Below are 115,343 nucleotides of genomic sequence, written 5' to 3' on the forward strand. Positions count from 1 at the left end.
GAAGAGAGCCATACATATCATATGTTTTATGCACATGTTGGCGATAGCCGTATTTATCTCTGGCGTCCTGAGCAGGATCTTAAACGTTTGACCAATGATGATGGATATCTAGCTTTAAAAATATTGGATGGCTCAATTACTCCCGAAGATGCATTGCGTATCGATCAGGCTAGTTGTATCAGTGAGCTAAGTCGCCTTGAAAAGAGTTATTTTGATAATCGTAATGGTATTACGCAGGCTTTAGGCCACGAAAAGTCGGTGGAGGTGCATACCGGCCATATAGATATCCAGCCTGGAGACCGGGTACTGCTGTGTTCGGATGGCGTTCACGATAACCTGACCGATCAAACGCTGGCGCTCTTGTTGGAAAAAGAGAAGCCCACAACTGTGGCCAGGAAGATTGTGCAGCGGGCTATCGTTAGCTCGCACCAGAACGTGGCTGAAAATATGCGTGCTAAAAGCGATGATATGAGCGCGGTGGTTATTACATGCGCAACAATCTCTTAACAAACGCGTGATATACTCATATATGTGTATAGACATCGACTATTTGATCGATGTCTATGTTTATGTTTTTCATGTATACTCTTCGAGTGTCTGCTATAAAACACAATTTTTTGCTATCTGATGGTGTGTGGGGAGAATAAATTGGATACTGCGAGCTACAATAGTCAGATTCGACAGTTGCGTATTTTAGCTGAGGCTGCGCTGACTCACTACGAGGTTGGAAGCGCTCGTCTGACGTTGCTCTCTCATGGAGAGCATAGTGTTTTTCGTGTGGCTGCCTATGCCAGGTCAGGTGCTGCTGCTCTCAAACCGACTGAGGGTAGCGGAGGACGCTTTGCCTTGCATCTGTGTCAGAAGGATGGTTTTGACCGAGGCCTGTGGAACTCTGAACTGCAGTGGTTGACTGCTTTAAAGCGTGATACAGATTTGCTGGTGCCGGAACCTATCGCCGCGCGGGATGGTGAACTGATGCCGGAGATACGCATTGAGGACGTCGAGCAGGAATGTGTGTGCTTGCTGTTTAGCTGGATGCCTGGCCGTTCAATAGATTCTGGCCTCTCTCCTACCTTGTTTGAGCGTGTGGGAACATTTCTGGCTCGCTTGCATCAATATGCCAGACAGTTTGTGCCCCCGAGGGTTTTGTGCGTCCGCGCTGGGATTGGCAGCAGGTGTTTGAGGATGAAACGGTGCTGGATCCCGATTTTGCCGCTACGCGCTGTGATGGTTTGATTAGTGGCCGCGAGTACCGTATTTTTTCTGAGATAGCTGAGCGAGCACGTGATGAGTTCTCAATGCTCCCTACCGGTCCTGATGGCTATGGTCTGATTCATGGGAATTTTCGGCAGGACTGCTATCTCTTCTACAAGGGTGAGGTGTGTGCCATCGATTTTCATAAGTGCTGCTGGAGCTACTATATGGCGGATCTCTCGATTACCCTGGCTGGTGTCGCGGGGAGGCCGGATGAAGACATGTTGAGGCACGCATTCTTGCGGGGCTATGAACGTGTGCGTACCCTGCCAGATCACTATGAAGAATGGTTACGCCTCTTTGAGGCTGTGCGCCTGATTGAGCATCTCAATCTTATTTTCCGCTCCGATGATCCTGCTTTACGTGCCAGCGCTCCCTCTCAACTGGCTTTTGTGCTTGACTGGCTGCGTTCATTTGTACATATATCTTTTGCTGGTCATTCTTTTTCGGGTAAAGCATGAGGCTGACCAAGCCGGTCAACCCGCATGCTAATTACCTGTATTATGATATTGAGCCTGGCGCAGGAGCAACGTCCGCTCCCATGGATAAGAAGCTGAGGATCTTACGCCGTATCTCTTCTGGCGTCAATCCATTGGCGATGTCATGTTGCTCTATACTGCCATAGTGGATCGGGAGAACATGGGGGACCCCGATCGCTTCCAGCCGAATGGGAATGTGCTTGAGGGCAGCGCTGATGTCAGCGGACAAGCCACCGCTATAATAAGGCTCAACCAGAATGATGTTTTGGTGTGCATAGTGGCGCAGCGTCTCGCTATCAAATGGAGCGACCGTTGTGCAATAGAGTACTGTGACATCTAGATCTGTCACCGCTGGCAAGACATGTCTGAGGGCGGGCCCTACCGCTATGATGGTGGCCGTCTTACCTTCTTTAACCACAGATAATTTGCCAAATTCAACCGGCTGATCGGTTGGATTTTCTTGTTCGCTGAGGCGATAATAGGTGGGCGACCCATTGGCATAAGCGGCGCGGAAGAGACGATCAAACTCGGCACCTGTGCCCGGGACGACAATTTGCATGCCGGGCAGGCTGCGCAGGATCTGGACATCGCCAGTGCCATGATGGGTCATGCCTTCGGTGCTATAGTCGTAAGAGGCACCAATACTGATAAAGTTACCTTGCAGACCTTGATAACAGAAATCAAGTTTAATTTGCTCAAATGGTCGCTCCACCAGAAATGGCGCAATGGAATGCAAGACCGGGATAAATCCCTCCATGGCGACTCCTGCTCCCGTGCCAATCAAAGTTTGTTCTAAAATGCCCAGATTATGTACGCGCTCTGGATAGCGCTGCTGGATCTGGTCAAAGTAATTGATGCTGATGTCCGCCAGCAAGATCATCAGCCGTGGATCTTGTTCGGCCAGATCTGCGAGGGTGTATTGCATTTGTGTACGCATGGGGATAGCTGTGATGGTCATGGGTCAGGCTCCTTTTCGTTCGGCAATTTCTGCAATGATGACGCTGGGCTGCGAAGTATCTTGCTGGCTCAGGGCTGCGTAGATTTGTTCATGATCACGGCCATTAATGGTGGAAGCATGCCAACCGAAGATCTCAAACCTGGCTGCCATATCTCCGTACTCGATGGAACTGGAATGATTATTGATCACAATGCAGGTTAACTGATTCAGCCGCTTCTGGCCGGCCACCATCACAGCTTCCCATATGCTGCCCTCATTGCATTCAGCATCGCCCACCAGCGTAAAAACACGGCGATCACTATGCTTCGCTTGCAAGGCCAGGGTCACCCCAATGGCCATTGGTAAGCCATGGCCGAGCGAGCCCGTCGACACCTCAATACCGGGCACCTGGTGCCGATCCGGATGGGCACCTAATATCCCATCCCAGCTTTTAAAACGTGACAGTTCAGTGCTGGGGAAGAAGCCTTTGGCGGCCAGGATCGCATATAGCGCAACTGGACCATGACCCTTGCTCAAGATAAAGCGGTCGCGCTCTTCGCTGTGCGGCTGCTGAGGATCATAGCGCAGGATACGGTCATAAAGTACCCACAGTACATCGAGGGTGGAGTGCGCACTGGCATTGTGCTTTTCATCGCCCGTGGCCAGAGTCATCAATTTTTTAATAGCAGTCAAATCTGTCGTCATAGCTTTTGTGTCCTTTATTTGATACTGTGAATGTGCACATAGCTTAAGGCTTTATGCAAAGAGATGCATTGTCCCAACGTTCAGCGTAAACCTGTACCTTTGTACAATGCTTGTTTGCTTATAGATTTGAACGCTATCACCCCTTTGCGGGCGGGGGGGCATGCGCGCCCGAGCTCTTTTTGCACCATTGAAGGGAGAAAATATAGACGTGGATGAAACACATTCAGAGGATAGACAACAACTGGCTGGCTGGCTGGCGCAGCTACAGCAACAGCAGCGCGCTTCGCGCCTGGAGGCGATTGAACAACTGGGTCGGTCAGGGGATGAGCAGGCAATTGCCCCTTTAGCGGCCCTGCTCGAAGACCCTGATCCCGCGCTACGGCTACAAGCTATCCTGGCTTTGCGCCAGATTGATGGCCCCCTGGTGGTGGATGCACTGGCAGGCGCGTTGACCAATACATTGCCCCAGGTGCGCCGGGCGGCCATTGTCGCACTGGGCAAAATTGGTACCGGACAATGCGTTGCTTTGCTGCTGCCCGCCCTACAAGATCCCGATAAACGTGTGCGCAATACCGTTGTACTCACTTTGGGTGAAATGGGTGATGTTCGGGCATTACCGGCCTTATTACAGCTACAAACACATGCCGATCAGACCGTCGATTCAGCCTACCTGACGCATGCAATCCAACGCCTCCGGCCACAATCTCATTAGTTTAATCACGATCGTGACCAGATGGAGCGGTTACTTCTGAGCATGATTCAGGTGGTAGCACTGGCTGCATATCACAGAAATGGCACGCAGCTATATCCAGTAGTTCTTGCTCGATTTCTGGCCACAACTGCTTCTCCGCTTCTAAACGTGTCAGGGGAAGAGCCTGGTTGCTGGCTTCAATGATTAACTGTGTCGCCCTGCTGTTAAATTGGTCCAGTATTGTTTCCTGTACATCAGACGGGGGCATAATGCCTAGCATTATCTGATCAAAGTCATAAAAATCTGTCTCCTCAAAAGAGAGCATGAAGAGATCTGCATACCTACGAATTAATTCCATATGGAGCTCGCTGAAGTGCTGGGGTTTGGGGCTGATCAGTGTCAGGCAGCCAGCAATTTGATTGGCACGGATCAACGGATAGGCAACGACACTTTCGGCCAGTTTGTCATAGTGGATGGGGTACCAGAGCTTTTTGATGAGTTGCTTATGGATGACAAGCTGCCGTTTGATCTGTACCGCATAGCCAATCTGTGACTCTAAGCCGAAGAAACGCATATTATTATCAATTGCGTGCCAGGGAGGATTGCCGCGCCCATCGATGATGCGCAGGCTGCGCACTTTTTTGCCCGCATAGGGCTGAGTACACTGGCAGGCAAAAATGACCACACCATCTTGCCGGGCATCCAGATGAGAGAGCATCTGTTGTAGGACCAGCGAGCGAATCGTGGTGGCCCGTAAATTTTTGCTTAGCTGATTGTACGCTTCAAGTATTCTTGCATAGAAATGTGAAAGAATCTCCCGTGGCATTTCTTCGATGACTGCAATATCGGCTCGAAATTCTGGAAATTCCGTGGAAATCATTTCAATAAGTTTTTCGCGATGGTTTGGCAATGCCTCTAGTAGCGCATAGAGATGTTTCAAGCGCGGATTCGAAGTGCCCGAAGCCCAGCGTATAAGACTAATTTGATTGACACCTAATATACGTGCAATGCGTTGTTTTTCGGTTGGGTCAGCAATGACCGCTTCTAGGAATATACGCCACCCTGACAACTCATGTGTATTACTCAATTACTACTCATCTAACTACTAGCAAGTGTATAATAACCTGTTAGCTATATTACGCCAAAAAAGTAGCTCTCGTCAATAAGTAGTAATACAACTCTAAGTTGCCTGTTTTTTACTCCATCTGTTACTGTTATAATTCCCGTGCCTACGTCTCCTTGCGAATAGGCGTATGTCCACTCTAATATCTACATATGCATTTTGTACTTGTGGAGCTCAAAAATGTATAGTATGTATTGCAGAACATGCAGTCAGTGCATGTTCTGCAATACATACTATACACCATCTCGGGCGCGTATGCGCCCGTCCGCAAGGGGGAGCTAAGATCACTATAACCATGAGAAGCAGAGACTATGTTACAATGGTTATTAACTTTACTCAAAAAGTTTTTTAATCGCGGGGATGCAAAGGACCGTAGCCTCTTGATCCAGGGGCCCGGGAGGCATATCCTCCCAGCCCTTCCCTTGCCACAGGTGGCGCGAGAAAAGCATCCGAATTGACTGTAGTGAAGATATGAGAGAGAAAATATGAGTTACGAGTCACAACTTCAGCACCTCTTTAATGTAAAAGGTCAGACCGCCGTTATCACTGGTGGTAGCGGCGGACTTGGTAGTGCTATGGCGTATGCATTGGCACAGGCAGGCGTGAACGTAGCCATTTTGAGCCGACACGAGGAGTCGGCGCGTAATGTTGCCGAGAAGATTCAGGCGCAGGGAGGAAGCGCGCTGGGCCTGGCCTGCGATGTGGTGGAGCGTTCCGCCCTTGAACAGGCGTTGGAACAGGTCACACATGCATTTGGCCCCGTCGATATTTTGATTAATGGAGCCGGTGGCAATCAACCGGCCGCCGTTACATCGCCAGAGCTATCATTTTTTGATCTGGATAATGAAGCGATTGACCGCGTCTTTAATCTGAATTTCTCCGGTACATTCAAATGTTGCCAGGTATTTGGACGCGGCATGGCTGAGCGCAAACAAGGCTGTATTATTAATATCGCGTCAATGACCTCATTGAAACCATTGACACGTACTCCTGCTTATAGCGCAGCTAAAGCCGCTGTCGCAAACTTTACGCAGTGGCTGGCCGTACATATGGCCCAGGAATACAGCCCCGCTATTCGAGTAAAGACACAGAGATCCATTTAGTGCGTGTGTCTTTATCAATCTTATGCGCCTGCATAAATTGTAAGTCCAGCCAGGTCATATCTTGCGGATAGCAAAGGTTTGTCCGGGGGCGGTCTTTTAATCCCAGAGCTAAGCCTTTGCGTTTGATGGCCTTCCAGGTTTTCGTCGGCAAAATTTGTAAGATGCGTTCCATATTCCTCGTTTGGTGATACTGCCGTATCAGTTCTTCTTCGGCCTTTGTCCAGGTATCTTGAGCACCATGATAGCGCCACAGATAAATGATGTCATCCTCCCATGCCGGATACGACCAGGTAACTCTTAATATGACCCAATGAGGCGCGGTGAGCGTAATGACGGCTTTTGAGACGAACAGATTGACAAACTCCTTTCGAATCAAGAAGGGTTTTTTCTCCCAGACCTGCTCAAGTTTTTGCAATTCCACTGAAAAACTGGCAAACTGGCGCGTTTGATGTTCTTCATCGGTTTCATGGGACAGGTTGACAAGTTTCTCTTGTAGCTGCCCCTTTAAGCTTTCCAGGGCTGCATATTTGGTGCGTAGCTTTTGGAGAAGCGGTTGGTTCTCCTTTTCTAATTCCTCATAGCGCTTGTCTCTATCAAGGGATGGATTTTCTTGTTGTTCTTTTTGAATTTGTGCGTTGATCATCCGCCTGATTGCAGTTATCTCATCAAGCATTGCCTCTTGCTGACTCTCTGCGTCTAAAAGTTGTGCCTGAAGAGACTTGATTTCCGAGATTTGCCGTTTTTGTTCTTTTTCCAAGAAACGCTGATACTCATCTAGCTCATGGACATGTTTCAGGTGGGCAAAGAAGCACTCGGAAAATGCGGCGTCAACGGTTGTGGCATCAATCTGGCAGTCCCCAACGGCAGTAACTCCTCCTCGCATGCGTGAATAGGAGAGAATATAGTTATATTTCGTTTTCCCATGATGGACATAGACTTTGGCTCCCTCTGCTTCTATGCGGTCTTTTAAGATGCCGCACGTTATCGTTGCCTGGTTGGTTTTTGTCTGGTAGTAGGAAGCTTGCCGCTTTTGGCGCTTGTCATTTTTCTCGCCCTCAATCGTATAATCTGAGAGCCGGTCAAAGGCATACCAGAACAGGTATTCATGCTCTTTATCAAGTAACGGTTCATGGTTATCTTGACTGATTAATTCTCCTTGAACCACCCACCAGCCAAGATAGACAGGGTTGGTAAGAATCGAGCGCACCCCAAAGCGCTTGAGCTTAAAACCTCCCGGAACATGCTTGCGTTTTTTCCAGTGATTGGTATTTCGCTTATCAACAGAAGGCTCAAAATCGGGAAAGACAAAAGGCAGCGCGTCAACTTCCCGGCATAGTGCATTGAGATTGCCAGAAAGCTCATAAAACCGTTCAAACAGATAAAGAATGGCGGCTTTGTGTCCTGGATAGACAGTCAGCTTGCCGTAGGTCGGACTATCTTCGTTGTAGTCAACAATGTAGCCGCTGGGGATGGTACCCTGACCGGCATAAAATCCCTGTCTGGCTTTTCGTAAGCGTGCCTGATGTAAAAGTTTTATATGAGTTGGAATGTACTCAGCTGCAAGTTCTGCCAGAAAACGAAACATCTTTACATGCATAGGATTATTGAAGTTAAATACCATGCCATCAGCTGTTACCAGTAAGCACTGATGTTCTTTGCATTTTGTGGCAAAGACGTTATATTGAACTCCTGTCTCATCGCGAAAGAGGCGGGAGATTTGGTAGACCAGGACTACTTGAACTTCATTATCTTCAATGCGTGCCACAAGCTCTTGTAAACCTGTTCGCTGGTCAATGCGAAGCGTGCCACTGACTCCTAAATCAGCATCAAAAAGATGAATTTTCTGCGGCTGCAAATGGCGCTCTTTGATCCACAGCATAAGATCATCAGTCTGCATCTCGGTACTCTGATTATGTTTGACAATTTGTGCTTGGGTGGACTGCCTGGCATAAATACCCCAGATAGCGTTATGAGGTAGGGTTACATTTAAGCTGTCCATTGGATCTGGCTTATTGATTTTGGATTTAATAATGGACATAAATGCTTCTCCTTTTAAACGTGCTGTACCTTTTACTTACCTTACTATTTTCTCTATCTTTGTCATGCAGAAAAAACTGGCAGATATCAACTCGTATCAAGCAGCGATGCCTGCGTTTAATATTGGCAGAAGAAGCATCTGTCGTTTGTTTGGCAGAGGAAATCTCACTTTCTTCTGAACAGAGTAAACGAATGAACACTTTGCAGATTCGTTCAATATCTTGCGGTGGCAAAGCTGAGGGTACAGAGGTCAAAGCATCATTAGAGCTTTTTCCATCCTGTGGCGATGTTTTGACTTTTTTAGGCATTGTGTGACTCCAATCCCCTAAAAACAGGCTTTTTAAAAGGCAAGTTACAGCATGTCAAAAAGCAGATTGCTCTAACGCATGGATGATACAATGAGGCAAGCGGCCTTTTGTGGTGACTCACCAAAGACGTTTTCAAAAGGGGTATGCTATCTCCTGGCGCAAACAGGAAACATACCCATTTTTTTGTTCCTATATTCAAGTATACTTGACAATACTGCTTGCCCGCTATCTCTACTTTAGAGAATATTGCCAGCTGCTATCATTCGGTTATATGGCTATTGATTGGCTTTTTGCTGTATGGCTTTTTCGATGGTGAGATCACCATAGGTTTGAATACCACGGCTGGATCTATCCCATTTGGGACGGATTAAACCAGACCGACGGAATAATCGATCAATTTGTGCATGATCACCTTTGGTCCAAAAAGACAGCATTAAACAAAGCGCAAAATCAGCTTCGGAGTGACTGGGGTGTCTGGCGTTCTTGCCTTCCCAAAGTGTGGGATCGCCTGCAAAGTAGCGCTGAAAAGTCTGGCCGTTTGCCGCCTTCAGCGCTTTTTGTAGGACGCTCTCATCACTTTGTGTATCTTGGGTATATACGTTATTTGGTTTGGTATCAAATACCAACTTTTGCTGTGGTTCTTTCGTAGCGGTGTGGGGGAAGAGAGAGGTATATATTTCATTCAGTTCACGCTGTTGTTCTGCTATCTCGTTGAGTGAGTCAGCCAGCTGTTGGCCGGTAACGGTTAAATAGCGTTTCTCCTGATACAGTTCTATATTTCCTTTTTTCCGAGATACTCCAGGAAGGGAGCCTTTAAGAAAGATGCGTATTCCTTTTCCTGAGGGTGAGCGCTCTTTGTAGGTGTTTAATTTCTGAAGAATAGTCTGTGCCTCTAAAGTAGATTGCCCGCTCTCAAGGCAGTGGTCAATATCAATGCCAACCAGACCGCTTTCTGGTGTCAGCATAAAGCCAACGCCTGAGTATCTGCCCTCTTCATAGGCTTTCTGTGCTTTTGTAAATGTACTCCAGGTGTTGCGATTGGCAACACTTGCCAGTTTTCCGGTAGCTGCATCAAACGGTGGTTTGGTGATTTCACCGGAAACGATCAAATACTTCCACATAACCCATTGGGGGATTTCTTTAAGGTCTTGAGGGATCTTTGAAAACTGGACTTCTAGAGGAGTGGGTACCTCTCTGTGTTGACGTATATGCCCTTCTTTTTCCATATTACGGAGCCATTTTAATATGTTGGCACTTGCCGTTACTATAATTTTTCTCACATCTTATAGACAAAGGAATGTTTGGAGAAGACTAATAAAATAGGCGCTATGATATAGTGTCTTATGAGTACTATTTAAAAACTTGGCTAGAAGAGCGCATGTCTGAAAGAGATAACCCCATGGGTGAACAATATAGGCCTCATACACAATCCTCAGCGGATCAGCCACAGGATATGCATCATTCTGCCCAAAATAATCCATCTGAACCCAATGAAAAAATAGTTATCCAGAAGGTTAAAAAGCCTGCTAAGCTTGACAAAACAACTTCCGGTGGTGTAGAAACGACTCCACCTGCCAAAACTACTATGGGAATCGAGGGAGAACGCAAAGAGCAGGAACGAGCACCACAACCACCGCAACAGCAGGTGAAGGAGACAATCGATGAAAATGTACCTCAACAAGTCATTTACGAAGTAAAGAAGTTACCTCCAGGTGTAAATGCAGTGCAATTAGATTTCCTCGCTGAAGCTTCTGAAATTAAAGCGTTCAAGTGGCTTAAACCTGAAACTGCCAAGATCATTGCTGAATACTTTACTTCTGAGAGAACGTATAAAGATATTGCGCAAGAATATGGAATAAGTAAACAAGCGGTACGAGATAGGATTAATAGAGGCCTAACTAAACTTCGTTATGTACTTTACAGCGAACGGCCTGAATTAAGATTTGAAGATAAATATCCCATTGAGTTAATAAAAAAAGGTAAAGATAATTTAGAAGTACATAGGTCCGAACGAAGCAGAATGAGAAGCAGTGAATCGCAGAGAAATAGACCTTCCAATCCCCCAACACAAATGGAACAGAATGTAGATATTTTCATTACGAAACCTTCTGTATCAGAGAAGGATTAACACCAGCGCTAACCTTTCCTCTCTACCTCTTTGCTTTACTACTTTGCTTGACATGGGTCCTTTACTTCTCTCCTTGTTTATGCTATATTTTTATTATTATCCTATAGCCATGTAGCGACACATCAGTAGCTTCCGACCTCCTGCTGCTCACATTCCACCCCCCTATAGTGCGTTCCTAGAGCAATGCAACCATCAGCCTTGTATGAAGTGAACCCCACTGTAACTGAGTAACTAAGGACCATGCTTCTTATTTATTCAGCAGTACATGAGGAGTACTTTACAACGTGTCCTCCGATAGTTATGTTGTAAATTCTGCTCAACAGGGGATCAATGACCATTGTTTTCATTGTGTTGGAAGCGATGTAGGCACTTGAACAACGAAATATTCAACAGGAGAAGGGTACGATGAAACAAAAAAAGACTTCCCATCTTCGCGAGGTTTGGCTTGATGAAGCCGTAACGTACTGGCTGGATTATATGGAAGAGAAGGGTTTTCTAAAGAAAGGTCTTCGACGACCTGAAGTGCGCGTATCTCCAGGCCTGCCCTATGGCGGCAAGAAGGCCTATTTAACTGTCGCGGGAGAGTGTTATTCTTCAGCAGTCAGTGATGATCATAAATGCCAGATATTCATTAATCCACGCCTTTCTGACTCTTATGATGTATTAGGCACACTTTTGCACGAACTCCTTCATTCTGTGTTAGGCAGCCAAATTGATCACGGACCGACGTTTGCAAAAGCAGCCAATCATCTTGGATTGATCGGTCCAGCTGCCTATCATGGCAGTGTTACAGGAGAGCTTCAAGAAAAGATGCAGAATTTTATTGCGACTATGGGGCCCTATCCCCACGCCGCCCTGAGAATCGAGTAGATGAGAAAGCATAGGCCCTGTACGCAAGATTAGCTGTCAACGAATCAACCAATCATCCGCTCGTAAGTAGTTCAACCAAAGGAAGGAGGAGTATGGATACACAGTAAACACTGTATGCTCTGTTTGCGCCAGAGAATATAGCAATACGCATCTTGAGTTCGAGTCACCACAAATAACACTGTATTGTTTATCGATTTTTACGATAAGCAGGAAAGGAATAGGTTTTTACATGACAGAGCCACCTCAAATGGAGACAGCAGGAGTTCCTAAAACCTTTACGCCGATCGGAAAAGGTCTAAGCGTCAACCGGGTGTTGCACCAGGAAGACAAAGAGACGAGGGAACGGATTTTAGCACAGATCAAAAAAGAAGGATTTTTCCACGGCGAGAATATGGAAGCATATATGCTTCCAGCCATTGTCTGGCACTTGCCAACCGGTGTCCGGCATCTGGTTGCCAACGAACTGGGGATTCCTAAACAGAAAGTGTTTATTGAGGGATTTGAGATCACCGCAGAATTGCCGGAGAATCCGGGGAAACATTTGCCTGTGTTTTTTGATCTGGACAGCCGGGGATTAAAAGTAGTGCTTGAGCAAGAGAGAACAATTGATCGCTGATTTTTAAGGTCGGGTTAGTTTGAAGGAGGAGTTACATAAGATGGCTAACTCCTCCCCACTAAATACAAGGTGATCTTATGAATAAGGCAGCGCACCATCCTCATCAATACATAACTGTAAAGCGGCTTGCGGTCAATGTAGCCCAGATCCCCAACAGCCTTAAGTCTTTAAATCAGTTCGTGCTCTGGCGCTATCAGTGTGTTAACGATACTGTTAAAAAACTGCCACTTAACCCAAGAAACGCAAAAGCAGCCAGTGTTTTAGATCCTTTTACCTGGGGTAGTTTTCAAGAAGTGCTAAGGGCATATCATAAAGGGCTCTATACCGGAATTGGCCTTGTTTTAACTCACGACCTTAACATCGTTGGTATTGATCTGGATCACTGCAGAAAGGACGATGGAGGCATCACAACTGAGGCTTTAGAGATAGTCAGATTACTTGATAGCTATACGGAAATCTCTCCCAGCGGTAAGGGCTTGCATATTTTACTTGCTGGTAGCTTACCAGGCTTGTTCCATCGGCGGGATCACGTGGAAATGTACTCAGAACACCGCTTCTTTACCTTAACCGGACAGTGGATTCCAGGTACTCCCAGAGACATTCAACCCCGCCAGAGGGAACTCTTTTCCCTGTATCATCGCATATTTGCTCAGCCATCCTTACCCTCCGGCTATCAAAATACAGGTAGTGGTATTAGGTATCCTCAAACACTACGAAGCCTTAATACCTTAGATAATCCCCAGTCTGATAGAGCTGTTCTTACACAGGCGTGTTTGGCTAAAAACGCCAACACGTTTTTGCGCTACTATCAGGGAGATACAACCCTCTGGCAGGGGCCAAAGGCCAGGCATCATAGCCAATCTGAGGCTGATTTCACCCTGGTTTTACTGCTTCTCTACTGGACTTGTGATAACGTTGCCCAGGTAGATAGGCTGTTTCGCCAATCAGGCCTGATGCGGCCTAAATGGGATCGAAGGCTAAATGGAACAGAGACGTATGGTCAAAGGCTGATTAAAGACGCGCTTTTAAAACGGTATGGGAGCACTAACTTAAAGGAGGACTTACCTAATGTCTCACGCTGAATGGATCACTACCGGTATCAACCCGAAGGGAAAAACACCTTCTTTAGAGCCTCCCATTATAGAGGAGGTAAAACAAATAACGCCAATACCTCAAAAACTTGATCCTTTGCTTCTTGGCACTGATTGCACAACCGGTGAGCCAATTACTTTAGAGCAGGAACAACGGCTGTCCGGACTCTATTTAATTGGCAAGACCGGCACCGGCAAAACAACGCTTCTTCTCAACCTTATTCTTCAGGATATCAGGCAAGGAATGGGAGTCTGCTTTTTTGATACACATGGAGACGCCATTAATGCGCTTTTGGCCCGCATCCCTGCTCAAAGGATGCATGATGTGATTTTAATTGATCCGCTTGATAAAACCCATGCCTTTGGCTTAAATTTGCTTGAGTGCCCAGATCCCAACAATAAAGAAGAACAAAGCCGCGTTATATCCTCGGTAACTGAGATCTTTGCCAAATTGTTTACCCAAAGCGGTGATCTTTTAAAAGAAGCTCCTACCATGGCAGAGACGCTGCAAATGACTCTTCCTCTGCTGCTTGCCAGGCATACTCCGCCGCTCACCATTGCCGAACTGCCTCTACTTACCAGACATGCTTGTGTTCAAGAACAATTGCTAACTGCCAATGTGCATCCAATGGTGCAAAGTTTCTGGCGGGATGAGTACCAGGCGTTAAATAAAAAAGATCAACGAGAGCTTACCGCCTCAACCATCAAGCGTGTCCATGATTTTATCATTGATCCGTTTTTGTATGAAATTATCGGACAAAGTAGAACAACTCTTAACTTTAGGCAAATCATGGATAGCGGAAAAATCCTATTGGTCAAACTTTCTCGGGAGCACAAGCTTATTAGCAGTCTTATCGGTAGCGTTATTGTGGCACAGATTGCCAATGCTGCCTTTTCCCGAGCGGATACTCCTTTTGAAAGGCGGGTGCAATTTAACTTGTATGCTGATGAATACCAGTTATTTTGTACGCCAACATTTGCCGAGTTACTTGCGGAGGTAAGAAAGTTTAAAATCGCTACCTGCGTTGCCCATCAGTGGCGCAGTCAGTTGGATCCTTCCAATCAAGGTGCCACTCTTAATGCCGGATCTATTATCATCCTGCAGGTAACCGCAGAGGACGCGGCCGAACTGGCTTCCCTTATTGCCCAAAAACCACCGGATCCTGAAACCAGAAAAGAAGTACGTGAGGCAATCTCTCGCCATCCGCTTGAGAGACTGACCCAGATCATCCATCCGCATGAGGAAATCCATGCCTTTACATCTGACTACCTGTTGTCACTTGTCCACTATAGTCAAACGCTAAAAGAAGATGAACTATGTGAGAACGAAGACTGCACCGCCTGCGCTACCCAATTGCAAGAGGGCAAGTTTCTCTTAGACCAGTTGCTGGTTGATGTGATGACCGGGCGCCTTCTCCCCTCCTCTCCTGTATTAGTTGAGCAAATAAGTGAGATTGTGCTTATGCTAAGAGGGTTTTTGGGAATACAGACAAGTGCCAAGGTTGTACCCACGTATCGTTTGTCACACCGCTGGCCTCAAGGAAACTACAAATCTGAAGTAACAACACATATACCCATAGACATTCAAAAGCACTTTATTGAATCGGTGCCCTTGCCTACTGGAGAAAAGGAGGTAAAAGAATTCCCTCCTGATGATAAGGTGAAGGAATTTATTACGTGCTGTCTTAACTTTCTCTGCCACTTAAAAGACGCATCCTTGGTACCATATAAGCAGGCTATCCCCTTGCCATTAGGCAAAGCCCGAAAGCTTGAGAGTCCTCCCCCTCATGTACACCTTGCTGAAGTAGATATTTTCGGAGAAGAAGAATACTACTTAAATATTATAAAGGTAAAATTACAACAAGCTTTAAGTGAAAAAGATAGTATTCAACAGGCGCGAGCGCAGTTAGATAAAACTGCTGATATCTCATATGCAGAGTATCAACGTTTAAAGCAGGAAGTTCACGACACATTGGTTGCCAATAACTGGCGCTATCACCAAATTTTGGAGAGCGGAGGGGCGGAACCTGTTGAAGGAGCCTATAGGCTCTCACAAAAAATTCGTTTTTTACTTACCGATGTTAACGACCTGCAGGAAGATGGCAGTTACTTTGAACTGGTAGCCTATGCCAAAGGATCAGCGCAGTTTGCCCAACGCTATGATCTCTCCTTAAAAAAGCAGCGCATTGAAAAGCTCGATCTGGAAATAAAAAAGCAGGATGATCAAAGGGGGCATTATCTTTTTCGGCTAAGCCAATTAAAAGAACAAGAGGAAAAGTTACGGAAAAAAGAAACAGAGCTTGAGGCTTTTATAGAGCAAAAACTGAAAGAGACGATTATTAGCGTATCCTTAACGGAAAATGAGTACCTGGCGCTGATGCAAACCTACTTTTCAGAAATGCAGGTTCATCCCCTATGTTACACTCATTTGCGTACCTTTGTGCTCTCCCTTCTACAAGTTATTCATTTGCTCACCCTTGAAGAGCATATTGCCCCCCTTAAGACACAAAGCGGATATGAGGAAAAACCAGGGACAACAAGAACCGTTATGGATATGGTCAATGAAAGGGCGCTTGAGCTCACAGATCTTCCAGCCTTTTGCGGCTGGTGTAAGCTGCCAACTGACATTAATGGTGTCAGGCAAGTTGAAAAGCATAAATTAGTGATCCGTCCCATAGAAAAAGTAGAAAACGAGGCAGAGGTTCTTGCGCATGCAACCACGTTGTTACTCTCCCGCATGCATGATCCATCCTCTGGGCTGTATCAAAAACGGGACATTGTCCGAAAGGAGATTGAGGTACGACAAGCCATGTTCTTTACACCTAAGGTGAACAAAACCAGCCGCACTACTTGGGATGAAGAGGAAACGTAAAGACCCTTAGAAAAATGTAGGAGGGATTATAGCGTTTTCTACGCATGGACTGTTAGGATAGCTCTTTGTATGCCAGACCTGTTTGAAAAGGACAGAGCCCTTATTTTCTTTGCAAAGGAGCAGACCATGGTTGAAAATCAGATGGAGATACCAATGAAGAGTGCAGCTACTGCTCAAAGCCTTAAAAAACGTGGCAAACAGGCACACATGCACTATGAACCAACAGAGCTGGACTATGAAATTTTGACCTATGTGAAGGAGTATTATTTGCTTAGTACCTGGCAGCTGGTCAACCTGCATTATGCCAAGGGCTCAAAGACCCGTGCCAGTACCAAGTTGCAAATCCTCTCAGGCCAAAGCCAGAAAACACCCGCGAAAGTCTATCTTTATCGAGAAGCACTGGAAAGAAAGGCACCTGGCAACCCTACTTTTGTCTATTGTCTGGCCACCTGCGGGCTATCGTACCTTCGCCGCAATGGTTATCCTAACCTAACCCGCCGCTTTCGACCGTGTGAAACCCGGGGGCTTTCCTACTTGCATAAACTGCATTGCTTAAATGTGAATGATATTCTGATTGCTGCCCGCAATCTGTCTAAAGTCTCTCCTGATATTACTCTTGCCCAGTGGCGCCATGATTTTGATCTGCAAAAGATACCGGCTGTTGTTACATTTGCAAGGGACTTAACGACCAGCTACAGTGGGGAAAGTGTGCAGCAGACTGTGAGACTGGTGCCTGACGGGATGCTTGATTTCAGGCTTAGACTCTACGACGCTAAGGTAAATGAATGGCGGCGTGTCATCCTCTTTGAAGTGGATCGGGGAACAGAAACCAATAGTAAAAAGTTTAAGGAAAAAATCCTTGCCTATATCCACTATTGCCTGCCTGAGGGCGGCTTTGAGAAGCGTTATGGCAAGACCAATAAACGCATTGCCTATATTGTTACTCGCGGTGGTGAAAAGCGGCTAATAATGCTTCGCCACTGGTGTGAGGAAGTATTACGAGAGCAACATTTCGAACAGGAGCAGAACTTATTCCGCTTTACCAGTATTTCACAACAGACTGACCAGGATACCGGCAGCATACGAGAAGAGCTGGCAATCTCCCCGACGCTGTTTGTCCAACCGGTCTGGTACAAGCCGTTTGAGGAAGAACCAGATACGCTGCTATGGAAACCATAGGTTCGCCTCAGTGGTGGGTTAAAACAGCGGCAAGGAAAATGAAAATTTTCTCCCCTCCCTTGTTGTAGATTAGCGAAACAAAGTTTATGCATTTTTGCAGAGAGAAGGCACTATAATATACAAGGAATTTGCAGAACGAAACCATATATCAAGCATGACACATATCACTGCTTTTCTCCTTCTTTCTGCTAGAATACGCATCGAAAAGGCAATGCGTCTGTTATCAAACTCGTAACTTGGCTCTTTCTATTCTTGTAGCATAAAGCGTGGATACAAGAAACATTTGGACAGTGTGTTAGTAGGTGCTGTAGATGTTTTGCCTGTATACCGTAAGCGAAACCGAACAATGCCTTAAAGGCAGGAGAATGAACAATGATCCAGTTACGTATCGAGCCTGGACAAGGGATTTCTGTAAAGGGCATGCCAGTTTTACGAAGGCTCAAAAGAAGAAAATATGTGAACGTTGAGTGTCTAACAGGAAATGAGCCGGTTATTAGGATAACTGAGACAACTGCTGTTGGAGGACAAATCGACTGTGTTACTGCGGGAGCGCTCAAAATCTTTTGGTCGCTTCCGGTTGATCCCAAAGAGCAAGATGACGTTCTTTGGGGTGTTCCAGAAGGGAATTCGTTTGAAGCTGATGGAACAACCTTTGCGATGCCTGAAAATACGTTGATGTTGAGCCGGAAAGATTGCGATCCGCAAAAACTGCGGCTAAGCATGGAAAAGCTTCTGTTAGCGATTGAAGATTACCTTCGATATGGCTAAAGCAGCTGATATGGATTTGTTACAACTACACTGGTTAAAAAGCTACTACACAAGTGCGTAGGCCGTTTTTTCCGTGCATGATGCTATTGAGGCTGACTCTTCAAAAGTACAATTTGTACTAAAAAAAGTCAGCCTCTTTCTTGTGAATGAAATGGGAATCTTAAAAATACCACAGAGTATAATGTTTCACTGACCATTAAACAGCATTCTAGACCCCGCCATCTTAACGGATGAAGAATTTCATTATCTTATAAGGCAGCGACCCTTGTACGCCATCTGGTGGCTTTTAAAACAGGATGAAATGATGCTTGTCGGGAGGAAGGATGGTTAGTGTTTCTGGGGATGCAGCTTTCACTAGCCCTGTTGGAATAATCTTTACAACGGTATAGATGTATCGATGGCATGAAGCAACAGGGACCACATCGTCTTGAAATTGTCGAACCTTTTATCACTCGCAATTTCTGCGAAGGTTAAAGCGTTTTTTGTAGATGCTTCCAACTCTTTTAATCGAGGCGCTAATTCAATCTAGATGGAGTTTTGTACGAGACTCAATTCACAGTTTTTGCCTTATTCCTTTTCCTCTGCTAAAATACCTGTTATAAAGGTAGATGACATTGATATAGTAATTTTTTATCTTTTTCATATTGCACTTTGAAATTGTTACGGGAGTACTTTCTTTTTTGGCCTTGCCGGAGAATTCATAAAATCTATGGCTTGTCTGGCAGGAATAAAAGGGATTCTCTGTTATTACAGCAACGGGCTGTAATAAAGAATTTCTTTTTGCCAAAGGAGAAAAATATGCTAGAGATTTTACTCTATCTATTATTGTTTCTAGTGATTGTATCAATTGTACTCGGAAGGTATAGGGTATATACTGGCTATAGACCACTATATACAGAGCCGTGCTATGATCATATTCCACGATCACCGATATATGATTGTCCAAAACATCCAGGTCAGCGTTGGTCACGCCCGCATGTTGGTTTTTCAATACCTGAATGTCCTGTATGTGGAGAAACTTTAGCACTCGACGAAAAAAAACAAACATTTTAGAACATAGAGTTTATTAAACCGCAACAAAGAAATTGCAAACCACCGCAAGGATGCGGATGTTTCTACAATAGCGTAGCAAATCTCCACACTTGTGTTATTTTTGAGGGGCTTACTCTTATTTAGTACAGATGTTGTACTTTCTCAAGTAAGCCCCTTTTTCTTGGAAACGGAGAAATCCTATACGCTCCTGTGGCCGTAAAGAAAAGATGGTAGCTTAATTCCCCTATTATTATGTATGGATAGGGAAAGGGATTACTTCCCAAAGAAGCGCTGAGTAAATGTGGCAATGAAACTAACTTCGATCAATAAACCTATGGTTGCTTCAAGAGCAGCGAGCATTGTTAATGGATGGCCTAAAGTAATTTGATCAAGGCCAGGAAAAAGGCCTCGTCCATGAAACGAGACGAGACTGAGAACAAATGCATTTGGAAATAACTGTGGAAGTTTATCAGGTCCTAATAATTGATATGCCACCGCGAACGTTGTAATGATGAATAGATACCAGAAAAATCCCCGTAGTGGTTTATAACCATAACCTATAAGGATATCAAGGAACAATGAGAAGAGATATCTTCCATAATCAACCTGTATCTTGAGGAAAGCAAATAATGGTTTGGTATCTTGTTGAAAATCAAGAATATCACTCCAGATCATATCCCTAAAATCCCTGATAGTGCCAATAAATTGTTGAGCCCGTTGCTGTACAGCAATATAACAAAACACAACAATAACTAGTATGAATAATGTTCCTTGCTTGAGGTACAATACTGTCCAAGTCAATAGCATTGGAACTAACAGAAAAACTATAATGCTCATTATGCTAGTGATCATAAAAGTGACCATGAGACGAAAATTTACATTTTCTTTGAAAAGATATATGATAAGAGGTATCACTGATAATACCCCTACTATCAGTGATACCAAGTTTATCTCATGGACAAATTTATGATTGCCTAACACTGCAAAAATAAGAGCCAGGGCCAAAAAGACAACCCCCACTGTATTTAATATATATAACCAGTATTTATCTAATATAAATTCCTGATTTTTGAGCTGATTTTGTGGCTGAGACATTAATTTAGATAGCCATGTACCATTCAATTGTGGCTTATTTAGCTGGCTTATCTCTGCGCCTACTTGAAATTTTCGCACTTGTAGTTGGTTTATTTCTGCTCGATAGGCAAAGTAATCTGAAGCTTTATTCAACCCTTGATCTCGTAGCGCGACAGCAAGTTGGTGGTTGGCACTAGCGGCTTCTTGATATGCTTCGAGTGTTTCTTTTTCTTTATTTTTCCCTTGACCTCTCTTTTTTACTTCTTCCGCTTCGGTTTCATCACCCAATTTTAGCGGCCATTTCCTCACTCCTTCAAGGTTAACATCATCCCAATAGATATTGGCAACACGAGTTCTCTCATCCAAAGTAACATGCTGAAGTGAAGTTGCATGATCAAAATATACAGAACGCAGATCTGCACCGTCCAGATGCGCGCCATCAAGCGCTGCTTGTTTTAAAACAGCATCGTTTAGGTGAGCATTCTTTAGGTTCGCTCCACGTAACGAAGCTGCTTGTAAACAGGCTCGCTGGAGATATGCGCCCTCTAGGTTTATTGCTGCGGCATCTTTTTCTTTGTCTCCGGCTGTGTTCCACTCATCTCCTGACAAACCGCCTCGTAACTCTGTTAATGGTAATCTGCGGAGATCTGCTTTTTCTAAGTTCGCACCGCGTAGATCCAGCCCTCTTTTAGATTGCCCTGGACTGAGAGGGCTCCAATTTTCCAATACTTCAATCCATTTTACTTGTTGCTTATCTGATGCCACATCTTTATTGGGCGGCATTATTGGTAATGCGTGTGTTATTAATAGATACTCAACATCTGCCCGATTCATAGATCGATTTCTAAATGGATATAGACCTCGATTAATATCAGATGGAGCAATGCGCCATCCTTCAAGTTCTCTACGGCGAGTATCATTAACCTCCGGCTCTGTACGCCACGGTTGTCCACAAATACACCACCAAGCATGAAAATGTCCAATCCAGACATAAAAATATGCAAGCCAAGCGTCACTTGGTTGCTTCAGTTGTTCTTTTTCCTTCTTTGAAATAATTACATTATAGGTTAGATATGCATCATAAGTCCCATGCCAATGAGTACGCGGGTAATCAATAATCCTGCTGGTTATTGTATTATAAGCATCCCGGGCATCATCAAGGGTCGTCCAAAAATCAACTTCTGCTGCAAAATATCGATTTGTATATTTCCGCCACTCTTCAGAGTAGCTAACCATGTCTGGAAACTTGTTAGGATCAGGCAATGGTTCAGGAAGTAATAACGGATTGCGTACTTGTGGTAATAGGAGTACCTGATGGGTTGGACTAGTATTGAGCATATTTTGCCTTCTTTTAAGCAGTCCCCTGCAATATCTTTCCTTACTCTAGCTTTCCCTTATTTGCTCTTGATTGAGGTATTATTTGACTTCCATGTCACACTAATATCACTGATTGCTAGATTAATATCACGGTTAAATCACAATATATTTACCTGCCGTTGCATAAAATTATTGTTTAAGATTTCACAAATTTATTTCTTCTCAACAATAAGGAAAGATTGCTGGTGCGGATGAGTATAACTATCAACATCATCGGCGTTATTAATAGCTGACATGCTTATTACTCCTTTCAATTCTCCACCTTTTCTTTCTATCTCTTTAAGCATTAAATTGAGATTTTCTTCTGCTTCATTTACCGTTGGACAACGCATTGCACCACGTCCACTAGTTGTTCTTCCCCATTTAAGCATTTGCGGCACCCTATATGCTCTTAAACCACTTTCAAGTTGAATATATTCGCTAAAATTAATATTAACCTCTTTTTCATCATACATACTTCCTCACCTCCTTTGCATTTAAAATGTATTATATATACTAGCATAATAATACAATAAGTTGAATATTCAAACAGCGGAAATCTTGAATATTCTTGTAAAGTCCCTATTAAATTAATATAACTTAATCTTTTCTAAAAGCAATGCAAAACATAGTAACAGCATTACATCAAAGCCATTTTGCCAAAGCAGATCTTCACTTCAAAGTCCAAGCAGCCCGATTTATTTCTCTGAGACATCAGAAAGTAGAGGAAATCCCTGGTTTTTATACCACTCATCATTGTGTTCAGTTTCACAGATATTTTGCAGAAGAAAGGCTCGGTGTTGGCCAAGCCAGTCAACGTTTTGTTGCGTTCGGTGGGCAACTGGAGATCCTCCAGATAGTGACGAAATTCGTCACGTTGGCTTCTCTTGCCGAACAGGTCATCGAAGGATCTGGTGTAAGGCTTCCAAAGGCTCAGGGCAGTTGAAATAGCTCGTCGTTTGGTCATCTCACCTTCCTCCTCTCCCTTTATTCTACTCTCCACCATCCACTGTCAACAAAGTTGCGATAGGATATCATATGATAATCACGAACAACCACTATACACACAAAGACAAATCACAAAGAATAGATGTAATCAAGAAGAGGTACAATGGCGACGACTTTAAGTAGCGCTACCTTATTTTTTTCGTTTGCTATCTATTTCAGGAGAAGTTGTCGGATATTCACCAGTATTTTGAAAATGTCTCAGCTCACTCAATATCTCATCATATTTCTCCATCATAAATTTTTCAGATGGCATCCCTCTATTGCATTTAGCAACCTCATCTTTAAACCGTTCTATTTGTTCTGTAGACTCTCGTATGGAAGGACGTTGACCACAATAATTCTGTTCTAGAAAAGTTACTGTAGCTCCCAGCGCATCTGCATATCCAATATAATCATATCTATTAGTTTTACCCCAATTATCGTAAGAAGCTACTTCCGCATCAATATATTCTCCATGTTAATTACTATAACGCTGATAAAACCATTCTTCAGGTTTTATTTCTTTTTCTTTAGATGAGCTAGAAATAAATTCTTTCATAGTATTATAAATTAAACTAGAGAAATCTTATATATATTAATAGTTCATATTATATCAAAATATTCAATAAATGCAACAGTTAATTTTAATTAATGCATAATGCCAGAGCAGCCAAACTTCACCTCTCTCGATGTTTGCCCAGACTGTGAACAAAAACCACAGAGAAGCCGACGCTGCCAGGTGCAGTATTTCCTGATCGTTGAGGATCTGAGGAGCTCCAGATGACTCGCTCACCTGATTGATACCTGGAGGAAAATCCTTGTTTTTGATGGCAGATATCTGCTAGATTCTTGGTATGAATATGACCAACCCAGAGATCAGTAAATTACTCAGGGATGTCGCTGCCGCCTATGCAATAAAGGATGAAAAAAAGTTCCGGTTTCAGATTATTGCCTATCAAAAGGCTGCAGATAGTATTGACTATACTTCTATCGAATTGCGGGATTTGTATAGGGAGAATAAACTGGCTTCCCTTCCAGGAGTGGGAGCTTCAATTCGCTCACATATTGAGGAGCTTTTTAAGACGGGAAAGGTGGAACACTTTCAAGAGGTGCTGAAAGATATCCCTGCGTCTGTTTTTCCACTGCTTGAGATACCCAGTTTCGGACCGAAGAAAGCGTATCGATTGGTTTCGGAATTTCATCTTATAAATCCAGAAACAGTGATCGCTGACGTCACCGATCTGGCACAAGCAGGAGAGATTGCCAGGCATCAGGGATTTGGTGAGAAATCTCAACAAGATATTTTACAAGCGATTCAAGAGTATAGTCTGGGAAAGACAAAAACGGCGCGCATGGTGTTGCCGTATGCCAATGAACTGGCGGAAAAAATAGTCGCATATCTGAAGAAATGTCCTGCAGCAAAACAGGTCTATCCATTGGGGAGTTTACGAAGACGTGCCTCTACGATCGGAGACGTGGATATCGCTGTCGCGACTACTGATCCTGGGGCTGTATTGAATCATTTTATTGCCTATCCATATAAAACACGTGTGATTGAGAAGGGAGACCGTACTGCTTCTATTCTTCTTTCGTCTGAAAGACAAATTGATTTGATGACTCAGCCTCCGCAAGGCTTTGGGTCACTGCTTCAGCATTTTACAGGCAGCAAGGCACATAATATTCATCTTCGTGAATATGCAATATCAAAAGGTCTATCGTTATCAGAATATGGCATTAAAAAGAAAATTGGCGGAAAAGATATTTTGCAACAGTATGATACTGAAGAAGCGTTTTATAACGCTCTGAGGTTGCAGTGGATCCCACCTGAGATGAGAGAAGATACCGGTGAGATAGAACTGGCTATACAACAGAAAGTCCCCCAATTGGTCGAGCTTCAAGATATGAAAGGTGATTTGCATCTTCACTCAAGTTATCCGATTGAACCGAGCCATGATATGGGACAGGATGCAATGGAAATCATGATAGAGAAAGCGATTGCTTTAAACTATGAATATATCGGCTTTGCCGAACATAACCCGAGTGTCTCCAAACATTCTGCTTCTCAAATCTACGAAATTTTAGAAAACAGGAATAAACAGATTGAGCAATTGAGGCAAAAGTATCAGAAATATCTGCATATCTATGCGCTTCTTGAAGTTGATATTCAACCGAATGGTGACTTGGCGATTGATAATACATCTCTTGAACTTCTGGATGCGGCGCTTGTCTCTGTCCATAGTGCTTTTGATATGGATCAAACGGCAATGACGAAACGAGTTCTGAAGGGCTTAAGCCATCCGAAAGCCAGGATATTGGCACACCCAACCGGCAGACTTTTGAATCAACGTTCCATTTATGATTTGGACTGGGATGTCGTTTTCGATTTCTGCAAGGAGCACAAGAAAGCCCTGGAGATAAATGCCCAGCCGCTTCGTCTTGATTTACCGGATATGCTCGTGAAGGCGGCCGTGAAAAAAGGTGTTCAATTAGTCATAGACACTGATAGTCATGCTGCTTCTCACATGGATTTTATGGAATACGGTGTCGCAGTTGCCCGCAGAGGATGGGCGACCGAACAGAATATTATCAATTCGTTACCATACAAGAGATTTCATGAATGGTTACAGAATAATGAAAGATGAGCGTGAAATCAGCAAAGAAGGGAGCCTCTCTCCCCTTAAGCTTCGCAACGAATGCATCCCGGTGCACAGGGTGTCGGAAGATAGCTTTCTTTTCTAGTACCGAAGTTCTCCTAAGAAAAATCCTATCCTCGTTTATCAGTAGTTCCTACCAATATGAAAATAGAAACTTTAGAGGCTACTTCTGCTGACTATAAAGACCAATCATCTCAGCCTGATCAATCACATGCCCCTTCATCTTCTCTTCAACTAACCGTTTATCCACTTGATCCCGCCGTTCAAAAACGAGTGTAGTATCCAAAGCATATACCTTGAAAAAATACCGATGAGTTCCTGATGGCGGGCAGGGGCCACTATAACTAGGTTTACCGACACTTGTCTTTGCTTCAATACCTCCTTGTGGGACACTCTTTTCATTGACTTGTTTCACTGAGGGCTCAATATTATAAACCACCCAATGCACCCAAGTACCCATAGGAGCATCAGGATCATCCACAATCAATACCAAACTTTTTGCATCTTGAGGAACCCCTACGAATTGAAGCGGGGGATTTATATCTTGTCCGTTACAAGTATACTTTACGGGAATTCTTGTGTTATTGCCAAACGCAATACTGCTGATCTTCATGTTTTTAGTTAATATAGTGGAATTACCATGATTTTCTGTATTCGTTACAAGAATAGGTGACTTTGCAAAACTTACAGTAATAAAAATTACAACCACCACAAAAACCAAAACCCCAATAATCAACAAAACCTTCTTCATAATAATTTCACCTCTTAAGAGATTTATAACTTTTTGCTTGATTAACTCTTTTTATCCCTATAATACTTTATATTATAATCATGATTTTATCGAAGGACTTGATTCTTTCTACTTTATCTTTCTTGACCATAAAACGGCGTTCTAGCCCACTCCGTTTCAGAGGATGAAGGATTCATTATCTTCTCAGGCAGTGCCCCTTGTACGCTGTTAAGTGGCCTTTCTGATAGGGTATAAAAACACTGGTAGGGAGAGTTGTTAGTTTTTTTCAGGATTTGGGGTATCAGTCTTGTCTTCCAGGTTGGTAATGCGCCGCTCATGGCCCTGGATTTTCTTGATCAGGTCTGCTTTTAACTGGGAATTGCCTGCTTCAACCGCTGCCTCTACATCACCTCTGGTAGCTACGAGCTTCAGGGCTGTCTGCATATGCGCCTGCGTTTGCTCAATCGCATCAAGCCGCTTCTCTATCCGCGTGATGGCCGATCCCTGTTGATCCAATTGTTTACGGATTGGCTCTGTTTCTGCCCGGAGAACGTTTTTAAGCTCATTTAATTCATCTTTTGTCATATTATGCCAATAATAGCATATTTATCGTTTGATAGCAATGATCATGATCAAAAAGTATGTGAAGATGAGATCAGATTGTAAAATGCTTGCAGATCAAATGGTTTTCGTATCAGGTGCCTGACCCCTAATCGCCTGGCTTCTAAAAGCGCCATGTCGCTGGCGCTCATGGCAATAATGCTTTTAAGTAAATGCTCATCGTGTTCTTTGAGGATGCGAATAAGCTCTAAGCCTTGCGTTCTTAATAACCCCAAAAGAATGACATCATAGCTTTGCCTTTTAAGCATCAGTTTTTCATACCCGCTTTTAATATCCCCAACAGCTAAAACCTCATAGCCTTCGTTATGCTGTAAATCGTGTTGTAAAAACGTCCGTACATCCTGGGAGTATTCGATGATTAAAATGCTTTTTGACATCATAGCGCCCTCGCTTCGTGGCTGGCTTGAACGAATCTTCACTATAGAAGTTCTAATACACATAGTGAAGAGACGGCGAGGTAAAGGTTGCCGGATAGTTTTTTCTCAAAAAAACCCAAATGTTTGTAAGGCTTTTTTAGGGATTTTGTAAGCTAGCTTACTGGCATATCCTTAAAGAGTGCGGTATGCTCTACTTCTCATGCGAAACCGAGAACAAGAACGACAACCGGGCAATAAAGAGCGTCAGCGTACGTTTTCCTTGCCTGGAAGTCTTGAAGATGAGAAGCATCAGGTAGAGGTAGAAAAAGCTAAGAGCGGTGAGCTTTCTCTGCGGGTAACAAAGGACAAACATCTGATTTTTTCTGTTGCTGTTTCAACTGACGAGGATCTTCTTCTTGCCTTTGCGGATGGCAGACAGGTGATCTTTCCCGCGACCCAACACCCAAGCGTAACAGAGCAACTCCCACCTATGGAAGCTACCAGGCAACCTGAGGCTTCCCCAATTACGCTTGAGGGCTATCCTGTACGCCAGGCACACTTTGATAAAGATAAAAGGGTTTTTAGCCTCACAATTGCTCATCATCCTGATCCTAAGGATCGAAAACAGGTGGCCTATTATGAGCTGATCGCCGAAGGCGAAAAGGCAGCTGAGTGTTTGTCAGTTGGCATTTCGGAAACCAGAATTCCGGTACATGTAACCGGTGATGATTTAACTCATGTGGTCAAAAAGAAGAATGGAGCTGAAAAAATTGTGCATCAAATTAGAGTAGATAGTTTGGAAAAAATCAAAGAACGAAGAGCAGATCGCCCAGACGTCCTGCCTGAGAAAATACGGTTGTATGAGAGTTCATAAGTAGCATTGGCCAAGCCTTTTTACCAACGGATATGCAATAAAAGCATACCTATACCCCCTGCAGTTTTTCCATGATCCACATGCGCGTTAAGGTTGAGGGACTTAACCCTTTGCGTTTGGCAACATCGGTTAATTTCTGCTTTACACCTTTTCCAATTCGCACCACCAGTGTTTCTTCTTTTGGCGCATCAAGCTCAATTCGAATAGCAACATCGCTTAATTCATGCTTAAAATCCAAAAGGCTATGCGTTTCCCAGAAGGTCGCTTCTTCATCTTTGCTCATTTTGGTAAAATCAGGCAGTTTGCTTTTTTGTTTCTTCATATTGATAGATCAGCCTCCTTTCCAATTTATCTGCATCAGAAAACAGTCAGGAACAAATAATAAGAGTATTCCCGCCATGATAATGTTTTTTATCTCACTTTTGCTCCAAATAATCCTTTTTGGATGTAGGTTTTCATCAAGCTTTGATATGGCATATCCAGTTGTGCTGCTTTTTCTTTGGCTCTCTCAATCCACTCCTCAGGCAGCCGGATGGTTGTCTTTTTTGTTTTCCGATTCGATTTTTTGATCACATCCGATAACACGAACCGCTTAAAATCTGCCGGTTCAAGATATTCTGAAAGATCCAGATTTGACCAGAACTCAAATTCTTCTTCTTCATTTTTAAACTTAGGAATTACTAACTCTTTTTTCATATATTGCCACCTCCTTCTTATTTGTTGGCCGTGAAGAAATAGGCCGTATATGTTTCCCCCGTATGGTAAAGGCTATATATAACAATCTCCCTGTTTTCGTTTTACCAATCAGTACATGCCTTAGTTCTTTCTCTGAATGTAGTTTGTCATCATCAATAATTGCGCTCTTATCAAAGAAAGCTTCCTCTGTCTCGTGAGGAGCTACATTATGCTTAATCCAACTTTTTGCCCTATTCCCCTCGTCCCAATCAAATGTAATTTCCTTTGTTTTTTGCTTCATTTGTACATACTTAGTATGTACAAATTATAGTATTTATAGAATTATTGTCAATAGGCAATTAATGATCACTCTCTGATTTGCAGGCTAATTGACGCATGCGACGTCAACGGTTGCTCTGGTTGATAGATCTTCAGTTTGCCGGACAATAGAAATGACTTTCTCACGTGATCAGTCTACTTAAGAATGATTGACTTCTACTATGGGCGCGCGACAGGAGAAACAGAAAGGTCAGACTAACATATGAAGAGCGCGCCCATGAACAGACAACTTCACGGTGATAACCATTTTCCCATCCCTCTCTTCTGTAGGGAAGAACAGGTGAACAATGAACAGCTACTCCTACTGTTGTTGCTCAAGTAGCCCTTCGATCACCGCTCTGGTGAACCTTTCCGCCAATGTCTCAATATACACATAGGCGCTCACCGCTTCGTACCGTTCCCCTGCATTGGTCACCAGATTGTACTTGAGTGACTCCCAGGCAGTCAGAAACGCCTGCAGATTAACCAGGCTGGTGGTAAAGGGCTTTGCCTGCCCCTTAAGCGCAACAAATGAGTCAATACTCTTTAGTTCCTCATCAGTAAGCGGTGTTTCATCGTGATACTGGCACAAATACGCTGCCACATTGGCAAAATATAACCGGCGAAGCGCCGTATAAAACTCGCTGTCCTCTTTGGCTTCAGCGTAAAATGGCCGAAGCAAATGTTTTAACCCTTCGTAGGCATCGGCTAACTCCTGGGGCCTTTTCTTGACAGCTTATCTTTTTGGTATCCGGCTCGTTTGCTTCTTCCACCCTTGGAAAGTCTGATCCTGCTTTACTCCAACCAAGCAAACCCATGTTCTATTGCTTCTCTAACACTTGAACGTTGCTGATCATGTCCGGTGATAGCTTTCGTAGGTAGTCAATATTGATATTGCGAACAGCTTATTGTGGTAGATGGAGAGTCATAGGCGTAAATTTGATGCCATTGGTTTCTTTTTCTTCTGCTGTTTTTTCAAAACCTAATTTTTTATAGATATGGACTGAGTTAGGTGAAGAGTGAACACTAATTGTTTCAAGGTTGGGTACGTATTGTTTACATATCTCTATCGCTCTTTTGAGTAAGTTGTTTGCTATACCTTTTCTCTGATAGTGTGAGGACACAAAAAGCATTGAAACATGCTCATAATTTCTTATTTCAATTACTCCTACTATCCCATTTTCTACTTTAGCGAGCAGAATAAAGTACTTTCTATGTAATCTTTCCTTAATTGCAGGTAATTGGATGTATTTGTAGAACTCTTGTATGCCCTGATCTGTATATGCGGGAGCTACATATTGGTCAAAGACAGACTTTACCAATTTATATACACCCTCTATTTCACTTTCATCTGCTTTAGTGTATGTAATTTCGTTGATTTCCATAAAGTCCTTTTGTTTGAGATTAGATGGTTACCTATTTCCGTCGTGTTAAAAATGCTATATAGATTTAACAGTCAACACATTTGCTAAAAGCTGACCTGTCAACAAACCATACAGTGTTTCAAATACATTTAACCCTTGTTTTTCTGCTGTGTCAATAGGAATATAATTGTGCACTTTTTCGACATCCTCTTCAGGGGTAGCTCCTCTGCTGCTACTTGAGTAGTTGGAAAACCTACTTAAGTAGAGCGCTTAAGCAACTAGTAGTCCTCTTTGTACATCAGGGTGTAGGCTTGCCCATCCTCAATCACCCATACCTTCTTGCCGTTCATAGTGGTTGAGAAGAGTTGATCTTCTTCTTTAAGGGTTGGCATCACGTGGTTTTTCCAATGCACGTACTCATTCCATATCTCCATGAGTGCTGCCCGTGATACCTCGCTGTACAAGTGTGCGGTTGCCACAATCGGTTTGCCGCCAATGAGTTTTCGCCGGTGTTCGCTGAAGATTTCAACCAACACCCCATCCTCTATCGCTTCCTGCAATGTGTACTCAAAGATCACATTATGATCTGTCATATCTGTAGACTTTCTCACCTCGCTTTCTTAAAGGCAGCGGTTGACAACCGGCAGGCTGTCTGTCATTCCTTGCCTCCCCTCTCCCTGCAAGTGATAAACTCTTGCAAGGAGTCGGTAAGACACCTAGACTGGATAGTCAGGCACACCTAAGCGCTCAATGGCAGCACATTTGGGGCAGACCTTTTTTCCATCCAGGTCTTGCAAATCAGCCGGAAAGTGCGGTGTTGCACACATGGCGCAGGGTTTAACTTCTCCAACTGACACAATGTCCAAAGGCACCATCTCATGCATGACTTGATAAACCATAGCTTTGATGGCCTCAATCCGTGCTTCCGAAAGATCCTTGGCATCCACACTGAAATAGAAATTGTGCTCGCGTGGTACTTTAATGTAGTAGCGTTTCATTACCTTTTCACCTCGTCTTTCTCAGGGGTAGTTTCCCTGCTGCTGCATAATAGGTCTTCCCTACTATGCAGTGGGCAGAGAGCCTACAACAGATAGCCTTCATAGACCAGTGTCAGAATGGCAATCCAATAGCGGGTTTTGTATTTAGCCTTTTTCTTGTCGGCCTCCCCTATCGCATCATTCTTACTGACAGTCTCTAGCCTATCAATGATGGCTTGAATGGCTGGAATTATGATATCTGTTTTGATATCTTGCAATGGTTTTGCTTGTAAATTAGAGTTTTTGTAACTCTTTGTGCTTTCTTGATCCATTTTTACTTCACCTCCTCTCCTTATTTTTTGTGCTTTGTCTTCTTATGTATCTCAAGAATTGTAAAAAGAAGGCTGCAACATTTTTTTTGCAGCCTTCTTGAAGCCTGAAAGGCTAAAGTGGAAGGTGAATTTTGCAAGGCCGGAAAGCGAAAGCTTGAAGTGCATTTTAGCCTTGCAAAAGAGGGAACCTTGGTGCCCTGTCCTTGATTGGTTCACTGCTTTAGCGCAAGTCCTTAAGACTTTAACTGATCACTTACTTACGGGGGAATCGTTTCCAGACACTGGTAATAACATACTTTCCGGTTTGTTGATCAGTAAAATATTTCAGGCCGATCACATACCAATGGTTATAATTGCGTTCTTGATAACCCTGGCTGAAAATCTTCCCCGTTTTTTAGCACATCTTGTATGTCGGCCTGTGTGATGCCATAGTCTCTCATCCTCTGACGGGCAAAACGCGAGATGACGAAAGCCGGAGTTGAAGTGGAAGAAAAGATTTGCCTAAGCGCTTCTTGTAGTAAATCTCGTATGACTTTTTTGAGGCTTTTCATAAGCACATCTCCTTTCTGAAGTGTTACCGACTTTAACTGATCGTTAAAAAGTGAAACCTTCACGGTTTCCGCTGCATATGGCGTGCTTATTTTTCACCTTAAAGGCCGTAACGAAGTGAAGGAGGCCGAAAGCGATAAGCTTAGGCCTTGAAAAATATGCGAGACGCCATATGATACCTGCCCAGATCGGCACCAAGAGGAAGAACAGGAAGAGCCATTAAACCCGCAAAAGAAAAGCGGGTGGATATTGATATATGCAAAGGTCTTCTCAAATAGAAACCCTTACAACAAACAAAAAAGGGATCAAGGGGAATTTGATTTTGCAGATGTGATTTGATCAATTTCATAAAAAGCAGATTAAAGTATATGCTAATAGGTCAAAAGATTATTCTATATCACTTAGAGTAAAGGCTATGTATTGTGCATATTGTTAAAATTAAAACGGCATGAATGTAATATAAATAATATTAAGGAAACTAAAGTTGCAAATAAAGAACCAATGTTCTATACTAAGCATGCTTTTTATGTCAGATACAAATGGATTAATACAACAAATTGGAAAGCTCATTGACCAGAAACTGGAAGCAGAGCGAACACACATAGGAAAGCTCATTGACCAGAAACTCGAACCAGTGAACAAGAGATTAGATACAATCGAACAGACACAGGCACATATGTATACGGCTATGAAAGCATTGGCAACCAAACACGATGTTGAGGAAGCCGTTGATGCAGCAAAGGTAGAGTTAAAAGCAGATATTTATACCTTGGAGGCAAAAGTGATTAAGAAAATCCACAGCCATGAGCGGCGCATTACTAATCTGGAAGAGAAGACCGATACACCAAATCCTGAAAAACACTAATTACTCTTCTGGCTCACCCATGTGCTTGCTGCTCTCCCTGATAAACTCTTCATTGTCAAACCAGTATGTTTTATTTCTAAACTATCCCTTCAAACCTTACAACAAACAAAAAGGGGGTCAAGGGGGAATTTTTGTTTGCTGCCTTCCTAAAAGGCCTTATCAAGCGGTCAGGGCATGCTGATGAACGACGAAGCAAAACCTCAGGGGGAACTTGGGGGTTAGACCAATGAAAATAAATCACCACTGCCATGGGGGGTGTCGGCGGCAAAAATGCCTCGCTAATTTTGCCTTTTGATCCATTTTTAGTCCCGATAGGGACGGCCGCCGACACCCCCCATGGCACCTTCCCTGACCGCCTTTGGCCTCATTCGCTTTGTTTTTGAAAGCGACCTTTTCCCCCTTGCCTACCCTTATATGTCTATAGAAGCAGCGGTTCTATAATTAATTCTATAGTGATTTTCTCTTGTAAAGATGAGGTTAGCTGATCAATATTTACAAAATGAGGTTATTTTTTCCACGAAATACACTAACCCCCTTAGTCCCCCTTGGAGGCCTCCCTACTTCGCTGTATTCTCCCGTGTGCTTATCCGTGTTCTTGCTTTTCTTCCCGATGCAAGCATCCGAAAAAAAATTTGTTGACAAGTTCTAGTCGGGTGAGTCTCTCATGCTTTCTCTCCCATTGGAGAGTGCCATATAGTCAACTGCAAGTATCCGGTGAAGTTTCCGGGCCAGCCAGTCCGTTTATTACCCACGAAACTCTGATTTAATCAAAGAAACGGCGGTTGCTGTATCTCGTGGCGATTGGGAAAGAATACATATGATTGGGTACTGTATTGTTTGATCTGGTTGGCATGAACATAAAAAATCTTCATCTGCGTATCTTGGGTCTTTTCTATTGCTTAATATGCAGGAAGTAGGTCAATTATGATCATACGATTGGATTGCCGTCAAGGACTATTTTGCACCATGATACCGTGGTGTCAAGGTATCATAATACCATGGTTGCATGATACCTTGGTATCGTGGTATCACGGTATCATGGTATCGTGATACCAAAGAACAAAAACAGGATAAAAAAGTACACTTTGGGGTGGAATAGCGTTAGGCGTTTAATAGCTTTAGAACTTTGGCAAGGATACTTGCTTCTCCGTTTTTTTGATAATCTCTGATAATATAGTTGGTGGCAATACGAATGATCTCGTTGCCATTGGTGATAATCCCTTGCTGTCCATAGGTAAACTCTATTGTTTTTAATGCCTGTTTTTCCTCCAGCGTGAGCCGTTGCGTTGCCGGTTCTTTGCCGATCTGTTTGACAGATTTTCGCACAGACTCCAGCATCTCATTTTCTCCTTCTGGTATCACGGTATCATGGTATCGTGGTGTCATGGTATCATGGTGTCGCGATACCTTGGTATCGTGGTATCGTGGTATCACGGTACCAGAAGTTCCCTCCTTAAGAGATTGAGGAAGCGCATGATCTGTAATTGGCAATTCCGTCTCTTTCTTGAGAGCAGGGGAGACCTCTTGTTTTTCCTCATTGAGCGATGGCATGTGAACCACCGGTTGCGCCACTTCCTGCCGTCTGGGATGAAAGAAGGATGATTCTTCAAGCTCATTGGTAATTCGTGATACATCTAATTTTTTACTCATATACGAAAAAGTTCTTCAATTAATTTATTGTACGCCTGTGCTGCCGCTGATTTGGCATTAAAAGAAAAGATATCCTGCTGCTGAAAGTGAGCATCGCGAAGATCGGTATTGCGGGGGATTATAGTATTTAGCACCATGCCAGTATAGGTTTGCCTAAGGATTTGTAGCGATGTTTTACTGTTGACCGTTGGATCGCTCATGGTAAAAAGAAATCCGGCCAGCTCCAAATGGGGATTAAAAAATTCTTTGACCTCTCGAATGGTTTTACTGATTTGCACAATTGAATCCAGCTCAAAGTAACCAGGCGACACAACGACCAGTACTTTATCAGAGGCAGTAAATGAATTAATCGTCAGCCAGGAGAGGGTAGGGGGGCAATCAATAAAAATATAGTCATACTGGTTTTTTATCACATCCAGTTCTTTTTTGAGCCGTTCTTCCCGATGGTCAATGGCTGTTGTCAGCTCCACATCTGTATTGGAAAGCAGAATATGAGAAGGGACAATATCAAGGTTAGGAATTTGAGTGTGATGCACAGGCAGGGGACTGCGTTCGAGAATGGTTGCATAAATGGTTTGCTGTTTTTGTATACGGGGATAGTCAGGCAAGATGACTTTGCTGCTATTGGCCTGGGAATCAATATCAACCAGAAGCACTCGTTTGCCTTTTCGTGCTAAGCCTGCTGAAAGAGAAATGCTTGATGAGGTTTTACCTACTCCTCCTTTTTGTGATGCAATTGAGTAAATCATACGTTAAGTTAAACCTAGCAAAAACCCTATCGGGTTATTTTCCTAGCGCTTCTTAAGGGCATATTAAGAAAAGCAAATATTTGGCGATTTGTCAACTGGAAAAATATCAAGCGTTTTATAAAAGAGGGAATAAGGTATCAAAACGCGCGTCTTGAAAAAATTTGAGCCAGCTGGAAAGCATTTCCACTTCTTCGCATGAGGGAAAGAAGCTTCTGTTTTCTTGCCAAGCAACACAGAAGCGTAGCAGACCTGTGTTAGATTTAGTTAAGGATTGAGTAAGAAAATAGGAATTTTTATTAAAATTGTAGTTCTTTTCTTTTTGAGTTGATTTTGTATTAGACAAGGAGCTAACAGTGCAATAGGTAAAAATGAAAGTACCAGTTCAGGTATCTGTTGTGCACAAAGCGGAGTGGACTACTGATGCGGTTTGTTACTTTGTTTCACTTCTAATACGAAACCATAAGAGAACCACCAGAAAAGAAAGAGCCAAAGAAGTGTCACAATAATCGCCAAAAGATTATGATAAATCAGAGCATAAAGCGGATTTGCAGTCGCGAGTAACCACAAGATAAAGACCATACGGAAGATATTTATGAAATAAGTACCAATCAGAGCAAGTAGGATTGTTTCTATTTTAGATGCGATCGTAAAGTTTCCTTGCAGTCCCATAATCAAACTAATTACAACCAACAGCATACTCTGCCAACCAATACAATTCCAGGAAATTTTTGCGAGATTATGATTGATTGCAATGGTACTGTTTCCATAGACAGAGAGCTTGATGGCAAAAAGACGTAAGATATTTGCCACCATTTTAACTTCAAATGGCACCACCCATTCCTGCAAAAAATGATACAAGGGTGAATTTTCAGCAATACGAGTGCCGATCTCATTAAACGTTGTAAGGAACGGAAAAAAAGCTAAAAAAAGAGCCAGACCGGTAAAAAGATATCGTATTTGTTTTTTATTCATAGTAAAGGTTTTTTCCTGCGTCGTTTCTGCTTAAGTTGCACACAATACCGCGAGCACAACGCGTTTTCTGGCTGCAGCCGCCCTTTAGCTCGAAGTAATTCAACGATTTTTGGTAACACTAGGGCAACTGGGAGAAATAATAGTAAAGCTTCAGGAACTGAAATATCGGTCATATCAGCGCTCGGAGTCGTACAAGTTCCATTCGTACAGGTTCCATTTAATGTTTCATAATCAATATGAATTCTGCCCGATCCGCCTGTGCCACCGGTGCCTAAAGCACCGCTTCCGCCGGTGGAACCATTTCCAAAATAACCTCCTCCTCCTCCTCCTGTAGAGCTGCCCCCAGGCCCACCTGTATGCCCATAACTCGTTGCATTTCCTCCTGCTCCTCCGGTGACTCCGGTAGAACTTCCACCACTTCCGCCTGATGCAGTAATGACATTTGTACCTAAATTGAGGGTACTGCCACGAAGGTAAATAGATCCACCAGACCCTCCTCCGCCCGCGGAACCGGCTGCGCCGCCTCCGCCACCAAAGTACGTAACATTTAGTGCTGTATATCCCGAATTCCCATTGGTACCAGTGGTACCGTTATTTGCGATAGTTCCGCCGTTCATGATAATAGTTTGCGAAGCAATATATATTATTCCACCTCCATTACCGCCTGCTGCACCATTTCCACCGTTGGCACCGTTTCCACAACCGCTACCACCACAACCACCGCCGTTTCCCGCGCCACCGGCAGCACCGCCCGCGCCTCCTCCACCTGAAGAGCCCAAATACATAGTTGTCAGATTGGCAACGCCATACGTACTCCCGGCAGTTCCGGCTGATCCTGCGCTACCGGTTCCTCCTATACCACTGGTCGCATTCGCATTATCTCCGTTACCTCCTGTTGCTGAAGCGCCGGCATTACCTGCAGTCCCGACAGTGCCATAGCCGCCACCGCCGCCACCGCCGCAAGAGCCTCCGGCACCACCGCCACCCATGCCTGATGACGCGCCGGCAACACCCGGACCTCCACCAGCACCGCCTCCGCCACCATAACCTAATCCATTTCCTGAATTACCAGCTACGGCTGCTCCACCATTACCGCTCCCGCCAGCGCCGCCGGTAACAGTAGCACCGCCAGTAAATCCTGTACCGGAAATATTTATGCTGCCACCGCTATTAACCTGGACGGTACCTGTGGCTCGAAAAACTAAGATACCACCAACATGCGTTGAGGAATCATAATTGGAAACATACAATCTGCCGCTATTAATAGTCACATTCGTATAGTTTGGAACCCGCACAATCATTGATTCTTCAGTACCTGCAGTATACGTATAAGAATTGGTCAGATTCGAAGTTAAAGTAAAATATTGTGAGGCAATAGCTGATATATGATTAAATTCATATTGACCACGAATCGTGGTATTGGCAGAGAGTATTCGAACAATCATGACTTCATCACCTACGGCAAATCCGCTATTAGAACTATGATATAGCTTGGCCTGTCCAGCATTTGAGGTATTATCCACATAGACAGAAACGCAATCACCATAGGTTGATCGATTGGCTTCAATCGGTGTAGTCTCACAGTTGGTATCAGCATTTATCGTAATCGCGCCATCCGTACCATTACCTGCGTCAGGTATTGCTGCCTGTGCATGTTTAATGGTAGCAGTACCCGGAATATTATAGAGAGTTACGATCACAGCCAGAAAAGTAGCAAGAACAACTTTGCCAGTCCATCTCATACGGTTTTTTCGTGTTCTTGTTTGATATGGATTCGTAGAAAACTCTGTGGCAAAAACCGGGGCTGGCGGTCTCCATAACGGTAATTTTGTTGATTGTATTTGCATAAGTTTAGTATCCGGAATACCAAACAACCCTCTTACAAAGCGTGATATTTTGCCTGGTGCAAAACTATCAGTAATACGCCCTGTCTTAGGAGTTCTAAACCACGGGCCTTCTTCATTTTCCAAAAATCCTTTCACTGCGGCAAAAGCCTGGAAAGGAGCTATGATATATGAAAGGAAGATAAAAGATAAAAGTCCGACATAATCTTTTTCTTCACATTCTTCCATAAAGAGCCCGACCATATTCATCAGAGGCAAGGCAAAAAGATTGGTCAAAACCAAAGACCAGCCCCAGACTTCAGTCCAGAAGGGTAGAGTGACTCTGAAAATTACTTCCGCAGTGAACCAGCAAAGAGTTCCCAAAATAAAGAAAAACGCTTGCAGATAATACGGAGCCAGGTAGAGGAATTCCAGCTTCTCAGAAAGCGTCAAAGGACTTTTTATAAATATTTTGGTTGTTTGTTCATTGTTTGCGGTATTCGGAGTAGTTTCCCATCTGCCAAACATTAACCTTGTAAACATTTTTTTAACATTGTATGAGTGTCCTTCTGCCCAGCGCATTCTTTGTCTGATCAAACGTTTAATGGTTGATGCTGCTTCAGCAGGCGCTTGAATATAGGGAGTATAGATTACTTTGTATCCTCTTTCATAAAGTCTTAAAGTTATTTCAAAGTCCTCGGTAATCGAGGTCTGCCAGCCCATTTCTTTTAGGACATCAGCTCTGATCATATATACTGATCCTGAAATTTGTTTTAATCCCTGATACAGTTCTTCTCCCGATCTTTCAATGACATAAGACCCCGCATACTCGGTTCTTACCCCTCTGGTGATCCAGTTCTCTGATTTATTCAGCACATGCCACTGATATCCTTGCACAGCTGCGATATTGCTTTTACTGGCAGAGGGAGCAAGGCTCCCGCAACTGGCTTTAAAATATTTAAGAAATTGAGTGATACAGTCAGGGTAGGGAATAAAGTCGGCATCATAAACCAGAACATACTCAGTTCTTGGATCCATGATAGTAAGAGCTTTTGCCAAAGCAGCTCCTTTATATCCTTCTCTACTATCGCGGTGGGAGATCTTAACTTTAGGGTGATTCCTCCATTGCTCAATAAGCTGCACTGTTTCATCATTGGAATCATCGGCCACGATCACTTCATAATTTTCATAATTAATTGAAGTTGCTGCCAGTAAAAAGCGGTCAATAACACGTTTCTCATTGTAAGTTGCCACATGGATTGAAACAAAAGGATGGCGCTCCAACGTAATTGACGAGAGATCCGAAGACAGGCTCAAAGAGGTAAACGGAGCATTCTGATCTCTTTTCTCATCATTTCTGGAGAAGGAGAGTAAGACTGCGATAGTAAGGTAGTATTTAATCGAGTAGAGGAGAAACAAAATACCAAAGTTAAAGGCGCTAAAGGCAAAGAACATGCCCACCTTCGCCAAAAATCCCTGGACATGAAACAGGAAATCCAGAGCCAGAGAGCCGCACAGTAGATAGAGGATGGTTCCGAAAATCACCAGAGAAAATTGGCGGGAGAGGAAGAAGAATTTGTCGTATTTTTTTAATATAGCTTGCTGCTCAGGAGTATAATTGAAGGCAGGAGCAGGAGGTATAGTGTCTGTAGTGGTAACAGGTGGAACGGTAGGAGAGAGCGTGATTGAGGTTTTTTCATTAATTGTTGTTTTTGGAAGATTTCGAAATTCGGAACGATATTTCATATATAACATTAAATCCGGATAGAATGAAGATAAGTTCCGACGCTGTTTTTCTTGTGCGGATTGTTCCCATCTTTGTACTGCACTCTGCTGTAATCGACGGCGCCAAATCGTGTCTAAATGTAATCTCTGCAAGATTATAAAAGTGTCTTTATACGATAATTTTAAGTCTCCATGGGCAAGAAAATATTCATAAATATCATTGTTTGGCCAATCAGGGTGTTCATGAACGATGTCTAAAAGTTTTTGAATGTTGGGGTCTGAAAGAAGATTAGTAATGCTAATCGTTTTGAAATTTGCAGAGTCGGACATAGATGCATTATAGCAATTTAAGTGTTGCTTTCGTAGCATAATATATAAAAAATTTATAATATTAAATTAATAGGTTTTATTTATCGATAATTGCTTTTCAGCTTATTTGACTGGAAAAGATAAATTAGCTACAATAAACCATAGTTGCATGTTGAAACAACAGAGAAAAAAGCCCCCCACCACTGCCGTTGGAACAGTCAAGCCAATGACTGTACTTGAAGCAGTAGAAACCCTCAAACAACTGCAATCCATCAATCCGGCTCTGGCGCAAGCCGAGAAGATTCTTTTGCAGTGTGCTGACATAAAAGGTGCGCTTTGTACCATCATCTCGTCCCTGATCGACGAGAAGCTCTACCGTCTCTGCGACTATCCAGGGTGGTTAACGATACAGACTCATTGCGAACAGGGGATGAGGTATGTTCTCGATATCGCTTTCGATATACTTTATTGGAAGAGGCCGTCAGTAGAGGCCGTTGACAGAAATCACCTGTTTGCCGGCATGGCTCCTCGGACCATTAATTTACATTGTATTCGCAAGCATGAAGCGGATGCTCGCGACATATTTCAATTTAATTTTGTCTATGAATGTGTACCGGAGAGTGTCCGTCACGGTAAAAATGCTGTAGCAAGGGGTGATATTCTGCAGATTGCATGGGGTGATAGCAACGGAAGATTAATGGAAGAGGGTATATTTGATCTAGGAACGCCAGATACGTGGGAAGAAGGCGAAATACTCCTTGTCAACGGCCTCAAACAATGCGCAGCCATTGTGGAGACACTGTGGCACAGCATCAGGAAAACAGACAAGCTATAAATAACCTTGAGATAGTCAAAAATGAGGCAAAGTAATTACGGTACAAAACACTAACCATCCTCTCTACCAGATAAAAAAGCATTAGTAAAATTAATGAGAAAATAGGAAAAATAAAGGTGAAAAAACTTTATATGTTTAGCAAGAATTCCAGTTTCCCATGTCAATGACGCTCCAAGCACTATTGGTATATTGGAAGGTAAAGGTATGGCGGGCGGTGTTCTGCGTCACCTCAGGAGACATAACATACGCATATTGATACTGCGCACAGGCAATAAAGCGTGGCTGATCAGTCGGACCAATAAACGACCCATACGTAACACGATCAAAATGCTGAATAACATTTTTTCCACTAAAATCACTTCCATGGGTGTAATAGTAGGCGATAGCATCCTTAGCCTGAGCAAAAGAAGGATACCCTCTAGCAGGTGTTGGTGGAGCAGCACGCTTAGAAAAACCTTTTGTTGTCAGTGGTGGGGAGCTACCTATACGTTGATTACCCATGCTATAAGGTACCTGACCAGTATTGAATCTAAGAATAGTAAGCGATAAAACTGCAATGAGTAGTAAGCTGCCAAGACTTCTTAAGAGAGTACCTGATAAGGTACCTTGTTTAACCTGGGGCTTGTGTGCTGCTCCGCAGGCTTGAGAGGCTGGCAGCTGGGAGCGGTAGGACTGGTTTGGTGTGACGGGCTGCCCACGCTGGCCTGCCAACTTCTGTTGGGTCGCTGGGTGAACAGTTCTTATTCCTCTTCGTGTTGATGGTGGATTTCTCTGCTGGATTACGGTTGGAAAGGGATCAGGAATTCCAAGGCGCATGCGGGCACACCACGGACAAGTTGGTAAGTGATTACTATACCAGTGCTGCTGATTTATCCTACACTGTGTCAGCTGCTGCTCCGCTTCACTTAGGGCCTGATACCATGTCCCAGCACTCGGGCGAAGGCTCGGATTGCGTAACCCCTCCTCAAAGCAATGCTTTAGCAATACTTGCAGCTCCGGTGGAAGAGTTGTGAAAGGGAGAGCACCAAGCGGCGGAGAGATGAGCTGTGCCCCAGTAGCAGTATAGGGGCAATGCCCAGTTCGGATATTCTGCGCTGCTTCTGTTAACGAGGCACCTTTTGCTTTCCGGATGCCTGCGAAGGGGTGGTTTCCCTCCATCAGAAGCTGGAAGATTAAGATTGCCAGGCCAAATGTATCATGGCTTGCCGTTCTATCGATGCTGCCAAAGTCACACTCTTGTAGCTCTGGCGGTGTGTATTCCGGCTTGCCAACCGGACAGCGGAAGGCGCCGCTACCTATCTTCGGTACCTGCATAGAATCGCAGTCCACCAGCGTCACAAGAGCGCGGGTACTCACAAAAATGTTACTTTCATTTAAGTCACCGACCACATATCCCTTTGTATGCAGCGTTTGCAGGATGCCGGCCAGATTTCTGGCGGTTCGTAGCAGATAGCGCCACGTGAAGCCAGGCGCGATCTGCCGCCGCCTTCGCGGGTTATACAGCTGGAAAAGTGGGATACAAGAAATCGGATCGATGGAAGGCATTAGGAAACCGACACAAGTGTTTCGTGCATCAAGCACCCGATCGATAGGCCACGCCAGAGAGATATGACCATGCTGTTGCATTGAGTCAGCCGGAGGGTGGGTGAGCATGGCCAGCAGTTTTGCTCCCTTGTCAGCTGGAGGCTCTTTATAGAGCTTCACGACAAGATCCGCTGCATCAGAACACCGATAGATGGTACCCTGTCCGCCTGAAGCTACCTTCTGTTTGAGTGTAATGCGCTGGCTGTTTCGTTCCCGCCTGAGCAGAGGTGTATATGTCATAGCCAAACCCCCAGCAAAAGCGTCTTATCATCATCCGTCCGGGCACAGATCTGCTCTGACGCTAAAAAAGCAGTGAGATCCGCTTTTAATTCCTTTTCATCGACATCGCGCTGCGACGCAAACGTGAATAGTGGTGTAAAGAACGGTGCATATGGAACCTTGTGGACTAGATCAAGTACTAAAAGCTCTAAGCCATCGGTAAAGAGTGCGATTCCACGTACTCCTGTGTTGGGGATAATTTTGTACTGTGCTCGTTTCAGATACGTTGGCTCGGTGATAAAACTCGTTTGGTTGATGTATTCGCCATGATCCGGCCAGGTTACCGCCTGCAAGGAGTAATCAGGGTATTGAACCACGATTGCTCCATCTCCAACCTGTGTTACCGCGAGCCACTGGGCAGTAATAATGGCAAGCTGCAGGGTCGTTGCAAACTGATAAAGCCATGCTGAGCTCGCATTGGCTGTGTCTTCTGCCAGAGCCTCCTCTGTTTCTTGTAAGCTGCTCTGTGCGGCGGCAGAGATCGTACAGCCTGCCATCACTCTTGCCTGCACTTCTACTGCTACCCGAACCGCCTTAAGCACGTTTTGCAGCAGGGTGTGCCACTGTTGCTCATTTGTGGGTATCCCTTGTTGGTTTAAGGCGACGCTTGCAGCCTGCACAGCGGCTTGGACTGCGCATGTCGCCCCTTCTGCCGCACACGTTGCCGAGCCTGCCCCATCAGCAGTGGCCAAAAGCAGTGTGCCATCTGGCTGCAGCTTAAAAGCATGCTGATCCTCACAGTACCGGCCTTGACGTTGGTGGCGCGTTCCGCTGACTGAGGCGCCTAGGATCCGCCAACCTGATGAAGCGGTGAGGTTTGAATTGACCATCAGCTTCTCCTCATGAGACAGTCTGCCCCCAGTTGTGGCTGGGGGAGAAGCTACAACTGTCCCCACCCACCGATGTCAGCTAACGCTATTTGATCCGCAACTTGCCCACAGGACACCCTTGCCTGGCTGTCGGAGAGCCATTGGAACATGGGACTAAACGATCCCAAGCCTTTTAACATGACCGGCTTGCGCACTGCGATATGAGAGAGAATCTCCATATTTGCAACTGGCGGCACTCCGACTGCAAAAAACGCTATCCCCTTGGCCGCGTCATTGTCCTCGGCATGGATGCGTTTGGCCGCACTCTCCCAGGCATCTGTGGGCTCACCATCAGTGATCAAAAAGACCCAGGGCCGATAGTATAAGCGTCCACACTGCACGTATTGGTTCTTCCGCTCTCGCAAAAGATCAAGCGCCTGATGGATGCCTTTTCCCATGGGTGTATCGCCATCGGCTGTAAGGTACGGCGGCTGAAATTCGCTGGCTTCGACAAAAAACTCATTGGGCATACCAGAGGCTGGTACCAGTTCTGCCTCGCCATGGTGAAACGAGGTGACCTTTACTCCTCCGTTACCAAAGGTTACCAGGGCTATTTCTACTCGGCTTGCTACCAGGTTATCGGTACGAATATCCGCTTGAAAGGTGTGTAAGCCTTCGTTTAAGGCAGCAATCGGTGCTCCATTCATAGACCAAGAGGTATCCACCAGCAGCACACAAGGGCAGCGTGGCTCCGCATTTTCTATTAGTCGCACATCATCAAGACGGTTCATATTCTCCTCCTCGTTGAAAAGTACATGAAAACCAGAACGGAAAACTTATAAGAAAGCTATGTAGAGATATAGTTTGTACACCTATACTTACACAGAGTATAGGACGAGATGTATATCTTGTCAAGTATTCTGTATAGCTTAAGATAGATAAAATATACCTCTACTTGACAAAAGGGCGAGGGGTCGCTATGCTCTTGTCTTATGATACGCATTTATTTAAGCAGGCTCTTAGGTGAGCGCAAAATGAAAATGGCGGAACTTTCGCGCAAGACGGGGATTAGTAAAAATGCGCTGTCGCTTCTCTACTACGAGAAGACGGATAGCATCCGTTTTGAAACGCTTGCGAAACTCTGCGATGCTCTCAACTGCCAGGTGAGTGATCTGTTAGAATACATACCTGAAGACAAGCAAGAATCACCCGAACCGCCAACAAAATAGCAGAGATTCAAATGGACTGGAGATGGTTTGAAACAGCCTCGGCAACGAAAGACATCTTGCGCTATTAAATGGTGCCTTTCATCCATCACCCGTTGTGGCGTACACCCTCCGTCTTTTCCGTCTCCACCATTGGACAAAATAAGGCATAAGAAGGGCTACCGGCAGGAAAAAAATGATATTTTCAATCACCGAAAGCGCCGGGATACTGATATTGGTATCATAGTTATTCGCCGTAGAGCCAAACTAAATAATCTCAGAGTCCCCAAAGCCTAATTATTTTTTTGTTTTTCCTCCAAAACAAATTTATAGGAGAACCACCAATAGAAACTAAGCCAGATCAAAGTGAAGATATTAGAAAAATAATCATGAAAAATGGTTCCGAAAGTTCTGCCGGTCCAGATATATACCAGGATGATAAGCATTAGACGTAAACAATTGATAAGATAAGTTCCCATGATGCCGATTCCCAGCGTTATCATTTTTGAAAGAAAAGTATGATTCCCGGAAAGACCGGAGAATAAGGTTATAAATAATAAAATAAAAGTCTGCCAGCCCACACAATTCCAGGCTAAATAAATTACTTCATTACCACCCTGGGAGGTCTGCCATTGAATAAAGGTAGAGCCAATTTGGAGAGAGCAGCCAAATAAAGATAAAAGGAGACTAATAAGATGAAGTTCATAGGGCACAATCACAGCTTGAATACTGCGGTACCAACCCATGCTCATCACAATACGGGTAAAAAATTCCTGTGACGTAATCCAAAAGGGAAGTATAAGCAGGATAATCACAGCAACGAAAAACAGATTCCTAAAAGTTTTCGTTGAACTTTTGGAATAGTTCATCGTCCATTGCTTTAAATTGTTTTGAGTATTCTTTTTTTGTTCGTTTAGCATACTTTTATTATCATCGCTACTTTTGCACAGAAAAACACCAATTAATGACTTTAATTGTTTTATGGATCATTTTTATTGAAATGCTGTTTTAGTTTTTTTCTTTGTGGTTTGCGTTTAAAATCTGCAGGAGCATATTGTTTAATCTCAAGCAAGGTAAGTGGAGACAAAGCTTCTGCTACTTTTCTTTTTTGCCAAAGCTCCATGATCTTGGGTAAGAAAAAAATCAAGGGAATAAAAAATAACAGGTTTTCCGGAGTTTGCATGCTTGAAATATCGATAAGTAGCCATGAACCATAAATAGATGTATTTCCAGTATTATTAGAAGGATTAAGTGGAAAACCCATATTAGCACAGTTCTGTAACGCGCTACAATTGACAGTCCAGTTCATAGTAGTTGAACTAGAGCTGCCTGCTTTCTCCGAGGAATAAAACCAGGTATTGCCATTCATTCGTAAAGTTTGTCCTGCGCCAGGTGTAGCTGACATGGCGTAGATTATGGCGATTCCATCAATAACCAACTGAGTTGTATTACTGGAAATGGAAAGAGAAGGATTAGCAGTTGTAATATTGCTGGTGCCTGTGGATGTCCCAATCGGTGTTGACTGATCTACATTGTAATAGGTTGATGATCCCCACCAAAGTTGTGTTTGTTGTGTCATAGTAACATTGATTGTATTATTTCCAGAAACAGGATTTGTCAGATACCACATTTCAAATTCTGACGTACCAGCAGCAAGATTGGTTGCGGCATAATAAATGCTGCCTATTCGTGATAAAGCTGTCCCGTTATATAAAATGCTGGAAACCTGTCCAAGAGTACCAATACTAACATTGGTACTAAAGACCCCTACCAGTAATAATCTGTTATTTTGTGAACCAGTGGTATGGTTCCAGGTTCTATTGGTTCCTGTTACTCCAAAGCCAGGATTGGGCAAGGTATAATCGTGCGTAACCGTGGCTAAATATGTATTACTTTTAATTTGAGTATCCAGAGTTTTAGCTGAAGCCGGCATAGTCAGATTGCCGCTTTGCAGCAAAGTAGTACTGGTATTGTTGGTTGAAAGTTCGGATGATGAGATACCTGAAGTATCATTCACATTATATAGTTGGGTATAAGCTGTTCCGGCATCAGATTTTTCATTTGAGGCATAAGAATAAGCAAAAGTAGCGCCTTTCCAATTGTTGGGATCATAAAGTACAGGATAATTTTGGGACGCGTAAGTAGTATTGGCTAACGATAAATTGGTATTAACGATAATCGGTGCCAGCTGTATACTTGTAGCTCCGGAAGAAGAATTAGTATAAAGTACTATTTTGGCATTGGCGATATACCCTGTAGCACTGGTATTCGATGAACGTATTCTTACTTCATATTGGTCAGCGTTTGATTTATCCCAGTTTGTATCAGATGAAATAGCAGCTGATCTGATTCTTGTCCAGGAAGTACTATTGGTACTAATCGAGCTAGCGCTAAGAGGAGCGCTATTGGAGACATTATAAAGTTCGGCAGTAACATTTCCTGGACTGCTGGCTTTAAGGGTCGCTTCAAAGTAAGCAGTGGGACTGGGATTAAATTTCGAATCTGTATATTTATATAATTTGGGACTTGTAAGCACAGTGTTACTGGTTTGCGTGGTATTTTCATTATTTCCAATTTCAATCTGGGTTTCTGTATTTAAAATGGCGTAATCTGTCTGGACGATAAGTAATCTGGCAGCGTTAATAGATCCGCAGTTAGCAGCCGTACTGGCGCAGCTTAATCTAACTGTGTAATTAGTAGTACTGGCTAAATTAGGTAAAGCTCCTAAAGTCAAAGCTGAAGACCGAACCAGCGTATACGATGTATTAACCGTCGTATTAACACTGGCTGAAGTAATGGCGGTTCCATCCTCAGAGTAAAGCGCCGCTGTAACAGCATTACTATTAGAAGCAGCCATAATAACCGCTTCAAAGTAAAAAGTCGGTGTCATATATCCTGAATAATGGGAAGAATCAAAATATATCATACCCAAAGAATTATCAGTAGGCGAGACTGTCGTATTCTGCGCAGCATAATTTTGATCTATGATATTAAGCTGCTGTTCAATCTTAGGATTGACTACCGCATGCGCATTTGGGACAGGCACAAATAGCACAAAGTAATTTAATATAATACTCATAACCAGAAAGGTTACTAATAAACTTATTCCTCTCCATTTTTTCCGCCGGAATTCTGTGTAAGGAGCTTTTAAATACGGATCTGTTTGGAACATAACATTTGCTGCATGCATAAACGCTAATTGATTACGCTGATTCTGAGAAATACCGATACTGGGAAACCGAAACATTTCTTTAATAAATTTATAGAATTTGGCTTGCGTAAAACTGTCAGTAATGCGTCCGGTCTTGGGAGTTCTAAACCAGGGGCCTTCTTCCTTCTCTAAAAAGCCTTTGACCGCAGCAAAAGCCTGGAAAGGAGCGACAATATATGAGAGAAAGATAAAAGAAATCAGTCCCAGATAATCTTTTTCTTCACATTCTTCCATAAACAGTCCCACCATATTCATGAGAGGCAAAGCAAACAAATTGGTAAAGACCAAAGACCAACCCCACATTTCAGTCCAGAAAGGCAGACTTACTTTGAAAATTACTTCAGACATAAACCAGCAGAACATCCCGACAAGAAAGAAAAACGCCTGCAGATAGTAAGGAGCTAGGTAGATGAATTCGAGTTTCTCAGATAGCGTTAAATTTGGAGATGATAAAAGTTTGGAGAACATCTTTTTGACATTGAAAGAATGTCCCTCTGCCCAGCGCATACGTTGCCGGATTAGTCGCTTGATGGTCGCTGCTGCTTCTGCTGGTGCTTGAATATATGGAGTATAGAGAACCTTATAACCCTGCTCGTAGAGCTTGAGGGTCAATTCAAAATCCTCTGTGAGTGAGGTTCCCCAACCAAACTGTTTTAAAATAGCAGCGCGGATCATATATACTGAGCCTGAGATTTGTTTCAGCCCTTGGTACAGTTCTTCTCCTGAGCGCTCAATGACATAAGATCCTGCATATTCGGCTCTGATCCCCCTGGTGATCCAGTTCTCAGATTTATTCAGCACATGCCACTGGTATCCTTGCACAGCAGCAATTGGGTTATTACTGGCAGAAGGTGTCAGACTCCCGCAACTCGCTTTAAAATATTTAAGAAATTGAATGATACAGTCAGGATAGGGAATAAAATCGGCATCATACACAATGACATATTCGGTTCTTGGATCCATGATATTTAGCGCTTGCCCAAGTGCTCCGCCTTTAAAACCTTCTCTATTATTGCGGTGGGAAATTTTGACTCTGGGGTGATTTCCCCATTGCTCTAAAAGTTGTACCGTTTCATCGGTGGAATCATCAGCGATGATTATTTCGAAGTTGTCATACTCAATTGAGGTTGCCGCCAGCAAAAAGCGGTCAATGACGCGTTTCTCATTATAGGCTGCCACATGAATCGAGACAAACGGATGCCTTTCCAAAGTAATTGCTGATAAATCAGATGAAAGACTCAAGGAATTAAACGGAGCATTTTGTTTTTTAACTTCAGCGGCTCTGGAGAAGGAAAGTAAAACAGCGATAGTAAGGTAGTATTTAATAGAGTAGATAAGAAACAAAATACCAAAGTTAAAGGCGCTAAAGGCAAAGAACATGCCGATCCTGGCAAAGAATCCTTGAACTTTGAAGAGAAAATCCAGGCCAAGAGAACCGCATAACAAGTACAGAATGGCACCAAAGATCACTAGAGAGAACCTACTGGAAAGGAAAAAGAACCGATCGTACTGTCTAATTGTTTCCCGTTGAGCGGGAGTATAGTTGAATTGGGGTACGGATATTTGTTGCTGTGGTAATTTCTGGGAAGGAATATACCCAGTTTGATTATAAACTGGTTTTTTCTGTTCTTTATCGGTACTTTGTTGACAAGGGTCAGGAAGAGTTGTAGAGAGCGATAGCCTGACCCTGTTCAAGTTGACGAAGAAGGCTCTGGAGAGCAGGAGGAGGGGGCAGTGACGACCAGCCGTTCCAGTAACGCCGCAACATGATCCAGGGTTCCAACCATGCCCGTACCGCTCGCAGTGCCATAGGCCAGGACACCTGCGGCCTCATGCTTGTGCGCTTGCTGATTTTTTTTCCCCATTTGCCCTCGCTCTGGAGGAACATCCCTCTCAGAGGAGAGATCCGGCTCCGCTGGCGTGAGCAGCTGGTCTGCCGGGCTGGGAACGCAGGGGTGGCTGGCGTGATACCAGCAGAACGAGAAGGCACAGCACACCAGTTGCCAATGTCGTTGGATGGCTTGATCGCTGCGCACCTGGTACTGAGACCAGCCGAGGGCGTGTTTGACGTGTTTGTAGCTTTGCTCGACCCACATGCGCAGCCCATACAGGCGGAGCACCTCTTCCAGGCTGGCGGGCGAGAACGGCATCTCCCTTCCCGGGCGTTCAGTTGGGGCGGGCAGATTGGTGACCAGGTACCAGGTGGAGAGGTCGGGGAGCGTCTTGGGATCGGTGCTCGCCACAATGGCACGCTCTTTCTTGTCAGGGCCATAAGGTCCAGAGACAATCTCCACAGCCCACCACTCCTGCGTACTCCCATCGCGAAAGCGTCTGACGATGCGCACCCACTTCCCCGGTTGCTCAGGGCTTACCCAACCGGCCTCCTGCGCCACGTCCTGCAGCGTCCCTGCCACCTCCTCAGGATGGTACCACGCATGGGAGGGTTTAAGCGCCATGACATACGGCACATTCAACTCGCGCAGCCCGCGTTTCAAGCCGCGATCCTCCCCGTAGAAGTTGTCCGCCACCACCGCACGAAAAAGAATGCCCTCCTGCGTGGCTTGCTTTACCTGTTCGAAGGCGATCTTCAGCTTGGTGCGAAACACCGGATCGTTCTTGCCTTTGGCAAAGCAACCCTCCGGCGTGTATGGCTCCACCTCCAACGGGTAATAGACTCGTTCGTCGGCCCACAGGCTGGTCACGGAAACGACCCCATTCTCGATCTTGCCTCTATTTCCCAGATACTGACGCGCCACATGTGCCGTTTTGTCACCGTCCTTCCGATCACCAGTCTCATCGATGACCAACACTCCCTGCGCATTGGGCGCTGTTGCGGGATCTTCGCGCAGCAGCTTGAGCCGCACCCCCTGCACCTGGCGCGCATCCCAATCCGCTTCGGAGAGAAACCATTGCAACTTTTGGGCACGCGGCAACTGCGCTCCGACCAGTGGCTCGGTGTTCACCAACCCGGTCAGCGTCTTGTTGCGCTCCGAGGGCAACAGCAAGCCTTCCAGATACTGCCGAAACCCTTCCCGCTGGTTGCTCTTTCCAAACAGCTCATCAAAGTGTCTGGCGTAGGTTTCCAGTGGCTCGGGCGCCGTCGGGATAGCTCGTCGTTTTGTCATCTCACATGCCTCCTCTCCCCGCATTTTATCACTCTTGGCCCACTGTCAACAAACTACCGTTATATTGAAAATCACTTTGATAGAACTTATGAAAATTTTTTCGAGCTTTTAAATAAAGTAAGAAATCAGGAAAGGCATTTGCAAGAAATTGTCTCCTAGACTCGTTGGATGTCTCCCATTCATCGATATTTGATAATCGCAATTGTCGCTGCTTGGGGGTGGCCATGTTAAGACGCGCCAGGATCAAAGAAGCTTGCTCATAAGCATGGGTAAGAGTTGCAGTATATCTTCTTGTATTAAGGCTTATCCAGGATACCAGTTCATAAACCTTCCAATCGGGATGTAATTCTGCTGTCGCAAGAAGTTTCTGGACATATTTATTAGAGAGAAGAGTAGTCAGATCAGCAGTACTATAATCGGTAAAATCAGAAATAGGCTCCTGTTTAATGTTTTCATGTTCATCTGTTTCAGGGAGATGAAGCCTTCTCTGACTGGGAGTTGCCAAATTTAACCTTTGAAGAATAACAGAAACTTCTTTATAACTAAAATTTCTTTGTCTTTGGTATCTTCTGCCATGCATTTTATATTTAAAAGAATAATGCGCTGCTACTTCAGAAACAGTCCAGTCAGGATGCTTTAGCGCAAGATGGATTAACCGTTTGACAGAACGATCTAATAGGAGAACTTTAAAGTCTACGGAGGAATAATCTATAGGATTGCCCATACAAACGTATTTATTATATCGGAATAACTCTACAAAATCGAGGTCATTAACAGGTTTTTGTTTTATTATGCCAGATAAGTTTCAATAGAGAGCGGAAAGGATCGTGGTAATTTTCCATTTTATACATAATATATTTATACGTTTTAAATAGGGAGGCTTCCGCTATGGAAAACAAAACAGCTAAAATATGGATATCTATATACTAGCGATTGGTAAAAAACCAAGCGAGGAATGATACATGTATCGATTGAAGTTATCACTCGATTTCTTGAAAAAGCATAAATATTATGCATATACGCTGTTAATATTAGTTATCATTGTAATTCATGGAAGATTCGATAGCTTATTTAAGATAGATACTCTCACTCTTTTTTTGCTTGTACTGCTTTTTATTCTTCCTTACCTTCCTTTAATAAAAACGTGGAAATTTAAATATGGAGAATTTGAAGCAGAGGTTACTACTGAAGAAATTAATGAGATTAAAAGGAAAGTTAATGACATCCCTCAAAAAGCAGAGAAGACAGAGAATGAAGATATAATAAATTTGAAAGATTTTGCGGAGTCAGACCCGCAACTTGCGCTTGCCAAGATGAGAATAGAGCTAGAGAAACAACTTAGATTACTTTTTAATATTTATATGCCTGAAAGTATACAACACAAAAGAAACAGAAGTCTTAGTTTTATTGTGGACAGCCTGACAAAGGACGGCATAATTGAAAAACCGCTGGCATCTGCTTTGAAGGATATCATTGGCGTTGCTAATAGAACCATACATGGAGAAGAAATTTCAACTGAAAACGTATTAAAACTTATTGATCCATATAATACAGCTTTAGGTGAATTAGAATTTGCTGTTATTGAACATGCGCTGAAAACAGTGAAAAAAGAAACTATAGATCAGTCCATAGTTGGAGATTATGCTGAGGCAGAGTATTTATTAACGACAATCACTCCGTCTGTGTCTAATTCTCAAAAAAGTACTTATAAGATGAACCAGGCAGAAATAGATGCCTTTTTGGAAGGCTATAACGAATATGCGGAATTTATTATTGAACTAAGTAAAATCGAGCAAAATAATAAACAAGTGTGAGTTATTCTGCTCCAAACGCAACACTTTGAGTATTCCTGGTTAATATTGTTGCATTAACATAAGCTTTTCTTCCTCGTAACTCCTGATGATCAGCTGGTCATATTTGTTTGCTCCCCACCTGCTGATACAGATTTATATATAAAGGTTTTTGTAAATATTTGCAATCTTATATGAATTTACCGTCATAGAAAGCTTAGATGGCAATTATTTTCCATTGAGGAAATAAGGCTATAAATATTGTTCACATAAATATATCTGATTATATTTTATTATATGGTAATGTAAATAAGCATTTGCAGTTCATAGGAGAAACTGATGGCTGATTGGGATATGTTAATAGCTGAAAGTAAAAAATTAGAAGAAACAGCAAGCCAAATACAGCAAGGAGAAACAATCGGGCTGCCGCAAGAGGCAATAAGACAGCTTTCTTATGATTATCAAGTATGGTTGAGTAAATGTTTATCGGTATTGCCACAAGATCTGAAAGATAAATTTCGTTCAGATTATGAAGGAAGTTTCTTAGTCGCGAAAATCAAAAAGTTCCTAGAATCTGCTACAGAGCCCTTTCCTTTCTATACCAAAGACGAAAACGGGAAACAATTCTTTTCCTATTGGACATATCCATACCAACAGAATTTTTATCCATATATAAACAGTCAACGACAATTATTGTTGGAAGCCAAAGAGCGAGAGCAAAATCAGGCTTTTTCACCAGAGGAAATAGCAGATAATGCCTGGAATAAAACCATACAAAGAATATTTAAGGTGTTTATTGAGAAAGCGGAAAATGCAAAGACAAATCACGAGAAAAAATTAACCTATGAATATTTAGGTATCTTCTTGATAGGAGCCATTGATGGTTTAACAGTTATTGGCCATGACGAGCGAGGAGTGTCTGAAGAAATTGATTTATGGGTCTCTAACGAATCAACCCATCCTTTTTGGCAACGTATACCAGCAGCTTTTATTGTTGAATGTAAAAATTGGGGGGCCCCAATCGGAGTGCCAGAGTTAAGAACATTAAGTGCCATCATGAGTGATAAAAATATACCATTTTCCATTTTGCTGACGAAAAATGGTATAACTGGTGATAGAAACCATGATGCTGGTGATATAATACGCAATGCTTTTAGGGATAAAAAATATATTCTTGTACTTACTCAGGCCGATTTACTAGAGATTGCAAATGGCATGCATCCAACAGAAAAAATTAAGCAGAAATACTTTGATTTGACCATGAGTAGTTAAAATACGCTTGCCTGTTGTTGCATGATTGTTCGTTTTTGCCTCATTTCCAGACGGGAGAACGCAGGTGGAGTACCTCGAAGTGAAGAGTAAGTCTATTCTCAGAGAGCGTACCTGGCTTCGCATAATAATCCATTATGCGAACCAGCTGCTTGACTTCCGCGCTTGTGATCTGCTACAAGTGGTTCAATAGAATCAAAAATTTCACCGATTATATGAACCAATTTTTGCCAAATTTTGTTATTGTGTCCATTAGCGAGAAAGTGTAATGACGCATCATTTTTGTCAATATGCTCGTATGATATAATCCCTCTACCATGCAGCAGTTTACGAAACACAACGTATTTATTCTTCCGCATGCGCAGGAGTATCAGAACCTCTATAGCATTGCTATTACTGATGTGCTAACCTGTCTGAACGCACCGGATAAAAAGGAAGGATTAACCACGGATCATTATACGGCAGAGAAAACATTTGATAAGTACAGCCTCTATATTTATTATTACGTGACGTTGCCATTGAGGAGCAGGGGAGACAGTGATGTCTATGCTGTGGTTGATTTTATTGGCTTTAGCGAGTCCGAAGCATCTTCCCGGCGGAAAAGTCAGCCGGATAACGAACATGGTTCTGTTTGACGATCCCGCGCTGAACAGGTACAGTATCATCGTTTTTTTCTGCGCCCTCTACCAGGCCTCTGCTACAATCATCACTGTCTCTTCTTTATCGCTGGATTCATTTCATCTTAAGATAACGGTACAAGGTTGCCCGGGAGATATGCAAGGTGGTACAAATATCGTCAATGCTATTTGTTTTATCGGCATAGAGTTTTTTGGCCATTGTCACTTTTGACGATGCACTTGTAAGCTGCGGTCTTCCCCCTGACCTGCCCCGTGCTCTGGCAGCTTCCAGTCCGGCAAGTGTGCGTTCTTTAATCAGGTTTCGTTCAAATTCAGCCAAAGCGCCGAAGATGTGAAACACAAGCTGCCCAGTGGCTGTTGTCGTATCAATATTTTCGGTAATGCTTTTGAACGCAATGGTTTGTTCCTGCAGTTTTGTGACGGTTTCGATCAGATGCTTGAGCGATCGGCCTAAGCGGTCCAGCCGCCAGACCACCAGGGTATCGCCTGAGCGAAGATGTGTCAGCGCTTGTGTGAGTCCAGTGCGTTCGGCTTTGGTGCCAGTGATCTTATCGGTATAGATATCCTGTTCCAGACAGCCGGCTTTAAGGAGAGCGTCACGTTGTAAATCGAGGTTTTGTTCGTTCTTGGAGACTCGCGCATAACCGATAAGCATAGCTTTATTCTGCCTGAAGTTTTAGAAGATTGCCAACTGCCCCTGTTTTTTTTGCTCGCGGCGTCGGTAGTGTAAGCCTAACACAGCTTTGTACAACACCCGCGCCAGCAAAAACACCTGGTCAATTTCTTCTGCTTTGGGAACTCGGCCGAGTTCATCATGCAGAGCCACCGCGATCTTCGCTTTTAATAACTTTTTCTTCTGTTCCGGGGTTGTCATGTGTTAAACGTATCAGAAACTCACTCACTTGTCAAGAATGATATTTTGATTTGTGAGACGGTTTTTTAAGACAACCCACTGGTGGTGGTGCCAAGAGGTCAAACAGCGCGTCAACAGCTGCTTTGTGGCTCTGTACTCGGTTTTTAGTACAGCGTGCAAAAGTGGCGCCGCGTGCTTGTCTTATCAAACGACCGTTTTCTGAGACAACTACCGCCAGCCTCCAAAGGAAGTAACAAGAATCAGGTGAACTTATACGGTAACGGTGCAAAATGCGAAAATCATTTTCCAAGTTAGGTATTGATCTTCTGCTCTCTTTACTACTTTAAAGGAGTCGCCGTAGGAGCCACGTCTTGATTATAAACCTCCAGACTTGATGCAATTTTGAGGAAGAGATTTCGATATGCTTTATACACATCAGAAGGGGCTTGACAAAAAATAGTAAAGATTATATTACCGTCTTCAGCTTGAGCGACCTGTTCCATAAAAGACATTTGCTTTCCATTGATCTGGTATTCGTACTCAAATCTCTCTCCAGGGATTTCTTGTACTTCCTTATCCCCATTTTGCATAAATGTTGTCATCTGTATATCGGAAGGAGTTTCGTCTTGTAGCAGGTGATAATGAGGATGTGATCGAGCATCTTTCAGTTCGGCTGAAATTTCATCTTCCATTGACGGGTATGCTACTGCATAGCCTCCAGAGCCCGACACTGTTACTTTTGTATTATTTGGATCAACATATCTGGCGCCATCGCTATTAGTTGGATCATATCGTAACCAGTTAGCAGGATGTTGAAAGTTAAAGCCAAAACGCGGATAGGAATCTGAGATCAGCGCAACATCAACTGATGTTGGTGTTGGATGAAGCCACAGTTTTGAAATATTGCCGGGTATATTTCCAAGGCTTCCTGTGAGATTATCGAAACCTATTATGAGAGCAACCAAGCAAGTGAGTACGACAATTACCGGATTTTTCTTAATTTTTTCAATCATTCGCTCAATTCGGGTCTTATCTTCCTTCTCAGATGAAGCCTTTTGCTCCATAGTTCACCTTCCTTGCTTCCTCAGCTCGCTACTCAGAGCATATCTCTCTAATAAACTCAGCATGCCATAAGAATTAGCCCGCGAATTCTCTGTTCAATGCATATTCTCCATACAAAAGCACATTGCTACTCTGTTACCGCTCCTCTTAAATTCACGTGTTGTGCAACCTTAAAAAACGAACGTTTTTTAAGACAGGATACTATCCCACAGTAGCCAAACCGCCTCTTGACAACGACCAGCCGTTTGTGTACGCTAAATTCGTCATGAACAAAAGAGACTTTATTAAACACCTCGCGAAAACCTATCGCCGCTCTCAGCGCCACTACGACACTGCCATCACGGAAATTTTTGAGGGGCTGCAAGAAAAATTAGCAGCTGGCAAAGAAGTCTCCTTTCTTGGCTTTGGCACGTTTTACACCCGCCAGCACAAAGGCGGCAAAGGCCTCAACTTCAAGACCAAACAACCGGTGGAATATAAAGCGCTGAGACAAGCTGCCTTTCGACCCGGCAGTCTCCTCAAACAAGCGGTCAGACGTAAAAAGGGCTTATTTCGGTAAAGCGTTTCCTCCCCACAGCAAAAAAAGCACAGAAGGTGTGCTCTTTCACAATCTGCTCTTGCTTTCTTTTCAGGATGACCTTTCCGATACGACCGGAAGCCGAAACCTCGCTGCTCTATACGCACCTGACTGAGACCGATGTCAGGGAGCTACTGGAACAGACAAGTTTCTGAAACAGAAATCCGGAAACTATACGATCCTAAAGCCGCCCAAAGCCCTGCACCAGGCAACGCTGGATAATATGGCTCTCGTGCCAGCATCCCTGCTTGTTAATAAAGATAAATACCAGACAATAGCAAACAACCTTCCCAAAGGTGGAGTCCTCATTTGTGAGACACCACAAAAGCCGCGAATCAGCCGACTTCTGTCTCAGGTCGCATTAAATCTTAAGGAAAAGGGACATATGGTTCGTATTCTTACATACTCGCTACTGGTGTAGGTATACCTGCAGCTTCCCTTTCTGATGCCCAGGTTATTATCATAATTAATTTTTGCTAAATCACGTAAAGGCGTTTTATTCTAACAGAAAAGGAGCACGGATAAATTCTATATCTGAAACGTCCTCCACGCTTTTTAATTTTGAGAAAACATCCGACGCATGAATTTGATCTCGTGTCTCTAAAGTCAAGATTAATTCTAATTCAGGATTAGCCCACCTACGCAAAATATGGGTTTGTGTAATATGACGAATATTAGCCTGAGATTTATTAACATTCTCTAGTAAAGCTAAAAGTGAATTAGGTTTATCTTTCATGTTAATTTTGAAAACAGCGGTTCGCCATTCTTGAATCAAGGCTGTCTCGATCATATTGCCAACCTTATCCATATCCACATTACCGCCGGAGAGCACCACAACGACGTTCTTTTCTACAAAAAAGGATTTCTGCTCTGGAAACGAATCAAGGTGTAGAAGCGCGGCAACACCAACAGCACCAGCACCTTCTACTACAAATTTACATCGCTCTTGAAGCAGAAACATAGCACGAATAATCTGCATCTCATCAACTGTAATGATCTGATCTACATACCTGTATTTTCCCAGATATTTGTGCATGATTTCAAATGGAATTTGACCAATTTTTCTCACCTTAATACCATCGGCAATAGTTTCTCCTTGAGAAAGAAGGACAGGCTCCATTTCATTCCATGCTGCTCTAGCCGCGGCACATTGAGCTGCTTGAACGCCAATAACGTTGATTTCTGGCCTCTGTTCTTTGACCGCAATAGCAATACCAGAGATCAATCCACCTCCACCAACTGGAACGAGAATAGTGTCTACATTAGAGCCTGGTTCTAAAATTTTAGAGGCTTGCTCCAATATTTCTAGTCCTATTGTCCCTTGTCCAGCAATCACATAGCGATCATTAAAAGCCTCAATGTACTCTTTATTTTCATCTTTTGCTTGTTTTCTTGCAAACGATGCGGCTTTGTCATATGTATTTCCATGCAACTCAGTTTTAGCACCATAGCTTTCTGTCGCTTTTTGCTTAGCTTTGGGAGCATTTTCCGGCATAAAAATGGTACAGGGTTTGATATTCAATTTTTTTGCGGCAAGAGCAACCCCCTGTGCGTGATTTCCTGCTGATGCAGCGATTATTCCTCTCTCCTTTTGCTCTTCTCTCAAATGAGAAAGTTTGTTAAGCGCACCACGGATTTTAAACGAACCAGTTTTTTGCACATTCTCTGTTTTGAGTAGTACTCTTTTAGCATTACAAGATTCCCTTATAAAATTTGACTCGTCAAGCAATGTTTGATTAATATGATCCTTAATAACTTCTTTTGCTTCGTAGATATCATTCAATGTAGGAGGTATATTACAATTCTGTTCCTGCTCCGCATGGTACTGAGACATCGTAGTTCCTCACTTTTCTTGTTTCCAAAAAGATGAGCACTTTTAGGTTCTCTTTATCTGCTTATTTATCTGTCTATCGCCAGGATAAGTTTTAACCTTTAGCACAACAATTAAGAGAACGAATTTATATCTCATAGGAGGTGTACTATTATCAACAATAAAAGAGCTTATATAGAGATAACTGTACATGAAACTAATAGAATAAATTAGTAGTTGACATTATCCTATAGATGTGCTAGTGTATTCATACGTTATGAAAACACAAAATAAATTAACATCTACTACAACTGACTCTTAATGGGAGGTTGTAGTTTTTGTGGTAAATAGACCTCCCAAGTAGGGAGGTTTTTTGTGGCAAAAATTAATTATGAAAAATATTCTTATGAAACTTATTATGGAAGGAGGTGAAAAATATGAATAAAAAGGAAGATAGACTATTATCCATGATAGAGCTTGAAAAAGGGATGGATCAATTCAAAAGATATATAAATGGAGAATTTGATTCTAGGCAATTTTACAGAAATAAACCAGACTGGGAATTTCATAGACGACCAGGCTATGAGGTTGAGAAGAAAGATGAACCAGACTGGGAATTTCATAGACGGCCCGGTTTTGTATTTGAGAGAGGGCCAGCCAAAAAGTCTGAGAAAAAAGACGGGGAAGTATGACAGATAAAAAGCTCATAAAAACATATTGGTGGCGTAGATTTACGCTACAGTATCTCGCTTTTCAGTTGAGAACTTCTCTAACACAGAGCCACCTTGCCCATCAGGATTTTACAGGGGGTATCAGAGACCGAGCAGAATGATGTGGATCAATATATGCTTTATAGATCACCTGCCTATACTCATCGCATAAAGCAATCGCAAGAGCATAAGGATATTCAGGCAAATCAAAAAGATATCTGGCTATTTTTGGGAAACGCACCCAAAAGGTAAAATAAGCAATTTGCTACGAAAGCAGCCTGTCTCCATATACATCTTCTAGGTAATTTGTCCTAACTTCTCTTTTATCCTGTACATATTGTTGTTAGAATGATATATTCTTCATAATCATTCATATTGATACATAATAAGGTTCTATCAATCATAGAAAAGTGAGTCTCAGGCACAACTAAACTTTAAGAATCAGATATATCGTATTTTCTTCATAAAGCAACAAAATATGAGAAGAGGTTAAATAGAAACCGTGATTCCAGATAATCCAATCTCAACTAAAGACAAAGATTTGCTTCATCGTTATCCATTAGCTAGCCGTATAGCAGGAGTGATAAATCGATTTGAGGGCGATGAAAGCCTAGTTATTGGCATTGAAGGGGAATGGGGATCAGGAAAGACTTCTTTTATTAATATGATTTTAGATGACTTGAGAACACCAAAAATATTATCAATAAAATTCAATCCTTGGAATTTCTCCGATCAAAACGAGCTTATTAAAGATTTTTTTGACTCTCTCATTGATGCTTTAAAAGAAACTGACGAAAGCGATACGAGAGCGCAAAAAATAAAAGGATATGCATCAAAACTTTTAAAGCAAAGTGAAATAACACTTGCACCGGAATTTTCAGCTCTTGGCATTGTAAATTTTAAATTAGGAGATGTCCATAAGTTCGGTGGCGAAGACCCCTTGGAAAAACAAAAGGAAAGTATCAATAAGCTTCTTAAAGAACTTGGCAAGCGAATAGTTATCGTCATTGATGATATTGACCGACTTGATAGCCACGAAACAAGACTCGTTTTTAAGCTGGTGAAAATGACAGCAAACTTTGCAAATACAATTTTTCTGCTTGCCTATGATAAAGGGAAAGTATGTGAGCGGATAAATGAGAAGGGTATCAGAGGAGATGAATATCTCAAGAAAATAATACAGGTTAGCTTCACTTTGCCAAAACCAGATACGCAGGACTTGTTCGATATACTAACCAGCGATATTGAAAAGACAATACAAGAATTTGATGAGAAGCATTGGGATAATGAACGATGGAGGAATCTATTTTATTCTAGCTTTAAAAGCTTTTTTCCAACCATCAGGGATATTAAACGGTACATTAGCAGCATGCAACTCGATCTGGAAATAATAGGTCATGAAGAGGTCAACCCTATCGATTTTCTTGGGATCGAGGTAATTAGAGTATTTGCGCCGGAAGTTTATATGGCTATGGCCGATGAAAAACAGGTGTTTACATCGACAGATAACGTATCCTTTGGACATAACGAGTATAGAAATGAGAGGAAAAGGGTATTTGAACAGATACTTGCAGAAAAATCGCCTCAAGGAACTTCTGATGGACTTGGTAAATTGATTAAGCAACTGTTTCCGCAGGTGAATAGCCTTTATACGAACCACTATTACGGTCATGAGCAACAACAATATTGGAGAAAACAGCTGTATGTATGTGCTACAGATATTTTTGATAAATATTTTTCTCTTTCGATTTCATCAAGCACACTTTCAGAAAAAAAGCTGAAAGATTTGCTGGCAACCATTAACGATAGAGCTGCGTTTACAGAAAACCTGAGAAGATTCCAAGAAGAAGGTAAACATCGGCTCGTTCTCAATAGGTTACTCGACCATCTAAACACCTTGTCCGACCAGCAAAGGGGAAACTTGGTTATCAGTGTTTTTGACTTTTCCGATGGGGTAAAAAACAGGAAACGCGGATTATTGGATTCAGACTCCCAAGCAGAGTATATTGGTTATCAGGTGCTGAAGCAAATTGCACCACATAAGCGAGTAGCATTTTTAACTGAGATTCTGACCTCAACAAAAAGACTTTCTTCTTCGATCCACCTTATCGGATGGGTAAATCATGCAATTGAAAGGCAGGAGAAAAAAGAAGTCATAGAAGAATTATTATTGAATAAAGAAGATACAGACAGACTTAATGAGATTTGTGTTGATAGAATAAAAATTACTGCAAAAGACGGAACGCTTCTCACAGAGAAAAACTTGCTTGACATACTTTATGAATGGAAAGCATGGGGGTCGGAGGCGGAGGTAAAAGAGTACGTTGCTGAGATGATCAAAACAGCTGCCGGACTCCTGGCGCTACTGAGAGGATTTGAATGGGAGGCCATGTCTCAAACTTTCGGTAGTTTTGTTGCTAAAAGCGAGAGAAAAATCAACAAAAGGGCCTTGATGGACTTTACTAATATTGAAGAATTAGATAAAAGGATACATAGGTTAAATGAGAATGAACTTCGTTATGAGGAAAGAACACTAATAAAAATTTATAATGATTCTTCTGCAGACACATTTGGTTGAGATTAAGTTATGCTATTTATCGTCAGTATGCACTTATGTCTGCTCTACTCTCTTAGAGTTGGATTATATTAACCCCAACATTGAAGATTACTAGTTCTGAATGATTGGAAAATTTACAATGCCACGGACCAAATCACAGGTAAAAGGAGATGCCCTTGAAAAGGCTGTCCAGTTAATTGAAACATGTATTTTAGGTGCTAATCCGGCGACAAAAGAGGCAATCGTCACCATTGAGCCAAAGAAAATCGTAGTCATCAATGGCGTAAAGCATGAAATCGACATCTATATTACTATCGACTATGGCAAAGGATATAAAGCGATCTTTATTTTTGAGTGTAAGAACTGGACTAAAAAAGTCGATAAGGATGAAATTATCGTCTTCTCTAAGAAAGTAGAGGTTGTGCGGGCACAAAAAGGCTACTTTATTGCCAAAAGTTTTACTAAAGATGCAGAAGCCCAGGCAAACCAAGATGGAAGGATCGAACTTCTCATCGCAACTGAAGAACTCGATACTTCTACCTCGGTGTTCGCAAACTTTCATATTTTATTAAATACGGATGTAAACTCACAGTCAGAATTTATGCTGCGACCCGACGAAATCTTCAAGCCAGGTATCCTTACTGAGGAAACTTTCGTGCTCTATAACGGTGAACAACTGCTGCTCAAGATATTGAACGAGCGAATAAGGCAAAAACTTATTAATGAGACTATGCAGGCTGTACCAGCTCATGTCATTGTCCCGGACAACTGTTCCTACAAGAGAACAAAGTCATTGATCTTTCAACCCAATGAGCTGATTATTGAAGGCCAGGAATATTTCCGATTAGATATGACGGTAACCTGGAAGACACGCATAATTCGTCCTCCGATTGTCTCCAAATTTGATATCAAAACACGTGGCAGAGTGATAACGTATGACACAGGTAAAATTCCGTCTGTTGGAAACATACAAGTTTCATTTGTAGAGCCTTTTAATGAATGAATGCGTTTGTTGGCCTTGCCATTTTAGAATAGCAAAAGTCGTTGAAGAACCACGTGTTGTGTTAAGAGGATCTCCTTGAGGCCTTCTCCAATTTAACTCAACTGATTATTCTGACTTTTGTCTCCAAAGGCAAATATCAAACGATTACAACGAACCTTTCTTGAGGTGGTGGACTGCTGTGTGCAACTCCACAAAAGCCGCGGATTGCAAAAATACTTTTGCAGGTTGCTCGGTTTCTGCGGGAAAAAGGTCATACTGTACGGATACTGCCATATTCTGTAATGGTATAGATAAAAATGGAACTTGGTTACAGATGCGCTGACTAAATTGCAAAATGTGAGGGGAATATACCAAAAACGCTTTTGAAAAGGATAACATACACATTCACTTGAAAACAGATAGGGTGCTTGATACGAGAGTAAACACGATTATGGTTGCTTCGACCGCCCTCATTTGCTTCTCTTTTGCTGTAAAAACTCGGCTCGCAGCTCCCGCCGAAAGGCTACATCTCTTTGAATCTGTTCAAAGACGGCCTCCAGCTTCTCCTGCGTGTAACGGCTGAGAATTTCTTCTCGCACTTGTTTGTAAATCGGTATGATTTCTGCTGGTAAGCATTTACTCCCAACAATTTCGGTTGCTGCATTGTATTTGATTGCCGCACGCTGCTCGTCAAATGTGGTTATTGAGGTTTGCACTCTTGGGATGGTTTTGCTGAAGTGATCACCAGTAAGGATCTCTTGCACTTGCAGTCGGATCAAGAGCGAGCGCCTTTGGGCTGCGACCTTCGCTAGCCTTTCGATATCAAACCAGCGCCACATTAACTTTTCTTCGCCTGGTGTCATACTGCTCTCCTTTCTTTGAAACGCTGAGGCTGCTCAAAAAGTAGCCATCCTTATATTGTACTATCTTTCCTTACACTGTCTCATATTTGTGAGACGCCACAAAAGCCAGGGATTTTATGAATCATAAAACGGGTCGCAGCACTGCTTGAGGAGAACGGGCATAGTGTGTTTATTTTGCCATCTATTCTACACCTATAATTGCCTGAATATATCAGGCTCTGTATTTTAGAAGGCTGATATCGATAGTAAAGAATATAACCGCGTATCAAGAAAACCAGGAGTGGGACTATGATTTTTTTAATTCTTTTAGCGATACTTTTTTTTATACTTCTCATTCTTTTTACCGTATGGATAAATCACATAGTTACGCTCCAACAAGGCGTTCAACTGAATGAAAACACTCCATCATTAAGACTACCGCAAGCTTTAAGATTACCGAGCGATGTCCCCAGTTCAGCAAAAGCGCCAGCGATATCACCAACTCCCCAAATTCATCAAAAGGAAGATCAGTACTCGGGAGTATTTGATGCTATTCAGCGAGTTTATCAGAAATCCGCTCGAACGATAGCCATAGAACTGATTCAGACGATTGAAAGAAAATTTCGTATTACCTACCCGGTAAGAACATATATTAATCAACCTTCAGAATTAAAAGTTTCTATAAGCGCTGAGGATGGTAAATTACCTGCCCTAACCAAGAAAGAGCAAGAAGCTTCAAATAAAGGTGATATGTTGAAGTTTTTAGCAACTGAAGAAGAACCACTTATTCAAGTTGAGTTGCTGTTTACAAAAGAGGAATTCAGCATAAATATAACCAAACAAGTAAAAAAACTTGAGAAATCTAAATTGATCGAATTTTCCTTTCTGGTAAAACCGCTGAAAGCCGAAGCGTGTATCCTGGCGGTTCGTATTTCCTACCTCCCTCGTATTCCTTTATATCAAGAATTGGAGCAGGTGGAGAGAACACAAGAGCAGATTGAACGGACAGTTGTTGACAAAACTAGCCAATCCCAGAACGGAAAAACTGAAGAGCATGTGGAGCAAGTAACAACAAATTATACTAGAGTAAATGCAGTAGAATTAAAAACAGAGCAGATACAAATTAAAGTAAAGAGTCTTTTTGGTTTAAATACTGCAGAATTAACTTTTTGCAAGACTGCACTCAGCATCATATTGACGTTGATTTTATTGATCATTGCCTATATCACCAAGCATGTAGGCGGAATAGATACTATTGTACTTGGGGTAGCAAGTATTGCATACATATTTGGTATTCCTGCATATGATGGCATCGCAAGCTCTTTTAAGCCAAAGTAGCCTCTGAGATAAGGGTATCACCGAGATTTGTCCGTAAACCAGGCACGAACACATTAATCCGTATGAACACTATACATTCAATGCCCAGCAGGAGATAAAAGGATTAAGGCCACTCCGTCATCCGTAACTTACGATTTTAAAGATCGACGTTTTTTTCTCAATTACTACCGGAAGGCCAAGAAGTGGAGAGTGAGGTGAGGAGATTTTTTAGTGGTCGTATTTCCAGGCGTTTGGACCTTTGTATTCTTGGGAAGCAGGTGATTGGGCGCCGGTGTAGCCTTGGCTGTAGGAAGGGTATTGTTCTTCTATTTTTTTAAGTTCTTCTTCGATTTGGGCTTCGGTGATGGTGTCGTTCGGGTTTCTATCCGAATAAGATAATTGCGGGTTCAGATCTCCACTGTTACTGAGAGTTTGCGGGTCAAATTTGGGTTGGCCTTCAAGGATTTGGGTATCGTTTGAGTATTCGTCTTCTTTCCCAGCGGAGATTTCAGGGGAGAGGTGTTCTGCTTGGGCTTGGGGATTGGAGTCTTTTTTGTTTTCCAGTTCAGAGATGTCTATTGGGATTAAATGCAGCATTCCTTTGAGGCAATTAACGAAGTAATCGAGGTCGGGATGAAATTTTTCTACATATTCTTTCTGATATCTATAATTTAATCCATTAATTTTTAATAATGTAAATTTTCCATGATCACCTTGATTAGGATCAAACGTATATATTGTTTTGGGTTTAAGGCTATGTTTTTCTGAGAATAACGACCTTCCTGACCAAAATTCAATTTGGGGCATATGCATTACATCCCCAAGATCAAGTACTACAGCTGTTGCTCCTGAATAGTATAAATTTGAAAAACTTGTTTTTCTTGCTTTTTGGAGTAAATCATCTAGATCTTTTTTTTCTTCGTCCGATTGCATTCTACTGGAATCAGCAATAATTGGATCACTATATATATTTTTATGTTTATTATTAGCATCAATTACAAATGGAGAAAAATCAAAGTGAGCTGCATCAGGAACATTACTTGAATCTCCAGCAGAATGTTGTACGAGTGCAATTTTAGCTATTTTTCCTGTGTTTTCATATAAGTATACTCTTAATTCTGGCGTATCTACATTGTATGTTTCATAATGAGATATATTTTTTTTGAGATATTGTGTGTATATATCTACTAATAGTTTATTTTCGTTGTTTTTCTCATTATTTTTTTTAGAAGTTCTTTTTCCAATTCGAGTATTAAATTCTACTATATATTGGTCTGGTTCCTGTGGTGTTCCAATCTTTGAAGTTAATATTCTTTTTCGTTTTTTTAGAAATCCAGATTTAGGTTCTCCATATCGTTGTTTATATACATCATAAGCATAGCTTTCCAGTTCTGTGACATATGGGTTTGGTTCTACTTCAGGAGCAGGATCAAGGACTTCATTTATTCTGCTTCTTAAAATATCAATGTTAGTTCCGATTTCTTGTTTTGTATGAGTGATATTTTCAATGCGGGCGGTGCCATGAAGTTTATATACAACAGGTTTTCTTTCGTTAGCTGAAGTACTTTGTATTGGTTGTTTCATCTCTTGTTCTTGCATGCTCATGTTGAGCATATTATACATCAGATCGGCTTATAGTCAAGGGGGTGAGTGAATGATTAAGTGTGGAAGAGCAGATTTTGGGCGGCTTGTAGTTTAGGGGGAGGATTAACAGAGCAGGGGATAGTCAAAAATAGCCGTACTGGGCCATGAAAATACTTTTAGATTGGTTGATGGTTAGTGAATAAACCAAAAGCTCTCTATTCTCCAGTGTCCCATGGAGCTTTATATTCATAATGAATTCTTAGCCTCTGCCGAGCGATCTTACGCAGTTCAGTTGTAAATAAGTCCTTATATTCTGGCTTTAGTATGAGAGCCTCAGCGGAAAGATCCAGCCTTCCGATGTCACAGAGCTTAGTCAGGCCATAAGGGATATCATCAGACTCTATTAAATTTTTGGCAGCTTGCACTGCACCATAATCTTCTATGTATTGCCTAAAAATATGCGCGTTATAGTGATGCTTTTGCAAAGGAATGCTATAGCTATTCCACATATCCTTCTCAAAGCGTGATGTGACTTCTTTAAGGCTTGACATGAATTCTAAACCTCCAAATATATATTATTTTCCAGATAGCAATAATGGTACTTAATGCTTTTACCTTGTGTCAAGACAATGTATAAGGCCTTTAGTAATGGAAGGTCTACATACAGCTTTCCTTCCTGATGCGTATGGAAGTTATAAAACAGGAGTCAATCTCCAGGGATTCTCTGCATCCTTTGTTTCTTGTGCTTTAATAACCGTTTTTCCCTCTTTTTTTAATCCTTCAATTAGCTTTTCATTTTCTTGATTGATGGTTGTATCCGTTGCAGAGAAGGCAACATAGGACACATTCTTTGGTAAATTTCCTGTTGCTTCAGGGTGTGCAACAATATAATCAGCAAGCTTTTCTGCCAGCTCTAAATTTTTTTCTACTTGTTGTTGCTTACTCATAGTGGTGTCATAGTATAGCACATTTATTCAATAAGCGATAATAATACCGTAATAGTAGCGTAATAGAAACACTATTCATCTGTCAACTATCGGTCAGGTTGTTTCGCTTAAAATACGCTGCCCGATGATACCACCAGTTTACCTTGATGTCTTCGATTGCCCATCTGAGTAAACTCTCCGATTGCCCGCTGATATTCAGAGGGGTGACAACGTCTGCTTCTGGATGAGAGATGCTTCCTATGAGGTGACGATGAAAGCCATGCGCATTATCGTAGCGGAGAATCGTTACCCATTTCTGGTTGAGAAATATCTCATACGATACATCGGTGACATCAATAATTTTATATTTGTCGTCTTGTTTGTAGACATACGTAATTCTATCTTCGGGTGACAAGGGGATACCTGCTTTGATTTCTTGTGTAGAAGCTCGTCGTTTTAGCTGTTTGTAATAGTTTCTCTTTGACCTTATTTTCTTCTGTTTTATTCCCATAGTGAAAGCAGCAATGCCCGAAGCATCTGTATCCCGAAGCATTATAGCTGTTCGCGTTTCCTACGACAAGATATTGTTTCACCTGCGTTGCTATAATTGCAGCTGTCACGAAACGCAGACTTGTATTACAATCAGGAAACTATGAGGATGGAAAATACTGCCAGCACTGCTCACGTACAAAAAGATCCAGAAAGAGAGGCACATGAATGACCTGGCTAAGCTGTCTGAGCTTCGAAGGCAGTATACAGACCTGGAAATAAGCCCTGACGCTATACAAGCATTTACTGATCACTACTTGGTTCTCCAGATCGCCCGCAGGCTGACGGACATTGCCGATCATCGTGATGGGATATGTAATATGCTGGAGATAGCAAGAAAGTTTATCGCTCAGAAACTTCAGGAGCCTCATCCGAAACGCTATGAACTCTGTCTGCATGTGCTGTTGTATCAACTTATGACGAGTTTGCTCATCAAAGCACAAGAAAGAAGAGTATCGACCGGACAAGCCGGAGGCATTTATCTGTTTGTATGACGTTGCTAACGGCATTGATAAGGCCCTTATGCTGCTTGTCTGTGTGCAGTATGAACTGCATGGAGCAAGCAATTACCGGCAATGGGCACAGAATACTGACCCCAATCGTTTCTACAAACCACCCGATGTGGATGAATATGTCTGGAGCAAACGAGAGAATTGGGCAAAGCGGGTGGTTCAGGCAATAGACCGCCTTAAGAAAGACCCCTCAGGCTTTTCTCTACTGGATGAGTCGGTGGCAGAAGTCCATGCGTACTATGAAACCAAGCTCAATGGCCGCTTAGTAATTGCGGGCGCTGAAATTGCCCAGAAGATCTATAAAGCACTCTATCCGCTTACGGAAGGTATCTAAATTGGCCTCGTGCCCCCTTGTTCACTAGAGAATATTACTACGACAAGAGCAAAGCGTACGAAATTTCTCCATTACTACTGGAAAGTCAAGCTGTGGTTGTTTAGCCCTGTTTGTTTAATTTCACCCAGTAGTCATATTAGAGCATATTCACCTTGTGAGTAATTGGATTTATATGCACGATATGTTTTTTATTTGAAAGAGCGTACTGCACGATATCACCTGTTCCACCCAATCCCTTTGCTGGAAGACCATCCCAAATAGCAAAAAGCATATCAGAACGCTGTACTACCTGTTTTCCAGCCTCATAAAACGCTGTTTCATTTGCCTTTTCAAAAGGCAGTGTTATCTGCGTAGAAGCGGTGCGTATCAATCCTTGATAGTGCGCAAGATCATTCCTATTCTGAAATGTTGTTTCATAATCATCACTTGGAATGATTGCCATATAAGGAATATTAGCTTTCCTCAAAATTTCTGCAAAGAGTTGATCTGCTCCAATAGCAAGAGATGTTATGCCAAAATCGACATGATATTGGTGGATAAGTTTGTCTACCACATCCCAAAGCCAAGTGATAGTGGCCTCAGATCCCAGATGTTGGTGTCCTGTTATGCCAATTTTCATTTATACTCTTTTCTAAATCTTATTGCTTTTTACGAGCATCCAATACTCTCGACCTCGTGGGGTAAGTTCAACAGTATGTGATCGTCTTGCTGTCCAATAGAAATGTTCGTTTGGGATTGAAGCTTTTAGCAAGCCTGCATTGCGGTATTCTTTAAATAACTGAGAAATAGCAAATTTCTCCTGATTTACAGGTTCATGAAAGTTACCATGTTCATCTTCTGGTTCATATTCCGGATCGAGACGATATTTATAATCTGGATGAGGAAAATGCTTCATGAGTTCATGAAGCTTGAGGCGTTCAATGAGCGGGGCACATTGACGAACCACAGTTACCGTCGTTGTATGAGATTTATATACCGGTCGCTGTTCCCAGGAACCGAAGCGACGTTCAGCATATGCATAGATTGATGGAGCAGTAACCCATCCTAAATGATCGGCAGCGCCTCCATTCAATGCATCAAGTAGAGCACTAGTGAAACGGCCATGTCCATTACCTTCCATGGCTGGCTGAGAAGCACGAGATGCTGCAATGACCGTCATATTCTCACGTACAACAGCAAGAGGGAGGCTGTCCCTTTGAGAATTCAATAACGTTGAATTTCCTATATTACCGCTGTGGCAACAATCCAGAATAATAAAAATGTCATGAGCCACTGAGTTGTCGGCGAGGTTCACTATTTCCTGCATCGGAACACCCCAATCATCTTCCCTGGCATCTGCAGTTACTATATATCCGCCATCTGAGGTTAAAACACCATGTCCAGAGAAATAGAACAGAACGTCACCCCTGAAGTCAGAGAACAATTCTTTGCATGCTTTGCGTAATGCAGCTCGACTAATAGGCTGCCCATTCTCCATAGTATTGACTAAGAGACGACAGTCATAGTTAGGAGTGTTGTCTTCATGCTTCTCAAGTAGAGAGGCTACTGATTTGGCATCAGCACCAGCAGCTTGAAGATCATTTCCAGGTAACAGATAATGATCAATTCCAATAATAAGTGCACGGCGAGGTAGCATATTGTCTATTATTCTTTCTAAGAAGTTGCTTTACAAATCATTCGTTACAACAGCTAGCCGATGGTCTTCTGAGTTATTATGACTTTGATGCTGTAAGCAGTGTCCGTCTGTATGAATACCGTTTTTAGCTTAACGGAGCGATTGGATGACCTTTGCTCCATTATTTTACCTTACCACTGTTTTATCCAGTTCCATACACTGCGCCAATAAGGTTGATCTCGTGTGCCTTTTGATCGACGGATAGATGATCTTTGCTTTGATTTCTGTACTACATGGCTTTTGCTACGTTGGCCCTGGCTTCTCTTTGCTGAAGTACTCTTCGGTAGAACTCTTTTATCACGATGGTCTATTACTACTTTGGGGTACTTGCGTTCTTTCCCTCCTGCATCATTTGGTCTACTGCGGCTGTAACATTAGGCCAAGTCCACTTAATCACACGGTTTGAGGGAAGCCCTGTGGGAAGATTACTGGATCTATTAGCGTCGTCAACATATACACCAAATACAGGGACGTTGTTAGCTTTTGCCATCTTGATTTCTTTTGCAACTCCTGTTGCACTCGCCATATATCTACCCACTAATACAATAACCATGTTGCATCTATTGATTTTATCTTCAATAAGCTTTTCCCATTGACTTTGAGGCAACGCAGATTTGGAAGACCAATCTGCTATTTCCCATGGTGTATCGGGATGTCGCCCCTGGCCGACAAAGAGGTTCCTCCATTTTTCATCGTGGTCAAAATCAAAACTGATGAATGCACGTGGAACAGTCATATTTTGCCTCCTGCTATTGCTATAGCTGCCTATATTTGTTGAGCTTTAACTGTGCTTAAGAAAATATATCACCTCATCCATTCTACGTATATGTACAGGCAGAAAATTAGGACGAATTACCTAGAAAATGTACATGAGTTGATTTCATAACTGGGGTTTTCTGAAAGCGATATAGAAGATTAGTTATATTTTCGAAAATCAATGCTTAGTTGCTGTTTATATGCTTCAAAGGTAATTTTTGCTCTCTGGAAGAGATCTGCTCGTGGAAAGAATACATTTGTACGGTGCAACTCCTTCAATAATATTGACCCTAAGCGGGAAAGAATGATCGAATACTTCTGCTGTGAGCTGGTTAAAAGCGTGGGAGCGAAAAGTGCCGCCAACTGAAAATCCACCCGACACCGGAAGCTTATCCCACTCAATACCCAGAGCTTCTGCAATAACGGTTGAAATAACAGCACCAGCAGCGCCGGAATCAACTAGGGCAAAGGTCGAAAAAGACTGATCCTTGTAAGCAAAAGTAACTGGCACTATGGGGGCCACAATAATTTTGCTTTTAATATCTGGAAGGGGGTTATAAGGAATCGTTATAAAGCAGATAGTTGATTTGTTCCCACAAAGTCACCGTATGCTTCACCTGCTGGGAAATAGTATACTTTCTCCTTGATACCTTTTACCTTTTCCATCACTTCTTTAAGCGATTTTCCTGAAATAACGACCTTACTAAAGTCCGCTGAAATTGCGACCCAGCCGGATTTATACTGTTTTAATAAGCTCACAAAATTAATTTTCTTCATAATATACGAATTAATAAAATATAGTATATTATCTCATATACCCATGAATACGAACAGGGGATCGTAATTGACTTAATTGCTTCTTGCATACTTCCGAAATTTCGTTTAATATTGGAAGTATACCTCCAATATTTATATGATTTACACACGAACAATCCAGTCAGAAATCGAAGCAAACCTGTTTCGAGGGAAAGTTGTTATTATTTATGGCGCTCGCAGAACCGGTAAAACAACTTTAAGCAAGATGTTATTGGAAAAATACTCTGATAGCAGTCGATATATTAACTGTGAACTTTTACAGAATCAACAAGCACTCTCCTCTACGAATAGTGAGCTGTTGAAAGCCTTTTTGGGGACTGCGCGCTTTGTCGTATTAGACGAAGCACAAGAAATCCCCGGGATTGGCAAAATTTTGAAGATTTTGGTAGATACATTCCCACAGTTGCAGATTTTAGCCACTGGATCATCCAGTTTTGATCTTGCCCAAACAATCTCAGAACCACTTACCGGAAGAACGCGACAATATACCTTGTATCCCTTATCGCTTGAGGAAGTCGTGACTGCTCATGACATGGTTATGGCACAAGCACGACTAGAAACCATCCTTCGGATGGGTCTTTATCCCAGCGTTTTTACCAGTAGTGGAGAGGATGAAGCACGGGAAGAATTGCATGATATTGCGAGTAAATACCTTTATAAGGATATTCTCAAATTTAAAGAACTCAAGCGGGCTGATATTGTCGTTAATCTTTTACAAGCCCTGGCTCTTCAGCTTGGGAATGAAGTTTCCTACTTTGAACTTGCGACCTTGCTGAAAGAAAACCACCATACCGTCCGTACTTATATTGAACTGTTAGAACAATGTTTTATTATTTTTCGTCTTCGTTCATTCAGCCGGAATCTCAGAAAAGAAATTGGCACTGCTTTTAAGGTCTATTTTTATGATCTGGGGATTCGCAATATGCTTATTAATAATTTTAACCCGCTTCGTATCCGAACAGACGTCGGAGCACTCTGGGAAAATTTTTGTGTGGTTGAGCGACTTAAGCGAAACCAGAACCATCGTCAATTTCCGAATACTTACTTTTGGCGAACTTACGATCAAAAGGAAATTGATTATTTGGAAGAAACTGGTGGAAAACTTCACGCTTTTGAGTTTAAATGGAGTAGTGGTGCTAAAGTAAAACAACCAGACGAGTTTTTTGCGACATATCCAGGTAGCACGTTTTCATTGATTCATAAAGATAATTGGCCTTCGTTTTTGCTCTCGTAATACTTTGCTATTCATCCACAAAAACCAAAAGCTAATGGTGTTGGTTTTTACTCTATAACTGCTAGTAGCAGCAGCTATATATAAGTAACATCCCCCTAGGTTTATGTATAAGCGGGGTGAGCTTACAGCTTTTTTCTGTCAGTGCTGCCATACTTCCTTCGTATGAGTAGCGCTGACAAAAAACAGCTTGCCAGCTTTCCACATTACTCTCTGGAATATCTCATTGAGCTCCTGGAGAACTTGACCCGTGAATACGGTGAAGTCTGGACTTATCAGGACTTTATCAAACCGCGTGCCTGGCCTGGCAGAGGCACAGCGTTTCGCTCAAGCTATTCGGTAAGTACCAAACGATTCAAGCAGAAGCTGGCTGATTGTCAGAGATTCGGGCTTCTGACTACCACCAATACGCAGCTTTGCCTTTCCAAACTGGCAATAACAATTCTTACCATGCCCACGATGGATGAGTGGACAGCAGCCAAGCAACACAGTGTCTTACGGATTGCGTTATTTAAAACTATGCTTTTGTTTATTTATGCCAGCCGTCGTACGCAGGCTTTTGATCTATACGACCTTGCTCCCTATGCCAGAAAGCACTTCGGCATCAAAATACACGATTTGAATTCCTTTCTCAACACTTTTTTCTTCTCTGCGTATTTTGCCGAACTGCTTACTACCGGACCCAGAGATCCAGATGCTATGCACTCAGAAGAAGCTTGCTTTCTCTATGTTAAGGGTTATCATAACCGGCCGGATACTGCCTTTGAGTGGCTTAAGCCACGAAGAGTAGCGTAACAGTCTTTTAGGAGCCGGAATACTTAATAGCTGCTTGAATATCATCATCCGTAAGATCAGGATATGCTTCTTTGATCTGCGTAAAATCATATCCATGCCCTAGTAAGTTCAAAATTAAAGACACAGGAATCCTCGTTCCTTTGATCACCGGTTTCCCGGCCAGGATGTGTGGATCTACGATGATACGGTTTTGATAGTGTATCTTTTTACCTGCCATAATAAATAAATTATATCAGGTCACCGCTTGGTTGCTTTTGGGCGGTGATATTGTTCTTCAAACAGACTTGAATTAGTAGGGTTTTTGTTTCCAGATCGAGGTGATCACTGGCTTTCCGGAGCGCTTATCTAAATAATAATAAATGCCAATAGCATAGCCGTTATATTTGCAAAGCATCATATTTGGTTTGACTACTTCTCCATGGCGGTAGACATCAGCAGCATCTTCTTCAGTTAACCCCCATTGCCTGGCTTTGGTGTAAAAGTTTCTGGTATAGTAAATACCCCTTGTCCACTGTGCTTTAGTCGGCAGGATTTGCTCTTCGGCAATTTTTAATAATTTAGCAAACTCAGAATATAATCCCATATTTACATCTAATTCTAAAAAAACAATAAAAATATGAATGTTATTTAGCTTACAAAGACAATAACATTCTAAAAAACCGGTGAAAACTTGTTTTTCTTAGCTTTATTTGAAATGACAAAAAACAGGGTGAAATAGGCAAGGAGGAACAGAAAAGCGCTTGTCGCATTGCTTCCGTAATCCTTGTCCTGTGAGGGGCAAAGCCTTTCTTGTAAATAAATAGGGTAGTTCTTGTTTCTTTATGATAGCGATTGACTGAGTAAGATACCATCTCTCTCTCTTTACAGTCTAAGTAGCTTTTTTGCTTAAATAGAAGTATATGAAACGAAAGAAATACAAACCACCAGGAGCGCAAAAAAGAAGGGGGAGTGATTAGAAAACAGCAACATGAGGTACAACTAGCGCTGTTTTCATTCTTCAAACCCATTGCTATCTTTTATACAGCCAAAGTGAAGTAGGGGAGCTGCATCTGCCAGACAGGAGTATCTTTTGACTTTGCTTGGTTCTCAAATTGGGAAATCAGTGTATCAAGCTCTGACTGCCGCTCCGCAATGCTAAGAGGTGTATCAGGAACGTGGCGAAGGGTCAAGCTTAGAGCATGGCCGCTATTTAAAAGGGTGATGGTATTTAGCTGCCTTGCTGCCTCTAACATACTTGCTTTAATCAGCACATGGAGATTATCTGGATCTGCGTATTCGGTATAACTTTGCAGCAGGTTTTTAACCAGCGCATTTTCTATATAATTAATCTTGTGGTTGTCATGAGCACAATGTGCCAGGTGGATAGCTATAAAAGGATCATTATTGGTAAACACAAAACCTATGCCTTGATATCGGCCAGAATTTAGTGCATGAAGTGCTTGCGTATAGGTTCCCCAGGAGTTAGGATCTTGCATTGCTGCCTCTCTGTGTGTTTTGGGGCAGATAAGCACTGTCTTCTTGTGCGTATCAATCCACTGGTGTCTCCAGACGATAAATTGAGGGTAGGGAAGAAGCTCTCTTAGATATCCTTTTTCAAAGCGTTCTTTTAATTCCGAAGCGTAATTTGTATAAAAGTCTGCCTGTTCTTGTCGGTAATGTTCCCAGCTCATAATAAGGAGGGATTATAGAAAAAGGGATTGAAAAAAACTGTAAGCAGGGTTTCACATGGCGCATAGTGTTGCCAACTATAAGGATTTACTGTTTCTAACATATTAGAAAGGGAGCAATTCCGCAGCGCTGACTTTTAATGTTTTGGCGATCTTATATAGGGTTCTTATGGTCGGGTTCCTTTCTCCCCGTTCAATCATCCCAATATAGGTGCGATGCATAGCCAGTTTTGCCGCTAGCTCTTCCTGGCTTAACCCCTGTGCTTTTCTGATGTGTTGCAGCCTGGTTCCGAATTTCTGCAGAACATCTCTGTGTGTTATCTGTTTTCCCATCTTCCTGATGGTAGATACTTAAGAGTATCATTTGCTACATACTCCTTGTATCAATCTATGGTATAATTCAAACCCATGCAACAAAAGGATACAAAAAGGATAATAGAAGACCTGGAACAATCACTCAAGAACTTAATGCTTATGAGCGAACTTCTGACGCTTGAGTGTAGTATGCTTGCGAAATTTTTAAAGGTTCAGATCGATGCTCTTCCGGAATCGCGTAAATCTTAACTTCTATTTAAAGCCATGTTTGGTGAAAGATTGAGGCTTGAATAAAAACTCCTACAGAAAGATCTGGCCTCTGCAGGAGTTTATGGCTAATGTCCAATGAGGTGTTGCTAGGAGAGATGGAATAAGGATCCTTGTTTTATTTCAACCAATTCTGGCATTGTCTCAATTTCCTCATTTTCCGCAGTTTTTGGTAAACCAGGCTCTAATTCTATCTCTGCTGAATCCATAATATCATTATCGGTTCCAGCTGTTTCTGTATCAACAGTTAATGGCTCTGACTCTTCAGTCAGCCAGACTTCAGATATTTTATCCTTGATTTTTTGCTCAAAGATTTCAATCAGTCTCTTATTGGCATTAATGATTTTTTGTTCCTCCTCAATCTGTGCAACGATTTGCTCTTGGATTTCGAGAGGTGGGAGAAATACAGGAACTCTATGTGCATTTTTTCTGTCTAAAGAAGGTACAGCAGCTACATTGTCGCCTAAAGATTTTAGATCGATTGACTCTAAAAGATATTTAATAAATTTACAATTGTTACCATTAAACTCTTTTACAAAAAGCGCTGTATTATGTGGCCAGAAATAATCCGATTCTATCAGATGGACTTTCCCAATAGTACCACTTCTTCCTGTTACTACACCGGGACCCTTCTCTTTTTTTTCATTATGATATCCTATGATACCATTTGAACCAATTACAGGAACATCTCCTTCTTTAAATTGGGTTTTGGGTAGATCATAACCACGTTGCAAGGTGATAATTTCACCTAATTGTTTACTGGGCCATGTTGGATCAACTTTAATTTTTGGTTTCCAGGCGGCGACTACATGCTTAGCTCCGTCAATAATTTTTTGATAGTTTTCGAGCTCTGCAACAATTTCTTGCTGTATCTTCAATGGCGGCAAAGGAATTTGAATTGCATTTAAACTATCTTGATTAAGTTTTGGCTGTGCTGAACCAGTAATATGATTTTCTAAATTCATTGAATTTAATAAAACTTCAACAAATTTTTGCGTTGCCGTATTGGAAAATTTTAAGATATGGGCGTGATTGTTGACCCATGTCTTGCCACTAATTGAAAAAGCAATAGGGGTGTTCCTTGTTAGAAGATTGGCACCATCCTCTGAAACTAATAACAAATCTTCATCAAAAAGATAACCTTCTACATAATCAACTATGCCTGAAGCTCCATAATATGGATATATACCTGCAATTCGATCTGATTTGGTTATTGGCTTCCTTTTGCTATCAAGGTTTTGAGCAATCTTTCCTAATTCTATAAATGGCCATTTGGCATGTCGTTTAAATTGGTTATTTCTATATCTATCTCCAGAAAGGTTATAATCCCCATTTTTTGCAATCTTTGTTTTTTGAACAATTGTTGCTAAGCTTATATTTTCCTCTTGGTTTAAGTAACTTTGAATAGTTATATTTTCTTGTAAATCTCGCGCATATTGGTGCAGGGTACGTAATGTTTGTGGTAAATCATTTTTAGCAATAGGACGCCTCTGTGCTCCCAAGTCAAATCCATCATTCTCTACTTTAACAAATAGAATGCTATCAGTTTTACTTGCTAAATTTTTATCCATAAACAATATACTGGTCTTAACTCCTGAATACGGTTGAAATACTCCGGAAGGTAAAGATACAACTGCCCATAAATACTTCTCAACCAGCATTTTCCGTAAAGCCTTGTAAGATTTGCCAGATTGAAAAATGATCCCTTCTGGGACAATAATGCCAGCTCGTCCGTGATTATTCAGATGTTCAGCGATATAATCGACAAAGAGGATCTCAGACCGACTTGCCGGAATAGAGAAACGTGTGTGTGGGCGAATACCGCCTTTGGGCGACATAAAAGGAGGATTTGCCATGATAATATCAAAGGTTTCATCCCAGCGTTCTTCGCTAGTTAAAGAGTCATACTCATATCCTTGAGGATTTTGAAAACCATGTAGGTACATGTTTACTAAGGAGAGCCGCACCATGTCAGGAGAGATATCATATCCTACAAAATTTGACATGAGCTTTTCTTTATCATCGGGATTTAGTAAGTCACCCGGATACTCTTTGGTATTTTGCCTTAAGATATGCTTATATGAGGAGATTAAAAATCCAGCAGTACCACAGGCAGGGTCTAAGATCGTTTCGTTTTTTTGAGGATCAAGAACCGCGACGATAAAATCAATGATATGGCGAGGTGTTCTAAACTGTCCTGCATCACCTTGAGAACCTAAGATTGAAAGCAAATATTCAAACGCATCACCAAGCTTTTCACTGTGATCGTAAGAAAAGGCATTAATTTGTTTTAGAAATAGGTTTAAGGTCTCAGGATCGCGGTAAGGAAGGAATGCTCCTTTTAAGATGTTGCGAAATAGTTCTGGAAGTTCTGGATTAAGGGGCATTTTTTCAAGCGCCTCAATGTACAAATTGAGGCGCGCAATCCCACCTAAGCGTGAATCAAGCAGTTTGTCCCATGAATACTTAGCATATTCACCAACAAAGAACGATGGATCGCCGCCTAAATCAACTGACTCCTTGTCCATATCATCCATAAACTTATAGATAAGAGCAGTCGTGATTTGTGCTACCTGGGCTTTAGGATCCGGTTCTTTTCCAACGAGAATATCTCGGGCGGTATCTATTCTCCGCTTTGTCTCTTGATTCAACACGCTTCCCGCACTCCTTATTAAGCAAAGTCCTCGGTTTGGACTTTATCATTCACATATTCAATAACCTTATTGCGCCATACCCCTAATGCCTTAAACTCATCGAGAGTAAATTTTGGATTAGTAGCAAAACGGGTAAACTGTCGTTTGGCTACAATATCACGGATTTGGACATCCGTAATGTAGGCTTTGAGGAAATTTCTAATTGCCATTTTATACTGATTTTCAGGATTGTAAAGTCTGATGAACTCTTGGTACTCCTCCTCTAATAATTGGTCTTTTGATTTAAAGGTTTCTTGGCCTTGCATGATATTTTCAATCATTTCCCGAAGAGAGATCTTGCGATCTGCCTGAACCGATTCACGAAGCTTTTCTAGGGTAAAGGGCTCCTCAGGCTTGTCCAAAATGGTGTTTTTGACATATTCTTCAACTGTGCCAACTTCACCCTGCTTGTATTTTTCCTGAACAAAGGGGTCATTTTTAAGTGTAGCTTTAAACTGGCGGAATAATTCGCGATCAACGCGCATACCTTGAAGACCAATGGGTGTGATAGTAAGATTTTTTAATTCATCAGGGAGTGTAACCGTGACTTCATCAATTGTGGGTTCAAGAGTTTCTTCGCCGGATGTTGTAGCTTTGCGGTTCTTCTTAGGCAGCGAAAGCGCCTGGTTATACTCAAAACCTTTTTCAAAAAACTCGCAAACTGCAAAAAAGTCGATCAGCTTGAACGCTTCTTTCTTCTTACTGATTTCGCGTTCCTGTTCTGCTTCTTTGAGCTTATATATAAATGTGTGCTCTCTGGTGCCTCGACCTTTAATCTGAACAAATTCAGTTGGGGAAAAGATTGGTTTCATTAGGCACAAGTTTAGGATATCTTTACAATCGTAGCCTGTTGTCATCATTCCTACTGTGATACAAACACGAGTTTTACTGGTTTTATATCCTTCAAGAAAAGCAGAAGAGGAGCCATTTAAATTGTTATTGGCAAAGTTGGTGGTAAATTGTTGGGCATTTGAGACGTTGGAAGTGATCTGAACCGCAAAATCAGAGTTATACTTCCCTGGATATATTTCGTCAGCAAACTCGTTAAGCATTTGCGTGATCTTTGATGCATGGTTCTGGGTAATACAAAAGATGATGGTTTTCCCGATTTCACCACTGATTGGGTCTTTCAAGGCGTTTTTCAAAAAAGTGGTACAAAACACTTTATTAGTGTTCTCCGAGAAGAAGCGTTTCTCAAAATCTTTTTGATAGAAAACTTTTTCCTCTGTAGCTTCCGCTTCTGTATCATTTTCTGGTACTTGTTCATCATCCTTTGCAACAGCGACTGCAAAACCCTCATCTGAGAGCAATTGGGTTGTGATATCAGTACGGGCATCAACCACAATCGGGCTTACCAGAAAACCGTCTGCCACTCCATCAAGCAGACTATACCGATAAGTTGGTTCCTGATTTTCACAACCAAAGGTAGTATAAGTATCAAGTAGATAGCGCTTTTCCAGTGCTCGGGGGTCTTTAGCACCTAATTCTTTAATATCAATCTCATTGAGATAGTCTTTTGGTGTTGCTGTTAAACCCAGTTTGTAACCATAAAAGTATTCAAACACCGCTCTACCATTTCCAGAAATGGAGCGGTGAGCTTCATCAGAAATGATCAGATCAAAGTCTGTGGGAGTAAACAGTCTTTTGTATTTCTCCTTTTTTGTCAGTGTTTGAACTGTTGAAACAACAATGTCTGCGTCGTCCCAGTCACTCCTGTTTTCTTTATAGATTTTGCAGATGTAGTCATTTGATAGGTAGTAGACAAAATTTTTCTGTGCTTGATCTTCAAGCTCAATGCGATCTACCAGAAAGAGAACGCGTTTTGCCTGGCCGGTTTTGAGAAACAGTTTGATAACCGCAGCAGAGGTTAAGGTTTTACCAGTACCGGTTGCCATCTCAAAGAGATATCGATTCTTTTTCTCTTTGGCTGCATTTTGGAGAGCATACAGAGCATTTAGTTGGTATTTGCGTAAAAACTTAAGCTCATGATCAATAATAAAAGCTTGCCTGGTGGTATCATCTTTCCAGGAAGGATCATTTTGATAGTCTGGCAACTGAGTTAAAACAATGTAGTCTGTGTTGATCGCTTCATTGGCAAGTACCGATGGGTCTGCAATAAGCAGCTTATCCTTTTTTAGTGTTTCAAGGCTCGGAAATGTTCCGATCCGATAGGGATTGCCCTCTTTTATATCCCAAAAATAGTGTTCCCTGCCATTTGAAAGAATGATATAGCGTACATTTCTGGCCTGAGCGTACTCACGTGCTTGTTCCTTGCCATCAAGGGGACTTTTCTCTTCTTTTTTTGCTTCAAGGACAATAAACGGGAAACCTCGCTCATCAAGCAAAAGATAATCAATATAGCCATTTTTTGTTTTTTCAAAATCATTTCCAAATTCATCAATGATTTGCTTGGTTAATTTGACATTTTTTTCTAAAACTACATTTGCTTTGCCTGCCGATGTATCTAATAATCTCCAGCCTGCGTCTTCAAGCAGTTTATTGATTTTAATACGTGCCTGGGCTTCGCTTGGCATAATTTTTAATCCCATTCCTTAAGGATGTTGTACACAGTAGTAATTGCATGTTTTGAAAATTAGATCAGTGAAGTGTTATTTATCTATTTGAAATGGCTTAGTAGAAGAAGGTATACTGATTTCCGTTTACCTACATCTAGTCGTTTTCTACTTCCCCAGCCGTAAAGGTCTAATTGCGTGTACCTAAGTTTACCTATATTTGTTTCTGTTTGCAAGAGATTTAGGCAACAAAACGAGTGTACAGGTAAAAATCCCTTGAGTTGTGTCCTATCGAGTAATTCTTTTTGGTAAAGCACTATGTGGAATTATGGTTAAAGCAGAAAAGGGGAGTGACGCGAAGGGAAAGACGTGCAAGACAAAAAGTACTGTATATATTGTAAATAGTGTATATTATACTCGGATTTTTGGAAATACTACGTAAAGGATTATGACGAAGACCTGGGGAACATATTCTTGTGGTTTTCTTATATCTAATATGCATTTTAGGAGCCCTCGAATGACAAATGTAACTGTTTTTTGTTGTTATGCACGTGAAGATAAAGGCTATTTACAAAAATTAAGGACTCACTTGAAGCCTTTAGAGCGGAAAAATATTATTTCTGTGTCGCATGATCAGGACATTACCGCTGGGAGTGAGTGGGAAGAAACAATTAAGGGATATTTAGACACAGCACAAATCATTCTACTTCTTGTCAGCCCTGATTTTATTGCCTCTGACTATTGTTACAGTGTGGAGATGACGCGTGCACTTGAGAGACATGAACAGGAGCAAGTAATTGTAATTCCAATTATCGCAAGACCAACGACTTGGCAACATACTCCTTTTGCTAAATTACAAGTGCTTCCTCCTGGCGCAAAGCCGATTACAGATAATTCGTGGGTTACACAGGATAAAGCACTAGTTGCTATCACTGATGGCATTTCCCAAATTGCATTAAAACTACAAGGAGCATCAACACAAACTCAAGAGATAGAAGTTCCACTAATGGGACAGAAAGAAGCTGTATACAAGGAGCAAGAAGCGATGACAGAACAGAAAGATACGGACAATTTATCCTCTTTAGAAGAAGAACCTACGCCCAATAGTGCCACAGATGATCAGCCGCATAGAAATGCGGTGCTTGAGCGCAAAGCAGCAAAATTGGATCTAATTCGAGCTAATCTCTCTGCGATGGAAGAGACTATAGATATAGGAACAACCAATGACTTACGTGAGCAATTTGCCAGTGAATTACATAAAACTATCCGGCAAGCTATATTTGAAATACGCAAGCTAACAAAGAATACTATAGTATTTGCGCCTCTCTTAGAAGATTTAGGATCTATTGATGCAATATTACAAAACTTGCGTCAAGCAAAGATTCAAGTGATGATGGCTATTGATGCAATTCCTTCCATCCTGACCAGATCTATATTTAATCAGCAAATGCCAGAGGATTTTTATCAACATCTCTCTTCTTGTCGTGAGTATTTAGAACAAGCTCTTGATGAATGGTAATGCACTATAGATGATCATGGAAAGTGTTTTCATATAGTGATAATTTGATTTTTCAAGTCGGATAAGACCGTACAAAGTCATATTCATGCTACAATATAACCAAGCTTATTTCCTCCAAACACCTATGGGTGAATAAATCGTTTAAGCGCGTCAACAATCGTAGAAATGAATGGAGTAGTAAATGCCTGACTATAAAACACTTTTTAGCATAGAGGGACAAACAGTAGTAATTACCGGTGGAGGCGGAGTCTTGGGTCGGGTGATGGCACAAGCACTGGCAGAAGCAGGTGCCAGGGTGGCTGTGATCAGCTTGCATGAGGCTTCGGCTGCAAAAGTGGTTGAGACGATCCATCAAGCAGGTGGCGAGGCAATTGGCCTAGGCTGTGATGTGATGGATAAAACTGCGCTTGAGGATGCACAAAGAGAAATTTTAAGCAAGTTTTCTTCAATCGATATTTTGATCAATGGAGCTGGCGGTAATCAGCCTGGAGCAACAACTTCACCGGAGCGTTCGTTTTTTGATCTGGATACAAAAGCTGTGTCTTCGGTTTTTGACTTGAATTTTTCAGGCACCTTTCAGACGTGTCAGATTTTCGGCCGCAACATGGTAGAGCAAGGTCATGGTTGCATCGTAAACATTGCTTCCATGAATGCTTTGCGTCCACTTACTAAGATCCCGGCCTATAGCGCAGCCAAATCAGCTATTGCCAATTTCACCCAGTGGCTTTCTGTCCATATGGCACAGGAATATAGCGATCGGATACGCGTTAACGCAATTGCACCCGGATTCTTTTTAACTGAACAAAACCGCTTTCTGCTTACTGATAAAGATACTGGCGCCATGACAAAAAGGGGACAGGCTATTTTAGATCATACTCCCATGGGACGCTTTGGCGTACCGGAGGATCTGATTGGAGCGCTTTTATGGCTTACCAGTCCGGCATCAGCTTTTGTGACCGGAACCGTTATTCCGGTTGATGGGGGATTTTCAGCCTTCAGCGGTGTCTAGTTTAAGGCCCAATCTGCTTCCTATAGCCTGCTGCTACAGACTAGAGATTTTATCTCTCTTCATCGTTTAGATGTTTCTGAAGAAGCATTGTTACTGCCGTATAAAAGTGAGTAAAATCACTACATTTTAGTGAGGGTGAATGCGATCGCACCAGGTTTTTTCCTGACAAATCAGAATCGCTACATGCTTACCGATAAAGAAACGGGAGCATACACCGCACGTGGGGAGACTATTGTGGCACATACGCCGATGCATCGTTTGGGAGAGGCAGAAGATCTGGTTGGCACTCTGCTCTGGCTGGCCAGCCCAGCGGCGGCCTTCGTGACAGGTATTGTGGTGCCTGTCGATGGCGGCTTTTCAGCTTTTGGCGGTGTCTGATAGTCCTCGTGGCACTCGAAGACACACAAAAAGGGGGCCTGAAATGCCCCCTTTGAGGTGGTAATCTCGCCGGTCTGTGCTACACTAAAGGGCTTCTTTTGTGCTTAACATTTTACGAAATAGTACTCGCGTGCCCCCTCGTCCATCATAATTTGTCGTAACTGGTATGCCATTGTGTTCAGCATCTCCAGATTCGATTACAAATCCCATACGTTGATGAAACGCAATAGAGCCGGTATTTTGCGGGGATGTTACACTATGCACTTCTGAACAGCCCCATTCACGCATTAAGGTAAAAAAACGTAGGTAGAGAAGACGTCCAATACCACGGCCACGATAGCGTGGATCAACTCCAACAAAATGAATATACGCCTGATGCGGATAGGTTTGTGAGCGAAAGCCCACCAAAAAACCCACGCGTTCTCCATTATCTTCGATCAGAAAACTACTTTTTTGGAAGTGGATGAAAAAGAGTTTGGGGAGCATGCTGGCCATTGGGCGATTATCCCACCACGCGTCGATCACTTGAATAATCGGCGCATAATCGCTGGCCTCAATAGGACGAATGAGATAACCCATGTGCTGCTTTTTCTCCTTGCTGAGCTGTGTATACCTTATGATCTTTTTTTGCATCAGTAGATCGTTATATTCTATACAATGTTTTATGAGTTCAAAAAGCGTCTAAATGTCAGATGTTTCGCGCCTTCGGCCCCTGACGCTACGCGCCTGCGGCACTCAAAAAATTTTTATAAAGTCGTACCAGACCTGCGCCGGGCGCAGGTCTGGTACGACTTTATAAAAAAACGAATTTATTACTGCTGTAACTGCTTTTCGACTGAGTGCAGCCAGTTGATATGTTGTGGCAGGGCAATTTCTGGCTCCTCAATCTCTGGATGCCAGCGTTTTTCCCACTCGACGGAAATATAACCATCATAGCCATTAGCCTGCAGGCTGGCTAATTGTTCACGCACCGGCACCTCGCCCTCGCCCACCAGTACCAGTTTCCAACCAGATTTTTCTGTATTGTCACGGCGGGCATCTTTCACGTGTACATGTGCCACGCGAGGACCCAGTAACTGCCATACCTCGGCGGCGGATTCTCCCATGCGATAGGGATGATGGCTATCCCAGAGCGCCGCCACTGCCGGGGAATTAATTAAATCCAGTACCTGAGCCGTACGGCGGGCAGAGGCAAAGCCATCGTGGGTTTCTAAGGTAATAGTAACCCCGGCCTGCTCAGCCTGTGAAGCGACCTGCCGTAGTGCTTCCGCTACCCACTGATTTTCTTGCTCAATATTCTCACCTGTGCCGGCGCCTCCAAAGACGCGTAAAATTGGCACCCGCAATTCATGTGCTAATTGAACCCAGACGCGTAGCGTTTCTACGTTTTTGGCCCTTTCCGCCGCATCGCTTATATTAAATGTGCAGGAGGTATCAAAGGCGCAGACCTCAACGCCGCGTGAACGAAAGGTCGCTACTGCTTGCCGGACCTTCTCAGCGTCACGTACAGGATCGATGACTTCATTGTCCAGCAGGCGTAGCTCAACACCGCTATAGCCTAGTCGGACAGCATTGTCTGCGACCTGTTCTGTTGTCCATTGTGGACAGCCAAGGGTACTAAATGCAAATTTCACTGCTTTTTGCCTCTTTCTACATAAAAGAACATTGTAGATAGACAGCATCATCTGCCTCTCTTCCATTATGTCACCAATTCTTTGCAGATGGATAGTAATGGTTTTCTATAGATAGAGATATGCAGAGAGACGCAGGCATTATTTGGCCTGTGATTTTGCTCCTTGTTTCTCTTCCGAATAGATGGCCAGCACTGATGTGAAGGGCATTTGCATGGACTGTGCCGCACCTTTGTCATTGCCGCGTAAATTGATGCGAAAATATATTTCTTTATTCATATTTCCATAAACGCCATCGATAGTGTCCGAAAGCTGATTCCCATTGCGAGGAACCGTAAAGGTAGGAGAATGGCAGAAATCATAATCGGAACAGCCTGGGAAATGCGAGATATCAAGCTTTACGACGGGTGCCAGCTGCGTGCCATCGGTATCGTCGGCTGAGCCAGGATAGATATTAAGGCTTCCTCCGTGTTCATCCATCGCAATCAGATAAAAGTGGCCCTGTGTATCCTGTGTGATACGAACTTTTTGCCCGTAAGAGACATTGGGCATGGCAACATCCTTGACGATCTTGCCATCCTCAATAATGGCCTGGTGTGGTCCATCGTATTCATTGAGATAGAGGATGTGCATCCGACCCGCCGTATCGATATAGCTATCCGTAACATATGTCAGGTCGCGATCATTGGTATTATTGGGGTCTTTAGGCTTAACCTCTTTAACCAGTAACTCATCGAGTTTCGGTTGGCTGGGCGTAACATTATTGGTATGGAAATATTTAACCTCGTTAAAGATCCAGGGATTGCCATCCTGCCCTTGCGGCTGGGGAAGATTGAGATAGTGACGCTGCACATCGCGTGTGGCCACAAAAGAGAGATCATTATTATAACCCGGAAAGAGAAAGGCATAGGTGTAGCGGAGATCCAGGGTATCGTGGTGAAAGGTCCATTTGTTCGTGTCAACATTAAAATAGGTCCAATTGATGATGCCAGGTTTATCCGGTCCGGTCTGGTCGACAACTATGTCGCCGTGATCGTTAACGCCCACACTGCTATATCCTTGCTCACCATCGTCTTGCCATTTACCCGGCAGCCACTCGCTCTTGAAGGTCGCTCCATTATCGGTTGAGTAGATGTGTTGTAATTTCCCCTGCGTTTTAGGCCAGGCGAAGAGGTGTATGCTATCGTTCTTACCCAGAACAATATTGATTGGCTCTGTTCCTGCATTCCCAGACTGGATTTCTTTCCAGTCTCCATTAGGTGCCTTATGCATCAGGTGCCATACCCGATCGTTGAGGTCATCCCCTTGCGAGATATAGGTCATAAAGAGATCGCCTTTGGACGTACGGATAATGCGATCTTTATGCGCACCCCAGCTATTGGGGACATATTGATCTTCAACACTAAAGGCCTGATCGGTAACCTGTTCAAGCTTTATAAGTGTAGGTTTGCCCGGTGTAGACGCTTTGGGTGTAGCAAAAAGATGACCTGAAGTAGTATCTGAAGAGGGTTTTATTCCTAATAAATAAATAGCAAGTACAACAATTACTACCAGAGATAAAACAGATGCGATGAGGATAATTGCAGATTTATGACTTATCTTCAATTGTATCATCTCCTTGTGCGAGATAGAATCTCTTTCTTGCTAATATCATACATCACAATATATAAAAATAATATAAAAACGACAACAATTATGCCCTACGTGCGGACGGAGATCATCCACGCCTGATCTGTGTTTCATTGTGTCTGACGCCTGTCCCCATGGGAAGCAAAGCGCCCCCGTACAGGCGGGCGCATCCGCGCCCGAGCCCTTTTATACGTTGGTGCATCATGAGAGTAAAAAGCTCATGATGCACCAACGTATAAAAGATATTTTAGCGCCGCAGACGCGTAGTGTCAGGAGCCGAAGGCGCGAAGAGCAGGGTTTTCAAACACGCTTATGGGGTTATATAGCGAGCGTCCCTGACCAGATTATCTGGTCAGGGACGCTCAAGTGGCTACTGAAGAGTGGCTTTTTTATGCCTGGGCGGCTGTGTATTCATGGACAAAATCAATCAGACGGCGTACATTTTCGACCGGCGTTCCTGGTAAGATGCCGTGCCCAAGGTTGAAGATATGCCCTGGACGACCTTTGACGCGATCAAGAATCTCTTTCGTGCGCTTCTCGATTTCCGGCCAGGGAGCCAGGAGCGTAACTGGGTCCAGATTACCCTGCACCGCCGTTCCTGGTTTGAGGCTATCCCATGCGGTGTCCAGGTCGATGTGCCAGTCGATGCCGATCACATCGCCACCCGCTTCTTGAATCAGGTTAAGCATGCCACTGGTATTGGTGCCGAAATGGATAATCGGAACGTTGCCCTGCCTGGCGATGTCAATGGCGTGACGGCTATGCGGCAGAATATATTCGCGATAGTCAGCTGGACTGAGGGCACCAACCCAGCTATCGAAGAATTGGAGTGTCTGCGCCCCTGCCCTGGCCTGGGCCAGCAGGTAGTTGCCGATAACTTCGCTCAGTTTCTCCATTAACAGGTGCCAGGTGGAAGCGTCGCTCATCATCAGACCCTTGGTGTGCAGATAGGCCTTGCTGCTGCCTCCCTCGATAGCGTAGGAGGCCAGGGTAAAGGGAGCACCACTAAAGCCAATCAATGGGATACCACGGGGATCCAGTTGCTTGCGCACCTGTTTAATGGCTTCCAGGGTAAACCACAGGCTCTCCGTAGGATCAGGAATGCGCAGGGCCTCAACGTCCGCACGGCTACGAATAGGATTATGGATGACGGGCCCTTCGCCTTTCATAAATTCCAGGTTGAGTCCCATACCTTCCAGTGGCGGGAGAATATCGGCGAATATAATGGCTGCATCTAAATTGTATGCGCGGATGGGTTGCATAGTAACTTCAGCGGCTAACTCTGGCCGCTTGATGATCTCCAGAATAGGATGTTGGGCGCGCAGGGCTCGATATTCTTCCATATAGCGGCCAGCCTGGCGCATTAACCAGACTGGGGTTGCATCTACCGAAAGACGCTGGCAGGCGCGTAAAAAACGGCTCTGGCTGGTTGTGGCGGGCGATGTAGGTTCCGTTGATGGTGTTACGTTCATAGTGATGCTCTATTATCTCCAATTTGCTCTATTGAATGCGGTATTGTCAGGTTCGTCTCTATTGTAAGATGCCTGCGCAGAGGAATCCGTACCCCAGCCAGGATTTTTAGCTGGTTGGTGTTGTGGTGTGGACACTGTAGTTGTGTACAGCATCGACAAGCCGGCGCAAGTAGTCAGGATTAGTTGCGGGATGAACAGCGTGCCCCAGATTGAATATGTGGCCTGGCCGCCGCTGAAGCCGATCGAGGATAGCTGTGCTGCCCTCGCTGACCGTTTCCCAGGGGGCAAGCAAGAGCGTGGGATCAAGGTTACCCATAATGCCATGCTCAGAACCAATCTGTTGCCAGGCTTGATCGATGTCCACACGCCAATCGACCCCTATTACGTCACCTCCGGCCTGGGCCATGGCTGGCAGGAGGCTGGCGTGCCCGGTACCAAAATGGATGCTCTGCGCTCCGGCTTGTTGAATTGCCGCCAGGACGCGCCGCGAATACGGCTGGACGAATTGTATATATGCGCCAGGACCCAGTATCCCTACATTGCTATCAAAGAGCTGAATCGCATCGGCGCCAGCCCTGGCTTCCGCCTGGACATAGCTGACCAGCACATCTGTGATCTTGTTCATCAATGCATGCCAGATGTCTGGGTGTTGATACATCAGCGTTTTTGCTGTGCTGTAATCGCGCGTTGGCACGCCTTCAACCATGTAGAGCGCCAGCGTAAATGGTCCACCAGCAATGCCAATGACCGCCTGTTTCCGGGCCAGCGCCTGTTTAACGATGCGGATGGCCTCCATCACAAAAGGCGTCGCTTCTTCCGCCGCCAGAACGCGCAGTGCATTTACATCCTGCATCGTACGGACAGGATTACGTACAATGGGGCCTCGGGCAGGGTCTAGCTCGGTCTGCAGTCCCATACCGGGGAAGGGAAGGATAATATCTGTATACATTACTGCCGCGTCTACCCCATATTGCGCTATCGGCATCAAAGATACCTGTGAACAGAGCTCGGGCGTACGGGCGATCGTTAAAATATCATAGGATTCTCGTAATGCGCGATATTCAGCCAGGCAATGTCCGGCCTGACGCATAAACCAGACTGGTGTTGTATCTGTCTGCTGTCGCTGGCAGGCTGCGAGAAAGCGTTCCACGCCTGTTTGCGTCGAGACAGATTGAGATGATAACTGCATTCGACTTCCTTAGTTATATCAGAATGTGTCTTATCCCCATTAACATGGGGATCAAAGCCCCCTCACGGGCGTCCGCATGCGCGGCCGCACCTTTTTATTGGTTGGTGCAACACGGTCGCACAGCGACCGTGTTGCACCAACCAATAAAAAGACCTGCTGAGCACCGCAGGTGCGAAGCGTCAGGGGCCGAAGGCGCGAAAAGTATGGCTTTCAGACACACTCTCAAAAAAATATATGTTAAAAGCATTTTACTTTTCATATCATAACGTGCGGACAGTCGGAATGCAACGTGTAAACCTGTATAATTCTCTAGCGTAAGAGAAATCACTGGAGATTTTTCACTTTTTTATTGCTTATTTTTGAGCTGGCCGAAAACAGAGGGATGACTATTGATGACGTGCCAGGCACTAACAGGCCAGAAAACTACTACTGCTTTCCCCACAATCATGTCATTATTTACAGTACCCCAACTGCGTGAATCATCGGTTATGGTGCGATTATCATTTAATACAAAGTAAGAATTGGCTGGCACCTTCCATTCCTTTGATTCAGGGTTAAAGGGTTTCTGCACATATGTTTCATTCAGAAACACACCATTGACTATGATATGGGAGCCAGCGGTCTTTACGTCATCACCAGGCAATCCTATAATGCGCGCCATTACATCGGTATTGGGGTCGGGGGGATAGTGGACGACAACCGCATCACCGCGCTGGGGTTTTCCAAACATGTAGGAGGTTCTATTTACCATTATGTAGGCATTACTACCTATCTCTGGTTGCATGCCAGTGCTTTGCATGTGATAACCGTGGATGATAAAGCGGATAACTACGAATAGTAACAGGGTAATAGCTATTAACTCTATAATTTCACGCGTAAAATGCGATCGTCTCAAAATTTATCTCCAGATGTATATGCTTTATATATACATAACTGTTGCAACAATATGAAGGTAACGGCCTGCGTCGATCGTTAGATGGGGTACTGCTTTGCAAGTGCTGGCCGTGGCTCGGTGCAACTCGTAGGGGTAGTATAGCGCAAGCCATTTGGAATGTTCGAGAATGCTGCATTTTGTAGCCCAAAACTACCAACCTGCAGATGTAAAAAAGGAAAAAACAGCCTTTATGATTAAGGATTGAAGTGGTTTGATATATCAGGCATTAGTCTATCCACAAGTCCTACTATCGCCTCAGTTCTATTGACGCCACAAGTGTACCGTATATACTATTTAGCTGATTACCATTTTTCCCGGATCACGCGATGGTAGATATCAAGGGGGATGAGATGCTGATACCCGTGGAGCACCTTGTCGGCAAAGACATTGGTGAGTATCACCTGACACAGCTTATTGGTCAGGGGACCTTGAGTGCGGTATATCTGGCGAAAAGGCAAGGTGAAGAGCCGCGGGAGGCAATGCTGACGGTTTTTTTGTTGCCCGCCGAGTGTAAGGGGGCGACCAGAGAGCGTTTTATGGCTCGCTTCATGCAGCAAGCTGGTGCGGTAAGTCGTTTGCAACATCCCTACATTGTGCCCACCTACACCTTTGGTGAGCAATATGGCTATCCATACCTGGTTACTCCGTTGATTGAAGGCGAGACGGTTGCTGCGTTTTTGAAGCAACGGCAGCGTTGTGCCCCTGATTTGATGCTGGCCCTGTTACGTCAGATTGCCGATGCCTTAGATTACGCCCACCGCAATAATGTGATCCATGGCACGTTGAAGTCTTCGAACGTTTTGTTGGTACGTCAGGGAGGTCCCGACGGCCTTTACAGCGTGATGGTGGCTGGCTTTGGCCTGGCCCATATGCTAGAGATGCGCGGCATCGGGCAGGTGGCCCATCAGTATCCTGGCTTATTTAGCGTGGCGGGCACATTATTGACCAATCCCATCTATATTGCTCCCGAGGTTGTGCTGGGCGGCAACTTTGATGTTCGGGCCGATGTCTATTCCCTGGGTATTCTGGCCTTTGAAATGCTCTGTGGCTATCCTCCTTTTTCTGATCCTGATCCTTTTGTCGTGCTACAGAAGCATGTAGATGAGCGTATCCCTTCACTGCAGTCGGTAGCGCCCGATGTGCCGGGTGCCCTGGATATTGCTTTGCAGCGCGCGCTTGAGCGTGATCCGTCGCTACGTTTACAGTCAGCGGGTAAACTGGTGACTGCCTTTGAGCGGGTTTTAAATGTGATGGAGGAAGCAACGCGTCCGGCGCCATCACCACCAGGGACTGCCCTGCCGATAAATGTACATCTGGCGCTGGTTGACACCTTACCACCAGGCGATACTGGCGAGTATAAAGTGGCGATGGCGGGTATTACATCAAGTCGAGTTCCCAAAGTCGCACCATCTTTTCCCGGCAATACTTTTAAACTACAAAGTATTCCCCGGCCGACATCACTACCAATGGGACCTACTACCCCAGGTAGCGCTGTGCCTGAGACGAAGGTGCCCCCTATGAATCAGCAGTTTGCCTATTCCGCGTCCCCGCCAGGTTCTCGCGAGCAAGTTGCGCCTGCTCAGATGCGAGCCAACGGTAGTGGTATGGCTGCTAGCAATACATCTGACACGATCACTACAGGACAACAAAAAACAGCTCAGGCGCACCCTGATATGGGACGTCGACGGATCGTGATGGCGGTAAATGGCGTGATTACGGCAGGCGTTTTATTTGGCGGAGGTTTTACCTTGCTGCATTTATTTCAGAATGGGACTCTGCATTTGCCCGGGCAGACGGTGGCGCAACAAGCATCAGTCCCTGGCGCTAAAGCCAGTAACGTTATCAGCACGACGATGCCCCCTAAGAATACAGCGCGTAATTTTACCGATCCTAACACCAAACTCGAAAGTATTTTGATCCACCTGCCCGACGGCCAACTCGTCGCCTACAATCGAGCCTGTACCCATCAACAGGCTCTGGTAAACTATGACTCATTGACCCATAAATTGATCTGCCCTTTGCACCAGGCGCAATTTGATCCTCAGCATATGGGTAAGGTGCTCAAGGGTCCCGCCACAAAGCCGCTCAAAGCGGTGACCGTTCATGTACAGGCCAACGGAACCATCACGACTGGCTAAGGCCTTTCAAGTTTCTCCGTGTTCATAATAATCCACTTTCTAATCAGGTAAGCGGTCCTCTGCTGTCTACAGCCTGCATTCTGAGACGTGTTGAGGGTGTAGGTTTACCAAGCAGACGATGAGGAACGTTTCTATGAATAGAGCGTCGGGATATCTAGGAAAATATGAGCTACAGGTCAGGCTAGGTCGTGGTGGTATGGCTGAAGTGTGGAAAGCCTGGGATCCACAGCTGGCACGTTTTGTCGCCATTAAGATCATGCACTCTGACCTGCGTTCCGCTTCTAGTTTTATGACGCGTTTTGTGCGTGAGGGACAGGCTATCGCTTCTTTACGCCATCCAAATATTGTTCAAATCCATGATCTGCATGTCTCTGATGCTGATGCTGAGAGCTATCAAGCATATATGGTGATGGATTATATCGAAGGGCCAACTCTGGCTGATTATATCCATCGTACGTCTCACCAGCAGCACTTCCCTTCAAACGGTGAAATTGTCCAGCTTTTTGCTTCGATTGCTCAGGCGATTGATTATGCTCATAGTCGGCATATTGTGCATCGTGATGTGAAGCCAGGTAATATTTTGCTCGATGTACATAATGTCCAGCGTAATCCTATGGGTGAACCTATTTTGACTGATTTTGGCATTGTAAAGATGCTCGGGTCGATCACTGTAACTGCGGTAGGTATATCAATGGGCACACCCCTTTATATAGCGCCGGAAGTGGTTCAATCTTTTCCAGCCAATGAATTGAGCGATATTTATTCATTTGGTGTGATGCTCTATGAAATGTGTACAGGAATACCACCATTTCAAGGTGATAGCGCTTATGCGGTCATGATTCAGCATGTACATTCTACACCGAGGATTCCCAGCCAGGTGAGGCCGCAGTTGCCAGCAGCGGTGGATAGCGTTATCCTGCGCAGCCTGGCGAAAGATCCTACTGCACGTTTTCCTACCGCATGTGCTCTGGTAGAGGCGTTAGCCCAGGCTTTTGAGCTTCCAATGCCAGAGCCGTGTTGGGTAACTAATCCTTCTAAGGAGATGATGTCACGTTTGGACTCCGATGAAGCTGTCAGTGAGGGCCGCTCCTCTTTTCAGCCCAGGACCCCTACCGAACAGGAGTTGCCCGCACTCGCTGATGGCAATGGTTCTGTGACATCAACTGTCGAAGATAGGCAGACAGTTGTTTCGGAGCGCCAGACGCCTACGGACTCGCCGATCTATAGTGAAGCGGTGCCACAGGCGAACAAGAATACTGATCTCGGTCATCCTACCGGTACGGCTCCGCGCGTGACTCCCCCTTCGCCGCTTTTACCATCGCCAGGAACCAATCAGCCCCGTAATGCCAGCGCTGTCAAGCTAGCAGGTTATCTCAAACCTGTTTTCAGGCAGCATCCTTTCTTTTATGTATTGCTGGCAATGATCACGATAGTAGTTGTCTCGACTGTAGCAGGTGGCTTCTTTTTACTGCGACAGCGCTCAATAATAGCAGTGGATAGAGCGCATGTAGGGCAACTCGCTTTCCATAGTAGCCAGCAGCTGGATGCTTACGGTGCTCAGGGTTTTAATGATAAGGTTCAACTGCACCTGACCAATTTGTCTGAACCAGCACCCGGTAATCGTTACTACGCCTGGCTACGAGACGATAAAGCAGAGGCTGCCGCTATTTTGCTTGGCACATTAGCCATCGATCAAGGGCAATCCTCATTGGCGTATGTGGATCCCCAGCACCGCGACCTGCTGGCCTCGCGGGATGAGCTGCTGGTAACGGAAGAGGGGGTGCGTACCACGCCCAATACGCCCACGCTGGATAAAAAGCTATGGCGCTATCAGGGTGGTTTTTCACGGACGCGTTCGCCAGAGGATAATTATAGCGAACTAGACCATTTACGACATCTGTTGGCGACCGAGCCCAATCTGGCCAAACTACAACTATCATATGGAGTTGATTACTGGTTTTTGAATAACGTCAAACAACTGCAGGACTCGGCCCAGGTTGTGAATGGGTCGAGCGATTTGACCGTTGTGAGGCAGCAGATCACAGATATTATCTATTTTTTAGATGGAGCATGCGGACCTACGACCACGAAAGGATTGGCAATACCATACTCTCCGGAAAATGAGGCGATTATCCATAATACCAGGGTGGGCCTGCTGGATTGTGCTCAGCAAATCGAGCCACCTGGACACCTGACGCATATGAGTGTGCATTTGAATGGTATTGTCCAATCACCCGGAGTAATGAGCAGCCAGATTAAACGGGCAATCCAGATCAATAAAGATTTGAATCCAATTAAGTCAGCCCTGGTGGCCGTGCGAAAAGATGCACTGCAGTTGGGAAGCATGAACGATGCCCAGTTGGGGACGGCGCAACCGCTGCGCAATGACTTGCTGATAGAGGCGAATCAAGCGGTAAATGGAAGTATCAATCCAGATACCCAGCTGGTCGAGCCTAGTGCCATGCAGATTTGTAATTCCATTGAACTATTAGCAACCTTCGATGTAAAGGCTGTTGGCACCCGCTAAATGGTATGGGGAGGCGCCCAACAAATGTTCTTTATGAGATGAGCATCGAAAGTGCACCAAAGGAATTGATGTTGTTTTGCAACACATAATTTATGTCGTTTGGCAATACATGCGTCACAGCGCATGTATTGCCAAACGACATAAAAAAAGCGTGGGGACGTCAGCGTCCCCAGGACAGCGCAACCGACGATCCCGGCAAAGATATTATGAGAGGGGAGAGAACCTAATCTACTTCCTGGTGACCCTCAATGTAGTAGTCTACAATGTAGATCTTACTTTTTAAGCGTTGCTGCTGCGCCGGATGTAGTAAGCTGGTTCTGGCAATAGAACGATAGCTAGTAATATCCGTTGATGAATCGATTTCTGCGTTTGATTGCGGATGGATCAAGCCATGAAAGGCTTTCTTCAAAGATCGGGCATAGCAACGCGCACCTTTGTGGAGGATAGTCAACGACTCAGGCTGTTCTTCCAGGGTCAATAAGCCTTGCAATGTATCTTTCATTCTCTTTCCCTCCGAGTGTCTTATACTGATCAATGATCACTATCTGCTTGTCTCAAACGTGTTTTTGCTTTGCTAATCAAATATTCTATTTGCGACCACTAAATATGGAAATTAGTTTTTATACGTACCCTTTACTATATTGACGCTATATCGAGTCTAAAGTTGACAAAAACCTCTCACATAGGACTAATGCTTGATTCCGCAGGCTTTTTATTTCTGCTATAGAAGGCACTCTGCTGTACATACGCTCCTGACAGCTCTGCCATTGTTTTTTTTATGCAAACCGGGAAAAAATATAATTCATTTGGAGGATGTCAAAGCATCCATAGCAATGTATATATCAAAGTGAAAAGCAACCATCGAGAGTCGATCATCAACATTGTTTTTTGACATTGATGAAAGGAGAAAGATCATGCTGCAAACCATGGTACGAGATTATCACTGGTCGTTGTTGTTTCGAGGCATTATTGCTATTCTCTTTGGTATTCTGGCGCTTATTTGGCCAGGTAAGACACTGCTCTTGCTGATTATCTTGTTTGGCGCTTACGCGATCGTTGACGGTATTGCGAATATCTTCTCAGCGATACGTGGCAGATCATTGCACAATTGGGGATTATTGCTGGTTGAAGGCATAGTCAGTATCCTGGCTGGTATAGTTGCCTTTGTCTGGCCGGGACTTACCGCGTTGGCGTTTGTTTATGTGATCGCTGCCTGGGCGATTATCACCGGTGTAACAGAAATAGTGGCAGCTTTTTCTTCCCGGATGAATGTCGGAACAGATTGGTTGTTGGTCGTGGCAGGTGTCGCCTCGATCATCTTCGGTGTTTTGATCGCTATTCAGCCGCAAATTGGTCTGCTGACCGTCATCTGGCTAATCGGCATCTATGCTATCATCTTTGGTATATTGTTTCTAGGACGCTATTTTCAATTGCGCTCCCGGGCGCGTCTAATAGCAAATATTCCTGGCTCGGGGACGTAGTTTGAACAAAGCCTATCCCATATTCTGACTATTGACAACTTCACAGGATACAGACATTTTATTTGTCTGTATCCTCTTTTGTTATGAGAGAGGGTAAACATCAATATACCTGCTTCTTTTTTCCTCCAGAATGCAGTTAAAGTTATGAGCCACTGGGACAATGGAAATAGCACATTTTTTGCTCTAAAATGATCGGTGCTGCGTGGGGATGCAAAGATGGAAGCTTTTTTTAAGATTACGACGAGCTATCTGGCCTCGTTAGTTGAGGCCGGGGCTGCTCTTATAATCGCGTGTGCGGCATTGCAGGCGTTCTTATATGCCATCTTCTTATTTTTGCGTCACCTGGCTATTCAGGAAATGGAGGCGGAGCATATTCGGTTGCGCCTGGGACGCTGGTTGGCGCTGTCACTTGAATTTGAGCTTGGCGCCGATATTTTACGTACCGCTATCTCTCCCTCGTGGTCAGAGATTGGGCAGCTGGCGGCCATCGCTACGATTCGTACGCTACTGAACTATTTTTTGCAACTGGAGATCGATCGCGCCTCCCGGCGTTATCCGCGCACTCCCGAACAACCGCCGGGCTGATTAATCTCACGCCCCGGGCTTAGGAGTCTTCTTCCCTGGAGTCCAGGTGGGATGGTTAATGTGCTCGATACATTGCCATCACGCGCTGCAACTCATCCAGCGGTAATGCATGGACGGTCCGGCCCTGCCAGCCCGTCATGGTTTCAGCTGAGGTCAGGGCATTCAAGATCGCTTCCTCGGTGGCTTCTGCTACGGCCTCAAAAAAAGGGTCGAGCCGATCATGTGGCAGCATTTTCAGGTTCAAAGGAGCTTCGGCACCCATTGGAATATCATTCCCGGTGGCAAACGCGAGAAAGAGATCGCCGCTACCATTGTGTCCAACTCCTCCAACTCTGGATAAGCCAACGGTAGCCCTTTTGGCCAGGCGCGTGCACTGTACCGGGAGCAATGGTGCGTCAGTAGCTACCACCACAATAATTGAGCCGCCCTTGGGAGGAACGGTCCAGGGGTCGGCTACCTTGCGATAATCAATCTCTCGCCCGACTGGAACGCCATCTACACGTAGTAGACCACGGCTTCCATAATTGCTTTGTACCAGGACACCAACGGTGTATTGCTCACCAAAGCATGGCACGAGGCGGGAGGAAGTGCCAATACCACCTTTAAACTCGTGGCAGATCATCCCTGTACCGCCTCCCACATTGCCTTCCGCGACGCTGCCACTACTCGCATTTTCCAATGCTTTAAATGTATGTTCTTTTGTGACATGGAATGCTCCAATATCATTGAGCCAGCCATCCCATGTTTCTGCTACCACTGGTAGCGAGCCCAGCCAGGAAGCGGCAATCGAGGGTGGCGTCTGCCACTTCTCTGCCATTTCTAATGGATAGGCGCACATAGCATCCCGCACCACGCCGACAGAATTAGTGCTGGTAATCGCGATCGGCGTATGAATGACCCCGGATTCAGCGATCCAGGGCTGGCCGGTCATTTCTCCACAGCCATTAAAATTGAAGATGCCCGCAAAGGCATGATTGCCCCAGATATCTCCATGGCGTGGGACAATCATTGTGACACCGGTACGAGCTATGCGGCCTTCATCGGAAATAATTGTCTCATGACCAACTAACACTCCTGGTACATCTGTGATGGCATTGTATTGACCTGTCGGCAAGCTGCCGATGGTAATTCCAAGGTCGCGTAAGCGTGCCCTCTGCATATTATATGTGCTCCCTGCTCATGTTATAGTTGTTCTATATTATACTTTTATAATCAAATCTAATAGGCATGAATACCCTTCCCTGTCTTTGAACAAAACATGAAAGGGATTTTCTTGTACTATCATTTATATTTACCAAACATTACCACTAGATTAAATATTGCTGTTAAGAGGCCAACTAATGGAGCAATCTGTGAAATAAGAAAAGTAATGAATACTCGCTGATCAAAAGGCCACCTGGTATAGCCCATTTTATCTGGGTCTTGCTCCTGTATTCTATCTAATGCATCTCTTGCCTCTTGAAGTTGACCAGGGTCGTCATGATAAAGTGCATTCCTTATGCGTTCTTCAAGCGCACTTCGGCGACATTCAAACATGGTTTCGTATTCTTCCCTTTTTTTCTTCATCATTTGGTGGACAGCACCCATGGGGACAAAGAATGCTGCATACGAGGAGAATATACCAAATAACAATGCTGTTGTAGCGCTAATGGCCCAGATACTGGAGTGAGGAAACTGAGTACGATACCAACAGTAGAAACCAAGAACCGTACTCGTAGCCATGATAAGAAGAGCTATTTTGAGTAGAAATGTACCCAGGAACTTGAAACCTCCGCACTTGTCAGAGTGTGCTGGCTGGATTTCCAGTGAAAATTCATGAGTGAACTTACGAATATATAAACCAGTGATGGTTATTGTCCAAATACAACTTACGCCTAGAGCAATAAATAATGAAGGATAAAAAACATCTTTGATAAGACGTCGGCATATTTCTAAAGGGACAGCGACTGAGCCCCATTGAAATATATCTTGTCTTAATACTGGTAGATAATCCAGAACAAAACCATACCAGCCAAAGATAATAATGCTGATTAAAAAAACTCCTGTAATCACTATTGCCTTGGAAACAATGCCCTCTACATATAAAAGAGCACTTTGGTAGTTGGTACGATACTTCTGATAATTACTACCTGGCAATTGCCGAGGAGCAGTGAATGTGTGATTATGCTCCAAACACCTGAAAAGATTGGGAATGTGCTGAGACCATGAATTGTAGGCGGCTAACAAGAGGAATAATCCAATGACAACAGCATGAAAACACCACTCTCGATCCACGTATAGAAATATAGTAGATTGAGCGTAAACACTGGACTCTTGAAAATGTTGGGTGCTCAGAAGCAACCATGCGTCCTTCTTACGTATTCCATAATCTATATCTTTTAAAAACGCAATAAGGTATTGTGCCACGTAAAGCGTGAGCAAAAAAATGTACCAGCGCTGCACACAAAATTTCTCGATTGAACAAGAGAATACAGTGAAAGATCTCCAAAAGTTCTCATCTGTAACATTCCTTATTCGGAATGGTTTTGCTTTCTTGTCATTTTGTACTGGCTGGTCCATACTGACCCCCTCTATGCTTGCTACTAAGCATTGCTCCTTTCCTTGATATAGCCACATTAATCCATAAGAATTGTACTTTAAGCTCAATGTGTTATATATTATTTGATTACATAGTTATTTAGCATAAAATTAGTTATACCTTCTTTCTCCTTGTTACTCTCTTTGTCTACCAGGATAAATGTACCATGTGTTTAAATATACAATAATCAATTATTATTTTAGTGCGCTTTTTTCTCGATTCGTATAATCATCAATATAAGCTCATATTTAAGACATTATTTTTTATATTTATATTATATATGAAAATGGAAGTCAATATGCGATAAAATATCTATAAACAGATGGTAAAAAATATCCTGCTGATGATACCGGGTTTGTAGTAAAACAAGCTCAATGAAGAGGCACACAAAGCTCCCTGCAAAATGCCGTGTGGAATGGGGGTGATCGGATGCTGCTCGCATTCAGTGTGACGAGTGAGCCATTATAGGAGGTGCGAGAGACCCGGTAGGACCACATCTTCCCAACCGGGCCTCGTTAGCGAGGAGAATCTACAAAAAAAGCGGTTTTAAGCGACGCCATGTTTCATGAGCACATGCACTTTGTACCGGTTAAAAGACCAGAATGACGCACCACATTGACATGAATAAGGATTAAGGATTTTGCGAATGATCAACGCCCAAAAACCTATTGCTGACAAGAGCTCGACAAGTTGCAGCCACTGATTTGCCGTCATCTTCTACACCTCCTGGTTGCTAGAACGTGCCATCGCTCCATAAGTATTTCTGTATCATTTAATGGATACTATTGTCAAGCAGGCAACCAGATGCCCATCTCCTGCCGAGGTAGGCAAAATTCTCAATGAGTCATAACCTCTCTGGGGCTTGACATTTTTCACATTTTGTAACTATTGTTCTATGTAACGCAGCGGGCTAAGAATACACATAGGCGAAAACCGGGTCAGGAGGCAAAGCGATGGATAAATTTGACTTGATAACCTTAATGCGGACAAGTCGGCCACGGCAATGGAATACGTGGCGCAGCGAACACACCGATGTTGGGTTAGATTTGTCGGGCCAGGATTTGAGTGGGGCTCATTTTGGTGAGTTTGACCTCTCGTATATCAATTTCAATGGCACTGATCTGTCCGGGGCTGATATCAACCATGGTAGCCTGAACAGTGCCCAACTGGTGGGCGCTAATTTACGCGGGGCTAACCTGGCTGGGGCTGATTTAGGTGGTACTGACTGTAGGAATGCCTGTTTAGCTGAATGTGATATGCGGGGAGCCGATCTCAGCCATACCAATCTGGAGGATGCTGATTTGAGTGATGCTGATTTAATGGGAGCCTACCTGGAGGAAACTAACATTAGCCCTGCCCAGCTGGCTAAGGCTCGTCCTCGTTTCGATAACCTGTAATTTGTAATGTACTTGCTTTCCGCCGGGACAAGTATTTTTCAATCCGTCCAATTCGTCGTGACACACATACAGCGTGCTTCTCTTAAAGAAGGGTGGCCGTGAACGGAAAGGTTCCACTATCACCCTTCTTCTACTTCTCATAGAAGCCTCTCATGTTTTTATTGACTGCTGGTGGGCTGCATACTTTTAAGATTTCCCGTATACTGGTCTGATTTCTTTTGTAACTGATTGACGACTAGATTAGGCGTCAGGCCAAAGGTGGCGGCCACCACAAAATTGCTGAGAATACTCTTGATACTATAGAGATCATCAAAGCTGATTACTTTGGCAACAATTAAAACACCAATGATGGCGGCTAAACCTGAGAGTAAGGGAACTACGATTAAGCGAGCGGTTCCCAGACCATAATCATCTATATCATTAGCTGTTTGCGATTCCTGGTACAGGCGACCAAAGAGCCCTACCAGAGCACCGATCAGGCCGATAACAATGATACCTATGAGGTGTTGGGGCTTTATATGAATAATAATAGCAACCTGTGTTGCTATATATGTGGTTAACCCTACGAGCATCATGGTACTCATGAGCCGGTTGCGCGTCGTAATTAAGCCGTTCCAATTATTCGTATTAAAGCTGTTAATCATTTCACGGATGAGCTGCAGTATGGCTCGTGCCTGGATTTGTTTGTTCTGTATGTTGTCTGTTGGTGGAATGCTATTGGATGGTTCTTGATCTTTATCGAGAAGAGGGGAAGGAGTAACAGGCTGCACGGGGAGCGCATTAGTCGATGGATGGGATGGTGTTGCTGGCGTTAATGTGTTACTGCCTATATCAGTGGTGCTGACAGATGAATTCAGGGCAGGGGTGAGATACGGGATAGTGCTCTCGGAGATTGCAGACAGCGCTATCCGCAATTTGTTTTCCCACTCATCGTTATTGGCAATATTGGATTGATTCAGGCGCATATTGTCATAGATAGCGTCCTGAAGAACTTTCTCAATGGGTTCAAGCGTAATCAACAATTCTTCAGCCTGGTTCATGAGGTTCCATAGCTTTATATAACCAGTGCCGATGATCCAGGTTGGAGTTTGTTCCATCAGTGCAGCGTAAATCGCATTCCGATAGGATAAGATTAATGTCTGCCGTCTAATAGCCTGATGATCATTGTCTCCTGTAGTTGGTGCTAAGGCCTTAGATGGCTGGTTGTTGATTGATAACGATGTGGCTGTACTTTGTTTGTTGCCGGGAACCTTTTTGAGCCGGTTTAGCAAGTTATATGTTTCCTGTTGCACTGTATCATCAGGAAAGGCTGTGGCAATATAATAATCCAGGTAGTTGAGGCGTTTACACAACGCGTTATAGCTGTTGGCATTGGCGAGATCAACCGCTGTAAAGCGTCGAAAGATGGATGCCAGTATGATCCATAATAAGCATGCGCCCAGGGTTCCAACGCCAAAAGGTAGAAATGTTTCTGACCAGGGAAGCACCTGTATCTGAGACCATGTGACGATAAAAATAATGGCACTTATCAGCGAAGCCGCGATAGGAATAATCGGCAAAAAGTATTGAAACGCTGCCGACCAGCTCGCAGTGTAAGGAGCGTTAATTGTCACTATTTCTAAAAAAATTTCATCTGTGCTCTCCATTATCTCCTCCTTTTAGATGCGTTTTTTTATGAAACGCGAGGAAGAATGGTAATTGGGGCATTAAAAGTACAGGCGGGCACATGCGCGCCCGGGACCTTTTTATATGTTGGTGCAGCATTCGCGCAAAAGCGCGAATGCTGCACCAACATATAAAAAGAACTTTTGAGCGCTGTAAGCGCGTAGTGTCATAGGTGCTGACGAGGATGTCGGGGACATCATCTCCTTGCCTCAGCTTGAAGGCGCGAAACGTCTGGCTTTCGGCCACACTCTTATATACAATATTTTATTATCAGTTAATTCTATCCAGAAAACAATAGAAATAGATTATGAGGTGCTATGGAAGTAAAGGACCAGTATCTACGGCATATCTGTCGCAGCTATCCTGAGTTATCTGTAGATAATATGAAGTTTGTGCAGCATGGACAGAATAATGATGTCCTCATTGTTAATGATGAATTTATTTTTCGTTTTCCAAAGTATCGCGCTGGTTTGCGGCAATTGGAGATCGAGGTAGCTCTCCTACGGTTTCTGCGGAATATTATCATGTTGCCAATACCGCAGATTCTGTTTGATAATCTCTCTGCCCAGACGATTGGCGAGGCGTTTGTCGGTTATCGTATGCTGGCCGGCCAACCATTCTGGCGCCAGACGTTCCTGGCGATTACGGATGAGGAGACATTGGACCGCCTGGCCCGGCAATTAGCCCTCTTCCTGCAGCAACTGCATTCTATCCCTGTGTCGACGTTACCGGCAGATGCCTTGCCACTCTTCAATACATATGCCGAGTGCCTGGATATATACACACGCATGCATGAACGCTGCTTCCCTTTTATGCGGGCTAAGGCCCGGAAGCAGGTGAGCGACCACTTTGAGCGCTTTCTGGCTGAGTCCGATAATTTTTCTTTCGCGCCAGTGCTCAAGCATGGCGACTTTGGGGATAGCAATATTTTATACTCCGCTGAGCAACGGTCGATCAGTGGCGTCATCGATTTTGGTGGCATGGGATTGGGCGATCCGGCCTATGATTTTGCTGGTTTGCTTAGCTGTTATGGGGAGCCTTTTGTGCGCCGCTGTATTACCGTATATCCTGAAGTAGCCCAATTTTGGGGACGCATCACCTTTTATCAGGGTACATTCGCGCTGCTCGAAGCATTGTTTGGTCTGGAAAACAACGATCAGCAGGCTTTCGAGAGCGGTATCGCCGCTTATCGATGATTTGATGCTGACAATCACTATAATTTGAAAGGCATTCACTTGCTATGACCGCTGCTCGCAATACGTTGGAGTTTGCCCGGACCGTATAGACATAATTGTTCAGGTGTTTTATGATAACCCCATCCATAGCTATAAAGGATGAGATAAGAATGATACGCGGCGAAAAAATTTGTTTGCGACCTTTGCGGCGCTCCGATCTGGATCTTCTGCACGAGCATGCCAACGATCCCGAGTTTGAGGGCGAGTATAATAACTTCGGCTTGAAGCGCGATCGGCACTTATTAGCAGCTTTTGAAGAGGATGGTTTGCTGAACTCACAGTTTGCCAACCTGGTTGTTACGACCCCAGATGATCAATTTTTGGGTATAGTAAGTTATCATCCAGCTCGTTATGGACCTGAAGCAAGTATTGCCTATAATATAGGTATCAGCCTGGCACCCGAGCAGCGAGGGAAAGGCTATGGGGGAGAGGCGCAAAAGTTGCTGGCCGACTATCTCTTCAAAACGTATCCGATCATGCGTGTCGAAGCCTCCACAGATGTAACCAATATCGCGGAGCAGCGTGCGTTGGCAGAGGCTGGCTTTACCCGTGAAGCCACAGTGCGCAAGGCACAATGGCGTGGGGGAGCGTGGCATGACTTGCTTATATATAGCAAGCTGCGCGGCGAATAGGCTTCTTGTGGTATACATAGAAATGCTCATTGCGCATTTCTATGTATACCACATTTTTTATGGCTTTGCGGTTCGCTGGCGGATGTAGGGGATGAGCTCGCCAATTAATTCAAAGCGGTCTAGCGGCATGATATAGGCACCCTGAACCAGGGGTCGTAGCTTATCGAACAGTTCTTTGATGATTTCCAGGCCGACGGCCCCACCAGCGTCGCCGGCCTGGCTCAGGCGATTGCGCACTTCCTCCGGAATGACGATTCCCGGCACCTCGTTGTGGAATTTTTCAGCCTGCTGATAGGAGTGCAGGGGCTGTAAACCTATCAGCAGCGGAATCGGAATTTCGCCGTATTGTTCTTTGTACTTGTTGATAAAGTGCAGGAAGGTGCCAGCGTCAAAGACTGGTTGCGTCATAATATATTGCGCCCCACTGGCGATTTTGCGTTGTAGACGCTCTAGCTCTAGATCCAGATCAGTGGCGGCCGGATTAGCGGCGCAGCCAATAAAGAAGGAAGAGGACGCTGCCAGCTTACGTCGATTGCCGTCGAGACCTTTATTTAAGTTGTTCAATATTGAGATGAGGCCGATGCTATCGACATCCCAGATGCCAGTGGAGTTGGGAAAATCGCCATGGCTGGGCGGATCGCCAGTGACGGCCAGGATATTGCGAATATCGGTGGCATGGGCGCCAATCACATCGCTCTGAACGGCCATCAAGTTGCGGTCACGCGGCGTAAAGTGGACGATGGTTTCGATCCCTGCGTTTTGCTGAATCAGGCGGGCGGCCGCTACATTATTCATCCTGACACGAGCCATCGCATTATCGGTGATATTAATGGTATCGGCTCCACTCTCACGGATAAATGTGGCGTTCTGCAGGAAGCGTGTGAATTTAACGCTTCTGGGTGGACTCATTTCAATGCTAATGACAAAGCAACCTTCCTGCAGGCGTGCCGCCAGCTGGGTGGTTGGTCCTTCTTCCGAGCCCTGGGCCGTATTTTCCTGCATGCGTTCACGCAGAGCTTCTAATGTGGTTGTGGTTGGCTGTGTTTCTGCTTCGGGCGCAATTGTTGGGGCCAGCTCACTCAATACCTCATGCATGGCGGCGATGTGCCTGGGAGTCGTGCCACAGCAGCCTCCGATCATGCGCACACCGATACCCAGGAAACGCCGTGTATACTCGGCAAAGTATTCGGGCGTGGCCACATAAATAAAGCGATTTCCCACCCTTCTGGGCAGGCCGGCGTTTGGTTGCACGGCCACAAAGAAATCATCTGTAATGTAGCTGCACATGTTCTTGGCCACATCGAACATACTGGCGGGACCCAGGGCGCAGTTGACGCCAAAGATATTAGCTCCCAGGTCGCGCAACGTGCGGGCCACCGTATGCGCATCTTCACCGCTGGTAATCATGCCATCTTCCCCAAACGTCATCAAGGCGACGACCGGCAGATCAGTAACGCTACGGACTGCCATCAGGGCCTCGCGCATCTCGGCCAGGTCCGACATTGTTTCGATAATCAGCAGATCCACACCGCTTTGTAGCAAGGCCGCGGTTTGCTCGGCAAAGGCAGCACGTGCATCCGCAGGCTGGATGTTGCCGATGGGGGCCAGGGGGCTACCCAGAGGACCAATATTTCCGGCCAGGAAAATTGGTTGTTCGCTCAATTCGCGCACTTCGCGAGCCACTTTGGCGCCAGCCCGGTTGATCTCGACGACCTGGCCCTCCAGGCCATATTCGGCAAGTCGGTAACGATTAGCCCCGAAGGTATTTGTTTCAATAATCTGGGCACCGGCGGTCACATAATCTAGATGAATAGACTTAATGAGCTCAGGATCGGTGAGATTCAGATGCTCAAAACACCGTTCATACGAAATTCCACGCGCATAGAGCTCTGTCCCCATTCCGCCATCACATAATAGTGGACCATTGCGTAATCGCTCTAGAAATGGATTGTTTCTTTGCATTGTTGATCTAACGCTTTCTTAGCAATGGAACATGTGCTGATATCCCAACATTTGGTTATCTGCCGCATCAGATTAATCTCAATATGTAAATAGGCAGGTGCGATCTTTTGCTGTTTACTGCTATTGAGTTTTATTGACAGCAGTATACCACATCTTTGTACAGAAATATGGTTGGTAGTGGTGAATCTCAGCGGTCCAGGCCACATTTTCCTTGTGGCTCCATCTTGTCGGTTGTTGTTTAGATCCTACACAATACATCTTTGTGGCCCTGGCCTGCTATGTGTAGGAAGCCTGCTGAATGCCTATAGGTCGCTTAAATTTCGACGAGTTGGGATGCCGGATGGACAAGCTGTAGGAGCCCTGTTTCGCTTTCAACGCCCGTCACCATAGGCACACAGGTGCTCTTGTTTCTGGCGAGGCAGTATTCCAGGTCTTTCTGCTGACCAGTGGCGAGAAGATCGAGAGAAGATTGTGCTTTTTCGAGCAGAATGGCGGGGGGATAGTTTTCGTACAAGGTAATCGCTCCCCAGGCGCTGTCATGGATTTGGATCTCGGGACACTGGCGTAGCAGTTCCTGTGCCAGGTAGCCTGCACAGGCGGCATCTTCCAGTGCAAAGTAGCCATATTCGGCGGCGCAGAGAATAACGATGTTGCTCTGGCGTTCCTGTGCCAGTTTGAGTGCCTTGCTTGTCACAGCGGTCCCATTATAAAAACAACCCGCCAGGCGGGTGCTTTTTTCAGGACAGGCAAAGAGGGCGCGTGTACCATTGCTGGTAGTGAGCACCAGTTCGAGATTGCTGAGGTTCATGGTTGCGAACTGGGCCGGCGAGTTTCCGCAGTCAAATCCAGGCGGGGTTTTCGTATGGCGCTCTCCACACAAGATACGTCCGGGAACTTTGCGGCCAGAGGACAATGCCTGCTCAAGGGTCTGGGCTGCCAGTACCTGCCTGGCACCTTGCTCAAACATAACAGTCATAGTAGTGGTTGCACGCATTACATCGATGATAATATAAATATCTTCTACAGACGGTTTAACAAAGCCAAGTTCGGCCGGATTAAAATAAATTCTGAGCTGCAAACGGGTTCTCCTCGTATACTTTTCCACATTACATAGGTGAGTCGCTCAAGGTGGGGTCAACCTCCATCTCTACTATACACGATTCTGAGCAGATTGCCATTACAGAAGTTGAGGATAAAACTCCTGCGAATTATGTATATAATGCCCACTGAACGTGTTGTTTTCCCATGGCCATCCCATCCCAGTGGCCATGGGAAGCAAAGCGCCCCCTTGCGGGCGTCCGCATGCGCGGCCGCACTGTTTTTTATTATGTGGTGTAGAATATGCGCGCCACGCACGCATATTCTACACCACATAATAAAAGTGTTTGAGCGCCGTAGGCGCGTAGTGTCAGGGGCCGAAGGCACGAAAAGCAGGGGAGTCAAAATATGATATAGTAAAACCATTCTATCATCTTTGCTATGCTAAATTCAGAGAGTATGTACATATATGCAAAATTCTATCGATAGAAGTCACCATACGCAACGCGCATCAGGTTGTCTCTTTGGGGCCGCTTATGGAGACGCTCTGGGTGCGGATACCGAGTTTCTTTCTGTTGACGAAATTCTCCACCGTTATCCTCCCACCGGACCTCGTGAGCTGGCGCAAAGCTCTCCAGTTCGTGTGACCGATGATACCCAGATGATGCTGGCGGTAGGAGAAGCCTTGCTGACGGCTGCACAACCTTATTCTATCAAGACGCTGGAAGATCCTTTGCGCGATGCTTTTGTAGCCTGGAATGAAAGCTCCGAGAATAATCGTGCTCCTGGCATGACTTGTATCCAGGCTTGCAATTATCTGGCCTGTGGCTTGCCGTGGTATAAGGCCACGATCAGCCAATCTAAAGGCTGCGGTGCCAATATGCGTGTGGCTCCGGTTGGCTTGCTGACTGCTGCCAATAGCGGAGTGACGGCCCAGGGTCGCGCCGCGATTGCGCAATTTCAAGCGGCGCTAACGCATGGCCATCCAACTGGCCTGGCGGCAGCCGATCTCACGGCTCGGGCGATTGCTGAACTGATCGCGGGTACCGATCCGTCCAGTTTGCCCGAGCGCTTGATTGACTATGCACATAGTCAGCGCTCCATCTATCACGCCGACTGGCTGGGTCCACTCTGGCGTCGGCCGGCCATTCAGTCACCTGAAAGCTTTATAGAACGCGGTTGGGATGAATGCCTGGTGGTCCTGGAGCGTCTGCGTCAGGCTGTGCAGACGCCGGATCGCGAAGGTGATCCTTGCCGGATTACCGGAGCTGGTTGGGTCGCTGAAGAAGCCCTGGTCACAGGGCTGTATTGTTTTTTGCTGTATCCTGAAGATCCTGTCTCAGCTATTCAGCGTGCCGCTGTCAGTTCTGGCGATTCCGACTCGATCGCCTGCCTGACGGGTGCGTTTGCGGGTGCGTATCTGGGCATGAGTGCCTGGCCAGCTGCGTGGCAGATGCGCATTGAATATCGCGAGCGGCTGGCTCGTCTGGGCGAAGCCTGGGATAGCTAGCTGTTTGTTATCTCGGGCTCACTTATTTTGCCGCAGCCTCTATCCGGCCAACGATCATTCGAGATCTGGTGACCCCTACATGCCGCCGCGTGAATGGATGACCTGACCGGTAATCCAGTTGGCATCAGGGCTGGTCAGGAACGAGATCAGCCGGGCGGCGTCTTCGGGTTGACCGACCCGCCCCTGTGGCGCTATTCGACTGAGCTGCTGCTTGATTTCTTCTGTCATCCAACCTGTATCGGTGGGACCAGGATCGATAGCGTTGACGGTAATGCGTTTAGGGGCCAGCGCCGCTGCCAGTGAAATGGTAAAGGCCTCAATGGCTCCTTTACTGGCTCCATATGCCAGCTCGTCGGGCATTGGTTGGGCTTGCCCCGAGATAAGATTTACAATATGACCATCCGACGTGCTCTGAAAGCGCCGGGCAAACTCGGCGCTGAGCAGGAGGGTGCCGCGAACATTGACCGCGTAATGGGCATCAAGAATGTCTGCATCCAGTGCCTCATAGCCATCACGAGCTGAATAAGCGGCGTTATTGACCAGTATGGTTGGAGAGCCCAGTTGCTCTTCAACAAAATCCATAATCTCTCTGGCCGCTTGCGGACGCGCCTGGTCGATCCCCAAACTCACACAGCGTACCCCGGTTTTCCAGATAGCCTTTTGCAGAGCCTGTGGCTCGTTTTCGGTTCCGTAGGTAGCGCGATCAAACGCTGTCCAATAGGTAAAAAAGATATCAATCCCTTCTGTTGCCAGTACTTTACAAATAGCGGCACCAATACCGCGTGCGCGGCTGGCACCCGTTACAATCGCAATGCGGCGGGGTTTACTATTCGGATCCATACGATTTCTCCTCGCTCAATGTATTGTTTACCCCACATACTGTAACGTATTACTCTGCTAGATGTATAGCTGGTACACACATAGCATCGTTCTTTCTATATTACCTTCACTGTGGCTCTAGTACCCAATCCCTGCACTTTTTGTTCTTCAATACAGGCAGATAATGCCAGGCTTCTCGAATATGATCAAATATATCTTCTTATTTCGGCTTCATATTTTGCCCAGATTTCGAACTTTAGCCGTGAGCATAGCCGCATTTCTGGCGTTAGTTGCATTATAAATATTATTATGCTCTAAAAATTGCAAAGAAACTTTATATTATATATAATGCCTTCTATTTATTTCGGTTATTATAATAAGGTTTGAGAGGAAATAATGATTTGAAACTTCAAATCATTACTCATTCACACGCACCCCTTGCGAGTTATCAGGTAAGAAAGGAAGTGCTTATGAAGAACAGTAAGACGGCTATGCTGAAATGTGGCGCGGGTATACTGGCATTGGCCTTTACTCTGTCGATCGCTATCCTGGGTAGCCAATCTGCTCTGGCTGCCACAGCATCCCCATCGTGTTCATCCGGCCACATGATTCAGGTTGCTCATAATATGGACCACTGTGGATCGCAGATGTCGTCTGGTATTCACTCAAACTACTATCCGTATCCTACTCCCTGGCCAACGACTTGGTGCCGCGGATTGTATGCACCAGGCTGGTGGTATGGTCCATATGGATATGTCTGGTGTGATGAATATCATATTCCAGGCTGGTGGGACTGGTATCACCATTACTGGCTGCCTCCATTCTATCATTATCATCCTCATCCTGAGGATCATGGTGGCCCCGGCGGCCCCGGTGGCCCAGTAGACCATGGTGGCCCTGGTGGCCCTGGTGTTCCAGGTGGTCCAGGAGATCATGGTGGCCCTGGTGGTACAGGTAGTGCAGGTGGTCCAGGTGGTCCGGGAGACCATGGTGGCCCTGGTGGTACAGGTAGTACAGGAGACCATAGTGCCCCCGGCATCCCTGGACATGGTGGCCCTGGTGGACATTAGAAATGCCTTGTAGTCAAGTGTTTTTCTGTTTAACTAATGTTTTCACCTCATAGTTAAACTTGTCTCTGATTGTACTATTATGAATAACGCGTTTGGAGTCTTGCTTCCTCTCCACCTGCTGGTATTGTGTTTAGCGGTTTTCTATCGTGAATAACCGCAGGTGATACGAGGCCCCCATACGCGTATAGCATATAAGCGGTTGCCGGTAATTCTTTGGTCAAAGAATTACCGGCAACCGCTATTTTTTTGTCGTATGGTATCGGACACGATATATCCTGTTGAAAACTCTTCACAAATGCGGTCATACTGTGGCGCCCCGATCTCATGGGTTATAGTAGAAGTGTGAGCGTATGTTTGCTACTTAATAATCATGATTGGAGAATTTATGACCACCAACCTATATTTAATTCGTCATGGTGAAGCGCTATCTGCTATCCAGGGCACAATTGGTAACAGCGAACTATCTCCACTAGGTATTGTTCAGGCGGAGCATTTGCGCGATCGTCTGGCCGCGACCCATGAAATTGAGGCAGATGTTTTAATGGCTAGCACTTTGCACCGTGCACGCCAGACGGCTCAAATTATTGCGCCTGCGCTGGATTTACCTTTGTTGTTGGATGAGGAAATAGAGGAGATGCGTCCGGGTGGCACCGATGGTATGTCGGTTGAAGAATATCGGACTACATTTGGGAGGGCCGATTTTAAGCAATATCCATTGACGCAGCCAGCTCCAGGTGGAGAGAATTGGGGGGAATTCCAACTGCGCGTAGGTATTGCTCTGGAGCGCATCATACGTACTTATGAGGATAAAACAATTGTGCTGGTGTGCCATGGCGGCATCATTGACAGCTCTTTTATTTATTTTTTTCAATTGAGCTCGTTAGCTGTTCCCCAGGCAGGTTTTAGAACTCGCAATACTTCAATTACCCACTGGCAAAAACGCGGACCCGAGCGGCGCTGGCGGCTGATTCGCTACAACGATGCTTTACATCTGCACGATATTGGTACGCCCGCACGTATTCCCTGGGATCAAATACGCGCTATTCCCGCCTCGGATGAGGAACGCCCTGGTGATCAAGTTCCTACAGAGGAACATCAGTAAATGTGTATGTATAATTTAAGTATCAAACAACTGGAAGCAACAGTTGATTCGTTGCAATAAAGAAAGGTGTGTTATGGTTGCTCTTGTTTTAGAGAAGGCTCATGAGTTGTCGTTGCGCGACATTGACTTGCCAACAAAGCTGGGTCCACAAGATGTGCGTATTGCTATTCACACGGTGGGTATTTGTGGGAGTGATGTGCACTATTATGAGCGTGGAGCAATTGGTCAGTTTGTAGTGCGAGCACCGATGGTGTTAGGCCACGAAGCGTCTGGAACGGTAGTCGAGTGTGGCAGTGAGGTCACCCATCTTAAAGAGGGCGACCGCGTCTGTATGGAACCGGGTATTCCTGATCCCAATAGCAAGGCCAGTCGGCTTGGCATCTATAATCTAGATCCGGCTGTACGTTTCTGGGCAACCCCGCCGGTCCATGGCTGCTTGACTCCATTTGTGGTGCACCCTGCGGCTTTTACCTTTAAGTTGCCTGATACAGTGAGTTTTGCTGAAGGTGCCATGGTTGAGCCGCTGGCGGTTGGCATGCATGCGGCGACCAAGGCCAGGATCAAGCCTGGGGATCTGGCGGTGGTTATGGGTGCGGGTCCGATTGGGATGGTTACAGCCCTGGCCGCGCTGGCTGGTGGTTGCAGCCAGGTCGTAATCACGGATGTGGTGCAGGAGAAGCTGGAATTGGCCCGGAAACTAGGACCCATTGTGCCAGTGAACGTGGCGCAGCAGAGTGTGGTTGAGGTTGTTCAACAGCTGACTGATGGCTGGGGTGCTGACATTGTGTTTGAGGCCAGCGGTAATGCCCGCTCAATGGCCAGCGTCTTTGAACCTCTGTGCCCCGCTGGTCGCGTTGTTTTTATCGGTATGGCAGGCGCTCCCGTGCCGCTTGATATTGTAGCGGCACAGGTAAAAGAGGCCAGCATCGAAACCGTCTTCCGCTATGCCCATGTCTATCCACGTGCTCTGGCTTTGCTTGGAAGCGGCCAGATCAATGTGAAGCCTTTAATCACCGATACTTTCTCTTTCCAGGAAAGTATTGAGGCTTTCCAGTATGCAACGCACATGAAACCAACCTCGGTAAAAGCGCAGATCGTATTGCCTGCCTGACATTGTGTCCGGGAGTGTAGCTAACTGGCTGTTTGCTACACTCCCACTTGAATACTCACTATTGTTTTTTATACCCATCTACTTTGTGATAGACTTTAATGTATATTAATCATGTAGGGAGAGCTTTCTGATGACTACAGCGTATCCTCGAGAATTGCAAATCCAGTTCGATCAACGTGTGCCAATGCGCGATGGGATTACTTTGTCTGCCGACATTTATATGCCTGTCGGTACACTGCAGAAGATTGGTCAGCGCCCGGTTATTTTGTCGCGCACTCCATATATGAAGGCTGAGATTAGCCTGGAGACAGCCAAGTATTTTGTGCGCAACGGTTACATTTTCGTGGCGATGGATGTTCGTGGCCGTGGCGATTCCGATGGTGATTTTGTGCCTTATTTTAATGAGGGACGGGATGGCTATGATGCTGTCGAGTGGTGTGCCAGCCAACCGTGGTCGGATGGTAATGTCGGAACAATTGGAGCCTCGTACG

109 protein-coding genes (2 of these 109 only partly in view) are annotated in these 115,343 nt (G+C 44.1%); 44 read left to right on the forward strand and 65 right to left on the reverse strand.

All coding sequences use genetic code 11. The features are described from left to right. The 3 genes from JMI88_RS15550 to JMI88_RS40125 form a co-directional block, all read left to right on the forward strand. Window positions 1-507, forward strand: the 3' portion of a protein-coding gene (locus tag JMI88_RS15550; RefSeq protein WP_201362840.1) for a PP2C family protein-serine/threonine phosphatase. It extends 408 nt beyond the left edge of the window; 507 of the gene's 915 nt are visible here — the last part of the coding sequence; the start codon falls outside the window, past its left edge; the stop codon is at window positions 505-507. Window positions 508-648: 141 nt separating this feature from the next. Continuing rightward, a complete protein-coding gene (locus JMI88_RS40120) occupies window positions 649-1,236 on the forward strand; it encodes a phosphotransferase enzyme family protein (protein ID WP_201362841.1) in 588 nt (195 codons plus the stop codon). Next, complete coding sequence (locus JMI88_RS40125) at window positions 1,194-1,715, forward strand: phosphotransferase enzyme family protein (RefSeq protein WP_201362842.1); 522 nt, start codon at window positions 1,194-1,196, stop codon at window positions 1,713-1,715. The genes JMI88_RS40120 and JMI88_RS40125 overlap by 43 nt, the downstream gene beginning before the upstream one ends. A 40-nt stretch (window positions 1,716-1,755) precedes the next feature. On the opposite strand, the gene JMI88_RS15565 is transcribed toward JMI88_RS40125, so the two are convergent. Next, complete coding sequence (locus JMI88_RS15565; RefSeq protein ID WP_201362843.1) at window positions 1,756-2,691, reverse strand: transketolase family protein; 936 nt, start codon at window positions 2,689-2,691, stop codon at window positions 1,756-1,758. A gap of 3 nt (window positions 2,692-2,694) precedes the next feature. Beyond that, window positions 2,695-3,375 carry a thiamine pyrophosphate-binding protein gene (locus JMI88_RS15570; RefSeq protein ID WP_201362844.1) on the reverse strand — a complete coding sequence of 227 codons (681 nt, stop codon included), beginning with the start codon at window positions 3,373-3,375 and terminating at the stop codon, window positions 2,695-2,697. A 208-nt stretch (window positions 3,376-3,583) separates the two neighbouring features. Between JMI88_RS15570 and JMI88_RS15575 the strand changes: the two genes are divergently transcribed. Beyond that, entirely contained in the window at window positions 3,584-4,087 is a 504-nt protein-coding gene (locus JMI88_RS15575) for a HEAT repeat domain-containing protein (RefSeq protein WP_201362845.1), read from the forward strand. Between the two features lies 1 nt (window position 4,088). Here the strand turns inward: JMI88_RS15575 and JMI88_RS15580 are convergent, their stop codons facing one another. After that, window positions 4,089-5,153, reverse strand: coding sequence for a GAF domain-containing protein (locus JMI88_RS15580; protein ID WP_201362846.1), 1,065 nt, complete (start codon window positions 5,151-5,153; stop codon window positions 4,089-4,091). A gap of 521 nt (window positions 5,154-5,674) precedes the next feature. On the opposite strand from JMI88_RS15580, the gene JMI88_RS15585 reads away from it, so the two are divergent. Next, window positions 5,675-6,292 (forward strand): SDR family NAD(P)-dependent oxidoreductase, encoded by a 618-nt coding sequence (locus JMI88_RS15585; RefSeq protein WP_201362847.1) that lies wholly within the window; start codon window positions 5,675-5,677, stop codon window positions 6,290-6,292. On the opposite strand, the gene JMI88_RS15590 is transcribed toward JMI88_RS15585, so the two are convergent. The 3 genes from JMI88_RS15590 to JMI88_RS15600 form a co-directional block, all read right to left on the reverse strand. Beyond that, window positions 6,261-8,330 carry a recombinase family protein gene (locus tag JMI88_RS15590; RefSeq protein ID WP_201362848.1) on the reverse strand — a complete coding sequence of 690 codons (2,070 nt, stop codon included), beginning with the start codon at window positions 8,328-8,330 and terminating at the stop codon, window positions 6,261-6,263. The two genes, JMI88_RS15585 and JMI88_RS15590, sit on opposite strands and share 32 nt — an antisense overlap. Next, window positions 8,317-8,637, reverse strand: coding sequence for a hypothetical protein (locus JMI88_RS15595; protein ID WP_201362849.1), 321 nt, complete (start codon window positions 8,635-8,637; stop codon window positions 8,317-8,319). Before JMI88_RS15595 ends, JMI88_RS15590 begins: the two co-directional genes overlap by 14 nt. Before the next feature lie 275 nt (window positions 8,638-8,912). Next, the gene (locus JMI88_RS15600; protein WP_201362850.1) at window positions 8,913-9,863 is read right to left on the reverse strand and encodes a phage NrS-1 polymerase family protein; all 951 of its coding nucleotides are present in this window, start codon (window positions 9,861-9,863) and stop codon (window positions 8,913-8,915) included. 173 nt (window positions 9,864-10,036) lie between these two features. Here JMI88_RS15600 and JMI88_RS15605 point away from each other — a divergent pair, with 173 nt between their 5' ends. The 7 genes from JMI88_RS15605 (at window position 10,037) to JMI88_RS15635 (ending at window position 18,161) form a co-directional block, all read left to right on the forward strand. Next, window positions 10,037-10,765, forward strand: coding sequence for a sigma factor-like helix-turn-helix DNA-binding protein (locus JMI88_RS15605; protein ID WP_201362851.1), 729 nt, complete (start codon window positions 10,037-10,039; stop codon window positions 10,763-10,765). A gap of 405 nt (window positions 10,766-11,170) precedes the next feature. Continuing rightward, a complete protein-coding gene (locus JMI88_RS15610) occupies window positions 11,171-11,635 on the forward strand; it encodes a SprT-like domain-containing protein (protein WP_201362852.1) in 465 nt (154 codons plus the stop codon). Between the two features lie 229 nt (window positions 11,636-11,864). Then, on the forward strand, window positions 11,865-12,251 hold the full coding sequence (locus JMI88_RS15615) for a hypothetical protein (RefSeq protein ID WP_201362853.1): 387 nt from the start codon (window positions 11,865-11,867) through the stop codon (window positions 12,249-12,251). Window positions 12,252-12,328: 77 nt separating this feature from the next. Next, the gene (locus JMI88_RS15620) at window positions 12,329-13,333 is read left to right on the forward strand and encodes a phage NrS-1 polymerase family protein (protein WP_201362854.1); all 1,005 of its coding nucleotides are present in this window, start codon (window positions 12,329-12,331) and stop codon (window positions 13,331-13,333) included. Further along, complete coding sequence (locus JMI88_RS15625) at window positions 13,320-16,214, forward strand: type IV secretory system conjugative DNA transfer family protein (protein WP_201362855.1); 2,895 nt, start codon at window positions 13,320-13,322, stop codon at window positions 16,212-16,214. The genes JMI88_RS15620 and JMI88_RS15625 overlap by 14 nt, the downstream gene beginning before the upstream one ends. Window positions 16,215-16,283: 69 nt before the next feature. Next, window positions 16,284-17,393 carry a replication-relaxation family protein gene (locus JMI88_RS15630; protein WP_201362856.1) on the forward strand — a complete coding sequence of 370 codons (1,110 nt, stop codon included), beginning with the start codon at window positions 16,284-16,286 and terminating at the stop codon, window positions 17,391-17,393. 372 nt (window positions 17,394-17,765) lie between these two features. Further along, window positions 17,766-18,161, forward strand: a complete 396-nt coding sequence (locus JMI88_RS15635; protein WP_201362857.1) for a hypothetical protein — start codon at window positions 17,766-17,768, stop codon at window positions 18,159-18,161. 1,305 nt (window positions 18,162-19,466) lie between these two features. Here the strand turns inward: JMI88_RS15635 and JMI88_RS15640 are convergent. The 3 genes from JMI88_RS15640 to JMI88_RS15650 all read right to left on the reverse strand — a co-directional run bounded on the left by JMI88_RS15640 (window position 19,467) and on the right by JMI88_RS15650 (window position 22,590). After that, window positions 19,467-21,605: a pentapeptide repeat-containing protein gene (locus JMI88_RS15640; protein ID WP_201362858.1), complete on the reverse strand. Its 2,139-nt coding sequence runs from the start codon at window positions 21,603-21,605 to the stop codon at window positions 19,467-19,469. A 191-nt stretch (window positions 21,606-21,796) separates the two neighbouring features. Continuing rightward, entirely contained in the window at window positions 21,797-22,099 is a 303-nt protein-coding gene (locus JMI88_RS15645; RefSeq protein WP_201362859.1) for a hypothetical protein, read from the reverse strand. 164 nt (window positions 22,100-22,263) lie between these two features. After that, on the reverse strand, window positions 22,264-22,590 hold the full coding sequence (locus JMI88_RS15650) for a hypothetical protein (RefSeq protein ID WP_201362860.1): 327 nt from the start codon (window positions 22,588-22,590) through the stop codon (window positions 22,264-22,266). An 874-nt stretch (window positions 22,591-23,464) separates the two neighbouring features. On the opposite strand from JMI88_RS15650, the gene JMI88_RS15655 reads away from it, so the two are divergent. Next, window positions 23,465-25,252 (forward strand): DNA polymerase/3'-5' exonuclease PolX, encoded by a 1,788-nt coding sequence (locus JMI88_RS15655; RefSeq protein WP_201362861.1) that lies wholly within the window; start codon window positions 23,465-23,467, stop codon window positions 25,250-25,252. A 175-nt stretch (window positions 25,253-25,427) separates the two neighbouring features. On the opposite strand, the gene JMI88_RS15660 is transcribed toward JMI88_RS15655, so the two are convergent. From JMI88_RS15660 to JMI88_RS15670, 3 genes are all read right to left on the reverse strand, one after another. Then, on the reverse strand, window positions 25,428-26,015 hold the full coding sequence (locus tag JMI88_RS15660) for a YbhB/YbcL family Raf kinase inhibitor-like protein (protein ID WP_201362862.1): 588 nt from the start codon (window positions 26,013-26,015) through the stop codon (window positions 25,428-25,430). A gap of 255 nt (window positions 26,016-26,270) precedes the next feature. Next, window positions 26,271-26,579, reverse strand: coding sequence for a hypothetical protein (locus tag JMI88_RS15665; protein WP_201362863.1), 309 nt, complete (start codon window positions 26,577-26,579; stop codon window positions 26,271-26,273). Window positions 26,580-26,626: 47 nt separating this feature from the next. Next, the gene (locus JMI88_RS15670; protein ID WP_201362864.1) at window positions 26,627-26,995 is read right to left on the reverse strand and encodes a response regulator; all 369 of its coding nucleotides are present in this window, start codon (window positions 26,993-26,995) and stop codon (window positions 26,627-26,629) included. Window positions 26,996-27,191: 196 nt separating this feature from the next. Here JMI88_RS15670 and JMI88_RS15675 point away from each other — a divergent pair, with 196 nt between their 5' ends. Beyond that, on the forward strand, window positions 27,192-27,845 hold the full coding sequence (locus JMI88_RS15675) for a hypothetical protein (RefSeq protein WP_201362865.1): 654 nt from the start codon (window positions 27,192-27,194) through the stop codon (window positions 27,843-27,845). A 49-nt stretch (window positions 27,846-27,894) separates the two neighbouring features. Here the strand turns inward: JMI88_RS15675 and JMI88_RS15680 are convergent, their stop codons facing one another. The 9 genes from JMI88_RS15680 to JMI88_RS15720 form a co-directional block, all read right to left on the reverse strand. Further along, window positions 27,895-28,167 (reverse strand): CopG family antitoxin, encoded by a 273-nt coding sequence (locus tag JMI88_RS15680; RefSeq protein ID WP_201362866.1) that lies wholly within the window; start codon window positions 28,165-28,167, stop codon window positions 27,895-27,897. Between the two features lie 89 nt (window positions 28,168-28,256). Beyond that, window positions 28,257-28,541, reverse strand: a complete 285-nt coding sequence (locus tag JMI88_RS15685; protein ID WP_201362867.1) for a CopG family antitoxin — start codon at window positions 28,539-28,541, stop codon at window positions 28,257-28,259. Beyond that, the gene (locus tag JMI88_RS40695; protein ID WP_201362868.1) at window positions 28,516-28,821 is read right to left on the reverse strand and encodes a BrnT family toxin; all 306 of its coding nucleotides are present in this window, start codon (window positions 28,819-28,821) and stop codon (window positions 28,516-28,518) included. The genes JMI88_RS15685 and JMI88_RS40695 overlap by 26 nt, the downstream gene beginning before the upstream one ends. 339 nt (window positions 28,822-29,160) lie before the next feature. Next, window positions 29,161-29,520, reverse strand: coding sequence for a hypothetical protein (locus JMI88_RS15695; protein ID WP_201362869.1), 360 nt, complete (start codon window positions 29,518-29,520; stop codon window positions 29,161-29,163). Between the two features lie 223 nt (window positions 29,521-29,743). Beyond that, a complete protein-coding gene (locus JMI88_RS15700; RefSeq protein ID WP_201362870.1) occupies window positions 29,744-30,223 on the reverse strand; it encodes a GNAT family N-acetyltransferase in 480 nt (159 codons plus the stop codon). 257 nt (window positions 30,224-30,480) lie between these two features. Next, window positions 30,481-30,795, reverse strand: a complete 315-nt coding sequence (locus JMI88_RS15705) for a hypothetical protein (protein WP_201362871.1) — start codon at window positions 30,793-30,795, stop codon at window positions 30,481-30,483. Window positions 30,796-30,918: 123 nt separating this feature from the next. Continuing rightward, window positions 30,919-31,200 carry a hypothetical protein gene (locus tag JMI88_RS15710; protein ID WP_201362872.1) on the reverse strand — a complete coding sequence of 94 codons (282 nt, stop codon included), beginning with the start codon at window positions 31,198-31,200 and terminating at the stop codon, window positions 30,919-30,921. 83 nt (window positions 31,201-31,283) lie between these two features. Next, window positions 31,284-31,511 (reverse strand): hypothetical protein, encoded by a 228-nt coding sequence (locus tag JMI88_RS15715; RefSeq protein ID WP_201362873.1) that lies wholly within the window; start codon window positions 31,509-31,511, stop codon window positions 31,284-31,286. 347 nt (window positions 31,512-31,858) lie between these two features. After that, window positions 31,859-32,062, reverse strand: a complete 204-nt coding sequence (locus JMI88_RS15720; protein WP_201362874.1) for a DUF4258 domain-containing protein — start codon at window positions 32,060-32,062, stop codon at window positions 31,859-31,861. Between the two features lie 524 nt (window positions 32,063-32,586). Here JMI88_RS15720 and JMI88_RS15725 point away from each other — a divergent pair. Beyond that, complete coding sequence (locus JMI88_RS15725) at window positions 32,587-32,925, forward strand: hypothetical protein (RefSeq protein WP_201362875.1); 339 nt, start codon at window positions 32,587-32,589, stop codon at window positions 32,923-32,925. A gap of 1,101 nt (window positions 32,926-34,026) precedes the next feature. Here the strand turns inward: JMI88_RS15725 and JMI88_RS15730 are convergent. From JMI88_RS15730 to JMI88_RS40130, 4 genes are all read right to left on the reverse strand, one after another. Further along, window positions 34,027-34,575 carry a hypothetical protein gene (locus JMI88_RS15730; RefSeq protein WP_201362876.1) on the reverse strand — a complete coding sequence of 183 codons (549 nt, stop codon included), beginning with the start codon at window positions 34,573-34,575 and terminating at the stop codon, window positions 34,027-34,029. Further along, complete coding sequence (locus JMI88_RS15735; RefSeq protein ID WP_201362877.1) at window positions 34,572-35,324, reverse strand: ParA family protein; 753 nt, start codon at window positions 35,322-35,324, stop codon at window positions 34,572-34,574. Before JMI88_RS15735 ends, JMI88_RS15730 begins: the two co-directional genes overlap by 4 nt. 414 nt (window positions 35,325-35,738) lie before the next feature. Then, window positions 35,739-36,296 (reverse strand): hypothetical protein, encoded by a 558-nt coding sequence (locus JMI88_RS15740; RefSeq protein ID WP_201362878.1) that lies wholly within the window; start codon window positions 36,294-36,296, stop codon window positions 35,739-35,741. Further along, window positions 36,293-40,174 (reverse strand): glycosyltransferase family 2 protein, encoded by a 3,882-nt coding sequence (locus JMI88_RS40130; RefSeq protein WP_201362879.1) that lies wholly within the window; start codon window positions 40,172-40,174, stop codon window positions 36,293-36,295. Before JMI88_RS40130 ends, JMI88_RS15740 begins: the two co-directional genes overlap by 4 nt. A gap of 205 nt (window positions 40,175-40,379) precedes the next feature. Here JMI88_RS40130 and JMI88_RS15750 point away from each other — a divergent pair, with 205 nt between their 5' ends. After that, window positions 40,380-40,988 (forward strand): hypothetical protein, encoded by a 609-nt coding sequence (locus tag JMI88_RS15750; RefSeq protein ID WP_201362880.1) that lies wholly within the window; start codon window positions 40,380-40,382, stop codon window positions 40,986-40,988. Between the two features lie 135 nt (window positions 40,989-41,123). Here JMI88_RS15750 and JMI88_RS15755 read toward each other — a convergent pair whose 3' ends face one another. The 3 genes from JMI88_RS15755 to JMI88_RS15765 are packed head-to-tail and all read right to left on the reverse strand — an operon-like array spanning window position 41,124 to window position 44,451. Beyond that, window positions 41,124-42,812, reverse strand: a complete 1,689-nt coding sequence (locus JMI88_RS15755; protein WP_201362881.1) for a helix-hairpin-helix domain-containing protein — start codon at window positions 42,810-42,812, stop codon at window positions 41,124-41,126. Then, on the reverse strand, window positions 42,809-43,681 hold the full coding sequence (locus tag JMI88_RS15760; protein WP_201362882.1) for a PP2C family serine/threonine-protein phosphatase: 873 nt from the start codon (window positions 43,679-43,681) through the stop codon (window positions 42,809-42,811). The genes JMI88_RS15755 and JMI88_RS15760 overlap by 4 nt, the downstream gene beginning before the upstream one ends. Window positions 43,682-43,731: 50 nt before the next feature. Next, a complete protein-coding gene (locus JMI88_RS15765) occupies window positions 43,732-44,451 on the reverse strand; it encodes a vWA domain-containing protein (RefSeq protein WP_201362883.1) in 720 nt (239 codons plus the stop codon). A gap of 201 nt (window positions 44,452-44,652) precedes the next feature. Here JMI88_RS15765 and JMI88_RS15770 point away from each other — a divergent pair, with 201 nt between their 5' ends. Beyond that, a complete protein-coding gene (locus JMI88_RS15770) occupies window positions 44,653-44,889 on the forward strand; it encodes a helix-turn-helix domain-containing protein (protein ID WP_268905998.1) in 237 nt (78 codons plus the stop codon). A gap of 269 nt (window positions 44,890-45,158) precedes the next feature. Here the strand turns inward: JMI88_RS15770 and JMI88_RS15775 are convergent, their stop codons facing one another. The 4 genes from JMI88_RS15775 to JMI88_RS15790 form a co-directional block, all read right to left on the reverse strand. Further along, window positions 45,159-45,785 carry an exosortase/archaeosortase family protein gene (locus JMI88_RS15775; protein ID WP_201362885.1) on the reverse strand — a complete coding sequence of 209 codons (627 nt, stop codon included), beginning with the start codon at window positions 45,783-45,785 and terminating at the stop codon, window positions 45,159-45,161. 59 nt (window positions 45,786-45,844) lie between these two features. Further along, the gene (locus JMI88_RS15780; protein WP_201362886.1) at window positions 45,845-49,546 is read right to left on the reverse strand and encodes a glycosyltransferase family 2 protein; all 3,702 of its coding nucleotides are present in this window, start codon (window positions 49,544-49,546) and stop codon (window positions 45,845-45,847) included. A 221-nt stretch (window positions 49,547-49,767) separates the two neighbouring features. Further along, a complete protein-coding gene (locus tag JMI88_RS15785) occupies window positions 49,768-51,201 on the reverse strand; it encodes an IS701 family transposase (protein WP_201362887.1) in 1,434 nt (477 codons plus the stop codon). 28 nt (window positions 51,202-51,229) lie between these two features. After that, entirely contained in the window at window positions 51,230-51,925 is a 696-nt protein-coding gene (locus JMI88_RS15790; RefSeq protein WP_201362888.1) for a hypothetical protein, read from the reverse strand. Between the two features lie 238 nt (window positions 51,926-52,163). Here JMI88_RS15790 and JMI88_RS15795 point away from each other — a divergent pair, with 238 nt between their 5' ends. The 3 genes from JMI88_RS15795 (at window position 52,164) to JMI88_RS15805 (ending at window position 54,895) form a co-directional block, all read left to right on the forward strand. Further along, window positions 52,164-53,015: a hypothetical protein gene (locus JMI88_RS15795; protein WP_201362889.1), complete on the forward strand. Its 852-nt coding sequence runs from the start codon at window positions 52,164-52,166 to the stop codon at window positions 53,013-53,015. A gap of 315 nt (window positions 53,016-53,330) precedes the next feature. After that, window positions 53,331-54,263 (forward strand): restriction endonuclease, encoded by a 933-nt coding sequence (locus JMI88_RS15800; protein ID WP_201362890.1) that lies wholly within the window; start codon window positions 53,331-53,333, stop codon window positions 54,261-54,263. A 314-nt stretch (window positions 54,264-54,577) separates the two neighbouring features. Then, on the forward strand, window positions 54,578-54,895 hold the full coding sequence (locus JMI88_RS15805; RefSeq protein ID WP_201362891.1) for a hypothetical protein: 318 nt from the start codon (window positions 54,578-54,580) through the stop codon (window positions 54,893-54,895). Between the two features lie 97 nt (window positions 54,896-54,992). Here JMI88_RS15805 and JMI88_RS15810 read toward each other — a convergent pair whose 3' ends face one another. The 3 genes from JMI88_RS15810 to JMI88_RS15820 all read right to left on the reverse strand — a co-directional run bounded on the left by JMI88_RS15810 (window position 54,993) and on the right by JMI88_RS15820 (window position 56,815). Next, window positions 54,993-55,553 carry a recombinase family protein gene (locus JMI88_RS15810; protein WP_201362892.1) on the reverse strand — a complete coding sequence of 187 codons (561 nt, stop codon included), beginning with the start codon at window positions 55,551-55,553 and terminating at the stop codon, window positions 54,993-54,995. Between the two features lie 21 nt (window positions 55,554-55,574). Further along, window positions 55,575-55,772 carry a hypothetical protein gene (locus JMI88_RS15815; protein WP_201362893.1) on the reverse strand — a complete coding sequence of 66 codons (198 nt, stop codon included), beginning with the start codon at window positions 55,770-55,772 and terminating at the stop codon, window positions 55,575-55,577. A 317-nt stretch (window positions 55,773-56,089) separates the two neighbouring features. Then, the gene (locus JMI88_RS15820) at window positions 56,090-56,815 is read right to left on the reverse strand and encodes a hypothetical protein (protein WP_201362894.1); all 726 of its coding nucleotides are present in this window, start codon (window positions 56,813-56,815) and stop codon (window positions 56,090-56,092) included. A gap of 245 nt (window positions 56,816-57,060) precedes the next feature. On the opposite strand from JMI88_RS15820, the gene JMI88_RS15825 reads away from it, so the two are divergent. Further along, window positions 57,061-57,372 (forward strand): HU family DNA-binding protein, encoded by a 312-nt coding sequence (locus JMI88_RS15825; protein ID WP_201362895.1) that lies wholly within the window; start codon window positions 57,061-57,063, stop codon window positions 57,370-57,372. A 514-nt stretch (window positions 57,373-57,886) separates the two neighbouring features. On the opposite strand, the gene ilvA is transcribed toward JMI88_RS15825, so the two are convergent. After that, entirely contained in the window at window positions 57,887-59,224 is a 1,338-nt protein-coding gene (gene ilvA / locus JMI88_RS15830) for a threonine ammonia-lyase (RefSeq protein WP_201362896.1), read from the reverse strand. A gap of 413 nt (window positions 59,225-59,637) precedes the next feature. On the opposite strand from ilvA, the gene JMI88_RS15835 reads away from it, so the two are divergent. The 3 genes from JMI88_RS15835 (at window position 59,638) to JMI88_RS15845 (ending at window position 63,470) form a co-directional block, all read left to right on the forward strand. After that, complete coding sequence (locus JMI88_RS15835; RefSeq protein WP_201362897.1) at window positions 59,638-59,892, forward strand: hypothetical protein; 255 nt, start codon at window positions 59,638-59,640, stop codon at window positions 59,890-59,892. A 520-nt stretch (window positions 59,893-60,412) separates the two neighbouring features. Continuing rightward, entirely contained in the window at window positions 60,413-62,488 is a 2,076-nt protein-coding gene (locus JMI88_RS15840) for a KAP family P-loop NTPase fold protein (protein WP_201362898.1), read from the forward strand. 100 nt (window positions 62,489-62,588) lie between these two features. Then, window positions 62,589-63,470 (forward strand): restriction endonuclease, encoded by an 882-nt coding sequence (locus JMI88_RS15845; protein WP_201362899.1) that lies wholly within the window; start codon window positions 62,589-62,591, stop codon window positions 63,468-63,470. A 449-nt stretch (window positions 63,471-63,919) separates the two neighbouring features. Here the strand turns inward: JMI88_RS15845 and JMI88_RS15850 are convergent, their stop codons facing one another. Next, complete coding sequence (locus JMI88_RS15850) at window positions 63,920-64,312, reverse strand: hypothetical protein (protein ID WP_201362900.1); 393 nt, start codon at window positions 64,310-64,312, stop codon at window positions 63,920-63,922. 288 nt (window positions 64,313-64,600) lie between these two features. Between JMI88_RS15850 and JMI88_RS15855 the strand changes: the two genes are divergently transcribed. Beyond that, complete coding sequence (locus JMI88_RS15855) at window positions 64,601-65,629, forward strand: hypothetical protein (RefSeq protein ID WP_201362901.1); 1,029 nt, start codon at window positions 64,601-64,603, stop codon at window positions 65,627-65,629. Window positions 65,630-65,836: 207 nt separating this feature from the next. Here JMI88_RS15855 and JMI88_RS15860 read toward each other — a convergent pair whose 3' ends face one another. The 4 genes from JMI88_RS15860 to JMI88_RS15875 form a co-directional block, all read right to left on the reverse strand. Beyond that, window positions 65,837-67,192, reverse strand: coding sequence for a hypothetical protein (locus JMI88_RS15860; RefSeq protein ID WP_201362902.1), 1,356 nt, complete (start codon window positions 67,190-67,192; stop codon window positions 65,837-65,839). A 215-nt stretch (window positions 67,193-67,407) separates the two neighbouring features. Beyond that, window positions 67,408-67,743, reverse strand: coding sequence for a hypothetical protein (locus JMI88_RS15865; protein WP_201362903.1), 336 nt, complete (start codon window positions 67,741-67,743; stop codon window positions 67,408-67,410). A gap of 141 nt (window positions 67,744-67,884) precedes the next feature. Further along, window positions 67,885-68,139 (reverse strand): DUF5647 family protein, encoded by a 255-nt coding sequence (locus tag JMI88_RS15870; RefSeq protein WP_201362904.1) that lies wholly within the window; start codon window positions 68,137-68,139, stop codon window positions 67,885-67,887. 82 nt (window positions 68,140-68,221) lie between these two features. Continuing rightward, on the reverse strand, window positions 68,222-68,671 hold the full coding sequence (locus JMI88_RS15875) for a DUF7718 family protein (RefSeq protein WP_201362905.1): 450 nt from the start codon (window positions 68,669-68,671) through the stop codon (window positions 68,222-68,224). 160 nt (window positions 68,672-68,831) lie between these two features. Here JMI88_RS15875 and JMI88_RS15880 point away from each other — a divergent pair, with 160 nt between their 5' ends. Together JMI88_RS15880 and JMI88_RS15885 are read left to right on the forward strand one after the other, a co-directional pair. After that, window positions 68,832-69,161 (forward strand): hypothetical protein, encoded by a 330-nt coding sequence (locus JMI88_RS15880; RefSeq protein WP_201362906.1) that lies wholly within the window; start codon window positions 68,832-68,834, stop codon window positions 69,159-69,161. Continuing rightward, window positions 69,154-69,513: a hypothetical protein gene (locus tag JMI88_RS15885; protein WP_201362907.1), complete on the forward strand. Its 360-nt coding sequence runs from the start codon at window positions 69,154-69,156 to the stop codon at window positions 69,511-69,513. Before JMI88_RS15880 ends, JMI88_RS15885 begins: the two co-directional genes overlap by 8 nt. Before the next feature lie 136 nt (window positions 69,514-69,649). Here the strand turns inward: JMI88_RS15885 and JMI88_RS15890 are convergent, their stop codons facing one another. From JMI88_RS15890 to JMI88_RS15910, 5 genes are all read right to left on the reverse strand, one after another. Then, on the reverse strand, window positions 69,650-70,132 hold the full coding sequence (locus JMI88_RS15890; RefSeq protein WP_201362908.1) for a hypothetical protein: 483 nt from the start codon (window positions 70,130-70,132) through the stop codon (window positions 69,650-69,652). Between the two features lie 12 nt (window positions 70,133-70,144). Further along, window positions 70,145-71,149 carry a caspase family protein gene (locus tag JMI88_RS15895; protein WP_201362909.1) on the reverse strand — a complete coding sequence of 335 codons (1,005 nt, stop codon included), beginning with the start codon at window positions 71,147-71,149 and terminating at the stop codon, window positions 70,145-70,147. Window positions 71,150-71,501: 352 nt separating this feature from the next. After that, on the reverse strand, window positions 71,502-71,924 hold the full coding sequence (locus JMI88_RS15900) for a TIR domain-containing protein (protein WP_201362910.1): 423 nt from the start codon (window positions 71,922-71,924) through the stop codon (window positions 71,502-71,504). A 225-nt stretch (window positions 71,925-72,149) separates the two neighbouring features. Continuing rightward, window positions 72,150-72,467, reverse strand: a complete 318-nt coding sequence (locus JMI88_RS15905) for a pepsin/retropepsin-like aspartic protease family protein (RefSeq protein ID WP_201362911.1) — start codon at window positions 72,465-72,467, stop codon at window positions 72,150-72,152. A 44-nt stretch (window positions 72,468-72,511) separates the two neighbouring features. Beyond that, window positions 72,512-72,703, reverse strand: a complete 192-nt coding sequence (locus JMI88_RS15910) for a hypothetical protein (protein ID WP_201362912.1) — start codon at window positions 72,701-72,703, stop codon at window positions 72,512-72,514. A gap of 154 nt (window positions 72,704-72,857) precedes the next feature. Between JMI88_RS15910 and JMI88_RS15915 the strand changes: the two genes are divergently transcribed. Together JMI88_RS15915 and JMI88_RS15920 are read left to right on the forward strand one after the other, a co-directional pair. Continuing rightward, on the forward strand, window positions 72,858-73,994 hold the full coding sequence (locus JMI88_RS15915) for an ATP-binding protein (RefSeq protein ID WP_201362913.1): 1,137 nt from the start codon (window positions 72,858-72,860) through the stop codon (window positions 73,992-73,994). 162 nt (window positions 73,995-74,156) lie between these two features. Beyond that, window positions 74,157-74,786, forward strand: coding sequence for a hypothetical protein (locus JMI88_RS15920; RefSeq protein WP_201362914.1), 630 nt, complete (start codon window positions 74,157-74,159; stop codon window positions 74,784-74,786). Between the two features lie 7 nt (window positions 74,787-74,793). On the opposite strand, the gene JMI88_RS40700 is transcribed toward JMI88_RS15920, so the two are convergent. From JMI88_RS40700 to JMI88_RS15950, 6 genes are all read right to left on the reverse strand, one after another. Further along, window positions 74,794-75,003: a DUF433 domain-containing protein gene (locus JMI88_RS40700; protein ID WP_201362915.1), complete on the reverse strand. Its 210-nt coding sequence runs from the start codon at window positions 75,001-75,003 to the stop codon at window positions 74,794-74,796. 72 nt (window positions 75,004-75,075) lie between these two features. After that, window positions 75,076-75,369 carry a hypothetical protein gene (locus JMI88_RS15930; protein ID WP_201362916.1) on the reverse strand — a complete coding sequence of 98 codons (294 nt, stop codon included), beginning with the start codon at window positions 75,367-75,369 and terminating at the stop codon, window positions 75,076-75,078. Between the two features lie 433 nt (window positions 75,370-75,802). Next, window positions 75,803-76,456 carry a hypothetical protein gene (locus JMI88_RS15935; RefSeq protein WP_201362917.1) on the reverse strand — a complete coding sequence of 218 codons (654 nt, stop codon included), beginning with the start codon at window positions 76,454-76,456 and terminating at the stop codon, window positions 75,803-75,805. 102 nt (window positions 76,457-76,558) lie between these two features. Continuing rightward, window positions 76,559-76,786, reverse strand: coding sequence for a helix-turn-helix domain-containing protein (locus tag JMI88_RS15940; protein WP_201362918.1), 228 nt, complete (start codon window positions 76,784-76,786; stop codon window positions 76,559-76,561). Window positions 76,787-77,124: 338 nt separating this feature from the next. Continuing rightward, the gene (locus JMI88_RS15945) at window positions 77,125-79,689 is read right to left on the reverse strand and encodes an N-6 DNA methylase (RefSeq protein ID WP_201362919.1); all 2,565 of its coding nucleotides are present in this window, start codon (window positions 79,687-79,689) and stop codon (window positions 77,125-77,127) included. A 17-nt stretch (window positions 79,690-79,706) separates the two neighbouring features. Beyond that, window positions 79,707-82,262: a DEAD/DEAH box helicase family protein gene (locus JMI88_RS15950; protein WP_201362920.1), complete on the reverse strand. Its 2,556-nt coding sequence runs from the start codon at window positions 82,260-82,262 to the stop codon at window positions 79,707-79,709. 496 nt (window positions 82,263-82,758) lie between these two features. Here JMI88_RS15950 and JMI88_RS15955 point away from each other — a divergent pair, with 496 nt between their 5' ends. From JMI88_RS15955 to JMI88_RS15965, 3 genes are all read left to right on the forward strand, one after another. Beyond that, on the forward strand, window positions 82,759-83,760 hold the full coding sequence (locus JMI88_RS15955; RefSeq protein ID WP_201362921.1) for a toll/interleukin-1 receptor domain-containing protein: 1,002 nt from the start codon (window positions 82,759-82,761) through the stop codon (window positions 83,758-83,760). 181 nt (window positions 83,761-83,941) lie between these two features. After that, window positions 83,942-84,769, forward strand: coding sequence for an SDR family oxidoreductase (locus JMI88_RS15960; protein ID WP_201362922.1), 828 nt, complete (start codon window positions 83,942-83,944; stop codon window positions 84,767-84,769). 135 nt (window positions 84,770-84,904) lie between these two features. Further along, entirely contained in the window at window positions 84,905-85,147 is a 243-nt protein-coding gene (locus tag JMI88_RS15965) for an SDR family oxidoreductase (RefSeq protein WP_268905999.1), read from the forward strand. 84 nt (window positions 85,148-85,231) lie between these two features. On the opposite strand, the gene JMI88_RS15970 is transcribed toward JMI88_RS15965, so the two are convergent. The 6 genes from JMI88_RS15970 to lepB all read right to left on the reverse strand — a co-directional run bounded on the left by JMI88_RS15970 (window position 85,232) and on the right by lepB (window position 91,963). Next, window positions 85,232-85,726 carry a GNAT family N-acetyltransferase gene (locus JMI88_RS15970; RefSeq protein ID WP_201362923.1) on the reverse strand — a complete coding sequence of 165 codons (495 nt, stop codon included), beginning with the start codon at window positions 85,724-85,726 and terminating at the stop codon, window positions 85,232-85,234. Between the two features lie 233 nt (window positions 85,727-85,959). After that, window positions 85,960-86,781, reverse strand: a complete 822-nt coding sequence (locus JMI88_RS15975; RefSeq protein WP_201362924.1) for a sugar phosphate isomerase/epimerase family protein — start codon at window positions 86,779-86,781, stop codon at window positions 85,960-85,962. Window positions 86,782-86,919: 138 nt separating this feature from the next. Beyond that, a complete protein-coding gene (locus tag JMI88_RS15980; RefSeq protein ID WP_201362925.1) occupies window positions 86,920-88,383 on the reverse strand; it encodes a hypothetical protein in 1,464 nt (487 codons plus the stop codon). A gap of 413 nt (window positions 88,384-88,796) precedes the next feature. After that, window positions 88,797-89,879 carry a uroporphyrinogen decarboxylase gene (gene hemE, locus JMI88_RS15985; protein ID WP_201362926.1) on the reverse strand — a complete coding sequence of 361 codons (1,083 nt, stop codon included), beginning with the start codon at window positions 89,877-89,879 and terminating at the stop codon, window positions 88,797-88,799. A gap of 106 nt (window positions 89,880-89,985) precedes the next feature. Next, on the reverse strand, window positions 89,986-91,068 hold the full coding sequence (gene hemE, locus JMI88_RS15990; RefSeq protein WP_201362927.1) for a uroporphyrinogen decarboxylase: 1,083 nt from the start codon (window positions 91,066-91,068) through the stop codon (window positions 89,986-89,988). 346 nt (window positions 91,069-91,414) lie between these two features. Further along, a complete protein-coding gene (gene lepB, locus JMI88_RS15995) occupies window positions 91,415-91,963 on the reverse strand; it encodes a signal peptidase I (protein WP_201362928.1) in 549 nt (182 codons plus the stop codon). A gap of 365 nt (window positions 91,964-92,328) precedes the next feature. Here lepB and JMI88_RS16000 point away from each other — a divergent pair, with 365 nt between their 5' ends. Further along, complete coding sequence (locus JMI88_RS16000) at window positions 92,329-94,140, forward strand: protein kinase domain-containing protein (protein WP_201362929.1); 1,812 nt, start codon at window positions 92,329-92,331, stop codon at window positions 94,138-94,140. A 133-nt stretch (window positions 94,141-94,273) separates the two neighbouring features. Next, a complete protein-coding gene (locus JMI88_RS16005; RefSeq protein ID WP_201362930.1) occupies window positions 94,274-96,667 on the forward strand; it encodes a serine/threonine-protein kinase in 2,394 nt (797 codons plus the stop codon). Between the two features lie 223 nt (window positions 96,668-96,890). On the opposite strand, the gene JMI88_RS16010 is transcribed toward JMI88_RS16005, so the two are convergent. Then, on the reverse strand, window positions 96,891-97,169 hold the full coding sequence (locus JMI88_RS16010; RefSeq protein WP_201362931.1) for a hypothetical protein: 279 nt from the start codon (window positions 97,167-97,169) through the stop codon (window positions 96,891-96,893). A 412-nt stretch (window positions 97,170-97,581) separates the two neighbouring features. Here JMI88_RS16010 and JMI88_RS16015 point away from each other — a divergent pair, with 412 nt between their 5' ends. Continuing rightward, a complete protein-coding gene (locus tag JMI88_RS16015; RefSeq protein WP_201362932.1) occupies window positions 97,582-98,148 on the forward strand; it encodes an HdeD family acid-resistance protein in 567 nt (188 codons plus the stop codon). 216 nt (window positions 98,149-98,364) lie between these two features. Further along, window positions 98,365-98,733 (forward strand): DUF1622 domain-containing protein, encoded by a 369-nt coding sequence (locus JMI88_RS16020; RefSeq protein WP_201362933.1) that lies wholly within the window; start codon window positions 98,365-98,367, stop codon window positions 98,731-98,733. A 55-nt stretch (window positions 98,734-98,788) separates the two neighbouring features. Here the strand turns inward: JMI88_RS16020 and JMI88_RS16025 are convergent, their stop codons facing one another. Continuing rightward, on the reverse strand, window positions 98,789-99,892 hold the full coding sequence (locus JMI88_RS16025) for a DmpA family aminopeptidase (protein ID WP_201362934.1): 1,104 nt from the start codon (window positions 99,890-99,892) through the stop codon (window positions 98,789-98,791). Between the two features lie 122 nt (window positions 99,893-100,014). Beyond that, entirely contained in the window at window positions 100,015-101,292 is a 1,278-nt protein-coding gene (locus JMI88_RS16030; protein WP_201362935.1) for a hypothetical protein, read from the reverse strand. A 972-nt stretch (window positions 101,293-102,264) separates the two neighbouring features. On the opposite strand from JMI88_RS16030, the gene JMI88_RS16035 reads away from it, so the two are divergent. Then, window positions 102,265-102,708, forward strand: coding sequence for a pentapeptide repeat-containing protein (locus JMI88_RS16035; protein WP_201362936.1), 444 nt, complete (start codon window positions 102,265-102,267; stop codon window positions 102,706-102,708). A gap of 158 nt (window positions 102,709-102,866) precedes the next feature. Here JMI88_RS16035 and JMI88_RS16040 read toward each other — a convergent pair whose 3' ends face one another. Continuing rightward, window positions 102,867-104,354 (reverse strand): hypothetical protein, encoded by a 1,488-nt coding sequence (locus JMI88_RS16040; RefSeq protein WP_201362937.1) that lies wholly within the window; start codon window positions 104,352-104,354, stop codon window positions 102,867-102,869. Between the two features lie 336 nt (window positions 104,355-104,690). Here JMI88_RS16040 and JMI88_RS16045 point away from each other — a divergent pair, with 336 nt between their 5' ends. Together JMI88_RS16045 and JMI88_RS16050 are read left to right on the forward strand one after the other, a co-directional pair. Then, entirely contained in the window at window positions 104,691-105,569 is an 879-nt protein-coding gene (locus tag JMI88_RS16045; RefSeq protein ID WP_201362938.1) for a phosphotransferase family protein, read from the forward strand. 149 nt (window positions 105,570-105,718) lie between these two features. Continuing rightward, window positions 105,719-106,240 carry a GNAT family N-acetyltransferase gene (locus JMI88_RS16050; protein WP_201362939.1) on the forward strand — a complete coding sequence of 174 codons (522 nt, stop codon included), beginning with the start codon at window positions 105,719-105,721 and terminating at the stop codon, window positions 106,238-106,240. Between the two features lie 57 nt (window positions 106,241-106,297). On the opposite strand, the gene JMI88_RS16055 is transcribed toward JMI88_RS16050, so the two are convergent. Both JMI88_RS16055 and JMI88_RS16060 read right to left on the reverse strand, forming a co-directional pair. After that, window positions 106,298-108,202: a bifunctional homocysteine S-methyltransferase/methylenetetrahydrofolate reductase gene (locus JMI88_RS16055; RefSeq protein WP_201362940.1), complete on the reverse strand. Its 1,905-nt coding sequence runs from the start codon at window positions 108,200-108,202 to the stop codon at window positions 106,298-106,300. 313 nt (window positions 108,203-108,515) lie between these two features. Continuing rightward, on the reverse strand, window positions 108,516-109,280 hold the full coding sequence (locus tag JMI88_RS16060) for a 2-phosphosulfolactate phosphatase (protein ID WP_201362941.1): 765 nt from the start codon (window positions 109,278-109,280) through the stop codon (window positions 108,516-108,518). Window positions 109,281-109,709: 429 nt separating this feature from the next. On the opposite strand from JMI88_RS16060, the gene JMI88_RS16065 reads away from it, so the two are divergent. After that, the gene (locus tag JMI88_RS16065; protein ID WP_201362942.1) at window positions 109,710-110,750 is read left to right on the forward strand and encodes an ADP-ribosylglycohydrolase family protein; all 1,041 of its coding nucleotides are present in this window, start codon (window positions 109,710-109,712) and stop codon (window positions 110,748-110,750) included. Between the two features lie 75 nt (window positions 110,751-110,825). Here JMI88_RS16065 and JMI88_RS16070 read toward each other — a convergent pair whose 3' ends face one another. After that, window positions 110,826-111,590: an SDR family oxidoreductase gene (locus tag JMI88_RS16070; protein ID WP_201362943.1), complete on the reverse strand. Its 765-nt coding sequence runs from the start codon at window positions 111,588-111,590 to the stop codon at window positions 110,826-110,828. Window positions 111,591-112,039: 449 nt separating this feature from the next. On the opposite strand from JMI88_RS16070, the gene JMI88_RS16075 reads away from it, so the two are divergent. The 4 genes from JMI88_RS16075 to JMI88_RS16090 form a co-directional block, all read left to right on the forward strand. Further along, window positions 112,040-112,639: a hypothetical protein gene (locus JMI88_RS16075; protein WP_201362944.1), complete on the forward strand. Its 600-nt coding sequence runs from the start codon at window positions 112,040-112,042 to the stop codon at window positions 112,637-112,639. A 385-nt stretch (window positions 112,640-113,024) separates the two neighbouring features. Further along, window positions 113,025-113,741, forward strand: coding sequence for a histidine phosphatase family protein (locus JMI88_RS16080; protein WP_201362945.1), 717 nt, complete (start codon window positions 113,025-113,027; stop codon window positions 113,739-113,741). 73 nt (window positions 113,742-113,814) lie between these two features. Then, the gene (locus JMI88_RS16085; protein WP_201362946.1) at window positions 113,815-114,852 is read left to right on the forward strand and encodes an NAD(P)-dependent alcohol dehydrogenase; all 1,038 of its coding nucleotides are present in this window, start codon (window positions 113,815-113,817) and stop codon (window positions 114,850-114,852) included. Between the two features lie 130 nt (window positions 114,853-114,982). Next, on the forward strand, window positions 114,983-115,343 hold the start of the coding sequence (locus JMI88_RS16090) for a CocE/NonD family hydrolase (protein ID WP_201362947.1). Its footprint extends 1,310 nt past the window's final position; only the first 361 of its 1,671 coding nucleotides appear in the window; it begins with the start codon at window positions 114,983-114,985; the stop codon falls past the right edge of the window.

Source organism: Dictyobacter formicarum (genome assembly GCF_016587435.1).

Excerpts from the sequence above, each read along its gene's own strand:
- JMI88_RS15850 (WP_201362900.1), bottom strand. The coding sequence starts at position 64,312 with ATGACACCAGGCGAAGAAAAGTTAATGTGGCGCTGGTTTGATATCGAA.
- JMI88_RS15870 (WP_201362904.1), bottom strand. The coding sequence starts at position 68,139 with ATGAGTAAGCAACAACAAGTAGAAAAAAATTTAGAGCTGGCAGAAAAG.
- JMI88_RS15725 (WP_201362875.1), top strand. The coding sequence starts at position 32,587 with ATGTCAGATACAAATGGATTAATACAACAAATTGGAAAGCTCATTGAC.
- JMI88_RS16045 (WP_201362938.1), top strand. The coding sequence starts at position 104,691 with ATGGAAGTAAAGGACCAGTATCTACGGCATATCTGTCGCAGCTATCCT.
- JMI88_RS16020 (WP_201362933.1), top strand. The coding sequence starts at position 98,365 with ATGGAAGCTTTTTTTAAGATTACGACGAGCTATCTGGCCTCGTTAGTT.
- hemE (WP_201362927.1), bottom strand. The coding sequence starts at position 91,068 with ATGCAGTTATCATCTCAATCTGTCTCGACGCAAACAGGCGTGGAACGC.
- JMI88_RS15755 (WP_201362881.1), bottom strand. The coding sequence starts at position 42,812 with ATGACATATACACCTCTGCTCAGGCGGGAACGAAACAGCCAGCGCATT.
- JMI88_RS15635 (WP_201362857.1), top strand. The coding sequence starts at position 17,766 with ATGATCCAGTTACGTATCGAGCCTGGACAAGGGATTTCTGTAAAGGGC.
- JMI88_RS15730 (WP_201362876.1), bottom strand. The coding sequence starts at position 34,575 with ATGAGTAAAAAATTAGATGTATCACGAATTACCAATGAGCTTGAAGAA.
- JMI88_RS15715 (WP_201362873.1), bottom strand. The coding sequence starts at position 31,511 with ATGGATCAAGAAAGCACAAAGAGTTACAAAAACTCTAATTTACAAGCA.
- JMI88_RS15865 (WP_201362903.1), bottom strand. The coding sequence starts at position 67,743 with ATGTCAAGCCTTAAAGAAGTCACATCACGCTTTGAGAAGGATATGTGG.
- JMI88_RS16010 (WP_201362931.1), bottom strand. The coding sequence starts at position 97,169 with ATGAAAGATACATTGCAAGGCTTATTGACCCTGGAAGAACAGCCTGAG.
- JMI88_RS15775 (WP_201362885.1), bottom strand. The coding sequence starts at position 45,785 with ATGCTAAACGAACAAAAAAAGAATACTCAAAACAATTTAAAGCAATGG.
- JMI88_RS16030 (WP_201362935.1), bottom strand. The coding sequence starts at position 101,292 with ATGGACCAGCCAGTACAAAATGACAAGAAAGCAAAACCATTCCGAATA.
- JMI88_RS16005 (WP_201362930.1), top strand. The coding sequence starts at position 94,274 with ATGAATAGAGCGTCGGGATATCTAGGAAAATATGAGCTACAGGTCAGG.
- JMI88_RS15675 (WP_201362865.1), top strand. The coding sequence starts at position 27,192 with ATGCGAAACCGAGAACAAGAACGACAACCGGGCAATAAAGAGCGTCAG.
- JMI88_RS16050 (WP_201362939.1), top strand. The coding sequence starts at position 105,719 with ATGATACGCGGCGAAAAAATTTGTTTGCGACCTTTGCGGCGCTCCGAT.
- JMI88_RS15670 (WP_201362864.1), bottom strand. The coding sequence starts at position 26,995 with ATGATGTCAAAAAGCATTTTAATCATCGAATACTCCCAGGATGTACGG.
- JMI88_RS15700 (WP_201362870.1), bottom strand. The coding sequence starts at position 30,223 with ATGGAAATCAACGAAATTACATACACTAAAGCAGATGAAAGTGAAATA.
- JMI88_RS15810 (WP_201362892.1), bottom strand. The coding sequence starts at position 55,553 with ATGCTTATCGGTTATGCGCGAGTCTCCAAGAACGAACAAAACCTCGAT.
- JMI88_RS15640 (WP_201362858.1), bottom strand. The coding sequence starts at position 21,605 with ATGCTCAATACTAGTCCAACCCATCAGGTACTCCTATTACCACAAGTA.
- JMI88_RS15720 (WP_201362874.1), bottom strand. The coding sequence starts at position 32,062 with ATGAAAAGCCTCAAAAAAGTCATACGAGATTTACTACAAGAAGCGCTT.
- JMI88_RS15920 (WP_201362914.1), top strand. The coding sequence starts at position 74,157 with ATGAGTAGCGCTGACAAAAAACAGCTTGCCAGCTTTCCACATTACTCT.
- JMI88_RS16000 (WP_201362929.1), top strand. The coding sequence starts at position 92,329 with ATGGTAGATATCAAGGGGGATGAGATGCTGATACCCGTGGAGCACCTT.
- JMI88_RS15790 (WP_201362888.1), bottom strand. The coding sequence starts at position 51,925 with ATGGGCAATCCTATAGATTATTCCTCCGTAGACTTTAAAGTTCTCCTA.
- JMI88_RS16035 (WP_201362936.1), top strand. The coding sequence starts at position 102,265 with ATGGATAAATTTGACTTGATAACCTTAATGCGGACAAGTCGGCCACGG.
- JMI88_RS40700 (WP_201362915.1), bottom strand. The coding sequence starts at position 75,003 with ATGGCAGGTAAAAAGATACACTATCAAAACCGTATCATCGTAGATCCA.
- JMI88_RS15950 (WP_201362920.1), bottom strand. The coding sequence starts at position 82,262 with ATGCCAAGCGAAGCCCAGGCACGTATTAAAATCAATAAACTGCTTGAA.
- JMI88_RS15955 (WP_201362921.1), top strand. The coding sequence starts at position 82,759 with ATGACAAATGTAACTGTTTTTTGTTGTTATGCACGTGAAGATAAAGGC.
- JMI88_RS40130 (WP_201362879.1), bottom strand. The coding sequence starts at position 40,174 with ATGTCCGACTCTGCAAATTTCAAAACGATTAGCATTACTAATCTTCTT.
- JMI88_RS15820 (WP_201362894.1), bottom strand. The coding sequence starts at position 56,815 with ATGGAGCAAAAGGCTTCATCTGAGAAGGAAGATAAGACCCGAATTGAG.
- JMI88_RS15900 (WP_201362910.1), bottom strand. The coding sequence starts at position 71,924 with ATGACTGTTCCACGTGCATTCATCAGTTTTGATTTTGACCACGATGAA.
- JMI88_RS15935 (WP_201362917.1), bottom strand. The coding sequence starts at position 76,456 with ATGAGCTGGGAACATTACCGACAAGAACAGGCAGACTTTTATACAAAT.
- JMI88_RS15815 (WP_201362893.1), bottom strand. The coding sequence starts at position 55,772 with ATGACAACCCCGGAACAGAAGAAAAAGTTATTAAAAGCGAAGATCGCG.
- JMI88_RS15960 (WP_201362922.1), top strand. The coding sequence starts at position 83,942 with ATGCCTGACTATAAAACACTTTTTAGCATAGAGGGACAAACAGTAGTA.
- JMI88_RS15605 (WP_201362851.1), top strand. The coding sequence starts at position 10,037 with ATGGGTGAACAATATAGGCCTCATACACAATCCTCAGCGGATCAGCCA.
- JMI88_RS15760 (WP_201362882.1), bottom strand. The coding sequence starts at position 43,681 with ATGGTCAATTCAAACCTCACCGCTTCATCAGGTTGGCGGATCCTAGGC.
- JMI88_RS15805 (WP_201362891.1), top strand. The coding sequence starts at position 54,578 with ATGCAGCAGTTTACGAAACACAACGTATTTATTCTTCCGCATGCGCAG.
- JMI88_RS15620 (WP_201362854.1), top strand. The coding sequence starts at position 12,329 with ATGAATAAGGCAGCGCACCATCCTCATCAATACATAACTGTAAAGCGG.
- JMI88_RS15645 (WP_201362859.1), bottom strand. The coding sequence starts at position 22,099 with ATGTATGATGAAAAAGAGGTTAATATTAATTTTAGCGAATATATTCAA.
- JMI88_RS15565 (WP_201362843.1), bottom strand. The coding sequence starts at position 2,691 with ATGACCATCACAGCTATCCCCATGCGTACACAAATGCAATACACCCTC.
- JMI88_RS15785 (WP_201362887.1), bottom strand. The coding sequence starts at position 51,201 with ATGACAAAACGACGAGCTATCCCGACGGCGCCCGAGCCACTGGAAACC.
- JMI88_RS15625 (WP_201362855.1), top strand. The coding sequence starts at position 13,320 with ATGTCTCACGCTGAATGGATCACTACCGGTATCAACCCGAAGGGAAAA.
- JMI88_RS15800 (WP_201362890.1), top strand. The coding sequence starts at position 53,331 with ATGGCTGATTGGGATATGTTAATAGCTGAAAGTAAAAAATTAGAAGAA.
- JMI88_RS15855 (WP_201362901.1), top strand. The coding sequence starts at position 64,601 with ATGATTTTTTTAATTCTTTTAGCGATACTTTTTTTTATACTTCTCATT.
- JMI88_RS15615 (WP_201362853.1), top strand. The coding sequence starts at position 11,865 with ATGACAGAGCCACCTCAAATGGAGACAGCAGGAGTTCCTAAAACCTTT.
- JMI88_RS16065 (WP_201362942.1), top strand. The coding sequence starts at position 109,710 with ATGCAAAATTCTATCGATAGAAGTCACCATACGCAACGCGCATCAGGT.
- JMI88_RS15705 (WP_201362871.1), bottom strand. The coding sequence starts at position 30,795 with ATGACAGATCATAATGTGATCTTTGAGTACACATTGCAGGAAGCGATA.
- JMI88_RS16040 (WP_201362937.1), bottom strand. The coding sequence starts at position 104,354 with ATGGAGAGCACAGATGAAATTTTTTTAGAAATAGTGACAATTAACGCT.
- JMI88_RS15660 (WP_201362862.1), bottom strand. The coding sequence starts at position 26,015 with ATGAAGAAGGTTTTGTTGATTATTGGGGTTTTGGTTTTTGTGGTGGTT.
- JMI88_RS15940 (WP_201362918.1), bottom strand. The coding sequence starts at position 76,786 with ATGGGAAAACAGATAACACACAGAGATGTTCTGCAGAAATTCGGAACC.
- JMI88_RS15915 (WP_201362913.1), top strand. The coding sequence starts at position 72,858 with ATGATTTACACACGAACAATCCAGTCAGAAATCGAAGCAAACCTGTTT.
- JMI88_RS15795 (WP_201362889.1), top strand. The coding sequence starts at position 52,164 with ATGTATCGATTGAAGTTATCACTCGATTTCTTGAAAAAGCATAAATAT.
- JMI88_RS15765 (WP_201362883.1), bottom strand. The coding sequence starts at position 44,451 with ATGAACCGTCTTGATGATGTGCGACTAATAGAAAATGCGGAGCCACGC.
- JMI88_RS15570 (WP_201362844.1), bottom strand. The coding sequence starts at position 3,375 with ATGACGACAGATTTGACTGCTATTAAAAAATTGATGACTCTGGCCACG.
- ilvA (WP_201362896.1), bottom strand. The coding sequence starts at position 59,224 with ATGTCTCAGTACCATGCGGAGCAGGAACAGAATTGTAATATACCTCCT.
- JMI88_RS15880 (WP_201362906.1), top strand. The coding sequence starts at position 68,832 with ATGAATGACCTGGCTAAGCTGTCTGAGCTTCGAAGGCAGTATACAGAC.
- JMI88_RS16025 (WP_201362934.1), bottom strand. The coding sequence starts at position 99,892 with ATGCAGAGGGCACGCTTACGCGACCTTGGAATTACCATCGGCAGCTTG.
- JMI88_RS15740 (WP_201362878.1), bottom strand. The coding sequence starts at position 36,296 with ATGAATAAAAAACAAATACGATATCTTTTTACCGGTCTGGCTCTTTTT.
- JMI88_RS16070 (WP_201362943.1), bottom strand. The coding sequence starts at position 111,590 with ATGGATCCGAATAGTAAACCCCGCCGCATTGCGATTGTAACGGGTGCC.
- hemE (WP_201362926.1), bottom strand. The coding sequence starts at position 89,879 with ATGAACGTAACACCATCAACGGAACCTACATCGCCCGCCACAACCAGC.
- JMI88_RS15685 (WP_201362867.1), bottom strand. The coding sequence starts at position 28,541 with ATGAAAAAAGAGTTAGTAATTCCTAAGTTTAAAAATGAAGAAGAAGAA.
- JMI88_RS16055 (WP_201362940.1), bottom strand. The coding sequence starts at position 108,202 with ATGCAAAGAAACAATCCATTTCTAGAGCGATTACGCAATGGTCCACTA.
- JMI88_RS15585 (WP_201362847.1), top strand. The coding sequence starts at position 5,675 with ATGAGTTACGAGTCACAACTTCAGCACCTCTTTAATGTAAAAGGTCAG.
- JMI88_RS15710 (WP_201362872.1), bottom strand. The coding sequence starts at position 31,200 with ATGAAACGCTACTACATTAAAGTACCACGCGAGCACAATTTCTATTTC.
- JMI88_RS15600 (WP_201362850.1), bottom strand. The coding sequence starts at position 9,863 with ATGGAAAAAGAAGGGCATATACGTCAACACAGAGAGGTACCCACTCCT.
- JMI88_RS15680 (WP_201362866.1), bottom strand. The coding sequence starts at position 28,167 with ATGAAGAAACAAAAAAGCAAACTGCCTGATTTTACCAAAATGAGCAAA.
- JMI88_RS16085 (WP_201362946.1), top strand. The coding sequence starts at position 113,815 with ATGGTTGCTCTTGTTTTAGAGAAGGCTCATGAGTTGTCGTTGCGCGAC.
- JMI88_RS15650 (WP_201362860.1), bottom strand. The coding sequence starts at position 22,590 with ATGACCAAACGACGAGCTATTTCAACTGCCCTGAGCCTTTGGAAGCCT.
- JMI88_RS15970 (WP_201362923.1), bottom strand. The coding sequence starts at position 85,726 with ATGGGTTATCTCATTCGTCCTATTGAGGCCAGCGATTATGCGCCGATT.
- JMI88_RS15630 (WP_201362856.1), top strand. The coding sequence starts at position 16,284 with ATGCCAGACCTGTTTGAAAAGGACAGAGCCCTTATTTTCTTTGCAAAG.
- JMI88_RS15750 (WP_201362880.1), top strand. The coding sequence starts at position 40,380 with ATGACTGTACTTGAAGCAGTAGAAACCCTCAAACAACTGCAATCCATC.
- JMI88_RS15890 (WP_201362908.1), bottom strand. The coding sequence starts at position 70,132 with ATGAAAATTGGCATAACAGGACACCAACATCTGGGATCTGAGGCCACT.
- JMI88_RS16075 (WP_201362944.1), top strand. The coding sequence starts at position 112,040 with ATGAAGAACAGTAAGACGGCTATGCTGAAATGTGGCGCGGGTATACTG.
- JMI88_RS15845 (WP_201362899.1), top strand. The coding sequence starts at position 62,589 with ATGATTGGAAAATTTACAATGCCACGGACCAAATCACAGGTAAAAGGA.
- JMI88_RS15860 (WP_201362902.1), bottom strand. The coding sequence starts at position 67,192 with ATGAAACAACCAATACAAAGTACTTCAGCTAACGAAAGAAAACCTGTT.
- JMI88_RS15875 (WP_201362905.1), bottom strand. The coding sequence starts at position 68,671 with ATGCTTCGGGATACAGATGCTTCGGGCATTGCTGCTTTCACTATGGGA.
- JMI88_RS15930 (WP_201362916.1), bottom strand. The coding sequence starts at position 75,369 with ATGGGATTATATTCTGAGTTTGCTAAATTATTAAAAATTGCCGAAGAG.
- JMI88_RS15835 (WP_201362897.1), top strand. The coding sequence starts at position 59,638 with ATGAATAAAAAGGAAGATAGACTATTATCCATGATAGAGCTTGAAAAA.
- JMI88_RS15735 (WP_201362877.1), bottom strand. The coding sequence starts at position 35,324 with ATGATTTACTCAATTGCATCACAAAAAGGAGGAGTAGGTAAAACCTCA.
- JMI88_RS16080 (WP_201362945.1), top strand. The coding sequence starts at position 113,025 with ATGACCACCAACCTATATTTAATTCGTCATGGTGAAGCGCTATCTGCT.
- JMI88_RS15655 (WP_201362861.1), top strand. The coding sequence starts at position 23,465 with ATGAATATGACCAACCCAGAGATCAGTAAATTACTCAGGGATGTCGCT.
- JMI88_RS15590 (WP_201362848.1), bottom strand. The coding sequence starts at position 8,330 with ATGTCCATTATTAAATCCAAAATCAATAAGCCAGATCCAATGGACAGC.
- JMI88_RS15665 (WP_201362863.1), bottom strand. The coding sequence starts at position 26,579 with ATGACAAAAGATGAATTAAATGAGCTTAAAAACGTTCTCCGGGCAGAA.
- JMI88_RS15895 (WP_201362909.1), bottom strand. The coding sequence starts at position 71,149 with ATGCTACCTCGCCGTGCACTTATTATTGGAATTGATCATTATCTGTTA.
- JMI88_RS15595 (WP_201362849.1), bottom strand. The coding sequence starts at position 8,637 with ATGCCTAAAAAAGTCAAAACATCGCCACAGGATGGAAAAAGCTCTAAT.
- JMI88_RS16015 (WP_201362932.1), top strand. The coding sequence starts at position 97,582 with ATGCTGCAAACCATGGTACGAGATTATCACTGGTCGTTGTTGTTTCGA.
- JMI88_RS15770 (WP_268905998.1), top strand. The coding sequence starts at position 44,653 with ATGATACGCATTTATTTAAGCAGGCTCTTAGGTGAGCGCAAAATGAAA.
- JMI88_RS40695 (WP_201362868.1), bottom strand. The coding sequence starts at position 28,821 with ATGAAGCAAAAAACAAAGGAAATTACATTTGATTGGGACGAGGGGAAT.
- JMI88_RS15610 (WP_201362852.1), top strand. The coding sequence starts at position 11,171 with ATGAAACAAAAAAAGACTTCCCATCTTCGCGAGGTTTGGCTTGATGAA.